General features: G+C 60.6%; 118 protein-coding genes (1 of these 118 running past the window's edge). 75 read left to right on the top strand and 43 right to left on the bottom strand.

All coding sequences use genetic code 11. The features are described from left to right. Positions 1 to 1,027, bottom strand: partial view of an ABC transporter ATP-binding protein gene (locus OKB87_RS18715; RefSeq protein WP_024944637.1) — the 5' portion only. The gene continues 554 nt to the left of window position 1, outside the view; only the first 1,027 of its 1,581 coding nucleotides appear in the window; the start codon lies at positions 1,025 to 1,027; its stop codon lies beyond the left edge, outside the window. Positions 1,028 to 1,110: 83 nt separating this feature from the next. Further along, positions 1,111 to 2,109 (bottom strand): BMP family lipoprotein, encoded by a 999-nt coding sequence (locus OKB87_RS18710; RefSeq protein ID WP_024944638.1) that lies wholly within the window; start codon positions 2,107 to 2,109, stop codon positions 1,111 to 1,113. Positions 2,110 to 2,601: 492 nt separating this feature from the next. Between OKB87_RS18710 and OKB87_RS18705 the strand changes: the two genes are divergently transcribed. From OKB87_RS18705 to uvrD, 3 genes are all read left to right on the top strand, one after another. Beyond that, complete coding sequence (locus OKB87_RS18705) at positions 2,602 to 4,521, top strand: hypothetical protein (protein ID WP_270828251.1); 1,920 nt, start codon at positions 2,602 to 2,604, stop codon at positions 4,519 to 4,521. A gap of 64 nt (positions 4,522 to 4,585) precedes the next feature. Continuing rightward, positions 4,586 to 4,987: a hypothetical protein gene (locus tag OKB87_RS18700; RefSeq protein ID WP_270828250.1), complete on the top strand. Its 402-nt coding sequence runs from the start codon at positions 4,586 to 4,588 to the stop codon at positions 4,985 to 4,987. Between the two features lie 68 nt (positions 4,988 to 5,055). Then, the gene (gene uvrD, locus OKB87_RS18695) at positions 5,056 to 7,227 is read left to right on the top strand and encodes a DNA helicase II (RefSeq protein WP_270828249.1); all 2,172 of its coding nucleotides are present in this window, start codon (positions 5,056 to 5,058) and stop codon (positions 7,225 to 7,227) included. A 486-nt stretch (positions 7,228 to 7,713) separates the two neighbouring features. Here uvrD and OKB87_RS18690 read toward each other — a convergent pair whose 3' ends face one another. From OKB87_RS18690 to OKB87_RS18675, 4 genes are all read right to left on the bottom strand, one after another. Next, complete coding sequence (locus OKB87_RS18690) at positions 7,714 to 9,513, bottom strand: AIPR family protein (RefSeq protein WP_270828248.1); 1,800 nt, start codon at positions 9,511 to 9,513, stop codon at positions 7,714 to 7,716. 95 nt (positions 9,514 to 9,608) lie between these two features. Next, positions 9,609 to 10,139, bottom strand: a complete 531-nt coding sequence (locus OKB87_RS18685) for an REP-associated tyrosine transposase (protein ID WP_270828247.1) — start codon at positions 10,137 to 10,139, stop codon at positions 9,609 to 9,611. Positions 10,140 to 10,337: 198 nt separating this feature from the next. Then, the gene (locus tag OKB87_RS18680) at positions 10,338 to 11,231 is read right to left on the bottom strand and encodes a LysR family transcriptional regulator (RefSeq protein ID WP_270828246.1); all 894 of its coding nucleotides are present in this window, start codon (positions 11,229 to 11,231) and stop codon (positions 10,338 to 10,340) included. A gap of 288 nt (positions 11,232 to 11,519) precedes the next feature. Further along, positions 11,520 to 12,305 (bottom strand): hypothetical protein, encoded by a 786-nt coding sequence (locus OKB87_RS18675; RefSeq protein WP_270828245.1) that lies wholly within the window; start codon positions 12,303 to 12,305, stop codon positions 11,520 to 11,522. Between the two features lie 237 nt (positions 12,306 to 12,542). On the opposite strand from OKB87_RS18675, the gene OKB87_RS18670 reads away from it, so the two are divergent. Then, positions 12,543 to 12,884 (top strand): SH3 domain-containing protein, encoded by a 342-nt coding sequence (locus tag OKB87_RS18670; RefSeq protein ID WP_270828244.1) that lies wholly within the window; start codon positions 12,543 to 12,545, stop codon positions 12,882 to 12,884. A 104-nt stretch (positions 12,885 to 12,988) separates the two neighbouring features. Here OKB87_RS18670 and ydfZ read toward each other — a convergent pair whose 3' ends face one another. Further along, the gene (ydfZ, locus tag OKB87_RS18665; protein WP_041217242.1) at positions 12,989 to 13,186 is read right to left on the bottom strand and encodes a putative selenium delivery protein YdfZ; all 198 of its coding nucleotides are present in this window, start codon (positions 13,184 to 13,186) and stop codon (positions 12,989 to 12,991) included. A 278-nt stretch (positions 13,187 to 13,464) separates the two neighbouring features. On the opposite strand from ydfZ, the gene OKB87_RS18660 reads away from it, so the two are divergent. Then, entirely contained in the window at positions 13,465 to 13,965 is a 501-nt protein-coding gene (locus OKB87_RS18660) for a DUF1993 domain-containing protein (RefSeq protein ID WP_024944643.1), read from the top strand. An 88-nt stretch (positions 13,966 to 14,053) separates the two neighbouring features. On the opposite strand, the gene OKB87_RS18655 is transcribed toward OKB87_RS18660, so the two are convergent. The 3 genes from OKB87_RS18655 to OKB87_RS18645 form a co-directional block, all read right to left on the bottom strand. Then, positions 14,054 to 14,503, bottom strand: coding sequence for an SRPBCC family protein (locus OKB87_RS18655; protein ID WP_270828243.1), 450 nt, complete (start codon positions 14,501 to 14,503; stop codon positions 14,054 to 14,056). Between the two features lie 79 nt (positions 14,504 to 14,582). Next, positions 14,583 to 15,095, bottom strand: coding sequence for a cupin domain-containing protein (locus OKB87_RS18650; RefSeq protein ID WP_017410560.1), 513 nt, complete (start codon positions 15,093 to 15,095; stop codon positions 14,583 to 14,585). Between the two features lie 97 nt (positions 15,096 to 15,192). Then, entirely contained in the window at positions 15,193 to 15,849 is a 657-nt protein-coding gene (locus tag OKB87_RS18645) for a DUF3313 domain-containing protein (protein ID WP_270828242.1), read from the bottom strand. Between the two features lie 271 nt (positions 15,850 to 16,120). On the opposite strand from OKB87_RS18645, the gene OKB87_RS18640 reads away from it, so the two are divergent. Then, positions 16,121 to 16,795 (top strand): chromophore lyase CpcT/CpeT, encoded by a 675-nt coding sequence (locus OKB87_RS18640; RefSeq protein ID WP_041213570.1) that lies wholly within the window; start codon positions 16,121 to 16,123, stop codon positions 16,793 to 16,795. 9 nt (positions 16,796 to 16,804) lie between these two features. Here the strand turns inward: OKB87_RS18640 and OKB87_RS18635 are convergent, their stop codons facing one another. Further along, on the bottom strand, positions 16,805 to 17,689 hold the full coding sequence (locus OKB87_RS18635; RefSeq protein ID WP_270828241.1) for a LysR family transcriptional regulator: 885 nt from the start codon (positions 17,687 to 17,689) through the stop codon (positions 16,805 to 16,807). Between the two features lie 101 nt (positions 17,690 to 17,790). Here OKB87_RS18635 and OKB87_RS18630 point away from each other — a divergent pair, with 101 nt between their 5' ends. Then, the gene (locus OKB87_RS18630; RefSeq protein WP_017410564.1) at positions 17,791 to 18,411 is read left to right on the top strand and encodes a LysE family translocator; all 621 of its coding nucleotides are present in this window, start codon (positions 17,791 to 17,793) and stop codon (positions 18,409 to 18,411) included. Between the two features lie 98 nt (positions 18,412 to 18,509). On the opposite strand, the gene OKB87_RS18625 is transcribed toward OKB87_RS18630, so the two are convergent. Beyond that, the gene (locus tag OKB87_RS18625) at positions 18,510 to 19,619 is read right to left on the bottom strand and encodes a YeeE/YedE thiosulfate transporter family protein (protein WP_270828240.1); all 1,110 of its coding nucleotides are present in this window, start codon (positions 19,617 to 19,619) and stop codon (positions 18,510 to 18,512) included. A 1,226-nt stretch (positions 19,620 to 20,845) separates the two neighbouring features. Between OKB87_RS18625 and mgtA the strand changes: the two genes are divergently transcribed. Further along, entirely contained in the window at positions 20,846 to 23,608 is a 2,763-nt protein-coding gene (gene mgtA, locus OKB87_RS18620; protein ID WP_270828239.1) for a magnesium-translocating P-type ATPase, read from the top strand. A gap of 104 nt (positions 23,609 to 23,712) precedes the next feature. On the opposite strand, the gene OKB87_RS18615 is transcribed toward mgtA, so the two are convergent. The 6 genes from OKB87_RS18615 to OKB87_RS18590 all read right to left on the bottom strand — a co-directional run bounded on the left by OKB87_RS18615 (position 23,713) and on the right by OKB87_RS18590 (position 28,941). Further along, the gene (locus OKB87_RS18615) at positions 23,713 to 24,360 is read right to left on the bottom strand and encodes a LysE family translocator (RefSeq protein WP_270828238.1); all 648 of its coding nucleotides are present in this window, start codon (positions 24,358 to 24,360) and stop codon (positions 23,713 to 23,715) included. Between the two features lie 79 nt (positions 24,361 to 24,439). Then, positions 24,440 to 25,258 carry an AraC family transcriptional regulator gene (locus OKB87_RS18610; RefSeq protein WP_270828237.1) on the bottom strand — a complete coding sequence of 273 codons (819 nt, stop codon included), beginning with the start codon at positions 25,256 to 25,258 and terminating at the stop codon, positions 24,440 to 24,442. A 67-nt stretch (positions 25,259 to 25,325) separates the two neighbouring features. After that, a complete protein-coding gene (gene rarD, locus OKB87_RS18605) occupies positions 25,326 to 26,216 on the bottom strand; it encodes an EamA family transporter RarD (protein WP_270828236.1) in 891 nt (296 codons plus the stop codon). A gap of 125 nt (positions 26,217 to 26,341) precedes the next feature. Continuing rightward, positions 26,342 to 26,515, bottom strand: coding sequence for a hypothetical protein (locus OKB87_RS18600; protein WP_016349064.1), 174 nt, complete (start codon positions 26,513 to 26,515; stop codon positions 26,342 to 26,344). A 125-nt stretch (positions 26,516 to 26,640) separates the two neighbouring features. Continuing rightward, positions 26,641 to 28,137 carry an aldehyde dehydrogenase gene (locus OKB87_RS18595; protein WP_270828235.1) on the bottom strand — a complete coding sequence of 499 codons (1,497 nt, stop codon included), beginning with the start codon at positions 28,135 to 28,137 and terminating at the stop codon, positions 26,641 to 26,643. Positions 28,138 to 28,398: 261 nt separating this feature from the next. Then, on the bottom strand, positions 28,399 to 28,941 hold the full coding sequence (locus OKB87_RS18590) for a cupin domain-containing protein (RefSeq protein ID WP_011704252.1): 543 nt from the start codon (positions 28,939 to 28,941) through the stop codon (positions 28,399 to 28,401). A 185-nt stretch (positions 28,942 to 29,126) separates the two neighbouring features. Between OKB87_RS18590 and OKB87_RS18585 the strand changes: the two genes are divergently transcribed. From OKB87_RS18585 to OKB87_RS18560, 6 genes are all read left to right on the top strand, one after another. Continuing rightward, entirely contained in the window at positions 29,127 to 30,458 is a 1,332-nt protein-coding gene (locus tag OKB87_RS18585; protein WP_011704253.1) for an aspartate aminotransferase family protein, read from the top strand. 98 nt (positions 30,459 to 30,556) lie between these two features. Then, positions 30,557 to 32,053 (top strand): CoA-acylating methylmalonate-semialdehyde dehydrogenase, encoded by a 1,497-nt coding sequence (locus OKB87_RS18580; RefSeq protein ID WP_270828234.1) that lies wholly within the window; start codon positions 30,557 to 30,559, stop codon positions 32,051 to 32,053. 84 nt (positions 32,054 to 32,137) lie between these two features. Then, positions 32,138 to 32,893, top strand: coding sequence for a glutamine amidotransferase-related protein (locus tag OKB87_RS18575; protein WP_011704255.1), 756 nt, complete (start codon positions 32,138 to 32,140; stop codon positions 32,891 to 32,893). Beyond that, complete coding sequence (ald, locus tag OKB87_RS18570) at positions 32,890 to 34,005, top strand: alanine dehydrogenase (protein ID WP_017410574.1); 1,116 nt, start codon at positions 32,890 to 32,892, stop codon at positions 34,003 to 34,005. The genes OKB87_RS18575 and ald overlap by 4 nt, the downstream gene beginning before the upstream one ends. Before the next feature lie 119 nt (positions 34,006 to 34,124). After that, positions 34,125 to 34,964 (top strand): PfkB family carbohydrate kinase, encoded by an 840-nt coding sequence (locus tag OKB87_RS18565; RefSeq protein ID WP_011704257.1) that lies wholly within the window; start codon positions 34,125 to 34,127, stop codon positions 34,962 to 34,964. 299 nt (positions 34,965 to 35,263) lie between these two features. Then, the gene (locus OKB87_RS18560) at positions 35,264 to 35,716 is read left to right on the top strand and encodes an Rrf2 family transcriptional regulator (protein ID WP_011704258.1); all 453 of its coding nucleotides are present in this window, start codon (positions 35,264 to 35,266) and stop codon (positions 35,714 to 35,716) included. Between the two features lie 58 nt (positions 35,717 to 35,774). Here the strand turns inward: OKB87_RS18560 and OKB87_RS18555 are convergent, their stop codons facing one another. Continuing rightward, positions 35,775 to 36,287, bottom strand: coding sequence for a ferredoxin-type protein NapF (locus tag OKB87_RS18555; protein WP_270828233.1), 513 nt, complete (start codon positions 36,285 to 36,287; stop codon positions 35,775 to 35,777). A gap of 138 nt (positions 36,288 to 36,425) precedes the next feature. Between OKB87_RS18555 and OKB87_RS18550 the strand changes: the two genes are divergently transcribed. Beyond that, positions 36,426 to 36,641: a hypothetical protein gene (locus OKB87_RS18550; protein ID WP_016349071.1), complete on the top strand. Its 216-nt coding sequence runs from the start codon at positions 36,426 to 36,428 to the stop codon at positions 36,639 to 36,641. Beyond that, positions 36,638 to 37,978, top strand: a complete 1,341-nt coding sequence (gene rmuC / locus OKB87_RS18545) for a DNA recombination protein RmuC (RefSeq protein WP_270828232.1) — start codon at positions 36,638 to 36,640, stop codon at positions 37,976 to 37,978. The genes OKB87_RS18550 and rmuC overlap by 4 nt, the downstream gene beginning before the upstream one ends. 221 nt (positions 37,979 to 38,199) lie before the next feature. Here the strand turns inward: rmuC and OKB87_RS18540 are convergent, their stop codons facing one another. The 5 genes from OKB87_RS18540 to def form a co-directional block, all read right to left on the bottom strand. Beyond that, a complete protein-coding gene (locus OKB87_RS18540; protein WP_011704262.1) occupies positions 38,200 to 39,642 on the bottom strand; it encodes a TrkH family potassium uptake protein in 1,443 nt (480 codons plus the stop codon). Between the two features lie 96 nt (positions 39,643 to 39,738). Then, on the bottom strand, positions 39,739 to 41,115 hold the full coding sequence (gene trkA / locus OKB87_RS18535) for a Trk system potassium transporter TrkA (protein ID WP_011704263.1): 1,377 nt from the start codon (positions 41,113 to 41,115) through the stop codon (positions 39,739 to 39,741). A 147-nt stretch (positions 41,116 to 41,262) separates the two neighbouring features. After that, positions 41,263 to 42,555, bottom strand: coding sequence for a 16S rRNA (cytosine(967)-C(5))-methyltransferase RsmB (rsmB, locus tag OKB87_RS18530; protein WP_270828231.1), 1,293 nt, complete (start codon positions 42,553 to 42,555; stop codon positions 41,263 to 41,265). 46 nt (positions 42,556 to 42,601) lie between these two features. Next, a complete protein-coding gene (gene fmt / locus OKB87_RS18525; RefSeq protein ID WP_270828230.1) occupies positions 42,602 to 43,546 on the bottom strand; it encodes a methionyl-tRNA formyltransferase in 945 nt (314 codons plus the stop codon). Between the two features lie 12 nt (positions 43,547 to 43,558). After that, positions 43,559 to 44,071 carry a peptide deformylase gene (gene def / locus OKB87_RS18520; RefSeq protein WP_011704266.1) on the bottom strand — a complete coding sequence of 171 codons (513 nt, stop codon included), beginning with the start codon at positions 44,069 to 44,071 and terminating at the stop codon, positions 43,559 to 43,561. Between the two features lie 108 nt (positions 44,072 to 44,179). On the opposite strand from def, the gene OKB87_RS18515 reads away from it, so the two are divergent. From OKB87_RS18515 to OKB87_RS18475, 9 genes are all read left to right on the top strand, one after another. After that, a complete protein-coding gene (locus OKB87_RS18515; protein WP_039214794.1) occupies positions 44,180 to 45,268 on the top strand; it encodes a LysM peptidoglycan-binding domain-containing protein in 1,089 nt (362 codons plus the stop codon). Between the two features lies 1 nt (position 45,269). After that, positions 45,270 to 46,385 (top strand): DNA-processing protein DprA, encoded by a 1,116-nt coding sequence (gene dprA, locus OKB87_RS18510; RefSeq protein ID WP_270828229.1) that lies wholly within the window; start codon positions 45,270 to 45,272, stop codon positions 46,383 to 46,385. After that, on the top strand, positions 46,378 to 46,851 hold the full coding sequence (locus tag OKB87_RS18505) for a DUF494 family protein (protein ID WP_124252684.1): 474 nt from the start codon (positions 46,378 to 46,380) through the stop codon (positions 46,849 to 46,851). The genes dprA and OKB87_RS18505 overlap by 8 nt, the downstream gene beginning before the upstream one ends. Positions 46,852 to 46,906: 55 nt before the next feature. Continuing rightward, positions 46,907 to 47,464, top strand: a complete 558-nt coding sequence (locus OKB87_RS18500) for a DNA topoisomerase family protein (protein WP_017410581.1) — start codon at positions 46,907 to 46,909, stop codon at positions 47,462 to 47,464. Between the two features lie 74 nt (positions 47,465 to 47,538). Next, positions 47,539 to 48,042, top strand: a complete 504-nt coding sequence (gene purE / locus OKB87_RS18495) for a 5-(carboxyamino)imidazole ribonucleotide mutase (protein ID WP_016349078.1) — start codon at positions 47,539 to 47,541, stop codon at positions 48,040 to 48,042. 134 nt (positions 48,043 to 48,176) lie between these two features. Then, positions 48,177 to 48,737: a Sua5/YciO/YrdC/YwlC family protein gene (locus OKB87_RS18490; RefSeq protein ID WP_060390895.1), complete on the top strand. Its 561-nt coding sequence runs from the start codon at positions 48,177 to 48,179 to the stop codon at positions 48,735 to 48,737. A 94-nt stretch (positions 48,738 to 48,831) separates the two neighbouring features. Further along, entirely contained in the window at positions 48,832 to 49,740 is a 909-nt protein-coding gene (hemF, locus tag OKB87_RS18485; RefSeq protein WP_270828228.1) for an oxygen-dependent coproporphyrinogen oxidase, read from the top strand. A gap of 108 nt (positions 49,741 to 49,848) precedes the next feature. Further along, positions 49,849 to 50,670, top strand: a complete 822-nt coding sequence (gene aroE, locus OKB87_RS18480) for a shikimate dehydrogenase (protein WP_270828227.1) — start codon at positions 49,849 to 49,851, stop codon at positions 50,668 to 50,670. Beyond that, positions 50,667 to 50,927 carry a DUF1488 domain-containing protein gene (locus OKB87_RS18475; protein ID WP_270828226.1) on the top strand — a complete coding sequence of 87 codons (261 nt, stop codon included), beginning with the start codon at positions 50,667 to 50,669 and terminating at the stop codon, positions 50,925 to 50,927. The genes aroE and OKB87_RS18475 overlap by 4 nt, the downstream gene beginning before the upstream one ends. Before the next feature lie 790 nt (positions 50,928 to 51,717). Here OKB87_RS18475 and yihA read toward each other — a convergent pair. Next, entirely contained in the window at positions 51,718 to 52,368 is a 651-nt protein-coding gene (gene yihA, locus OKB87_RS18470) for a ribosome biogenesis GTP-binding protein YihA/YsxC (RefSeq protein ID WP_011704276.1), read from the bottom strand. 142 nt (positions 52,369 to 52,510) lie between these two features. Here yihA and OKB87_RS18465 point away from each other — a divergent pair, with 142 nt between their 5' ends. From OKB87_RS18465 to hemN, 4 genes are all read left to right on the top strand, one after another. Further along, positions 52,511 to 53,128, top strand: a complete 618-nt coding sequence (locus OKB87_RS18465) for a c-type cytochrome (RefSeq protein ID WP_270828225.1) — start codon at positions 52,511 to 52,513, stop codon at positions 53,126 to 53,128. A gap of 827 nt (positions 53,129 to 53,955) precedes the next feature. Continuing rightward, positions 53,956 to 54,534, top strand: coding sequence for a Der GTPase-activating protein YihI (gene yihI, locus OKB87_RS18460; protein WP_270828224.1), 579 nt, complete (start codon positions 53,956 to 53,958; stop codon positions 54,532 to 54,534). Between the two features lie 11 nt (positions 54,535 to 54,545). After that, positions 54,546 to 54,986 (top strand): DUF2489 domain-containing protein, encoded by a 441-nt coding sequence (locus tag OKB87_RS18455; protein ID WP_124252710.1) that lies wholly within the window; start codon positions 54,546 to 54,548, stop codon positions 54,984 to 54,986. Positions 54,987 to 55,012: 26 nt separating this feature from the next. Then, positions 55,013 to 56,386 carry an oxygen-independent coproporphyrinogen III oxidase gene (gene hemN, locus OKB87_RS18450; RefSeq protein ID WP_270828223.1) on the top strand — a complete coding sequence of 458 codons (1,374 nt, stop codon included), beginning with the start codon at positions 55,013 to 55,015 and terminating at the stop codon, positions 56,384 to 56,386. Between the two features lie 68 nt (positions 56,387 to 56,454). Here hemN and add read toward each other — a convergent pair whose 3' ends face one another. The 5 genes from add to glnA form a co-directional block, all read right to left on the bottom strand. Next, a complete protein-coding gene (gene add / locus OKB87_RS18445; RefSeq protein WP_270828222.1) occupies positions 56,455 to 57,456 on the bottom strand; it encodes an adenosine deaminase in 1,002 nt (333 codons plus the stop codon). A 141-nt stretch (positions 57,457 to 57,597) separates the two neighbouring features. After that, positions 57,598 to 59,016 (bottom strand): nitrogen regulation protein NR(I), encoded by a 1,419-nt coding sequence (glnG, locus tag OKB87_RS18440; protein WP_010635441.1) that lies wholly within the window; start codon positions 59,014 to 59,016, stop codon positions 57,598 to 57,600. A gap of 9 nt (positions 59,017 to 59,025) precedes the next feature. Beyond that, positions 59,026 to 60,081, bottom strand: coding sequence for a nitrogen regulation protein NR(II) (glnL, locus tag OKB87_RS18435; RefSeq protein WP_011704282.1), 1,056 nt, complete (start codon positions 60,079 to 60,081; stop codon positions 59,026 to 59,028). An 80-nt stretch (positions 60,082 to 60,161) separates the two neighbouring features. Then, positions 60,162 to 60,743, bottom strand: coding sequence for a DUF4124 domain-containing protein (locus tag OKB87_RS18430; RefSeq protein ID WP_016349091.1), 582 nt, complete (start codon positions 60,741 to 60,743; stop codon positions 60,162 to 60,164). Between the two features lie 91 nt (positions 60,744 to 60,834). After that, positions 60,835 to 62,244: a glutamate--ammonia ligase gene (glnA, locus tag OKB87_RS18425; protein ID WP_011704284.1), complete on the bottom strand. Its 1,410-nt coding sequence runs from the start codon at positions 62,242 to 62,244 to the stop codon at positions 60,835 to 60,837. A gap of 351 nt (positions 62,245 to 62,595) precedes the next feature. Here glnA and typA point away from each other — a divergent pair, with 351 nt between their 5' ends. The 4 genes from typA to dtd all read left to right on the top strand — a co-directional run bounded on the left by typA (position 62,596) and on the right by dtd (position 66,106). Continuing rightward, positions 62,596 to 64,407, top strand: coding sequence for a translational GTPase TypA (gene typA, locus OKB87_RS18420; protein ID WP_011704285.1), 1,812 nt, complete (start codon positions 62,596 to 62,598; stop codon positions 64,405 to 64,407). Between the two features lie 173 nt (positions 64,408 to 64,580). Next, positions 64,581 to 65,453 carry a virulence factor BrkB family protein gene (locus OKB87_RS18415; protein WP_017410593.1) on the top strand — a complete coding sequence of 291 codons (873 nt, stop codon included), beginning with the start codon at positions 64,581 to 64,583 and terminating at the stop codon, positions 65,451 to 65,453. 3 nt (positions 65,454 to 65,456) lie between these two features. Next, positions 65,457 to 65,588: a ribonuclease BN gene (locus OKB87_RS18410; protein WP_406569279.1), complete on the top strand. Its 132-nt coding sequence runs from the start codon at positions 65,457 to 65,459 to the stop codon at positions 65,586 to 65,588. Between the two features lie 80 nt (positions 65,589 to 65,668). After that, complete coding sequence (gene dtd / locus OKB87_RS18405; protein WP_017788643.1) at positions 65,669 to 66,106, top strand: D-aminoacyl-tRNA deacylase; 438 nt, start codon at positions 65,669 to 65,671, stop codon at positions 66,104 to 66,106. On the opposite strand, the gene OKB87_RS18400 is transcribed toward dtd, so the two are convergent. After that, positions 66,095 to 66,772, bottom strand: a complete 678-nt coding sequence (locus OKB87_RS18400; RefSeq protein WP_270828221.1) for a spermidine synthase — start codon at positions 66,770 to 66,772, stop codon at positions 66,095 to 66,097. The genes dtd and OKB87_RS18400 overlap by 12 nt on opposite strands. Before the next feature lie 51 nt (positions 66,773 to 66,823). Here OKB87_RS18400 and OKB87_RS18395 point away from each other — a divergent pair, with 51 nt between their 5' ends. Then, positions 66,824 to 67,732: a bifunctional GNAT family N-acetyltransferase/hotdog fold thioesterase gene (locus tag OKB87_RS18395; protein WP_270828220.1), complete on the top strand. Its 909-nt coding sequence runs from the start codon at positions 66,824 to 66,826 to the stop codon at positions 67,730 to 67,732. 62 nt (positions 67,733 to 67,794) lie between these two features. Here the strand turns inward: OKB87_RS18395 and OKB87_RS18390 are convergent, their stop codons facing one another. From OKB87_RS18390 to gntU, 4 genes are all read right to left on the bottom strand, one after another. Next, the gene (locus OKB87_RS18390; RefSeq protein WP_270828219.1) at positions 67,795 to 69,861 is read right to left on the bottom strand and encodes an AsmA-like C-terminal region-containing protein; all 2,067 of its coding nucleotides are present in this window, start codon (positions 69,859 to 69,861) and stop codon (positions 67,795 to 67,797) included. Positions 69,862 to 70,031: 170 nt separating this feature from the next. Further along, a complete protein-coding gene (recG, locus tag OKB87_RS18385) occupies positions 70,032 to 72,101 on the bottom strand; it encodes an ATP-dependent DNA helicase RecG (RefSeq protein WP_180807678.1) in 2,070 nt (689 codons plus the stop codon). Between the two features lie 179 nt (positions 72,102 to 72,280). Continuing rightward, positions 72,281 to 73,630: a CDP-diacylglycerol--serine O-phosphatidyltransferase gene (gene pssA, locus OKB87_RS18380; RefSeq protein WP_016349097.1), complete on the bottom strand. Its 1,350-nt coding sequence runs from the start codon at positions 73,628 to 73,630 to the stop codon at positions 72,281 to 72,283. A gap of 146 nt (positions 73,631 to 73,776) precedes the next feature. Beyond that, positions 73,777 to 75,117 carry a gluconate transporter gene (gene gntU, locus OKB87_RS18375; RefSeq protein ID WP_270828218.1) on the bottom strand — a complete coding sequence of 447 codons (1,341 nt, stop codon included), beginning with the start codon at positions 75,115 to 75,117 and terminating at the stop codon, positions 73,777 to 73,779. A gap of 245 nt (positions 75,118 to 75,362) precedes the next feature. Here gntU and OKB87_RS18370 point away from each other — a divergent pair, with 245 nt between their 5' ends. From OKB87_RS18370 to OKB87_RS18360, 3 genes are read left to right on the top strand one after another with little or no spacing between them, the layout of a single operon-like run. After that, positions 75,363 to 75,872, top strand: coding sequence for a gluconokinase (locus tag OKB87_RS18370; protein WP_270828217.1), 510 nt, complete (start codon positions 75,363 to 75,365; stop codon positions 75,870 to 75,872). Further along, positions 75,869 to 77,665 (top strand): phosphogluconate dehydratase, encoded by a 1,797-nt coding sequence (gene edd, locus OKB87_RS18365; RefSeq protein WP_270828216.1) that lies wholly within the window; start codon positions 75,869 to 75,871, stop codon positions 77,663 to 77,665. Before OKB87_RS18370 ends, edd begins: the two co-directional genes overlap by 4 nt. Positions 77,666 to 77,685: 20 nt before the next feature. Then, complete coding sequence (locus OKB87_RS18360; RefSeq protein WP_099358883.1) at positions 77,686 to 78,327, top strand: bifunctional 4-hydroxy-2-oxoglutarate aldolase/2-dehydro-3-deoxy-phosphogluconate aldolase; 642 nt, start codon at positions 77,686 to 77,688, stop codon at positions 78,325 to 78,327. A 97-nt stretch (positions 78,328 to 78,424) separates the two neighbouring features. Here the strand turns inward: OKB87_RS18360 and OKB87_RS18355 are convergent, their stop codons facing one another. After that, positions 78,425 to 79,432 carry a substrate-binding domain-containing protein gene (locus OKB87_RS18355; RefSeq protein WP_103828659.1) on the bottom strand — a complete coding sequence of 336 codons (1,008 nt, stop codon included), beginning with the start codon at positions 79,430 to 79,432 and terminating at the stop codon, positions 78,425 to 78,427. Between the two features lie 90 nt (positions 79,433 to 79,522). On the opposite strand from OKB87_RS18355, the gene OKB87_RS18350 reads away from it, so the two are divergent. Beyond that, positions 79,523 to 80,173, top strand: coding sequence for a Qnr family pentapeptide repeat protein (locus tag OKB87_RS18350; protein WP_024944680.1), 651 nt, complete (start codon positions 79,523 to 79,525; stop codon positions 80,171 to 80,173). A gap of 121 nt (positions 80,174 to 80,294) precedes the next feature. On the opposite strand, the gene envC is transcribed toward OKB87_RS18350, so the two are convergent. Both envC and gpmM read right to left on the bottom strand, forming a co-directional pair. Then, complete coding sequence (gene envC / locus OKB87_RS18345; RefSeq protein ID WP_041217282.1) at positions 80,295 to 81,644, bottom strand: murein hydrolase activator EnvC; 1,350 nt, start codon at positions 81,642 to 81,644, stop codon at positions 80,295 to 80,297. A gap of 9 nt (positions 81,645 to 81,653) precedes the next feature. After that, positions 81,654 to 83,183 (bottom strand): 2,3-bisphosphoglycerate-independent phosphoglycerate mutase, encoded by a 1,530-nt coding sequence (gene gpmM / locus OKB87_RS18340; RefSeq protein ID WP_029305011.1) that lies wholly within the window; start codon positions 83,181 to 83,183, stop codon positions 81,654 to 81,656. Positions 83,184 to 83,508: 325 nt separating this feature from the next. Here gpmM and OKB87_RS18335 point away from each other — a divergent pair, with 325 nt between their 5' ends. From OKB87_RS18335 to gpsA, 3 genes are read left to right on the top strand one after another with little or no spacing between them, the layout of a single operon-like run. Further along, positions 83,509 to 83,940 carry a rhodanese-like domain-containing protein gene (locus tag OKB87_RS18335; protein ID WP_024944683.1) on the top strand — a complete coding sequence of 144 codons (432 nt, stop codon included), beginning with the start codon at positions 83,509 to 83,511 and terminating at the stop codon, positions 83,938 to 83,940. A 47-nt stretch (positions 83,941 to 83,987) separates the two neighbouring features. Next, positions 83,988 to 84,458, top strand: a complete 471-nt coding sequence (gene secB, locus OKB87_RS18330; RefSeq protein ID WP_011704300.1) for a protein-export chaperone SecB — start codon at positions 83,988 to 83,990, stop codon at positions 84,456 to 84,458. Between the two features lie 2 nt (positions 84,459 to 84,460). After that, on the top strand, positions 84,461 to 85,465 hold the full coding sequence (gene gpsA / locus OKB87_RS18325; RefSeq protein WP_011704301.1) for an NAD(P)H-dependent glycerol-3-phosphate dehydrogenase: 1,005 nt from the start codon (positions 84,461 to 84,463) through the stop codon (positions 85,463 to 85,465). Between the two features lie 83 nt (positions 85,466 to 85,548). On the opposite strand, the gene nfuA is transcribed toward gpsA, so the two are convergent. Both nfuA and OKB87_RS18315 read right to left on the bottom strand, forming a co-directional pair. Next, the gene (gene nfuA / locus OKB87_RS18320; protein ID WP_011704302.1) at positions 85,549 to 86,127 is read right to left on the bottom strand and encodes a Fe-S biogenesis protein NfuA; all 579 of its coding nucleotides are present in this window, start codon (positions 86,125 to 86,127) and stop codon (positions 85,549 to 85,551) included. Between the two features lie 80 nt (positions 86,128 to 86,207). Beyond that, on the bottom strand, positions 86,208 to 86,936 hold the full coding sequence (locus OKB87_RS18315) for a ComF family protein (protein WP_270828215.1): 729 nt from the start codon (positions 86,934 to 86,936) through the stop codon (positions 86,208 to 86,210). Between the two features lie 36 nt (positions 86,937 to 86,972). On the opposite strand from OKB87_RS18315, the gene bioH reads away from it, so the two are divergent. The 4 genes from bioH to OKB87_RS18295 all read left to right on the top strand — a co-directional run bounded on the left by bioH (position 86,973) and on the right by OKB87_RS18295 (position 89,214). Continuing rightward, positions 86,973 to 87,737, top strand: a complete 765-nt coding sequence (gene bioH, locus OKB87_RS18310) for a pimeloyl-ACP methyl ester esterase BioH (RefSeq protein WP_270828214.1) — start codon at positions 86,973 to 86,975, stop codon at positions 87,735 to 87,737. 71 nt (positions 87,738 to 87,808) lie between these two features. Continuing rightward, complete coding sequence (locus OKB87_RS18305; protein ID WP_042065963.1) at positions 87,809 to 88,042, top strand: flagellar hook protein FlgE; 234 nt, start codon at positions 87,809 to 87,811, stop codon at positions 88,040 to 88,042. A 1-nt stretch (position 88,043) separates the two neighbouring features. Further along, a complete protein-coding gene (locus OKB87_RS18300; protein WP_270828213.1) occupies positions 88,044 to 88,841 on the top strand; it encodes a putative metalloprotease CJM1_0395 family protein in 798 nt (265 codons plus the stop codon). 94 nt (positions 88,842 to 88,935) lie between these two features. Further along, positions 88,936 to 89,214, top strand: coding sequence for a hypothetical protein (locus tag OKB87_RS18295; RefSeq protein WP_011704307.1), 279 nt, complete (start codon positions 88,936 to 88,938; stop codon positions 89,212 to 89,214). A gap of 55 nt (positions 89,215 to 89,269) precedes the next feature. On the opposite strand, the gene OKB87_RS18290 is transcribed toward OKB87_RS18295, so the two are convergent. Both OKB87_RS18290 and greB read right to left on the bottom strand, forming a co-directional pair. Continuing rightward, positions 89,270 to 91,576 carry a Tex family protein gene (locus OKB87_RS18290; RefSeq protein WP_270828212.1) on the bottom strand — a complete coding sequence of 769 codons (2,307 nt, stop codon included), beginning with the start codon at positions 91,574 to 91,576 and terminating at the stop codon, positions 89,270 to 89,272. Between the two features lie 269 nt (positions 91,577 to 91,845). Continuing rightward, complete coding sequence (gene greB / locus OKB87_RS18285; protein ID WP_011704309.1) at positions 91,846 to 92,319, bottom strand: transcription elongation factor GreB; 474 nt, start codon at positions 92,317 to 92,319, stop codon at positions 91,846 to 91,848. Between the two features lie 236 nt (positions 92,320 to 92,555). Between greB and ompR the strand changes: the two genes are divergently transcribed. Then, a complete protein-coding gene (gene ompR / locus OKB87_RS18280) occupies positions 92,556 to 93,275 on the top strand; it encodes an osmolarity response regulator transcription factor OmpR (protein ID WP_005307934.1) in 720 nt (239 codons plus the stop codon). Further along, positions 93,272 to 94,582, top strand: a complete 1,311-nt coding sequence (gene envZ, locus OKB87_RS18275; protein ID WP_017410611.1) for a two-component system sensor histidine kinase EnvZ — start codon at positions 93,272 to 93,274, stop codon at positions 94,580 to 94,582. Before ompR ends, envZ begins: the two co-directional genes overlap by 4 nt. A 35-nt stretch (positions 94,583 to 94,617) precedes the next feature. On the opposite strand, the gene OKB87_RS18270 is transcribed toward envZ, so the two are convergent. Next, on the bottom strand, positions 94,618 to 95,532 hold the full coding sequence (locus OKB87_RS18270; protein WP_171281948.1) for a DMT family transporter: 915 nt from the start codon (positions 95,530 to 95,532) through the stop codon (positions 94,618 to 94,620). A gap of 356 nt (positions 95,533 to 95,888) precedes the next feature. Here OKB87_RS18270 and rpsJ point away from each other — a divergent pair, with 356 nt between their 5' ends. From rpsJ to rplQ, 28 genes are all read left to right on the top strand, one after another. Then, the gene (gene rpsJ / locus OKB87_RS18265) at positions 95,889 to 96,200 is read left to right on the top strand and encodes a 30S ribosomal protein S10 (protein ID WP_005307944.1); all 312 of its coding nucleotides are present in this window, start codon (positions 95,889 to 95,891) and stop codon (positions 96,198 to 96,200) included. A 22-nt stretch (positions 96,201 to 96,222) separates the two neighbouring features. Continuing rightward, the gene (gene rplC / locus OKB87_RS18260; protein ID WP_010672559.1) at positions 96,223 to 96,855 is read left to right on the top strand and encodes a 50S ribosomal protein L3; all 633 of its coding nucleotides are present in this window, start codon (positions 96,223 to 96,225) and stop codon (positions 96,853 to 96,855) included. A 17-nt stretch (positions 96,856 to 96,872) separates the two neighbouring features. Continuing rightward, positions 96,873 to 97,478 carry a 50S ribosomal protein L4 gene (gene rplD / locus OKB87_RS18255; RefSeq protein ID WP_005340616.1) on the top strand — a complete coding sequence of 202 codons (606 nt, stop codon included), beginning with the start codon at positions 96,873 to 96,875 and terminating at the stop codon, positions 97,476 to 97,478. Beyond that, positions 97,475 to 97,777, top strand: a complete 303-nt coding sequence (gene rplW, locus OKB87_RS18250) for a 50S ribosomal protein L23 (RefSeq protein WP_005307955.1) — start codon at positions 97,475 to 97,477, stop codon at positions 97,775 to 97,777. Before rplD ends, rplW begins: the two co-directional genes overlap by 4 nt. 15 nt (positions 97,778 to 97,792) lie before the next feature. After that, positions 97,793 to 98,614, top strand: a complete 822-nt coding sequence (rplB, locus tag OKB87_RS18245; protein ID WP_005307957.1) for a 50S ribosomal protein L2 — start codon at positions 97,793 to 97,795, stop codon at positions 98,612 to 98,614. Positions 98,615 to 98,636: 22 nt separating this feature from the next. Continuing rightward, entirely contained in the window at positions 98,637 to 98,915 is a 279-nt protein-coding gene (gene rpsS, locus OKB87_RS18240) for a 30S ribosomal protein S19 (RefSeq protein ID WP_005307960.1), read from the top strand. A 10-nt stretch (positions 98,916 to 98,925) separates the two neighbouring features. Then, positions 98,926 to 99,270 (top strand): 50S ribosomal protein L22, encoded by a 345-nt coding sequence (rplV, locus tag OKB87_RS18235; protein WP_011704314.1) that lies wholly within the window; start codon positions 98,926 to 98,928, stop codon positions 99,268 to 99,270. Between the two features lie 3 nt (positions 99,271 to 99,273). After that, a complete protein-coding gene (gene rpsC, locus OKB87_RS18230; RefSeq protein WP_005331168.1) occupies positions 99,274 to 99,987 on the top strand; it encodes a 30S ribosomal protein S3 in 714 nt (237 codons plus the stop codon). 13 nt (positions 99,988 to 100,000) lie between these two features. Continuing rightward, positions 100,001 to 100,414, top strand: coding sequence for a 50S ribosomal protein L16 (rplP, locus tag OKB87_RS18225; protein ID WP_005307963.1), 414 nt, complete (start codon positions 100,001 to 100,003; stop codon positions 100,412 to 100,414). Next, complete coding sequence (gene rpmC / locus OKB87_RS18220) at positions 100,414 to 100,605, top strand: 50S ribosomal protein L29 (protein WP_005307965.1); 192 nt, start codon at positions 100,414 to 100,416, stop codon at positions 100,603 to 100,605. The genes rplP and rpmC overlap by 1 nt, the downstream gene beginning before the upstream one ends. Further along, positions 100,605 to 100,853 carry a 30S ribosomal protein S17 gene (gene rpsQ / locus OKB87_RS18215; protein ID WP_005307966.1) on the top strand — a complete coding sequence of 83 codons (249 nt, stop codon included), beginning with the start codon at positions 100,605 to 100,607 and terminating at the stop codon, positions 100,851 to 100,853. The genes rpmC and rpsQ overlap by 1 nt, the downstream gene beginning before the upstream one ends. Positions 100,854 to 101,000: 147 nt before the next feature. Continuing rightward, positions 101,001 to 101,369: a 50S ribosomal protein L14 gene (rplN, locus tag OKB87_RS18210; protein ID WP_005307975.1), complete on the top strand. Its 369-nt coding sequence runs from the start codon at positions 101,001 to 101,003 to the stop codon at positions 101,367 to 101,369. An 11-nt stretch (positions 101,370 to 101,380) separates the two neighbouring features. Beyond that, a complete protein-coding gene (rplX, locus tag OKB87_RS18205; protein ID WP_005307977.1) occupies positions 101,381 to 101,698 on the top strand; it encodes a 50S ribosomal protein L24 in 318 nt (105 codons plus the stop codon). Positions 101,699 to 101,711: 13 nt separating this feature from the next. Further along, entirely contained in the window at positions 101,712 to 102,251 is a 540-nt protein-coding gene (rplE, locus tag OKB87_RS18200) for a 50S ribosomal protein L5 (protein ID WP_005331162.1), read from the top strand. A 10-nt stretch (positions 102,252 to 102,261) separates the two neighbouring features. After that, positions 102,262 to 102,567, top strand: coding sequence for a 30S ribosomal protein S14 (gene rpsN / locus OKB87_RS18195; RefSeq protein WP_011704315.1), 306 nt, complete (start codon positions 102,262 to 102,264; stop codon positions 102,565 to 102,567). Between the two features lie 21 nt (positions 102,568 to 102,588). Next, positions 102,589 to 102,981: a 30S ribosomal protein S8 gene (gene rpsH, locus OKB87_RS18190; protein WP_005307980.1), complete on the top strand. Its 393-nt coding sequence runs from the start codon at positions 102,589 to 102,591 to the stop codon at positions 102,979 to 102,981. Positions 102,982 to 102,994: 13 nt separating this feature from the next. Further along, on the top strand, positions 102,995 to 103,528 hold the full coding sequence (gene rplF / locus OKB87_RS18185; protein ID WP_005307981.1) for a 50S ribosomal protein L6: 534 nt from the start codon (positions 102,995 to 102,997) through the stop codon (positions 103,526 to 103,528). Between the two features lie 9 nt (positions 103,529 to 103,537). Further along, the gene (gene rplR / locus OKB87_RS18180) at positions 103,538 to 103,891 is read left to right on the top strand and encodes a 50S ribosomal protein L18 (protein ID WP_011704317.1); all 354 of its coding nucleotides are present in this window, start codon (positions 103,538 to 103,540) and stop codon (positions 103,889 to 103,891) included. Between the two features lie 14 nt (positions 103,892 to 103,905). Continuing rightward, the gene (rpsE, locus tag OKB87_RS18175) at positions 103,906 to 104,406 is read left to right on the top strand and encodes a 30S ribosomal protein S5 (RefSeq protein ID WP_011704318.1); all 501 of its coding nucleotides are present in this window, start codon (positions 103,906 to 103,908) and stop codon (positions 104,404 to 104,406) included. A 6-nt stretch (positions 104,407 to 104,412) separates the two neighbouring features. After that, complete coding sequence (gene rpmD, locus OKB87_RS18170; protein ID WP_005307985.1) at positions 104,413 to 104,592, top strand: 50S ribosomal protein L30; 180 nt, start codon at positions 104,413 to 104,415, stop codon at positions 104,590 to 104,592. Positions 104,593 to 104,594: 2 nt separating this feature from the next. After that, a complete protein-coding gene (rplO, locus tag OKB87_RS18165; protein WP_005307987.1) occupies positions 104,595 to 105,032 on the top strand; it encodes a 50S ribosomal protein L15 in 438 nt (145 codons plus the stop codon). 8 nt (positions 105,033 to 105,040) lie between these two features. After that, a complete protein-coding gene (secY, locus tag OKB87_RS18160; RefSeq protein WP_010672567.1) occupies positions 105,041 to 106,369 on the top strand; it encodes a preprotein translocase subunit SecY in 1,329 nt (442 codons plus the stop codon). 27 nt (positions 106,370 to 106,396) lie between these two features. Next, positions 106,397 to 106,510 (top strand): 50S ribosomal protein L36, encoded by a 114-nt coding sequence (gene rpmJ, locus OKB87_RS18155; protein WP_005319705.1) that lies wholly within the window; start codon positions 106,397 to 106,399, stop codon positions 106,508 to 106,510. Positions 106,511 to 106,649: 139 nt separating this feature from the next. Then, on the top strand, positions 106,650 to 107,006 hold the full coding sequence (gene rpsM / locus OKB87_RS18150) for a 30S ribosomal protein S13 (RefSeq protein WP_005307991.1): 357 nt from the start codon (positions 106,650 to 106,652) through the stop codon (positions 107,004 to 107,006). A 14-nt stretch (positions 107,007 to 107,020) separates the two neighbouring features. Then, a complete protein-coding gene (gene rpsK / locus OKB87_RS18145; RefSeq protein ID WP_005319702.1) occupies positions 107,021 to 107,410 on the top strand; it encodes a 30S ribosomal protein S11 in 390 nt (129 codons plus the stop codon). 39 nt (positions 107,411 to 107,449) lie between these two features. Then, positions 107,450 to 108,070 carry a 30S ribosomal protein S4 gene (rpsD, locus tag OKB87_RS18140; protein ID WP_011704319.1) on the top strand — a complete coding sequence of 207 codons (621 nt, stop codon included), beginning with the start codon at positions 107,450 to 107,452 and terminating at the stop codon, positions 108,068 to 108,070. 25 nt (positions 108,071 to 108,095) lie between these two features. Next, positions 108,096 to 109,085, top strand: a complete 990-nt coding sequence (locus OKB87_RS18135) for a DNA-directed RNA polymerase subunit alpha (protein ID WP_005307997.1) — start codon at positions 108,096 to 108,098, stop codon at positions 109,083 to 109,085. A 43-nt stretch (positions 109,086 to 109,128) separates the two neighbouring features. Next, entirely contained in the window at positions 109,129 to 109,512 is a 384-nt protein-coding gene (gene rplQ, locus OKB87_RS18130; RefSeq protein WP_005307999.1) for a 50S ribosomal protein L17, read from the top strand. Positions 109,513 to 109,647: the final 135 nt, after the last annotated feature.

The raw sequence follows: 109,647 nt of genomic DNA, 5'->3' as shown, positions 1-109,647 counted from the left end.
AGTTGCGCACCCGCTCCGGGTCGGCCGGGTGGCTCACGCTCACTTCGTGGGCCTGGCCGCCGCCGGTGATGGTGAAGCTGCCTTTGCTCGGTTTGAGGATGCCGCCGAGCAGGCTGAGCAGCTCGGACTGGCCGTTGCCGGAGACGCCGGCGATGCCGACCACTTCACCGGCCCGCACCTCGAAGCTGACGGATTTGACCCGCTCCACCTTGGCGTCGTCCACATAGCTGAGGCCATCGACCTTGAGCTTGGCGTCGCCAGGCTGGGTCGGCCCCTTGTCGACCTTGAGGCGCACCTTGCGGCCCACCATCAGTTCGGCCAGCTGCTCCTTGTCGGTATCCTTGGTGGCGACGTGGGCCACCATTTCACCCCGGCGCATGATGGAGACCTGATCCGTGATGGCCAGGATCTCGCGCAGCTTGTGGGTGATGAGGATGATGGTGGCGCCCTGATCGCGCAGTTTCTTGAGCACCTCGAACAGGTGATCCGCCTCTTGCGGGGTCAGTACCCCGGTCGGCTCGTCCAGGATCAGGATGCGGGCGCCGCGATAGAGCGCCTTGAGGATCTCGACCCGCTGTTGCAGGCCTACCGGCAGATCCTCGACCTTCTCGTGTAGCGGCACTTCGAGACCATAGTCCCGTGCCAGCTCGCCCAGCAGCTTTTCGGCCGCCGCCAGGCTCTTGCCCAGGTGCCAGCCGTTTTCCGCGCCGAGAATCACGTTTTCTAACACTGTAAAATTGTTAACCAGCATAAAGTGCTGGTGCACCATGCCCACGCCTGCGGCAATCGCATCTTGTGAGCCATGGGGTTTGAACGGGTTGCCGTCGATGAACATCTCGCCTTTGTCGGCGTGGTAGAAACCGTAGATGATGCTCATCAGGGTCGACTTGCCGGCGCCATTTTCGCCGACGATACCGTGAATGCTGCCTTTACGAACCTTAAGGTCGATCTGCTTGTTGGCGTACACTTCGCCAAACCGCTTATCGATACCCCTTAATTCGATGGCATAGCGATCTGTCTGGTCCATGATGCAGTCCTTGCGGGTCATGAAAAGAGACTAAAAACCGGCCCGTGCGGGCCGGTCGTTGGGTTGAGAGTAGTAGCGGTTACTCAGTATTTGCAGGTGCTGTCGCTCATGTAGTCGTGCACCTTGACCTTGCCGGAGATGATTTCGGCCTTGATGGCGTCCACCTTGGCTTTCATCTCGGGGGTGATCAGCTTCTCGTTGTCTTTGTCGAGAGCCCAATCCACACCACCCTCGGCCAGGCCCAGGTTCTTGATGCCCGGTTTCCAGGTGCCCTTGGCGGCGTCATCCCAGGTCTGGTAGGCGGCCAGGCCAACCGACTTGACCATGGAGGTCAGCATGGTGCCCGGTTGCAGGTGGTTCTGGTTGGAATCCACGCCGATGGCCAGCTTGCCTTCGTCCTTGGCGGCTTGGTAAACACCGATGCCGGTACCGCCGGCGGCGGCATAGACTACGTCGGCGCCCTTGGCGAACTGGGACTTGGCCAGTTCAGCACCCTTGGCCGGGTCAGCAAACGCCGCCGGGGTGGAGCCGGTCATGTTCTGGAACACTTCGATCTTCGGATTGACGTACTTGGCACCCTGCTCGTAGCCGCACTCGAACTTGCGGATCAGCGGGATGTCCATGCCGCCCACGAAGCCGACCTTGCCGGTCTTGGAGGCGATGGCAGCCAGGGCGCCCACCAGGAAGGAACCTTCATGCTCCTTGAAGATGACGGACTGGACGTTCGGCTTGTCGACCACCATGTCGATGATGGTGAACTGGGTTTTCGGGAACTCGGTCGCTACTTTCTCTACCGCGGAACCCATGTTGAAGCCGACGGCAACGATCGGACCGTTGCCACGGCTGGCCAGACGACGCAGACCCTGCTCACGCTGGGCTTCATTCTGGGGTTCGAACTCCTTGACCTTGACGCCTTTGTCTTTGTTGTAGACTTCGACGCCATTGCGGAACACGGCTTCGTTGAACGATTTGTCGAATTTGCCTGCGGTGTCGTAGATGACGGCGGGCTGGGAGGCTGCCTGGGCAGAAAGGGCAGCGAGAGTGAGGGCGGCAACGGTGGCCAGCTTGAGCACTTTAGTCACGATCGTATCCTTGATTGTTATGTGAGGGTCCACAACCTGCCGGGGCAGGCCATAAAGCACGCTGGCTAACTGTAAGTGAGCCACGGTGTGGGTCAAGGAGATCATAAAGGAAAAACGTTTGCGTTAACGGTTTGAAATATAAGCAAATCGCTTTATAAGTGGTTGTTTTGATGCCTGTTTTCAGATTTAAATTCTGTGAATAATTGGCTCCAAATGACATTTCTGTTTGTATTCATGAGGTTATAAGCAAGCGTTTTCACATGATGACCAATATTTAAGATTCTATTGGCACCATTTGATGGTTTGGTATCAGTATCTTTCGTTATTAGCACTAGTTGGAGAGTACCCCAGATAGTGGATTTGCCGGCGAGAGTGAACGAGCTCATATAGCTGCACATTGCCGCTTTTCATATGAGTACTCTTGTGTATTATGCGACTCGACTGCGCCTCCTGGATGGGGGCGTGTTTTTTCACTTATTCGAGCGATAAAAAATGAAAAAAAATGTGCTGAGTGCAGCAGTGGCTTGCGTATTGTCAGGTGTCATGTTGACCGCTTGTGGAGGTGGCGGCGACGAAGGTGGCAACGGTGGCAACAGCGGTGGTGGCACCGACACCGGCAGCAAGCCCCTGCACACAGCAATTTTCCTCGATGCCGCCGTTGCTGGCCTCAACTACCGGTGCGCCAATTACAGCAGCATCACCAACGCCAATGGTGAGTTTCTGTTCAATGATGGCGACAGCTGTTCCTTCACTCTGGGCAACCAACTGTTGGGTTCGGTGACGCTCAAGGCTGGTAGCTCTTTGGTCACTCCCTATACCTTGGCGGGTGATGACAAGAACAAGGCGATCCGCATCGCAGCCCTGTTGCAAACTCTCGACAGTGATAACAACCCGGAAAATGGCATTACCCTCGACAAGGCACAGGTCGCACAACTGGGGATCATCGAATTAGGTAGCGATGACGCCTTTAACACCTCACTGGTCGAGGCCCTGAAAACGGCAGGCCTGACCAAGGATGTCGTCTCCCTGGCCGCAGCGAAAGACCATCTCTCTGCCACTCTGGCGGGTGTCAATGGTCGCTCTGTCGCGGTCGACAAGGTGCTCTCGGATTTACAAGCGCTGACCGATATGAAAGCCCTTAACGTTGAAGAGAAACTCAAGGAGTACAAAGACACTCTGCTGGCTGAAACCACAGATAATGGCAAGATTGACCGCCAGATCGTGCTGGCCACGCTGGCCATGCTCGAAGTAACCAACGACCCCATTGTTGCAGAACGCCTGGGCTTTACCTCCTCTGAAATGGGCGTGAATTACAGCACCAACCTGGCCAAAGTGATCGATGTCATCATCCACACCCCCTATTCCGCCTCCGTTATCCTCAAGGGTGACAAGGGGTATACCCGCGACGTAGCCAAGCTAATGGGGACCTATGCCGATAGCATGGACAAGGTCGCCGCCACCCTGGCCGATATCCAGAACCCGGGTTACAGCGCTACCTATGGTGATGACGAGTCTGTCACTCTCAACTTCGACGGCGCCAAGGCACTGCGCGCCTCAGCCATGGCGATGGCATCGGCACTCAATATTGCCGCATCATACCAATATGGCCCGGACAAAGCCTATTCTGTCCAGGAAGAAGAGGTGACCTTGCCTCGCATGCTCATCACTTACTCTTGGGATGGGCAACAGCAAAACACCATCTATGGTGAGAATGCCAGCACCTTCAAGACCCAGTTCAGCCCGGTGGATATCGAGCCGGATAGCCTGATGAGTCACCCCGATTTCTTCCGCCTGACTGACGATGCCAAGATGCACTTGGGCAAGGCCAAAGCTCAGCTGAAGCAAGCGGTAGACATTGCGCTGACCATCGATCAGAGCAAGCTGGACGACTCTTTGACCGAAGAGGATATCGCCGCCAACACCAAATTCCTGACCCAGCTGGCGAACCATTTCTTGGGCAAGGAGCCCACTGTCGAGTGGACAAATCGCAAGATCAAGTACGTCAATACCGGCATGAATTGGGAGCCCAAAGAGGTGGGCGTCAAGTTCAACATCAACGTGATCCCGTTCTTTGACGAGATGCTGGATCGCAGCGATATGACCATCAAGGTATCTGGCAACTGTGCTGTGGGTATTCGGGATGCCGAACTCTCCAAGGCAATGGGAGAACCCATGTGCCTGATCTCGAGTGACGAGTTCAAGGCGCTTCTTGCCAAAAACGATTACGATGCACTCAAGTACATCGGCTGGATGCAGGAAGATCAATACAACCACACTAGCATCTATGCCAAGGGAGTGGGCTATGATTGGTCAACCCAAATGACACCGGTGGCCGGGTCGACCTTCGACAAGGTCTTCGTATCTTGTACCGATCTGGATGGAAACAAGGTCAGCTGTGCCAATCAGCTGTAAAAAATGCAGAGCGCTCCTGCTGGGGGTGCTCTTTTTGCTGATGCCGGCGGCACAAGCTGCCGGCATGTTGGCACGCTACAATGACTATCGGGAGCGTGTCTTCGATAGTCAGGGCCAGTTGCAATATCAATTGAACACCCGTGAATACTTGCAGAGGATGCCCAGCGGGCGTCCGTCATTGTCCAGTCTCTTTGCGTTGCGCGAAATGCAACGGGCGTCACTGGAGTTGAAACAAGGCACCTTGATGGTGGATGCCATCATAGTGCACTTCCAGCATGGGTATTATCAGGACGGCATGCTCATGATGGGTAGTACGGAAGTGACGCTGCCTGAAGGCCGTTTGCGAGCAGCCTCCCTTCGTTTTGACCCTGTTCATCAGGTGCTGGATGCCCCACGGGCTATGTTATTGAGCTTTTCTGGTGATGTGTTGGGACAATATCGGAACTATCACCGCCCTCTTCGTTGATCCCGCCGGTTGGTCTCTGGCCGCTCAGGCCGTATAATCCCCGCCTGTATAAATAAACAGGAGTGGTGATGGACGTTTCAACCCTGCTCGACGGGCTCAATGACAAGCAAAGAGACGCGGTGGCGGCCCCCCGTTGCAACCTGCTGGTACTGGCCGGTGCCGGTTCGGGCAAGACCCGGGTGCTGGTGCACCGTATCGCCTGGCTGATGCAGGTGGAACGCTGTTCACCCTTCTCCATCATCGCGGTCACTTTTACCAACAAGGCGGCGGCCGAGATGCGTGGCCGGGTCGAAAAAGTGATCGGTGACGGCGTGCGCGGCATGTGGATCGGCACCTTCCACGGCATCGCCCACCGCCTGCTACGGGCCCACCATCTGGATACCGGCTTGCCGCAGGATTTCCAGATCCTCGACTCCGACGACCAGTACCGCCTCATTCGCCGGGTGCTCAAGGCGCTCAATCTCGACGAGAAGCACTGGGCCCCGCGTGCCGTGATGGGCTACATCAACGGCAAGAAGGACGAGGGCCTGCGTCCCGGCGACATCGATCTCTACGGCGACCCCGTCACCCGCACCTATCAGCAGATCTACAAGACCTACCAGGAGACCTGCGATCGCTCCGGGCTGGTGGACTTCGCCGAGCTGCTGCTGCGCGCCCACGAGCTGTGGCTGAACAAGCCGCACATCCTCGAGCACTACCGCGACCGCTTTCAGAACATCCTGGTGGACGAGTTCCAGGACACCAACGGCATCCAGTACGCCTGGTTGCGGATGCTGGCAGGGGATTCCGGCAAGGTGATGATCGTCGGCGACGATGACCAGTCCATCTACGGCTGGCGCGGCGCCAAGATCGAGAACATCCAGCGCTTCCTGACCGACTATCAAGGGGCCGAGACCATTCGCCTCGAGCAGAACTACCGCTCCACCGCCAACATCCTCAAAGCGGCCAACTGCGTCATCGCCAACAACGCCGAGCGCCTTGGCAAGGAGCTGTGGACCGAGGGGGCCGAGGGCGAGCCGATTTCGCTGTACGCCGCCTTCAACGAGGTGGACGAAGCCCGCTTCGTGGTTGGCCGCCTCAAGGACTGGAAAGAGAAAGGTGGCCTGCTCGCCGACTGCGCCATCCTCTATCGCTCCAACGCCCAGTCGCGGGTGCTGGAAGAGGCGCTGATGCAGGACGCCATGCCCTACCGCATCTACGGCGGCCTGCGCTTCTTCGAGCGCCAGGAGATCAAGGACGCCATGGCCTACCTGCGCCTTATCAACAACCGTGGCGACGATGCCAGCTTCGAGCGGGTGGTCAACACCCCGACCCGCGGCATCGGCGATCGCACCCTGGAGATCCTGCGCAACAACGCCCGGGATCAGGGCCAGAACCTGTGGCAATCGGCCAAGGCGCTGCTCAATGACAAGGTGCTGACCGGCCGCGCCGGCAATGCGGTGCGTGGCTTTGTCGAGCTGATCGACGCGCTGGAGGAGCAGGTTTCTCTGCTGCCGCTGCACCAGCAGGCGGACATCGCCATCCAGCACTCCGGCCTCAAGGCCATGTATCTGGCGGAAAAAGGTGAGAAATCCCAGGCGCGGGTCGAGAACCTGGACGAATTGGTCACCGCCTGCCGTCAGTACCAGCGTCCGGACGAGCTGGAGGACATGAGCGATCTCTCCGCCTTCCTCGCCCACGCGGCGCTGGAATCCGGCGAGAATCAGGCGGACGAATATGCCGACGCGGTGCAATTGATGACGCTGCACAGCGCCAAGGGGCTGGAGTTCCCGCTGGTGCTGCTGGTCGGCGTCGAAGAGGGCATGTTCCCCAGCCAGCAATCGACCGAGGAGTCGGGCCGGCTGGAAGAGGAGCGCCGCCTCTGTTACGTCGGCATGACCCGCGCCATGGAGAAGCTCTACATCTGTTATGCCGAGAGCCGCCGCATCTACGGCCGCGAGATGTTCCACAAGCCGAGCCGCTTTATCCGCGAGATGCCCGCCGAGTGTCTGGAAGAGATCCGGCTGCGCACTCAGGTCAGCCGCCCCACCCAGTACGGCCGCTTTAGCCAGAACGAGGTGCAGCAGAGCTTCGACGCCAGCGGCATCAAGCTCGGCCAGCGGGTGCTCCATCCGAAATTCGGGGAAGGGGTGGTACTCAACTTCGAAGGGGTCGGCCAGCAGAGCCGGGTGCAGATCCAGTTCGACGACGTCGGCGCCAAGTGGCTGGTGACGGCGTATGCCAGATTGGAGACGCTGTAAGGCGCAGCGCACCCGCCATCAATACAAAAAGGAGCCGTTGGCTCCTTTTTTGCCAAGATTGTAGGTTCGATTAGCGAAGCGTAATCGGACGTTCGCGTCATGGATAAATTGTGTGCCTGGTTGCTGGCAGCACGGCCGGCGCCGTGCAGGACGCGAGGGCTGGGCCCTCGACAGGGTTTCGCCCGCCCTGCTCCGATTTGGCCCCTGCCATTGCCTCTGACCCTCGGCGGATCAATACCGTGCCTGGCTCTGGCTTGGGGACATCCCGTAAAGCCGCTTTAGTCAGAACAAAGCGCGGCAGAGCTGGGGGCAAACCTAGTTCGATGACATTTTCGCCAAGTGACTGGAGATGGTAAATAAGAGGTTGGAAGTGTTGTCATGCTATCGTCTTTGGTTTCACCAACCCGGCCTAGGCCGGGTTGGTTGTCATATAAATAGACGCGATAGGCATAAAATGCGTCGCTATTCTAAGCGATGACTTTTATTTTATGTAAGCTGATTCAAGTCATTAATAAGGTTTTGGCATTTAGTTCTGTTCTTGAACAATGAACCTGGATATGAATCTGCATATCCAACATTTGGATCTTGCATCACGCGAATTAATTTTTTGGAAATTGTCTTTGTGTGTTCCTCAACAGTTTCAGTAGAGAATGTCAATGTGTTTTTGAAAGATGCACCTTCTTCACGTCTTAATAATGAAAACACCAAGTGAGCAATAAGTCTATTTCCATGTATTAATATTAGTGATGGTCTCCCGCTTAGGGAGGCTTCCATGTCATATATCGTCTTGTCAATTACTCTTTGTATTTTAACTAATTTCCAAAGCTCTGGCCCCAATATACTATTGACCAATGTCAAATATGGCGGTTTAGTTATGTCATCCCATAACTTACTTACTTCTCTTTTTGCTGTTACAGCCATTCCTAAGTCTGGATGTGCGCATGCAAGAGCAACCATACCCTCATTGAAGTCGAAACCATTATGTAGATCTGTGATTGACTCCCCGGATTTAACAGCATAAGAGATATTGTCAATTCTCAGCACTCTTTGTAATTCTATCTGTCTTTTATCCAATGCTGCAAAGTCTTTTTTCCCAATGCCGTTTTGAGTGTTTGTGTACTTTGTGATTAGATCTCCTTCTCCTGGTGGACAGTTTTGGAGGGAGATCAACCTTATTGTTACCCTAGTTTTTTCTACGGCCTCGCTATTGGACTGAAAAGCTTGGAATAATGAGCCTACTGTTTGTGCGCCATTGACAATTGCAAGACCATTACATTTAAAGATACCAAATTCTCTTCCTTGGCCACCATATGGGAGCTTTTCTATGGACTCGCACAGGGCCGTTATACCATTATTGAAATACCAAAAGTTTGATGGTGAAGTAATTGCAGTATTAATAATATCTTCATTGACGGGAGTATTACCCATGAATACACGAAGGTTTGGTGAAAATAAATGAACCCCATACTCATTGAATAAACTAGCTATTTGGGAGCCAGATATTTGTCCAAAATATGAATCATAAGGCTCTTGTTTTCTGCCCCACTCAAATATTTCTACAGTTGGAGAAATGTCTTGAATAAGGTGTTGATCTAAAGCTTTATGTATTTTTGTTAGATCAAGATACTCGACTTTAATAACTTCAGATGCTTGATTCTGTTCATCTATGAATGCGTTTAGATCTCCCATCGCATGAGATTGAATAGGTTCAACACCAGTATACGCAAAAACAAGTCTGAACTTTGCTCTAGGGTCTTTTAATGCACTTTGTACTTCTTCTCTTTTTTTATAAACTTTTGTTTCGTAAGTTGTGTCATCAGCTTTTCTAACAAGAAATTTGTCGTAATCGGCGGCAATAAGTTTCCCGACGCCAGATAAGAACTTTAGCATAGCCTCTTGGTTAATTTGTGCTTTACCATCATTGCTCCATTTCGATTGAACAATGTTTAATATTTTTTCATCTTGGTCGAAAAATATTGCATCAATACCACCATCATTTGGCTCATCGGTCACAGATTTTGCAGCTGTATCATAGTCAGCTCTCGCAACTATAGATATTGCGTATGCAGATAGACTGCGAGTGCAGAGAATATTATCTTGATATTCCATGTCTCGATTAGATACGTCAGAAATATCTATGTTTTCAGAAAAGTACTCTTGAAACTTATTCTTTATTTGGGTTACGTGCAGATTCGCCATCTGAATAGCTATAAGTAGCTCCATGGAGGGCTGCAATTGTAGCCCTTTCAAAGTTACTTCTGGTATAGGTATCTGGAGTTCAGCCATAAAAATGAGAGCTGTAAGGCCGTAGGTTCGATTAGCGAAGCGTAATCGGACGATCGCGTAATAGGCGCTTGCGACGGACAAATCCTTTCAAGGGGTTACTCCAATCCCCCCAACATCCCATCCACCGATCCGCACCAATCCTGTGGATAGACACCGCTCGCCACATAACGATGGAAGGTGGAATACGGCCAATCCGCCACCCGGGTGACATGATCATGCTTGAGCGGGTTGATATGGACGTAATCCATATGGCGGCGGTAATCCTGCTCATCCCGGATCAGGTGTTCCCAATAATGGCGTTGCCAGATGCCCCGCTCCCCGTGGCGTAACCGGGTCTGGCTGCGCCGTTCGGTCACCGGCAAGGCGCGGGAGAAGTGGCTTTTGATCAGCCGCCAACGCAGGGGGAAATCGGTGTCTCCCTCCGGCAGAGAGAGGATGCAGTGGAGATGGTCGGGCAACACCACCCAGGCGTGAATGGCGAAGGGGTGAGCCTGTTGCACCTTGGCAACGCTGTGGCGCAGCAGGTCAATCTGCTCCACCAGCAACCGGTTGTTGCGCCGCTCCAGCAGGTTGACGGTAAAGAACCAGGTTCCTCCGGGCCACCATGCCCGCCGCCAGTTGGCCATACCTTCCCCTCGTATCCTTTGATAAAGCCAAGCATAGCCTTGCCGCTATATAGCCAATCACGCGAATGTCCTATGACGCGAACGTCCGATTCCGCGATCGTCCGATTACGCTTCGCTAATCGAACCTACACGCCGCATAAGATGGGTTATCGGTATCGTGGCCGAGAGGCACAAACCCCAGGCTCCCGCCTGTCTGACCTACCTCGGCTGAAACGCCTTGACGATAAATTCGATAAAGAGCCGCACGTTGCGGGACTGCTCCTTGTGGAAGGGGTAGACGGCGAACAGGGCGTGGGGGTCGGGTTGCCAGTGGGGGAGCAGTTTGACCAGGGTGCCGTCCGACAGGTCGTTTGACACGAATTCATCCGGTACCAGGATCACCCCGAGCCCCTGCACCGCCGCCTGTTTCAGGGCGATGCCGTTGTTGGCACAGAAGCTGGCGGGGGGCAGCTCCACCGCCACGCTCTCCGCGTCCCGGGTGAAGAACCACTTGTTGGGGGAGGAGGAGAGGCTGTAGCGCAGGCAGTTGTGGGCCTTGAGATCCGCCGGGTGGGCAGGCTGGCCCGCCTCCTTCAGGTAGTCGGGGGCGGCGCAGAACACCCGCTGCACCTCGCACAGGGGTTTGGCGCGCAGGGTGGAGTCCTCCAGGGTGCCTGCCCCCCGGATCACCACGTCCAGCCCCTGATCCACCAGATCCATATAGGCGTCGCTCAGGATCACCTCGATGCCGATTTCCGGGTAGCGGCGCTGGAATTCGCAGACAAGGGGGTTGAGGCGGATCAGCCCGAAGGACATGGGCATGCCGATCCTCAGCCTGCCCCTGGGGGTGAAGGAGGCGGCCATGATGGACTGGTCGGCGGCCTCCAGGCTGTCCAGCACGGCGCATATCTGGCCGTAATAGGCCATGCCGGCTTCGGTGACGCTCAGCCGCCTTGTGGTGCGGTTGATCAGCGCAATGCCGAGAAAGGCTTCCAGCTCGTTGATGTTCTTGCTGACCGCCGCCTGCGAGAGGCGCAGATCGTCCGCCGCCGCCCTGAAGGTGCCCATTTCCACCACCCGGCGAAAGACGTTCAGCGCCGTGATCTTGTTCATCCTGCCCCCGTTAATTCACTACTGGTAAATGATGGCGCCATCATTGCGCACTTTTATCACAATAGTGCGGTTCCCCGGGGTGTCCACCCCCCATCCCCCGCCAGACAGAGAGTTGCCGGTGGCAGACCGGCCCGGATCATGGCCCTCCGGGGCGTGGCGGGCCCGGCAGAGACGCAGACGAAAGAGAGGCGATGGGCCCCGGGCACCCCGGCCCCGAGGCGGCAGGCATAGCAGGCATAACAGCAGGCGGCAGGGCCCGGGCCCCGCCGCCAGATGGCACGCACCGGCTTACTGCACCTTGCCGGGGGCGGGGGGCAGGGTGATGCCGACATCGGCCCAGGGGTTGGTGCCAAGCAACTGGGCGTGGGGCACATCCGCCTGGTAGCGCATGGTGAACGCTCTGGGCCCGTGGGCGAAGGCCACCAGCAGCCCCTGTTTTGCGTCCATCAACCCGGCGTGCATGCCGAGCCCGTGATAGCTGACGCGCACGGCCTTGTCCTCCAGGCCCACCTTGTCTATCTGGAAGCGGGCGATGCTGCCATCTTGCAGAGTAAAGCCCCAGCGGAACGGCCCGCCGCTGACCACCGTCATCACCTCGTCGATGTCGGTGCCGTCCTCGGCGGAGTTGACGTGCATGCGGCCATATTTGCCGAGCACGGCGCTGCGGGTGCGCTCGTCCAGCGCCATCAGGTCATAGACCTTGGGGTAGGGGCCGACGTCGGTCTCCTCGGTGGCGACGCCGCCCCCTTGCACCGCGGGCTCGCGGCCTGCGAGCCTGGCCTGCTCCAGCAGCTCCCCCTGACTCAGATTGAAGGCCGCAATCAGGGCGCCGTGCTCCGCTTTGGTTAACGCGCGGCGGTGGGAGGCTTCAAGCAGGGGCCTGGCGGCGTCGGGAATGTCGACAGTGACCACGTTGACGCCGATGGGGTTGAGCGCTTTGTTGACCGCTTCGACCCCGCTGACGGCGGGGCGGCCATCGCTGAACTGCACCGAGACGATGTCACCGGCGAAGGTGTTGAAAGAGAGGGCCGAAGCGATGGTGCCGGCCAGCAACGGGATAGGGGTGAGTTTCATACAAGACTCCTCGTTAAGGTTCGAGAAGCAGTCTAGGGCGGCGATGTGTTCACTGAAATGACAGTTGGATGATATGAAAATTCACTGACAGTAATGAATCGTGGGGATCAGGGTCGTCGGCCCGCCCCGGGGGAGAACGCCCTCTGCCAGAGGGTGTGAGCCCGGTTGACGCAACGGGGCCCGGCTTGTGGTATGACTCGGGGCGTCATTAAACAGAACCTGTCGGAGGACGAGACAATGCTGGCGTTGATCACCATGGCGCACCACACCTGCTACCCCAATCCCATCGCCTTTCGGGCCGGAGAGCGGGTGCGCATCGGCCACGAGGACGACGAGTTTCCGGGCTGGGTGCGCACCTTTACCGCAGACGGCAACGAGGGGTGGGCGCCCCTGTACCTGCTGACCCCGATCGGCGCCGGGGAGGCGCAGGCGCGCCAGGACTATACCGCCCGGGAGCTGGATGTGGCGGCGGGGGAGCGGGTTCGAGTGGATCGGGAGCTGGCAGGCTGGCTCTGGGTTCACAACGAAGCGGGGCAATCCGGCTGGATATCGGCCAGCTGCATCGCCTCGCCCTCATAAGGTGGCAGCGGCTCGGAGAAGGAGTAGAGCGGAGAGATAAACCCGGCCAGCGACATGGCGTGCGGCCGGGTGAATTGTAAAGAGTAGGGTGACGGAAAACGGGATCAGCCTAGTCTAATCAACTCGATGGGGGCGTACTGTTCCCGGGAATTGGCCAGCAGCACGCACTTCTCATGCTCGGCCTGATAGGGGGTCAGGTTGTCGGTGTGGGCCTCTTTCAGAAAGTCGACGGCGCCGGTGGCGGCGATCATCACGCGCTGACCCGCTGTGAGCGCATTGCGGTTTCGGTCATAGATTTTCATGGCACTCTCCTTTTGTTGGGCCCGGCGGTATGCCCGGGCTGCGCGGATCAGCCTACGCCCCTGCCAAAGAGTGATGCATGTCACAGATCAAAAAAGAGCCAAAGAGGGACTCGGTGCGTCGGCAAGGGCGAGCGGACCTGCCGCGCGGGGTCGTCCAATCCTGTCGCTGGGAAGGCAGGTGGATTCTGCTTTTTGCGGGGGCGGGCTCGAACAAACGGGGGGATACGCTATAGTGGATGCCGCTCGTACAACTGCCTTCAACCAACCGAGAGCGCATTATGAATCGTGATATCGTCGCCCAGTTTATCAAGATGCTGACCAACCTCGACCAGTGCCTGGCCAAGGCCGAGGCCCACGCCGCCGCCAAGAAATTCAATGTGGAGAACTTCTTCGGCGATCGGCTGATCGTCGACATGCTGCCATTCAGCAAGCAGGTGCTGATCTGCTGCGACAGCGCTCGCGCCGTGGTGGCCACCGCCAGCCTGAGCGAGCCGCCGGTGCTGGGGGATGACCCCAAGACCATGGCGGATCTGCGCGCCCACCTGGCCAAGACCCTCACCTATCTGCAGAGCAAGCTGGATGCCGATTTCAGCCAGTATGCGAGCGGCCACTACTACCCCTACTGGGCTGGTGGCAAGGGGATGGACGGCTACACCTGCGTGCACGAGTACGGCATCCCCAACTTCTACTTCCACCTCACCATGACCTATGCCCTGCTGCGCAAGGCCGGGGTCGAGCTTGGCAAGGGGGATTACCTGGGCGCCATCAACCTGCAATAAGCTCATCCCGTCGTCCGGGTTTTGCCCAGCATAAAAAGAGCCTGCCACTGTGGCAGGCTCTGTCGTTTTCGGGGTCACCGTGGGTGGGTTACTGCGCCGGGATCTCCGGCTCCACCAGGGCGGCCAGCTGGGCCAGCGACTCCTGCCAGCCGAGGTAGCACATCTCCACCGGGATGACCTCGGGGATCCCCTCCTGCACGATGGCGAGCTCGGTGCCGCACACCACCCCGGTCAGGATCACGGTCACGTGCATCACTCCTAGCAGGTTGGGATCGTCGAACCGGTCGGTGTAGCGGATGCGCTTGCCCGGTTCGAGCTCCAGGTATTCGCCGCCAAAGGCGTGGCTGTTGCCGTTGCCAAAATGGGTAAACGCCATCCGGAAGTGGCCGCCGACCTGCGCCTCCAGCTGCTCCACCCGGCAGGTAAAGCCATAGGGTGGCAGCCACTTGGCCAGCGCATCGGCCTCGATAAAGGCCCGGTAGATCCGCATCGGCGGTGCCTTGAGCACCCGGTGCAGCCGCACTGTTCCTGTCCTCATCTCTCTGTTCCTCGTTGCCTTGGGTCCATCAAGGATAGTCGGTTGCGTCCGTTTGCCGACGACTGGCCGACTGCGGGCCCTAGAAGGGGCCGTTGCGCTCGCGCAGCTGGTCGGGCAGGCCGTCGTGATCCCCCAGCTCGCGCTCGGGCACCGCATCCCAGTGCCGCGCGCCGATGAAACGGTTGCGCTCGGGGTGCACGGCGTAGTGGATGTGGTTGTCCGCCCGATCGGTGTCGCCCACGCAGAGCAGTCGCACCGGCTGATCGGTATTGTTGATGAAGGTGTGGGCCAGCCCGTCGCCCGCCTTGAAGCCGACCGAGTCACCGGGCTGCAGCCGATGCAGTACGCCATCGAGCCAGACGTCCGGGGTGCCTTCCAGCACATGGACGAACTCGTCCTCGGTCTCCTCGGCGTGGGGCCAGCTGGTGCGCCGGCCCGGCGGCAGCAACTCGTGGTGAATGCCGAGGCGGGCAAAGCCGTAGTGCCTGCCGAGGGCGCTGCCCAGGGAGAGCGGCTCCTCGCTGCCGGAGTAGCGGCCGGGCTCGGGCTCCTGCAGCTCGCGCCAGTGCTTGATGCTGGGGTGACGGTTCATGACGGCTCCTTGTCGAATGAAAGGGGAAACAAGCGGCCCCGTGCGGGTGCGCGGGGCCGGGAATGGGTGTCTTGCGCCCGGGAGGCGGCGAGCCGGACTAGCGGCCCAGGTTGTCGGCCAGCTGCTTGGCGCGGCCGGCGGCCCACTGGTCGATCATCTTCTCCATCTCGCTGGCGGTGATGGGGCTGTCCTTGTGGGTGGTGTCCGGGCTCTCGCGCGCATCCATCACCCGCACCAGCAGCTTGCCGTTCTGGGAGTCGAGCAGCTGGGCCATGCTGCCCACCTTGAGCAGATAGGGCTCCTTGCCGATCACCTCGCGGGTGACGTTGATGGCGATCTTGGCGGGCAGCAGATCCCGCAGCTTGGGGTCGGGCCGGGTCAGGTCGAAGTTGGTGATGGCGGCCTGCACCCGCATCACGCCGGGGCCGGGGGCGGTGGCAATCTTGACGCCGTGGCTCATCAGCTCGCGCTGGAAGGTGGCGTGGTAGTAGCGGCCGATTTCGTTCTGTTCGTTGGTGGTCAGCAGGTACCACTGGCCGTTCTCCTGGCGGATGAACTGCAAGGGATCGAGCAGCACCTGATGGTACTGGCGCAGATCCACGCCGGGCTCCTTGTAGATGCGCTGGTTGGGGTTGCTTTCGCTCTGCTGGAAGGCGGTCAGCGGAATCGCCTGCAGGCTGTGGGAGACCTGGTTCTTCACCGCGCAGCCACCCAGCAGAATGGCCACCATACCCGCGATTACGGCTCTTTTCATCTTTTGCTCCTGATTGCGGCGCTTGCCCGACCCTGGCATCCGGTGCGCAGGGTATTGCAAGAGAAATAACCGATTCAAAGAGCGCCCACAAGCGAAGAGTGCAGCGGCGTTCAGGCGGGATCCAGCCCGCAGGCGGCGGCCACCCGATGGCCGGGACATGACGCTAATACGATGATTTTGCTTTGGATCGGCAATCATTTGATCAAGGTTGCGGATATTGGCGCCGTTCGCTCATATAATCGCCGCCATGAAACTGATTCGGAAGGATTCGATGACCAGCCTGATGGCGGCCCTGTGCGGGCTGCTGCTCTCCTGCCTGGCCTGGGCGGCACCCACCCCCTTCGTCACCACGCCCCCTGACAGCACCACCACGGCACCCTCCGCCAGCATGGAGCCGCTGCTTTCCTGGTTTACCGGCGAGTTCTCCAGCCGCGAGCAGGCCAGCTACGACAACCGTTTCACCAGCGCCGAGCTGCGGCTGGTGGAGATCTGGCCCGGCTACAAGGGGTTTCGCTGGGTCTATGCCGAGCAGTTCCTGACCGAGCGGGCGGTACGCCCGTTCCGCCAGCGCATCTACCGCTTCTCGCTGGTACCCGATGGCCGCATCCTGATGGCCGAGCTGACCATGCCGCGGGCCATCGACTTCGCCGGCGCCTGGCGCCAGCCCGAGCTGCTCGATTCCCTCACGCCGCAGCAGCTCTCTTTGCGTCAGGGCTGCGAGATCTGGCTGACCCGCCAGCCGTCGGGGGAGTACGCCGGCCACAGCAAGGTGGGCAGCTGCTCCACCAATTTCGGTGGCGCCAGCACCCTGGTGCAGTACCTCTGGATCGGCCCCCACAGCGTGAGATTGCTGGATCGGGCCTACGACACCGAGGCCCATCAGCGCTGGGGCAGCCCGGGGGAGGGCTATGTCTATCTGCGCCGGGTGAAACAGCGCGGCGAGTAGGGCTGCGCCCTACAGCTGGTGGCGCTGCTCGCTCAGGTAGTCGATGAGCAGCCGCAGGCGCAGTGGCAGCGGCTCCCTGGCCGGGTAGAGCAGGTTGACCGGGCGCGGGGCGGGCAGGGCATCCGCCAGGATCTCCTGCAGGGTGCCGCGTTCTAGCTCCTCGCTCAGCAGGGCGCGCGGCTGCAGCAGGATGCCGGCATGGTTGAGGGCGGCCACCTTGAGGGCGCTGCCGTGGTTGCTGATGAAGGGGCTGTCCCACAGGTGCAGCTGTTCGAGTGGAAAGGCCTCGGCCAGGCTCGACTGGCCGAGCCAGGGACTGAATCCCAGGCAGTGGTGGCGGGCCAGATCCGCCAGCGTGAGGGGAGTACCGTGGCGTTGCAGGTAGTGCGGGGATGCGCAGAACACCGAATCGGAGCTGGCCAGCGGCCGGGCGATGTAGCCAGCGTCCTTGGTCTGACCGACCCGGAAGATGAGATCGAAGCCATCGCCGATGACGTCCACCAGCCGATCCGACAGGTCCAGCTCGATGCGGATCTGCGGGTAGCGCTCCATGAAGCGGCACAGCAGCGGCGTCAGCCGGTAGCTGCCGAAGGTGACGGGGGCATTGATGCGGATCCTGCCTGCCGCCTGGCCGGTATTGGCCAGGGTGTTCTGCTCCAGCTCCCGGTAGTGTTGCAACAGGTTCTGGCAGCCGGCGAGGTACTCCTGGCCCGCCTCGGTCAGGCTCTGGCAACGGGTGTTGCGATTGAGCAGACGGGAGCCGACCCTGGCCTCCAGCCACTTGATGTACTTGCCGATCATGGCCGGCGTCATCGCGAAACGATCCGCCACGGCGGCGAAACTGCCCGCGCGGGCAACCTCGACGAAGATCTCGATGGCCGTCAAGCGATCCACTCTAAACTCCTGGTTTATAAAGCCGAGCGCCACTATGTCTGGCTGGCGTCGCGGCTGTCAATATACTGGGCGGCAGCCAATCCACGCTGGAATCTCTCCCGATGACACTCGACTATTACGCCCTCTATCTGCTGCTTGCCATCGGCACCGTGCTGAGCCCGGGGCCCGCCGTGATCTACACCATAGGCAATACCCTGACCCGCGGCACCCGCCACGCCATCGCCGGCTTTTGCGGGGTAGCGGTGGGCATCCTGCTGGTGGCGAGCCTGGCCTCGCTGGCGGTGCTCTGGTTCACCCGCTGGCTGGCCGCGGGCCAGCAGATCCTCACCCTGGGCGGCGCCCTCTATCTGCTCTATCTGGGGCTCAACTCCTGGCGCCAGCGGGCGGTGAGCCCGGTGCCGGGGGCCGGGCCGGATCGGGATTGCCGTCGGAGCTTCCTCAAGGGGGCGCTCATCAGCTTGCTCAACCCCAAGGCGATCATCTTCTTCACCAGCCTGTTTCCCCAGTTCATCGACTTTCGTCACGGGGCGCTGGGTCAGTGCATGCTGCTGGCGGTCACCTTCAGCGCCGTGGTGCTGGTGGTGCATGGCGGTTACTGTCTGGTGTTCCACTGGGTGGGGGCGCAAGGCTATGGCGAACGCTTCGCCAGGGGGATCAACCGGCTGTCGGCGGTGATGTTCACCGGCTTCGCCCTGTTGCTGCTGTTCAAGGGGTTGAGGTAGAGAAGAATGGGGGCTGGGGTGCTGCTTGGGATCTGCGCACCGGCTTGGAAGGGGAATCGTGACGGGATGGCGTTTAACCGCGCCATCCCGTTGTTTTATCAGAGCTTGAACAGCGGGCGCAGGCGGATGCCGATCAGGCTGCCGGCGAGGGCCATCAGCATCCAGACCCAGCCGTGCAGGCTGCCGGAGGCGGTGCCGTCGAAGAAGCCGCCGAGGTTGCAGGCGCTGTACATGGCGCCCATCCCCATCAGCAGGCCGCCGAGGATGGAGGCCAGGCTGTTGCCGAGCCGCATCGGGGCGAAGGTGCCGCCACCGCTGATGCAGCGCGCCAGCATGGCCCCCAGGATCCCCAGCCAGAACATGCCGACCATGGGGTTGATGAACAGCGGTTGGGCCAGCTTGGGGTTCCCCTCGAACAGGCCGAACAGGGAGGCACCGCGCAGCGCCATGTCATAGACGGCGCCGGTGATGGTCCAGGCCGAGCCGTGCAGAGCGACGACGCTGGAGTTGAGCAGAGCTATGATGATGCCGCCGGTCAGCACGGTGAAGCGGCCGTCGCGCCAGAACAGGTTGCCGCCGCTGAGGAGGGGCTTGAGCTCGCCGGTGCGCTTGAGCTCGCTCTTGCGAAACAGCAGGAACAGCGCGGCGACCAGCGCCAGGTTGAGCAGCATGCCGCTCCAGATATTGCCGGTCAGGTCTTTTGCCAGTACCACATGGCTGGAGAAGGTGGCCTCCAGTTCGGGGCGGAACTGGTTGCTGATGAGGGTGCCAATGCCGTAGCAGAGCAGCACCAGCCAGAAGCGGGGTTGCCCCTCGCCGCAGCAGTAGAGGGTGCCGGTGGCACAGACGCCCGCCAGCTGCATGCCGATGCCGAACAGGAAGGCGCCGACGATGAAGGGAATGCCGATGGCCATCACGTTGCCCACCATGGCATCGCCAAACAGGGCGTGGCTAAAGGAGAGGAAGCAGGTGAACAGCAGAATTTCGATGGCGATGGTGAGCAGGTGAACCCGCACGTAGTAGCTGTTGCGCTTGGTCAGCATCTCGCGCCAACCGAACACGATGCCGAAGCGGCTGAAGGAGAGGGTAAAGCCGAAGCCGAATCCGATCAGGGCCATCAGAGCCCATTTCATACCAAAGGTGTTGCCGAGCCAGAGTAACGCTCCCCCCGCGATTGCCACGATGGGGAGCGACCATTTTCGATTCATGCTGTTGTTTCCTGTGCGTCATGGATGGAAGCCGTGCATCCTATTCCCACATTGAGTCCGATTCCAGCCCGGATCGGGTGGATGGCCGGAAAATCCGGGCAAAACCCCATCCAGATCAATTCATGATGGCAGGGGAAGCGAAATGAGGATGAATCCGTTTTCGTGCGGGAAATAATGTAGCGGCAGCTCCTTGCTGGAATTAAATAGCAAAAGATGAATTTATATTTTGCGCCGCCAAATATTTCTGGGTAGAATCTTGGCGTGTTATCAACAGATGGAAGGATATTATGGAAAGCGACAGTTGTAGCCGATTGCACAGCGCGATGTGGGCTAATCAGAACTGAGGTTGATATCCCTTCTTCTCCCTCACTCTGATCGCTCAGAGTGTGGCATCTAGCGAGTCATCCCGACTCTTGCAACCCAGTCCCGCCGGGATCTGCGTTGCTCCCCGGATTGTTCCACTCCCTCTGCGAGCCATGCCGCCTCGCGCCCCAGCAATTGCACGCCTTGCCACGTACGCCCTTTGTCATGGGCCCGGGGCTGCCCGTTGCGCCCGTTCACCGGATCTTTGGCGAGCAGGGACAAACAGGCCGGCGTGAAATAACAGGATGGACAGCTTGTATTGAAAACAACGTGGTTTTCGATAGGCTGTGTTGCGAATTTAAATAATGAAGGTCTCTTCTTTATATATTTGGAAATATGCGCTGGCTATTTCTCAATATATTCATGGGGTGCGGTTGATTGCTCATGTGACCGGACCATGAACCCTCCTCATTATTATTCGGCCATCATGCCGTTATTGTTGCCTGTGGTTATCCTGATCTCCTTTATCGGTCCGGTCGCCCCGTTGCGGCCCTTGCCTCCTGCCGATAACGCCGCCGCGCGGATCTGCCCGCCGGCGATGACCTGCCGTGCCCTCGATATGCCGGGGCCGGCTTGCTGCCGCTCAACTCGGAGGAACCGTCATGACCGAAGAGCCCAAACCTAGACCCTCGGGGTCCACGCCTACCCACTCCTGATCCTCTGCGGGGAACGGGATGCGGTGTCCTGACCCCTGATCCGACCCGAGCATGCCGGTGTGGTCGCGCAGACTGCTGTCTGCGGGCCGCCCAGTGTGCGGCGGCTGCCTGTTCGCTGCCGGGTCCATTGCCTTTTCACATCAGTACTGACGCCAGGCCCGGCCCGCGACAGGGCCCGCTTGCGCGTAGAAATCAGGATAACGAGTCATGAAACAACAACACACCGCCAGTCGGCACAAACAGCAGGGGTTCGTTGCCCCGGCCAGTGCCAGGGAGAAGATCTCCTCCCGGGTGCTCGACGAGGCAGACAAGTCCCTCGAATACACCCTCACCGCCGTGCGCGGCAACATCGACGGCCTCACCGCGACCGAGGCCGCCAACCGCCTGATCCAGTTTGGTCCCAACGAGGTGACCCACGACAAGCCGCCCCATGCGCTGATCCAGCTGCTGCAGGCGTTCAAGAACCCCTTCGTGATGGTGCTGATCGTGCTCGGGCTGGTCAGCTACGTGATGGACGTGCTGATGGCCGAGCCGGGCGACGAGGACTGGGTCAAGGTGATCATCCTCGGCGTCATGGTGGGCCTGAGCGGTCTGCTGCGCTTCTGGCAGGAGTACCGCTCCGCCAAGGCGGCCGAAGCGCTCAAGTCGCTGGTGCGCAACACCGCCACCGTGCAGCGCCGCCCCTCGCCCGGGGTCGCCCCCCAGCGCAAGGAGGTGGCGATGACCGAGCTGGTGGCCGGTGACATAGTGCACCTGCAGGCGGGGGACATGATCCCGGCCGACATCAAGCTGATCGAGTCCCGCGATCTCTTCATCAGCCAGGCGGTGCTGACCGGCGAAGCGCTGCCGGTGGAGAAGTACGACACCCTGGGCGCCGTGGCCGGCAAGTCGGCGGACGGCACAGGTGCAGGGGAGGCGGGACTGCTCGATCTGCCCAACATCTGCTTTATGGGCACCAACGTGGTGAGCGGTACCGCCCGCGCCGTGGTGGTGGCTACCGGCAGCGATACCTATTTCGGTTCGCTGGCCCGCAATGTGGTGAGCCACAAGCGCATCGAGACCAGCTTCGATCGCGGTGTGAACAGCGTCACCAAGCTGCTTATCCGCTTCATGCTGGTGATGGTGCCCATCGTCTTCATGTTGAGCGGCGTCAGCAGCGGTGAATGGATGTCGGCGCTCACCTTCGCGCTGGCGGTGGCGGTGGGGCTCACCCCCGAGATGCTGCCGATGATCGTCTCCGCCAACCTGGCGCGTGGCGCGGTGGCGATGGCCAAACGCAAGGTGGTGGTGAAGCGGCTCAACTCGGTGCAGAACTTCGGCGCCATGGACGTGCTCTGCACCGACAAGACCGGCACCCTGACCCAGGACAAGATCATCCTCGAGCACCATTACGACGTGCGTGGCCAGCGGGACGACCGGATCCTGCAGCTGGCCTGGCTCAACAGCTTTCACCAGAGCGGCATGAAGAACCTGATGGACATCGCGGTGGTCGAGCACGCCGATGCGCTGGGGGAGAGCTGCAAGCCGGCCAACTACCGCAAGGTGGACGAGCTGCCGTTCGACTTTGTGCGCCGGCGCCTGTCGGTGATTGTGCAGGATGATCTGGGCCAGCAGCTGATGGTTTCCAAGGGGGCGGTGGAAGAGATGCTGGCCGTCTCCAGCCAGATCGCCGATGGCCAGGAGGTTAGGGAGCTGACCGACGCCGATCGCCGCGCCCTGCTGCGCCAGAGCGAGGAGTTCAACGCCGAGGGCTATCGGGTGCTGATCGTGGCGACCCGCGAGATCCCGGCGGGCGAGTGCAAGCAGAGCTATCGCACCAGCGACGAGGTCAAGCTGGTGGTGCGCGGCTTCCTCACCTTCTTCGATCCGCCCAAGGACTCGGCCGCACCGGCTATCCGCGCCCTCAACGACTACGGGGTGGCGGTCAAGGTGCTGACCGGTGACAACCCCATCATCACCAGCAAGGTGTGCCGCGATGTGGGGCTGGAGCCCGGCGTGCCGCTGCTCGGCAAGGATATCGAGGTGATGGACGACGTGGCGCTGTGCACAGTCGTCAAGCACACCACCATCTTCGCCAAGCTTACCCCGCTGCAGAAGTCGCGGGTGGTGAAGGCGCTGCAGGCCAACGGCAACACCGTCGGTTTCCTCGGCGACGGCATCAACGATGCGCCGGCGCTGCGGGATGCGGACGTGGGGATCTCGGTGGACAGCGGTGCCGATATCGCCAAGGAGACCGCCGACATCATCCTGCTGGAGAAGAGCCTGATGGTGCTGGAGGAGGGGGTGATCAAGGGGCGCGAGACCTTTGGCAATATCCTCAAGTACCTCAACATGACCGCCAGCTCCAACTTCGGCAACGTCTTCTCGGTGCTGGTGGCCTCCGCCTGGCTGCCCTGGGCACCCATGCTGGCGATGCAGATGCTGATCCAGAATCTGGTGTATGACGTCTCCCAGATGCTGCTGCCGTGGGACAAGATGGATCCCGAGTTCCTCAAGCGGCCGCGCAAGTGGGAGGCGAGCAACATCAAGCGCTTCATGCTGTGGCTCGGCCCGACCTCGTCGGTGTTCGACATCAGCACCTACTGCCTGATGTGGTTCGTGTTCGGTGCCGGTGCCCTCTATGCCACCGCCAACGGCAGCATGGACCCGCTGGTCAACGGTCAGGCCATCATGAACTCCGGCTGGTTTATCGAGGGGTTGGTGTCGCAGACGCTGGTGGTACATATGCTGCGTACCCGCAAGATCCCGTTCCTGCAGAGTACAGCTACCCTGCCGGTGCTGCTCTCCACCTCGATCGCCATCGCCATCGGCTGCTACCTGCCGTTCTCGCCTGTGGCTGAGCACTTCGGCTTCATCACTCTGGATGGGCCCAAGTACTTCATGTGGCTGGTGATCACCATGCTGGCCTACATGGGGCTGACCCAGACCGTCAAGAGCATCTACATCAAGCGCCACGGCCAGTGGTTCTGATGAAGGGCTAGTGAGAGGACCGGTTACCCGGCCAGGAATAGTAAACGCAAAGCAAAGAGGGATGGCCTGGGCCATCCCTCTTTTTCATAGGGGCAAGACAGGGATCAGTGCAGGACCAGGGCGTAGGCCTCGCCGGCCATGCCGGTGAGGATGGAGAGGCTGACCGCGCCAAACAGCAGGCCGGTGATCAGGTTGAGCGGACGCTGCACGCGGCCGAGCAGGCGCTGGGCTCGCACGGTGGAGAGGCTCCAGGCCAGCACCCCGAACCAGACCAGGGAGAGCAGGAACAGCTCCAGCACCAGCAGGCCGCGGGTCAGGCCGTCTACCTGGGGTGTCACCATGGCGGCCAGCAGCCCCATGAAGAACAGCAGTGCCTTGGGGTTGAGCAGGTTGGTGGCAATGCCGCGCTGCACCCCCTTGCGCCAACCCTGCGCCTCGCCGCCTGCGTGCAGGGCGAGCTCGGCCGAGCTGCGCCAGGCCGCCTTGAGAGCCCCCCAGCCGAGCCAGCCCAGATAGAGAGCGCCGACCACCTTCACCGTCATGAACAGCCAGGGGTGTTCGGCAATCAGCAGGCTGATGCCGGTGAGGCTGAGGGTGGCGTGCACCACAATCGCCAGGGCGATGCCCAGCGCTGCACCCAGTGCGGTGGGCCTGTGCAGGCTGGTGCGCAGGATCAGCGCGAAGTCCGGGCCCGGGCTCGCCAGGGCGATGAGATGGATGAGACCTATGGTCAGAAACAAGCTGGTGAACATGGAAACCTCTGGGACAGTATCGAGTTCACAGCATGGCGGATCGCAGGGGGGCGGGATTGTAAAAGATTGCAGTGCGGAGTTAGTCGGTGCGCCCAATGGCGGCCAGCATCTGCTGGCGAAAATCGGCGGGGGTGAGGCCGAACGCCTGGCGAAAACCGTGATGGAAGTGGCTCTGATCGAAGAAACCGACCGCCAGCGCCACCTCGCTCACCGGCAGGCCGCTGCCGAGCAGGCGCTTGCTCTGCTCGAGCCGCAACCGCTTGAGCCAGGCATAGGGGGTCATGCCGGTCTTCTTCTTGAACTGGCGCAGAAAGGCGAAGCGATCCAGCCCGAACAGGGCGGCCAGATCCTCCAGATTGTGGCGTTCATCCAGCCGGGCCATCAGGTAGTCGCGCAGGAACCTGAGCTGGGGGTCGGCCAGGGCGTGGCGCTCGGGTGCGATGTGCAGCAGCTCGCCGAGCAGGGCCAGCAGCTCGCTCTCCGCCAGCAGGCCGTCGGGGCTGGGGTTGTCCAGGTACATGTGCAGCCGGGCAAATCCCTGATAGAGGTCGGGGCGGCTCTGCAATCCCTTGTCGAAGAAGGGCTCCGGGCTGTCTGGCAGCCAGCGGGCCAGCTGTTCGGGGGCGATGGCGAACACCCGCACCTCGTACCCTTCCGGCCGCAGGCTGAGGCCGTCGTGCATCTCGTCCGGGTTGACGGTGGAGAGCTCGCCACGCACCAGGTGGTGGCTGTTGCCCTTGTGGATGAATTTCTGGCCGCCCTGCTGCACCAGACCTATGTGGTAGTCCAGGTGAACATGGCGGCCATAGCTGAACTCCCTGTGGTGGGAGTGGGAGAGTTCAACCCCCGGCAGCAGCCGGGATTGCCAGTAGTGGATGCGGGATTGGGGTGCGCTCATCGACTATTGATATCCTGAAACCCGAACGCGGGCTTGTAGATTATTGCAGCGTGGCGCCCCCTTGCCGTCAAGCCTGCCGGCGTTTGCCGCTGCGCAGCCCGTCCAGACTGAACAGCACCAGCGCGCTCCAGATAAAGGCGAAGGTGATCATCTTGTCCAGCGCCAGCGCCTCGCCATAAAGGGTGACCGCCAGGATGAACATCAGGCTCGGCCCTATGTACTGGAAGAAGCCCAGGGTGGAGAGCTTGAGCCGGGTGGCGGCGGCGGTGAAGCAGAGCAGGGGCGCCGTGGTGACCGCACCGGCGGCGATTAGCAGCAAGTTGAGGTGCCAGTCATTCTGGGTGAGATGGCTGGTGGGGCTGTCGGCAAAGCCCCACAGATAGATGGCGGCCGGTGGCAGCATGATCAGGGTCTCGATCAAGAGGCCGGTCAATGCATCGAGGGCCAGCTTCTTGCGGATGAGGCCATAGATGGCGAAGCTCGAGGCCAGCACCAGCGCGATCCAGGGCAGGGAGCCGAAGGCGATGATCTGGATGGCGACACCGATCGCCGCCAGCCCGACCGCCCACCACTGCAACCGGCGCAGCTTCTCGCTCAGGAACAGCATGCCGAGCAGCACGTTGAACAGCGGGTTGATGTAGTAGCCGAGGCTGGCATCCAGCATGTGGCCGTTGTTGATGGCCCAGATGAACAGCAGCCAGTTGCCGCCGACCGTGATGGAGGTAAAGGCCAGGGTGAGCAGCACTTTCGGCTGGCGCAGCACCGCCTGTACCTTGTGCCACTGGCGGCCGATCAGGGTCAGCACCATCAGCAGGGCGCACGACCAGATCATCCGGTGGGTCAGGATTTCGGCGGCCGGCACGGCGGCAATGGTCTTGAAGTAGATGGGGGCCAACCCCCAAAGGGTATAGGCGCACAAGGCGTAGATGACGCCCTGGCGCTGAACGTGTTGCTGCATGCGGATAACCTTCACTGGAGAGTTGGATGCGGGAAAACATCGCAAAAAATCAGTGTAGCGATCCTTTTGCGGGGAAAGAAGTTAATAAATGATGATCAGCGGATTTTAACGGCGTACTGTCCGGCTCAGCGGCCACCGCCCCGGCGGATCTTGTCCACATCCAGCAACAGCCACAGCATGAGAGCGATGGCGGAGATCCACGGACCCCAGGTCACGTAGGCCTCGCCGTGTCCCAGCATGTAGAACAGCAGCGGCAGTCCTATCACCAGAAACAGTACACTTCCCAGAAAAAATAACATTTTTATCTTTATATTTAAGGGCTTGTCTATTTGATGATTATATCGATTGAGGCCGGCGATGAAAGGGCAAAAATGAAAAAGGGGGATTTCTCCCCCCAATTCGCAGATAAGCGTCATTTCTGATGCTATTCGAGCTGGATCCAGGTGCTTTTCAGCTCGGTGTACTTTTCCAGTGCATGCAGTGACTTGTCGCGACCGTTGCCGGACTGCTTGAAGCCGCCGAACGGCATGGTCATGTCGCCGCCATCCCAGTTGTTGACGAACACGGTGCCGGCGCGCAGGGCGCGGGAGCCTTTCACCGCCTTGTTGAGATCCGCCGTCCAGATCGCGGCCGCCAGACCGTAGTCGGTGTCGTTGCCGAGCGTAATGGCCTCTTCCAGCGTGTCGAAGCCGGTTACCGCCAGCACCGGGCCGAAGATCTCCTCGCGGAAGATGCGCATCTCGGGGGTCACCTCGTCGAAGATGGTGGGCTCGATGTAGAAGCCGCCGCTCTCGGTATTGGTGCGCTTGCCCCCCAGCAGCAGCTTGGCGCCCTCCTGCTGGCCGATGGCGATGTAGTTGAGCACCTGCTCCATCTGGATGTGGTCCACCATGGCGCCGATGCGGGTGGCAGGGTCGAGCGGGTTGGCCGAGATCCATTCGCGGGCATGGGCCAGCAGCCGGTCCATGAACTGCGGCTTGATGCTGTTTTGCACCAGCAGCCGGGAGGCGGCGGTACACACCTCGCCCTGGTTGTAGAAGATTGCGCCGGCCGCGCTTTTGGCGGCAGCGTCCAGATCCGGCGCATCCGCCAGTATGATGTTGGGGCTCTTGCCGCCGCACTCCATAAAGGCGCGCTTGAGGTTGGACTTGCCGGAGCACTGCACCAGATGCTTGCCGATCTTGGTGGAGCCAGTGAAGGTGATGCAGTCGACGTCCATGTGCATGGCCAGCGCCTCGCCCACGGTATGGCCAAAGCCGGGCAGCACGTTGAACACGCCGTCGGGGATGCCTGCCTCCTTGGCCAGACCCGCGATGCGCAGGGCGGTGAGCGGGGATTTCTCGGAGGGTTTGAGGATCACCGAGTTGCCGGTGGCGAGCGCCGGCCCCAGCTTCCAGCAGGCCATCACCAGCGGGAAGTTCCACGGTACGATGGCGGCGACCACCCCGAGTGGCTCGCGGGTCACCAGCGCCAAGGCCGACTCCTCGACCGGCGCGACCTGATCGTAAATCTTGTCGATGGCTTCGGCGTTCCAGGCGATGCAGTTGGCGGCGGCGGGGGCGTCATAGCCCATGGCGTCGCCGATGGGTTTGCCCATGTCGAGCGACTCCAGCAGCGCCAGCTCCACCTTGTTGAGCCGCATCAGTTCGGCGAAGCGCTGCAGGATCTGCTTGCGCTGCTTGGGCGGCAGACCGCTCCAGCGTTTGTCGTCGAAGGCGGCGCGGGCAGCCTGCACCGCCAGTTCGGCATCAGCGGCGTCGCAGGCGGCGACCTTGGTCAGCAGCTTGCCGTTGGCCGGGTTGATGCAGTCGAAGGTGGCGCCGTTGATGGCGTCCCGGTAGCTGCCGTCAAGGAAGGCTTGCGAGGGCAGGGTCAGGTGGGAGGCCTTGTGTTGCCACTGGGCCAGGGTCAGGTCACTCATGTTCACTCCTTGAACCGGCAAAAAGTCAGTTTCCGCGTATCAATATGCTAAACATCCTGCCGCTTGTAAATCCATCTTGTAACAATTCGTTAAACACTTTGCCAATTTGGCCTCATCCGGAATCCGTCCCGGCGAGGGTTTTCGGCGGGGCAAACCGCACCGCAAGCGCGGGCCGTCGGCGCCTGCCGAAGCGGAGGCCAGCGCGAAGGGGCTGGTCGCTGTGCCGGGTCCGCCAAGGGGCGGGTTCTCCCCTCTCATGGCTTAGAAGCTGGCGGGGGTGTTGGCCGAGATCAGCACGCATTCGTGCTCATCCACATTGCGGAAACGGTGAGGGGTGCGGCTGTCGAAGTAGTAGCCGTCCCCCGGCGTCAGCAGGTAGACCTGCTCGCCGACGGTAACCTCCACCTGGCCCTGGATGACGATGCCGCACTCTTCGCCTTCGTGGCTCAGCATGTCGTCGCCGGTGTCGGCGCCCGGTGGCAGTATCTCCTGCATCATGCCGATGGCTCGGTTGGCGCGGCTGTGGCCCACCAGGCGGTAGCTGATGGGGTGGGTGCCGAGATCCGGCATGTCGGCGGCGCGGAAGATCACCTCGGAGTCCATCTCCGTCTCATCGGTGAAGAAGGTGGCCAGCGACATGGGAATGCCTTCCAGCACCTTGCGCAGAGAAGCGACCGAGGGGCTCACCTGATTTTTCTCGATCTGGGAGATAAAGCCGTTGGTCACACCGGAGCGTTTCGCCAGCTCGCGCTGGGAGAGGGCCGCCTTGGTGCGAACCGCCTTGAGGCGGTGACCGATATCCATCGATAGACACTCCTTGACTGTTTACTATTATTAAATTTGTGTTAAATATCTTATACCACCCCGCTCAGAGCAGCTAGCCGGGTGATACCATATGGGGCAAGTTTGAGCCCTTTTTTAAGATTTTAGGTGTTTAATTTAATAGGCATTGGCCGATAGTTACTAAACACCTTAAGGATGAGGTGACCATGAAACCGATCAGCGACATCAATACCCCCTCCGACATGTCCGCTTTCTGGATGCCGTTCACCGCCAACCAGCAGTTCAAGGCGGCGCCGCGCATCCTGAAGTCGGCAGAGGGGATGTATTATCACTCAGAGGATGGCCGCAAGATACTGGATGGCACTGCCGGGCTCTGGTGTTGCAACGCGGGTCATGGTCGGCGCGAGATTGCCGAGGCGGTTTCCCAGCAGATTTCTCACCTCGATTTTGCCCCCACATTCCAGATGGGGCACCCCCTGCCGTTCGAGCTGGCCAACCGGCTGGTGGAGATCGCCCCCAAGGGGCTCGGCCACGTCTTCTATACCAACTCTGGGTCTGAGTCGGTGGATACCGCGCTCAAGATCGCGCTGGCCTGGCAGCGGGCGCGCGGCCAGGGCACCCGTACCCGGCTGATCGGCCGTGAGCGTGGTTACCACGGGGTCGGCTTCGGCGGCATCTCGGTGGGGGGGATTCCCGGCAACCGCAAGTGGTTCGGTTCCCTGCTGGGCGGGGTGGATCACCTGCCCCACACCCTCAACATCGCCAAGAATGCCTTCACCAAGGGGCTGCCCGAGGAGGATGTGGCGCTGGCCGACGAGCTGGAGAAGATCGTCTTCCTGCACGATGCCAGCAACATAGCGGCGGTGATCGTCGAACCCATCGCCGGCAGTACCGGCGTGCTGATGCCCCCCAAAGGCTACCTCAAGCGGCTGCGGGAGATCTGCACCAAACACGGCATCCTGCTCATCTTCGACGAGGTGATCACCGGTTTCGGCCGCCTCGGTGCTCCCTTCGCTGCCCAGGAGTTCGACGTCATCCCTGACATGATCACCTGCGCCAAGGGGCTGACCAACGGCGCCATCCCCATGGGCGCCGTGCTGGTGAGCAACGCCATCTATGACGACATGATGGCGGCCGGCAAGGGGGCCATCGAGCTGTTCCACGGCTACACCTACTCCGGCCATCCGGTGGCCGCCGCCGCGGGCCTCGCGACCCTCGAGATCTATCGCAACGAGAACCTGCTGAGCCGCGCCGCCGATCTGGCGGGCTACTGGGAGGAGGCGGCCCATTCGCTCAAGGGCTGCAAGCACGTGAAGGATGTGCGCAACTACGGGCTGGTGGCGGGTATCGAACTCGAGTCCATGCCGGATGCGCCGGGCAAGCGCGCCTACGAGGTGTTCGTGCGCTGCTTCGAGAAGGGGGCGCTGATCCGCGTCACCGGCGACATCATCGCCCTGTCGCCGCCCCTCATCATCGAGCGCAGCCAGATCGACGATCTCTTCACCCTGCTGCAGGACGCCCTGCAGGCCCAGGACTGACTTTTAACCGGTTGACGGCGCCCGTCGCGGCGCCACTTGCCCGTGCCTGCTCCCCGGCGCGGCGCGGGCAGGCACGTATTACCCATCACGGAGGATTTATGACATACAGGGTCAGCAACTTCATCGACGGCGAGACGACCGAGAGCCGCAGCGAGCGCTTCGGGGCCATCTTCAACCCGGCCACCGGCCAGCAGCAGGGCCAGGTGGTGCTCAGCACCGCCGCCGAGTGCCAGGATGCCATCGCCAGTGCCGAGCGCGCCTTGGTCGACTGGGCGCAGACTCCGCCACTGGTGCGGGCCCGGGTGCTGTTTCGCTTCAAGGAGTTGATGGAGCAGCACAGGGACGATCTGGCGCGGCTGATCAGTCGTGAGCACGGCAAGGTGTTCTCCGACGCCCAGGGCGAGCTGACTCGCGGCCTCGAGGTGGTGGAGTTTGCCTGCGGCATTCCCCATCTGCTCAAGGGGGAGCACTCCCTCAACGTGGGGCGCGGGGTCGACAGCCACTCCATGATGCAGCCGGTGGGCGTCTGCGCCGGCATCACTCCGTTCAACTTCCCGGCCATGGTGCCGCTGTGGATGTTCCCGGTGGCCATCGCCTGCGGCAACACCTTCATCCTCAAGCCCTCCGAGAAGGATCCCTCCCTCTCCCTGCGCATGGCCGAGCTGCTCAAGCAGGCCGGCCTGCCGGACGGGGTGCTCAACGTGGTGAACGGTGACAAGGAGGTGGTGGACGTGTTGCTGACCGACCCGCGGGTCGGTGCCGTGTCGTTCGTCGGCTCCACTCCCATCGCCCAGTACATCTATGCCACCGCCTCGGCCCACGGCAAGCGGGTGCAGGCGCTGGGCGGCGCCAAGAACCACATGCTGGTGATGCCGGATGCGGATCTCGAGCTGGCGGTCTCCGCCCTGATGGGGGCGGCCTACGGCGCGGCCGGTGAGCGCTGCATGGCCATTTCGGTGGCCGTGGTGGTGGGGGATGAGACGGCCGATGCGCTGGTGGCCAGGCTGTCGCCGCTGGTGGCGGCGCTGCGGGTGGGCCCGGGTCTGGGCCAGAGCCCGGAGAACGAGATGGGGCCCCTCATCAGCCGCGAGCACCTGGCCAAGGTGCGCGGCTATGTGGATCAGGGGGTGGCCGAGGGTGCCGAGCTGGTGGTGGACGGCCGGGGCCTGAGCCACGGCGAGGGTTACTTCATCGGCGGCAGCCTGTTCGACCGGGTCGGCCCCGAGATGCGCATCTACCGGGAGGAGATCTTCGGCCCGGTGCTGGCCATCGTGCGGGCGCCAGACTACGAGACGGCGCTCAGGCTCATCAACGAACACGAGTACGGCAACGGTACTGCCATCTTCACCTGTGACGGCGACACCGCGCGGGACTTCACCGCCCGCGTACAGGTCGGTATGGTAGGGGTGAACGTTCCCATCCCGGTGCCCATGGCGTTTCACAGCTTTGGCGGCTGGAAGCGGTCCATCTTCGGGCCGCTCAACATGCACGGGCCGGATGGGGTGCGCTTCTATACCCGGATGAAGACGGTGACTGCCCGCTGGCCCCAGAGCCTGCGGGCGGGCGCGGAGTTCTCCATGCCGACCATGAAGTAATCAACCATGCAGCAGCTAGCCCGGACATGGCCCGGTGGCAGGAATCCACCTTCGTTCGCCGCTATCACTGTGAAGGAGTAACAGATGCGACTGGGAATTCTCGATTGTGACCGGCTGGACCCCGACTTGGTGGGGGATTTCGGCCCCGTTTACTCCGAGATGTTTATCAAGGGCTTCCGGGCGCTGGCCCCCGGGCTGGAGTTTCGGGTCTGGTCGGCGCTCGATGGCGAGCTGCCGGCCGATCTGCACGAGTGCGATGCCTGGCTCATCACCGGCTCGCGCCACGATGCCTACAGCGACATCCCCTGGATCCGGGCGCTGCGCGACTGGATCCGGCGCGCCCACGATGCTGACGTCAAGCTGGCCGGGGTCTGCTTCGGCCACCAGGTGATCGCCCAGGCGCTGGGGGGCGAGGTGATGAAGTCCACCAAGGGCTGGGGGCTGGGGGTGTCGGTCCATCCCATGCTGGCGCGGCAACCCTGGATGGAGCCGGGGCTCGAGACCATCCGGATCCTGGCCAGCCACCAGGATCAGGTGGAGCAGCTGCCACCGGGCGCCACCCGGCTGGCGGGCAATGATTTTTGTCCCAATTTCATGTTTTTGCAGGGTGACCACATAGTGGCCATCCAGGGACATCCGGAATTCTCGGTGGAATACAACCGGGCGCTGATCGAGCGGCGGCGGGATCTGCTGCCGGACGATCGTTACCAGCGCAGCCTCTCCTCGCTGGAGGGGGAGGTGGATTCGGCCACCATGATGCAGTGGTTGTTGCAATTTTTGGGCATCCTGCCCGGCGCCGACACGGCCGCCGGCGGGATCACAGCAGGAGAGCGAGCATGATTATTGGCGTACCCAAGGAAATCAAAAACCATGAATACCGGGTCGGCATGACTCCCGCCGGAGTGCAGGAGCTGACGGCCCGGGGACACAAGGTGCTGGTGCAGCAGCAGGGAGGCGAGGCGATCGGGCTGTCCGACGCCGAGTACCAGGCAGCCGGTGCCGAACTGGTGGCCAGCGCGGCGGAGATCTTCGCCCGGGCCGAGATGATAGTGAAGGTGAAGGAGCCCCAGCCGGAGGAGTGCGAACTGCTCAGGCCGGGTCAGCTGCTGTTCACCTACCTGCACCTGGCGCCGGATCCGGTGCAGACCCAGCTGCTGGTGCACTCGGGGGCGGTGGCCATCGCCTACGAGACGGTGACCGACGAGCGCGGCGGCCTGCCGCTGCTGGCGCCCATGTCCGAGGTGGCGGGGCGGATGGCGATCCAGGCCGGCGCCCACAGCCTGGAGAAGGCGCAGGGGGGCAACGGCACCCTGCTGGGCGGGGTGCCTGCGGTGGCGCCCGCCAAGGTGGTAGTGTTGGGCGGCGGGGTGGTCGGCGTCAACTCGGCGCGCATGGCGCTGGGGCTGGGGGCCGACGTCACCATCCTGGATCGCTCCCTGCCGCGACTGCGGGAGCTGGACAGCCTGTACGGCCCGGCCCTCAAGACCCTCTACTCCACCCGCACCAACATAGAGGCGTGCATCGCCCAGGCCGATCTGGTGATCGGTGCCGTACTGATCCCGGGGGCGGCGGCGCCCAAGCTGCTGACCCGCGACATGCTCAAGCTGATGCGCAAGGGCTCGGTGCTGGTGGACGTGGCCATCGATCAGGGCGGCTGTTTCGAGACCTCCCACCCGACCACCCACGAGGAGCCCACCTACGTGGTGGACGGCATCATCCACTACTGCGTGGCCAACATGCCGGGCGGGGTGGCGCGCACCTCCACCTTCGCGCTGACCAACGCTACCCTGCCGTTCGTGCTGGCGCTGGCGGACAAAGGCTATGCCCGGGCGCTGCAGGACGATCGTCACCTGCGAGCCGGTCTGAACGTGTTCAAGGGCAAGATCACCCAGGCGGCGGTGGCGCAGGCGCTCGGCTACGAGTACGTCAGCGCCGAGTCGGTACTGGGCTGACGCAGCCGGTGCGCGCCCGCTCGGCAAACGTCGAGCGGGCTCACAAACCCCGCGATTTCAGGGAGGGCCGTCACGGCCCTTTCTCATATACTGGGCTCCCCTGTCAGTGAGGTCTCTTCATGTCCCGCATTCTGCTGCTCGCCAATCTCAACTGTGATCACGTGCTCTCCCTCTCCGAACCCCTGGTGGCCGGTGCCCGCCTGCAATATCTGGATCAGGGCCGCCGGCTCGGCGGTGGCGCCGCCAACACCGGCATCGGGCTGGTGTGGGCCGGCCACGAGGTGACCATCGCCTCGCGCATTGGGCTGGATGAAACCGGTGACTGGCTGCTGGAGCAGGCAGCGGGCTACGGTTTGGATTGCAGCCATGTTGAGCGCTTCGGCGGTGAGACCGGCGAGCTGCTGATCCTGGTGGACTCCACCGGCGAGCGCACCATCCTCAGGCGGCCACGGCGCCCGGATCTGCCGGGGGATCTGCCGAGCGAGGGGGTGGACTGCCTCTACGTGAACTACCCCGGCACCGCCATCATCGGCTACATGCGCCAGATGCTCGGCAAGAGCTTCGTGGTGGCCCAGTATCCCAAGGGCGGCCAGGCGCGTCGCCCCTGCCACGTGCTGGTGGCCTCCCGCTCCGACCTCGGGGAGGTGGACGATCCCTGGCAGCATGCCCGCCAGATCGCCGGCGAGCAGCTGGCCTGGCTGGTGTTGACCGAAGGCAAGGCGGGGGCGGTGGCCATTCACGGCGAGGAGCAGATCCGGGTGGCGGCGCGGCCGGTGTCGGTGGTGGACACCACGGGGGCGGGGGATGCCTTCGCCGGCGGCCTGATCCACGGGCTGGCACGGGGCATGGCGATCCGGGATGCGCTGCAGTGCGCGGTGGACTGGGGCGCCTTCGCGGTCGCCTCCGAGAGTTCCATCCCCTCCAGCGCCCTGAAAAACTGGCTCAGGCAGCCGCACTGAGCCGCCATGAACTGTTGCCGTTGAGGTCGCCTTGCGCGGGCCTAGGTAGAGGGGAAAACCGGCGAATTTAACCGCCATAACCCCCCAAAACCTTGGACTAACCCTGCAAGTTTGCGATCAATCAAAGAAAGTGTCGATTTATGTGCATCTTCATCGACACCCGCCTGAGCTGCTCTTAACCTTGTCATTCCACGACTCAGATTAAGATGCGGACCTTGCGCGGGCGCAAGCGCTTCCCCGCCTCTTAGCTTTAGGTTGTCGTCCTGATTTCTGACTTGTAGTAAGAGGCAAGTGCGACCATGCAACTGACACGATTTACCGACTATGCCCTGCGTACCCTGACTTTTCTGGCGGTTCAGCCGGGAGATCGCCTGTCGACCATCACCGAGGTGGCCGATACCTTTGCCATCTCCCGCAACCACGTGGTCAAGATAGTGCATCAGCTCGGTATCAAGGGGTACATAGAGACGGTGCGTGGCAAGCATGGCGGCATCCGCCTCGGCCGCTCCGCCGTCTCCATCAACCTGCGTGACGTGGTGATGGACATGGAACACGTGCTCTGCCCGGTGGACTGCAAGCGCGAGAACTGCCGCCTCTCCGGTGGCTGCCGCATCCAGGGTATTCTGCGCCGCGCCATGAACGCCTTCCTCGAGGTGCTGGGGGAGTACACCCTGGCCGATGCGGTGCGCGATCCGACCCGGCTCTGCCACCTGCTCGGCATCGAACAGGATTCCATTCTGGCCATGGCATAAGCCAGGCGAGCATGACAAAGGGGCCCACGGGCCCCTTTGTCATGTCCGGGATTTGGGCTCAGAGCTGGGGGATCAGGGTGATGGAGCCGTGCAGGCAGGCGAGACCGCAGGCGCCGCAGCCGTCGCAGGCCGCCATGTTGATGCTGACGCCGTCGGCGGTGGCCTTGATCGCCTGCTGGGGGCAGGCATCTTCACACAGCAGGCAGTAGAAGCCCTGCCGGGCCTGGCAGCTGGCCTCGATCCGCACCCGGGTCTGTACCTGACGACCCAGTTGCAGGTCGAGGGCGCCAGTCGGACAGGCTCTGGCGCAGCTGCCGCAATAGCTGCACTGGCCGCAGGCGAGATCCAGCACAGGCGTGCCGGCGATGGGGGTGTCGTCATATTCGGGCTGGTTGGCCGGTTTGAGCAGGCCGTTGGGACAGGCCTTGAAGCATTCACCGCAGCGGGAGCAGAGGGAGAGGAACTGGGACTCTTCGATGGCCCAGGGGGGACGCGCTTCGTGACAAACCACCTCCGGTTTGCGAGAGCCCCCCAATGCTTGCGTCAGCCAGCGACAGAAAAAATGAGTCATGCTCACCCCTGATACCTATTAGGGGTTAATTTTATCCAAGTTTCCCTTCGCAAGCCAGAGAATAGCGCCGGCCAGGATCGCAAGCCGGGTTGCCCTTGTGTAAGCTAGGCGGGTCTTTTTGCAGGATTGAATGAACTCATGTGGTTATTTCTGTGGCGTGCTTCTCTGCTCTATGTCTTCCCCTTGCTGATGTGGGGCTACTGCCGCATCAAGGGGATCGAATTCGTCGAGCTCGACACCGGCGTTAACAGTCACAAGTGGGTGGTGCTGGCCGCCTATCTGCTCTACGTGCTGCTCTGGCTGCTGCTCAACCGCTATCTCGAACTCTTTCTGCGTCAGCGGAGCCGCAAATGATCGAGCCCGGGCTCTGGAGCCTGCTGCTGGCTGGCGCCGTGCTGGCGCTCGGCCTCGGTTGGCTGGCGGGCCGGCGTGGTGCAGCCCAGCTGGCCCAGCAGGTGCTGCTGAGCCAGGAGCGCCAGCAGGCGCTGCAGGATCGCTGTGACGAGCTGCAGGATGAAAAGTTGCAGGGCCAACAGAAGCTGGAGCAGCAGCAGACCCTGCTGATCAAGCTCACCGCCCGTCTCAAGGATGCCGAGGCCACCCTGCGCAGCGAGCGACTGGCCGCCGCCGAGAAGCTGCAACTGCAACAGGAGGCGGAACAGCGCCTCAGCCAGCAGTTCGAGAACCTCGCCAACCGGATCTTCGAGCAAAACTCGGGCAACTTCCGCGAACTGAACCAGAACAGCCTGGATCTGTTGCTGACTCCGCTGAAAGAGCAGCTTGAAGGCTTTCGCCGCCAGGTGGGGGAGACCCACGCCCAGGAGACGGCCCAGCGTCACAGCCTCAAGTTCGAGCTGGAGCGCCTGGCCGAGCTCAACGCCCGCATGACCGAGGAGGCGGCGGCGCTGACCCGCGCCCTCAAGGGCGACAGCAAGCAGCAGGGCAACTGGGGCGAGGTGGTGCTGGCGCGCATCCTCAGCGAATGCGGCCTGCGCGAAGGCCACGAGTACCATACCCAGGTCAATATCGAGGTGGACAAGGGCAAGCGCTACCAGCCCGACGTCATCGTCCACCTGCCGCAGGACAAGGACATCATCATCGACGCCAAGGTGTCGCTGACCGCCTACGAGCGCTGGTACAACAGCGATGACGAGCTGGAGAAGGCGGTGGCGCTGAAAGAGCACGTCGCCTCGGTGCGCAACCATATCCGCGAGCTGGGCCGCAAGGATTACCAGCAGCTGCCCGGGGTACGCACCCTCGATTACGTGCTGATGTTCGTGGCGGTGGAGCCCGCCTTCCTCACTGCGGTGGAGGCCGATCCCTCGCTGGTGCGATTCGGTCTCGACAACAACATTCTGCTGGTGAGCCCCACCAACCTGATGGTGGCGCTGCGCACCATAGAGAACCTGTGGCGTTACGAGCGGCAGAACCAGAATGCCCGCCAGATCGCCGAGCGGGCTGGCCGCCTCTACGAGAAGCTGCGGTTGTTCGTGGAGGAGATGCAGCAGCTGGGTGGCAGCCTGCACCGGGCACAGGAGAGCTACGACAAGGCGATGGGGCGGCTGGTCAACGGGCGCGGCAACCTGATCGCCCAGGTGGAGCGCTTTCGCGAGCTGGGGGTGGAGGTGACCAAGACCCTGCCCGAGCCGCTGGTCAATCGGGCGCTGGAGCGGGAAGACCCGGCCGAGTGAGGTGGGGCCTCATGCTTCATGCAACAAGAAGGGCAGCCAGTGGCTGCCCTTCTGCATTTGCGTGTCCGAATACACATCGTTACCAACCCCGTTGCCGCGTCCGAATACGCTTCGCTATTCGAACCTACGGATCCACAGGCTTGTCGATTGCAGCCAAGGCCGTAGGTTTGATTAGCCGCGCAGCGGCGTAATCAGACGTTCGCGGTCATGCCATCTTCCCGTCATTGCTTCCAGAAGGAGGGGAAGAAGAGCACCGCCACGGTCAGGATCTCGAGCCGTCCCAGCAGCATGCCGAACGACAGGATCCACTTGGCCGAGTCCGGCAGGGTGGCGAAGTTGGTGCTGGGGCCGATGATCGGCCCCATGCCCGGGCCCACGTTGGCCACGGCGGTGATGGAGCCCGAGATGGCGGTCAGGGGATCCAGGCCGATGGCGGCGAGCAGGGCGGCGATCAGCAGGATGACGGCGAAGTAGGCCAGTACGAACGAAATCATCGAGCGGATGATGGCGTCGTTGACCGGGCGGCCGTTGTACTTCTGCGGGAAGACGCCGGAGGGGTGCATCAGCTGGCGCATCTGCTTCTTGAACAGGGCGAACGCCACCTGTACCCGGAAGATCTTGAGACCGCCAGCGGTGGAGCCGGAGCAGGCGCCGAGGGCCAGCAAAATGATGAAGATGATGCTGGTGAGCGGGCCCCAGGTGCCGAAGTCACCAAGCCCGAAGCCGGTGGTGGTGAGCACGGAGACGATGTTGAAGCAGCTGATGCGCAGGGCATCCATGAAGCCGTAGATGTCCCTTAGCCACAGGTAGAAGGTGACCACCACGGTGACCCAGACCACCAGCCAGAAGAAACCCTGGACCTGGGCGTCCTTGAGCAGGCTGTTGTCGCGCCGGCTCAGGCTCTGCACGTAGAGCAGGAAGGGCAGGCCGCCGAGGAACATGAAGACGGTACCGATCCAGTGTGCCGAGTTGGAGAAGTGGGACATGGATTGATCTGAGGTGGAGTAGCCGCCGGTGCTGAGGGTGGTCATCGAGTGGTTGACCGCCTCGAACAGTGTCATACCGCTCACCCAGTAGGCCAGGAAGCAGAGCATGGAGAGCACCAGATAGACCAGCACTATGTTGTTGGCCACCGTCTTGGCGCGCGGCGCACTCTTGTCGGACCAATCCGAGCTCTCGGTCTGGAACAGCTTCATGCCGCCCACGTTGAGGTAGGGCAGCACCGCCACCGCCATCACGATGAAGCCCACCCCGCCCAGCCACTGCAGGATGGAGCGCCACAGCAATATGCTGTGGGCCATGCCGTCGAGCCCCGACAGCACGGTGGAGCCCGTGGTGGTGACCCCCGACATGGTCTCGAAGTAGGCGTCGGTGAAGTCGATGTGGTTGATGAAGAAGAAGGGCAGGGCGCCGAAGATGCAGGCCACCACCCAGACCGAGGTGGTGAGCAGGAACATCTCCCGCACGCCGAGGTGGAACACCGCCTTGCGGCCGTAATGCAGGCAAAGCAGGGCCGCGCCGTGAGTGATCAGCACCGACTTGAGAAACTCGACGAACCCCTCGGAGCCGGTCAGCAGGGCCAGCAGGGTGGGCAGCCACATGAACAGGGCCAGCTTGGAGAGCACCAGCCCGAGGGTGAAGATGATGGGACGCAGCTTGATCATGCAAGATAACCTGGTCGTTGATTGACAAAAGACCCGGACAATCCCTGGTAGAGGCTGTGCCGGGTCTGGGTTGTGCTGCCTGGGTGCATGGGCAGATTACAGGAAGAAGGGACTTGGCTGGAACAGACGTTCCACTTCCGGAATGTACTTCTTGTCCACCAGGAACATCACCACGTGGTCATCCTGCTGGATCTGGGTCCGGTCGTGGGCGATCAGCACCTCGTCACCGCGCACGATGGCGCCGATGGTGGTGCCGGGCGGCAGCTTGAGCTCACCCACCGTCTTGCCGACCACCTTGGAGGTGTTCTCGTCACCGTGAGCGATCGCCTCGATGGCCTCGGCTGCGCCGCGGCGCAGGCTGTAGACGTTGGCGATGTCGGCCCGGCGCACGTGGGTCAGCAGGGCCGAGATGGTGGCCTGCTGCGGCGAGATGGCGATGTCGATGGAACCGCCCTGCACCAGATCCACGTAGGCGCTGCGCTGGATCAGCACCATGGTCTTCTTGGCGCCCATCTTCTTGGCGAGCAGGGCCGACATGATGTTGGCCTCGTCCTCGTTGGTCACCGCGATGAAGACGTCGATCTGGTCGATGTGCTCTTCCGCCAGCAGCTCCTGATCCGCCGCGTCGCCGCAGAAGACGATGGTGTTTTCCAGCACCTCGGAGAGCTGCTCTGCCCGCTTCTGGTTGCGCTCGATCAGCTTCACGCTGTAGCGCTTCTCCAGCTGGCGGGCGAGGCCGGCGCCGATGTTGCCGCCGCCGACGATCATGATGCGCCGATAGGGGCTCTCGAGCCGCTGCAGCTCCGACATCACGGCGCGGATATGGCCCGCCGCCGCCACGAAGAACACCTCGTCATCGGCCTCGATGATGGTGGTGCCCTGCGGGCGGATGGAGCGGCCCTGACGGAAGATCGCCGCCACCCGAGTCTCGATGTTGGGCATGTGATCGCGCAGGGTGGAGAGGGCGTTGCCCACCAGCGGGCCGCCGTAGTAGGCCTTGACCGCCACCAGACCCACCTTGCCGCCGGCGAAGTCCACCACCTGCAGGGCGCCCGGGTACTCGATCAGCCGACGCACGTAGTCGGTCACCAGCTGCTCGGGGGCGATCAGGTGATCCACCGGCACGGATTCGGGCAGGAACAGTCGATCACGCTCCACCAGATAGGCCGGCGAGCGGATGCGCGCCACCTTGTTGGGGGTGTTGAACAGGGAGTAGGCCACCTGGCAGGCGACCATGTTGGTCTCGTCGCTGTTGGTGACCGCGACCAGCATGTCGGCATCTTGGGCGCCCGCTTCACGCAGCACCTTGGGATGGGCGCCGTGGCCGTTCACCACCCGCAGGTCGAACTTGTCCTGCAGCTCGCGCAGCCGGTCGCTGTCGGTGTCGACGATAGTGATGTCGTTGTTCTCGCCGGCCAGGTTCTCGGCCAGGGTGCCGCCGACCTGACCGGCGCCCAGAATGATGATCTTCATAGGACGGCCTCATGAGAGTCGCCGTTGCAACGGCGGCCAGGGTGCGTGGGGACGGTCATCAACAGGATGAATCTCATAGGGAAAGCGCGCTCGATGTTGGGCAGTAATGGGTGCCGCAAGCGGCACCCGTCGTGATGATGGCCCTGCTTACCGCTTGATCAGCTTGGCATAGTAGAAGCCGTCCATCTCGGCCTCGCCCGGCAGGAACTGGCGACCCGGACACTCCGGGGTGTCCTGCGCATGCAGCGGCACCAGAGTGGCATCCGGGGTGGCCGCGAGGAAGGCGCGGATCTGGTCGCGATTCTCTTCCGGCAGCACGGAGCAGGTGGCATACAGCAGAGTACCGCCGCTTTTCAGTTTCGACCAGAGGGCGCCGAGGATGCGGTGTTGCAGCTCGGCCAGCTCGCGGATGTCCTGATCCCGGCGCAGCCACTTGATGTCGGGATGACGGCGGATGACGCCGGTGGCGGAGCAGGGGGCATCCAGCAGGATGCGGTCGAACTGACCCTCCGGCCACCACAGATCCGGGGTGCTGGCATCACCGTGGATCACCTTGGCGGTGAGGCCGATGCGATCCAGGTTCTCCTGCACCCGCTTGAGGCGGTTGTCGTCGGCATCGACAGCCACCACGCCGGCCAGCGCGGGCTGGCGCTCCAGCAGATGAGCGGTCTTGCCACCGGGGGCGGCGCAGGCATCCAGCACCCACTCGCCCGGCTGCGGGTCGAGCAGTGCGGCGGCCTGTTGTGCTGCGCCATCCTGTACCGAACAGTCGCCGACCTCGAAGCCGGGCAGCTTGGTCACGTCGTAGGGACGTTCCAGCAGGATGCAATCCTCGCCCTCTTCACCGGCCATCGCATTGATGCCGGCCTCGGCCATGCGGGCCAGCATCTGCTCGCGGCTCTGGCGCTGGTTGTTGTTGCGGATCCACATGGGGGGGCGCTGGTTGTTGGCCTCCATGATGAATTCCCACTCATCCGGATAGGCCTGGCGCAGCCGCTTGGTGAGCCACTCCGGGTGGCCGAGACGAATGCTGGGGACACGGTCGATGCGCAGCAGAATGACTTCGGCGCTGCGCTGGAAGTTGCGCAGCACACCGTTGATGAGGCCGCGCAAGGAGGTGCCCTTGAGCAGCTTGACGGCGTTGACGGTCTCGGCCACCGCGGCGTGAGCCGGAATGCGGGTGTAGATGAGCTGATAGAGACCGACCAGGATCAGGTAGTGGAAGATGCGGCTCTTGTTCTTGAGCGGCTTGTCCATCATCTCGCCGACCGCCGCATCGAGGCGGGGCAGCCAGCGCAGGGTGCCGTAGCAGAGTTCTTGCAGGAGGGCGCGATCGCGGGGCGCAACCTTCTCCTGGGCAGCAGGCAGAACGGCGGAGAGGGACTGGCCCTGATCCAGCACCTGTTGAATGACGAGAGCAGCCTGTGCGCGTGTTTTCATAGTGTTACCTTAGATGCGCAAGTCGGGGTCTGGGCCCCGCCTTGTATCAATTCAATTGCGTGCCGGGTTCAAACCAGTCGCGGCGAGAGTTGAGCAGGTCCGTCACGGACATGGCCTTCTTGCCGGGCGGCTGCAGGGTCAGCAGGCGCAGCACACCCTTGCCGGTGGCGATGTCGATCCCCTGCTTGTCAGCCTTGAGCAGGGTACCGGCCGCCTGGCCGTGATCCTGTGCTACGACCTCGGCCTGCCATACCTTGACGGTCTGGCCGGCGACTTCAAACCAGCTGATGGGCCAGGGGTTGAAAGCGCGGATGCAGCGCTCGATGGCGACGGCCTCCATCGACCAGTCGATGCGGGCCTCTTCCTTGGAGAGCTTCTCGGCATAGTTGGCTTGTGCATCGTCCTGCGCTTCGGCGGCGGTGTTGCCGGCAGCCATGGCATTGACGGTGTCGACCAGCGCCTGCGGGCCCAGCCCGGCCAGCTTGTCGTATAGACTGGCGGAGGTTTCCTCGGCGGCGATGGGGCAGCTCACCTTGCGGATCATGGCGCCGGTATCCAGCCCCACATCCATCTGCATGATGGTGACGCCGGTTTCGGCATCGCCCGCCCAGATGGAGCGCTGGATCGGGGCGGCACCGCGCCAGCGCGGCAGCAGGGAGCCGTGCACGTTGATGCAACCCAGCCGTGGGGTATCGAGCACGGCCTTGGGCAGGATCAGGCCGTAGGCCACCACCACCATCAGGTCGGCGCCAAGGGCGGCCAGCTCGGCCTGGGCCTCTTCCTTGCGCAGGGAGGCGGGTTGATAGACCGGCAGATTGTGGGCTAGCGCCAGCTCCTTGACCGGGCTGGCGGTGAGCTTCTGGCCGCGGCCGGCAGGCTTGTCGGGCTGGGTATAAACGGCGACGACCTCGTGGTCGGAAGACAACAACGCCGCCAGGTGACGGGCGGCGAAGTCGGGAGTACCGGCAAAAATCAGTTTCAGCTTATTCAATGGGGCAGATCCTCAGAGGACTTTGCGATCTTCACGGGCCATCTTTTCCAGCTTCTGGCGAATGCGCTGGCGCTTGAGCGGGGACAGGTAATCCACAAACAGCTTGCCGACCAGATGGTCCATCTCATGCTGGATGCAGATGGCGAGCAGATCGTCTGCCTCCAGCTCGAATGCCTTGCCGTGGCGATCCAGGGCGCGCACCTTGACCCACTCTGCACGGGGCACCAGGGCTCGGCTGCCGGGCACGGAGAGGCACCCTTCCTCGATGCCGGTGCTGCCGGCCTGCTCGATGATCTCGGGGTTGATCAATACCAGAGGATCTTCACGGTTTTCAGAGACATCGATCACTATGATGCGCTGATGAATGTCGACCTGAGTGGCGGCGAGGCCGATGCCTTCCTCCGCGTACATGGTTTCGAACATATCATCTACAATGTGTTGTAACTCGGGTGTAAAGGTCTCGACAGGGGCTGCGACGGTACGCAGACGCTCATCGGGGAAACGCAATACATCTAGAATGGCCATAGTTTTTTCTTTAGTTTCGTATAAATGCAGTCAATATTGGCGTAATTCTAGTCATTTACGCCGACAAAAAACAGCAACACTTTGCGCGCAGAAGTAACAGGGAGTGTTATGTATCTGAAGCAAACCATCCTCGCCTGTCTGTTGGCCACCCTGAGCCAGGGCGTGCTGGCCGACCAGCTGAAACTGAAAGCGGGTTATCCCGAGACCTATGTGGTGCAAAAAGGCGATACCCTCTGGGATATTTCCGGCCAGTATCTGGCGGAGCCCTGGCTATGGCCAAGGCTCTGGAACATCAATCCGCAGATCGCCAATCCGCACTGGATCTACCCGGGCGACGTGCTGCACCTGAGCTGGGTCAACGGCGAACCGCGACTTGGCAAGGCGATGCAGGGCGGCAAGCAGGTTGTTCACCTCTCTCCCAAGAGTCGTTACGAGAACAAGGCCAACCCCATTCCGACCCTGCCGCTCAGCGAGATCGGCCCCTTCCTGCAAACAGACCATATTCTGGCTGACAGCCAGCAGGCAAAGCAGCTGCCTTATGTGCTGGGCAATGATGAGGCACACATCGGCATGCTGGAGGGGGATACCCTCTACGTACAGGGCTCGCTGATCCCGGGTCAGGACTATGGCATCTATCATCCGGGGACCATCTACAAAGACAAGAAGAGTGGCGAACAGCTGGGGCAAGAGGCGGTCTTCGTCGGCACGGCCAGGGCGGAGGCCCTGCTGCCAGACGGCCGCACCCGGGTTACCCTCAGCCACAACCAGCGCGAGGTGTATCAGGGGGACAAGCTGATGCCGTTCCCGCCGCAGGAGAGCCTCTCCGCCGTGTTCACTCCCAAGGCCGCCCCCGTCATCTCGCCCGGCTATATCGTCGACTTGCCGAGCAAGGCCCGCGGTGGTGGCAAGTTCGACGTCGTGCTCATCAACAAGGGCATACGTGATCAGGTTGCTCCCGGTGATGTGTTGGAGATATTGCGGCCCGGTGCCCGGCTGGTGAGCAAGAATGGCAAGGTCGCCTATCGGGAGTACTCCTCCGTCTATGACAAGGCGTTCTATTCGGCCGGCAAGCCACCCCTGCCGTCGGAGGCAGTGGCCCGGGTCATGTTGTTCAAGGTGTACGACAAGCTGAGTTATGGCCTGATCCTGCAGAGTCAGGACATGGTCAGCACCGGTTATCAGGTCAGCAACTTCTGACGTGCCTCTTCCATCCGGGCGACTCGCGCTGTGGTTGACGCTGGATGCCGTCACCGGCATAGGTCCGGTCACCGCGGCTCGCCTGCTGGCCCATTTTGGCGGTGACATTGTCACCCTGTTCGACGCCGATGACGGCCCCCTGCGAGCTCTTGGTCTGCAGAGCACTCAAATCCAGCAGATGAGGTGGCCCCAGCCGGTTGTCGAGCAGGCGCTGAGCTGGGCCGCCGAGCCCGGCAATCACCTCCTGTGTCCGGATGACCCCGTCTATCCCGCTTTGCTCAAAGAGATCCCCGCCGCCCCGCTGCTGCTCTACTGCCGTGGCGACCTTGCTGCCCTGTCTGTTCCTCAGCTGGCGATGGTCGGCACACGCCATCCGACCTATGCCGGCAAGGATAATGCTGCCCGCCTCTGCAGTGAGCTGGTCGCCTGTGGGCTGGCCATCACCTCCGGACTGGCGCTTGGCATCGATGGGGTGTGTCATCAGCAGGCGTTGGCGGCAGGGGGGACTACCCTGGCCGTGCTGGGCTCAGGGCTCGACAGCCTCTATCCGAAGCGTCATCAGGGGTTGGCTATGGCGATCCTGGCGCAAGGCGGCTTGCTTATCTCCGAGCTGGCACCCGACAAGGGACCGCTGGCCGAGCACTTTCCACGGCGTAATCGCATCATCTGTGGCTTGTCGCTGGGTACTCTGGTGGTAGAGGCGGCCGAGCAGAGTGGTTCGCTCATCACGGCCCGCTATGCATTGGAACAGGGGCGAGAGGTCTTTGCCGTACCTGGTGCCCCGCAAAATGTGCAGGCACTGGGTTGCAACAAATTAATCCAGCAGGGGGCCAAACTTGTATTGAGCGCGGCCGATATAGTGGAAGAGCTGCCCGGATTTGTCGGTCTGCTGCAGCAAGTGGCTGACTTGTCTGAGCATTCGAATAATAGCGAATTGCCTTATGCCGATTTGTTGGATAACGTAGATTATGAGACCACGAGCGTGGATACCGTTGCCGAACGGTCCCAGCTTCCTGTCGAAGTGGTATTGGGCAGGTTGGTAGAGCTGGAGCTGGCCGGTGCAGTGATGGCGGTAGCCGGTGGATACGTCAGAGCGAGGAGGGCGAATCATGTTTGATGTATTGATGTACCTTTTCGAGACCTACATCCACAGTGATGCAGATGTGATGGTCGAGCAGAATGAACTCACCGACGAACTGAGCCGGGCAGGTTTCGACAAAGACGAGATCGAGAAGGCGCTCAACTGGCTGGAGCGACTGGCCAACCTGCATGACAGCGAGCGAGAGGTCTACGTGGCCGCCAGCGCGCAAGGCTCCATTCGTATCTATGCTCCACAAGAACTGGCACGCCTCAGTACCGAGTGCCGCGGTTTCCTGCTGTTTCTGGAACAAGCCCAGGTACTCAATGCCGAAACCCGCGAAATCTGCATCGAGCGCCTGCTCGAGCTTGATAAACCGGATATCGAGCTGGACGATCTGAAGTGGGTCGTCATGATGGTGCTGTTCAACGTACCGGGCAGTGAAAATGCCTACCAGCAGATGGAAGAGCTGGTGTTTGACGAGTCAGACGGTGTCATCCACTGACAGCCCGGTGCCGCGCTGGTAGAATTCAGGTCATCTAGATTCCAAGGCGCGGCCCATGTCAAAAATCGATCATCACCTCTTTTCAGCCCACGAACATGCCTTCGAGCGCGAACCGTGCCCGCAGTGTGGTGCCGAGCTGGTGATCCGCCAGGGCAAGCATGGTCCCTTCCTCGGTTGTTCTGCCTATCCTGCCTGTGATTACATCCGCTCCCTGACCCCATCTGGTCGTGACATCGAGAAGGTGCTTGAGGGCTCGGCCTGCCCGGATTGCGGCCAACCGCTGGCGATCAAGAAGGGGCGTTATGGCCTGTTTGTCGGTTGTACTCAATATCCGGCCTGCCAGCACATCGAATCTCTGCAGGAGAGCGATGATACCCAGATCCTCTGCCCGGAGTGTGGCAAGGGGCACCTCATCAGCCGAACCTCCCGCTATGGCAAACAGTTCTACTCTTGCGACGGCTACCCCCATTGCAAGTATGTGGTGAATGACAAGCCGGTCCCCATGCCTTGCCCGCAGTGTGGCTGGGGTATCATGGTCGAGAAGAAGGTGAGGGGAGCACTGCGCTGGATCTGCCCGCAAAAGAAATGCGGCCACCAGAGCGAGCAGGTATAATCCGGCCGCCACAAGCGAATTGAAACGTTTTCGGCGAACTTCAACCCCCCACTTGGAGTAAGGAAATTCCCACCATGAATAAACCCTTTGTTGCCGTATTGATGGGCTCTGATTCTGATTTTCCGGTGATGCAGACCACCCTCGAGGTGCTCAAGTCATTCGATATCGCGGTAGAAGTGAAAGTGACCTCCGCACACCGTACACCGGCCGCGACTCATCAGTATGTGACCGACGCCGAAACCCGTGGCTGCAAGGTCTTTATCTGTGCCGCCGGTCTCGCCGCTCACCTGGCAGGCGCCGTGGCGGGTATCACGACTCGTCCCGTGATCGGTGTGCCCATCGATGGCGGCCCGCTCAAGGGGCTGGATGCGCTGCTTTCCACCGTGCAGATGCCGGGCGGGGTGCCGGTGGCGACCGTGGCGATCGGCAAGGCCGGCGCCAAGAATGCAGGCTATCTGGCAGCGCAGATGCTGGCAGTGGCAGATGATGAACTTGCGGCCAAGGTGCAGGCCGAACGCCAGAAGAATGCCGACGAGGTACTGGCCAAGGACGCCGCCTTGCAGGCTCTGCTCAAGTAAGATCCGAGACGGCAACCAGCACCCCGTTCGCCATCAGCCTCTCGCTGGTCGATGAGGGAGGGGCGCCAGGGTTGCCGTTCCGTAGGCTCAATGTTAATCAATGATGAGGCGACAGCCCGGCTGTCGCATTTTTTATGCCCAATGAATTTGAACTTGCAGTGGCCGCCCTCCAGCGTGATGGGGTGATTGCCTATGCGACCGAGGCGGTATTTGGCCTGGGTTGTGATCCTGACTCCGAGTCGGCGGTACACCGTCTGCTGGCGATCAAGCAACGCCCGGTGGAGAAGGGGTTGATCCTGATCGCCGCCGATCTGGCTCAGTTGCAGGATTACATCGATCTGGACCAGCTCACCAACGAGCAGCTGGCCCGGGTGGAAGCGAGCTGGCCTGGTCCCTTCACCTGGATCATGCCGGCGCGCAGCAATACCCCGGCCTGGCTGACCGGTCAGTTCACTACCCTGGCGGTGCGTGTGACGGCCCATCCGCAGGTACAAGGGCTGTGTCGTGCCTTTGGCAAGCCACTGGTCTCTACCAGCGCCAACCTGACTGGTGAAGAGCCTGCCCGCCGGGTGGCGGACATCGGCGAATTGCTGGCGAGTCAGCTGGCCTATATCCTGCCCGGTGAAGTGGGGGGGCAGGCCAATCCGTCCGAGATCAAGGATGCCAGAACCGGCGCCATCATCCGCCCCTCTTGAACCGTTCGGAGAGCGGCAATACGGATCGGCTTAGCCCATCCGGCGACATCACAATAATAGGGTCAGGCGACGATCCTGGCTGACTGGAGACAAGATGAGCAAACCGGATGTGGCCCAGGTCAAGGCCTTCCTGCTGCAGTTGCAGGACGAGATCTGCCGTGGTCTGGAACAGGCCGACGGCGCCGGACACTTTGTGGAAGATGCCTGGCGCCGTGAAGGGGGTGGTGGTGGCCGCACTCGTGTGCTGCGTCACTGCGCCGTGATCGAGCAGGGAGGGGTCAACTTCTCCCACGTTCATGGCGACGCCATGCCGGCCTCGGCGACGGCCCATCGACCGGAACTGGCGGGCCGCCGGTTTGAGGCCATGGGGGTGTCGCTGGTGATCCACCCACACAATCCGTATGTGCCGACCAGCCACGCCAATGTGCGCTTCTTCATCGCCGAGAAAGAGGGGGAGGAGCCGATCTGGTGGTTTGGTGGCGGCTTCGATCTCACCCCGTTTTATCCGTTCGAAGAGGACGTACGGCATTGGCATCAGGTCTCCTTCGATCTTTGTCAGCCGTTCGGCACCGATATTTATCCCGAGTTCAAATCCTGGTGTGATCGCTACTTCTTCCTCAAGCACCGGGACGAGACGCGCGGCGTCGGCGGCCTCTTCTTCGATGATCTGAATCGCTGGCCGTTTGCCGACTGTTTCGCCTTTATGCAGGCGGTTGGCAAGGGCTATCTCGATGCCTACCTGCCGATTGTCGAGCGTCGCAAGGCGCTGGCTTATGGCGAACGGGAGCGGGAATTCCAGCTCTATCGTCGTGGCCGCTATGTGGAGTTCAATCTGGTGTATGACCGTGGCACCCTGTTTGGCTTGCAGACTGGCGGGCGTACCGAGTCGATCCTGATGTCGATGCCGCCGCTGGCGCGCTGGGAATATGACTGGCAGCCGTCAGCGGGCAGCCCGGAGGCATTGCTCTACAGTGACTACCTAAAACCGCGCGAGTGGTTGTGACCAGAGGAGAGGGGCCATGATGGCCCCTTCTTATTGGCCGATATTCGGCTTGTTCCTGAGTGCGAAAACCCGTTAAATCGGGAGATTGCCCTCTGAAGGAACTTTTTGATGGATCGTTATCTGGTTTTTGGCCACCCGGTGCGCCACAGCAAATCCCCCTTTATTCATACCCTGTTTGCCAGGCAAACCCAGCAGGAGCTGGAATATGGTCTGGCCGAGCCGGCCGTCGAAGAGTTCGCCACCAGTCTGAGAGCCTTCTTTGCCCAAGGTGGCAAGGGATGCAATGTCACCGTCCCCTTCAAGGAGCAGGCATTTGCCCTGGTCGATCGACTGAGCCCTCGGGCCCGGCGGGCGGGGGCAGTCAACACCATCAAGCTGACCGATGATGGCGTACTGCTGGGTGACAACACCGATGGTGCCGGGTTGGTGGCCGATCTCAAGGCGCATGGTGTGGCACTTGCCGGCAGCAGGATCCTGCTGCTGGGGGCGGGTGGCGCGGCGCGCGGTGCGCTGGCTCCGCTTTTAGCCGAGCAACCCGAGGCATTGGTTATCGCCAACCGTACTCACGCCAGGGCGGAGCAGCTGGCTGCCGAGTTTCGTGATCTGGGGGCGGTCAGTGCCCAGACCTATGAACAGCTGAGCGGCCATTTCGATCTGATCATCAACTCCACCTCCGCCAGTTTGCAGGGAGAGTTGCCGCCGCTCCCTCCGGCGCTGATCCACGCCGATATCGCCATCTACGACATGATGTATGGCGCGACCGATACCCCCTTTATCGCCTGGGCCAAAGGGCAGGGAGCTCGCCAGACCGTAGATGGCCTCGGCATGCTGGTGGAACAGGCAGCAGAAGCCTTTACCGTGTGGCGCGGAATCCGGCCAGGGACTAAACAGGTATTGAGAGAACTGAAACGAAATCTGGGGACCCTATGAACCAAGGCATCTTGTTTCCCGAGCTGGCCGACTGGCAAGCGCACGAACAGCGGATCCACTTTCCTGCCCAGCAGATGGGGGCGCTGGTGGATTGCTACATCAGTCGCAGGCGTCTGGAGAAAATGACCGGGCTCTCCCTCGCCAGAGAGGAAGACATCCTGCGAGCCTTCGAAAGCGTGCGTTTTGACATCGAGGAAATTGCTGAAAAATTCATTGAGGAACAAGAGTTTGCAGAAGATGGAGCCGTCTATCTCTGACTTTTTCAAGTTTTTTCTCAAAGCAGCGGAACTTGTGCCAAGTTGTGCTGACTAACTAGATAGTTGAGGAAGTGCTAGCTAGTCACCTTTATAACTCCCCGGTATTCGTACTGGGGATTTTTTTATCTATATGAAAAATAACATGATTTATGTAATTCATTTTTCGTGAAACTTAATTACATAAATTACTTTCACTTTCTGCTGCTTTGCTATACAGTTAGCAACGTAGGGTACAGAGGTAAGATGTTCTATCTTTCAGACCTTTTATTTCACGTAATTGAATGTGGCTGAATAGCGACCCCGGTGAGTCATCATCGGGGTGTTTTTTTATGGGTTGCATTTAGAGTAAATGCTTTAATGTTGGCGAATGTTTGTTAGAATGAAGGGGCTTCTTGAGGAAAACCAGTCGTCTTTGTTCTCAAGATTTAGCTTCTTCCCAATTTTTGAACTGATTGTTTAAGGCCGGTACTGCGTTTGCAGAACCGGCCTCATTTTTATCCGTTCCATTGACTGTTTTGTAATAAAATTTCACTTTGGTACTTATTTGGTGAGGAAACGCCCCCGCCGGCATCTATTTTTGAAAACGTTGCCAATGGGATGAAAAGTTAATTGTTATATAGAATTAACTATTTATCCCATTGATAAAAATAGTGTTTCAAGAACTCATCGTAGGGAGTGGGCGATGTCACTGGCGAGAGGGGTTATGGCAAGCAGACTGAAAGCCTTTCAATCAGCGGAGGAGCTGCTCCGCCAATTGCAGGGGTTGGTTGTGGTGTATACAGGACGTAGCTTACTCCTCGAGCGGTGCTTGCTCACCGTCAGTCATGTCATCGGCGCCTGCGAGATACCAGCCAGTCAGCGTCTGTGCCAGTTTTTCGACCCCGATCTGGGTCAGGGAAGAGAAGGCTTCCACCTGGATCTGCGGACCCAGCTCGGCTACGGCCTGGCGTACCTTGATGACCTGATTGTTGCGCGGACCTGGGCTCAGCTTGTCGGCCTTGGTCAGCAGCAGCATGACCGGCAGTTTGCGGTGAGAGCTCCACTCCAGCATATTCATATCGGTATCTTTGAGCGGATGGCGGATGTCCATCAGGATCACCAGACCTTTCAATGACTCGCGACGCTGCAGATATTCCGCCAGCGACTTTTGCCACTTGAGCTTCATTTCCAGCGGAACCTGCGCATAACCGTAGCCCGGCAGGTCGACCAGACGCTTGCCCGGTTCCAGCTCAAACAGGTTGATCAGCTGGGTACGTCCCGGCGTCTTACTGGTGCGAGCCAGGTTCTTGTGCTTGGTCAAGGTATTCAATGCAGATGACTTACCGGCGTTGGAACGGCCGGCAAACGCAATCTCGACACCCCCATCATTTGGCAGGTGACGGATGTCGGGTGCGCTGGTCACAAAATGCACCTTATTGAAATTCAGAGTTTGTGTATCCAACGTAAATTCCCCATAGAGATAGAGGGTTATAGAGTTACTTTTTTGTGAAATCGTGTAAAATGGCGTCGCTTAAACGCGTTTATTTTAACATGCCTTCAGCGGCATGGGATCTGGAAGCCTAATAACGAGAAGTTGGAACGCCATGAAGAACCTAGTCATTACTCTTGCTCTGATGGTTGGCGTAACGGGGATGGCACAAGCCAAGGGCGATGCCGCTGCGGGACAAACCAAGGCTGCCGTTTGCGCGGCTTGTCATGGACCGGACGGCAACAGCCTAGTCGATATGTACCCCAAGATTGCTGGTCAGCACGCATCATATATCAAAAAGCAGTTAGTTGAACTGAAGGCTGCAGCTTCTGGTCAAACTGGCCGGGTTGCACCCATCATGGGGGCGATGGCGCTTCCTCTGTCTGAACAGGACATGGAAGACCTGGCAGCCTACTTCTCCAGTCAGAAGGTGACGCCGCTCGCGGTACCCGATGACGCCGTCGCTGCAGGCAAGGCGCTGTACATGGGAGGGGACATGAGCCGTGGTCTGGCTGCCTGTACTGCCTGCCATGGTCCGCGCGGTTCGGGTGTCGAGCAGGCCAAGTATCCGAGCCTGTCCGGCCAGCATCCTGCCTACATCAAGGCCCAGCTCACGGCTTTTAGGGCCGCTGCCCGTGACAACGACCCGAACAGCATGATGCGGGACGTTGCCAAGAAGCTGACCGATCAGGATATCGAAGTACTGTCTAAATATGTGGCAGGTCTGCACTGATCAAGCCGATGATATTATCTCATTGATATTGACGAGGAGCCGCCGGCTCCTCGTTTCTTTTTGGCCTTTAACACCATTTGGCCAATTTTTTCTCGCATTGTTGTAAGAGATCTCCCATTCATCAGCCTGGCCAGGGCTTAAACATTTTCAGAAAAATGCTTAGTAATTCATTAATTTCAATATGTTAAATGACAATAAGTCGTTTATCTCCGTTTGAAAACGTTCCCGATGGATTGAGTCACTTTATTAAATTGATACAGTGGATGCATGGAATGACCCACGCGGTGGTTCACGACCGGGATGTCGTGAAGACAGGATGTCGATGAGGCTGGATGCCAAGGGCCATGCGAGTGGCAGGCAATGGATTGAAAGACCAGGATGGTGACCGTTCAGGAAGAGCGGGGCTGCGGGAAGCAACCACCCCAGAAGATGACCGGACGTCGTCTGCATGGGTCAGGCAAGCACACGCACATTCAGGATCGACCAATTAAGGTCAGGATGACCATACACAAAGATATGATGCGCAGAGGTATCACCACGGACAGGGTGATTTGCAGCCAGGGATGGGACTCGCATAAACATATCAAGGCAGCTTCGGCTGCCTTTTTTCTTTTGGGTCATTAACCCGCTTGGTCATTCTGTGTCAAAATACCAGCAACATGCCCAGAGGATGCCGATCCTGCGGTATTCGAAGGCCATTTATGGCCGGATTGGTGCGGGATCCCGCTCTGTTTCTAATCCATCGTCCCCCGTGTCAGCATCCTCTTCCGGACCTTTTCGAACCGGAAACGGGTTTCAATCCAGTTATTTGTCGGAGTCATTCATTCATGTCGGCTAAACAACCCAATCGCAAACCTGCCGGTAAGCGCAAAGAATCAGATGCCAGTGCCCAGGAAGGCCGTGAGCGCAAACGCGCCGCCAAGCGCAAGGGCTTGAAGGCAGGATCCCGCCAGCAGGTCGAGCAGGCCGGCAAGAAGAGTGGCACCAAACAGGCCAAGGATCCGCGCATCGGTTCCCGCAAACCGGTTGCCCTGATCGTGGAAGAGAAGAGCAGCAAGCCGGTCGCACCCAAGCAGCTCAAAGAGAAGAAGCTGGTGATGACGCCGGAGCAGGAACTGGCCTCCATCGAGAATGATGATCGCCTGAATGACCTGCTGGATCGGCTCGATGCCGGTGAGACCCTGGAAGCTGCCGAGCAGGCCTGGGTTGATCAGCGTGTTGACCGCTATCAGGAGCTGATGGACGAGCTTGGCATCATCGACACCGATGATGACGAAGACGAGGCTGATTTTGATGAGGCCGACTTTGACGAGCCGGGCCAGCCAGCCTCCGAAGAGGAGCTGTGGGATCGTTTCACCCAGGTCGACTACCAGCCAGAGCCCAAGCCTGAGCCGAAGAAAAAGTGATGAGTGGATGGATGCTGGCCGCCTTGTTGGGCGGCCTGATTTTGTTGGGACTGGCGTGGTATGCCGGTACCCTGCTGGCACGTCTCAAGCGCCAGCACGACAGCCAGCAGCAGGCTATCGCGGCCCGCAATGAACGGATCCTCGAGAGTGTCCGGGTTATTGCCCATGCGGTACGGGATGGTCAGTGCGATTACTCCGAGGGTGCCATCCGGTTGACCAATCTGCTGGATGCGTTGCAGATCAAGGGCGGTCGCGCCTTTGCCGGCGAATTTCCGGGGTTGTACGGTCTCTACGAGAAGGTGAAGGAGATGCCGACTCATGAGGCGAGACGGGCCCTCAAACGCAATGAAGTCATGAAGATGGATCTCGAACGCAGTGGCTATGAGGCCGAGCTGGAGGTGCAGATCCTTGAGGATGTGGCCAGACTGAAGGATTTTCAGTTAAGCCGGTGAGCCGATAACAAAAAGAGGAAGCAAGCGTGCAAGCAGAACAGATTGTGTGGGATCAGGCCCTGATCGAGAAGTATAACTACAGCGGTCCGCGTTACACCTCCTATCCCACTGCGCTGGAGTTCAACGAGGGTTTCGGTTATCCGGACTTCGTCCAGGCCGCGAGCCAGTATCCGGCGCGCAACCTGTCGCTCTACGTGCATATCCCCTTCTGTCACAAGCTCTGCTACTACTGCGGCTGCAACAAGGTGATCACCCGTCACCGTCACAAGGCCGATCAGTACCTCGATTTCCTCGAGCAGGAGATCAAGGCGCAGGCCCCGCTGTTCAAGCAGCGGCTGGTGACCCAGCTGCACTGGGGCGGCGGCACGCCCACCTATCTGGATGAGCCCCAGACTCGCCGACTGATGGCCATGTTGCGGGAGCATTTTCACTTCGCCGAAGAGGGCGAAATCAGCATCGAGGTGGATCCGCGCGAGATCGAGCTCTCCATGCTGGACGTGCTGCGGGAAATCGGCTTCAACCGCATCAGCCTCGGCGTGCAGGATTTCAACAAGGAGGTTCAGGTCGCGGTCAACCGCGAGCAGGACAACGACTTCATCCGCGCCATGCTGGAGCGGGCCCGTGAACTCGGCTTTCGTTCCACCAACCTGGATCTCATCTACGGTCTGCCGCACCAGAACCGGGAGAGCTTCCATCACACCCTGGAAGAGGTACTCAAGACTGACCCGGCCCGCCTCTCCATCTTCAACTATGCCCATCTGCCCAGCCGTTTTGCCGCCCAGCACAAGCTGAAAGAGGCGGACATGCCGGCGCCGCAGGAAAAACTGGCCATGCTGCAGGACACCATCGCCTTCCTGACCGGCTGTGGTTATCAGTTCATCGGCATGGATCACTTCGCCAAGCCGGACGACGAGCTGGCAGTAGCCCAGCGTGAGGGCAAGCTGCACCGCAACTTCCAGGGTTATACCACCCAGGGGGATTGCGATCTGCTGGGGCTGGGGGTCTCCTCCATCAGCATGATCGGTGATGCCTATTCCCAGAACCAGAAAGAGCTCAAGGCCTACTATGGTCAGGTGGAAACGCTGGGGCATGCCCAGTGGAAGGGGTGCTCTCTCAATCAGGACGACCTGATCCGTCGTGAGGTGATCAAGCGCCTCATCTGCGATTTTCGCCTGAACTTTGCCGCCGTCGAGCAGGCTCATGGCCTGGTGTTCAGAGAGTACTTTGCGGAGGATCTCAAGCTGCTGCAGACCTTCATCGATGACGGCCTGGTGCGGATGACCGAAGAGGGGCTGGAGGTGGTCTCCACCGGTCAATTGCTGATCCGCAACATCTGCATGTGCTTCGATGTCTACCTGCGCAGCAAGGCGCGCCAGCAGCAGTTCTCCCGGGTGATCTAAGCCGGCCGATGTCGTTGGAAAATAAAAAAACCGCCGAGAGGCGGTTTTTTTATTGGGCTTGGCTGCACTCAGCGCCGGGCTGCGCGGGCACTCAGCTCGGCCTTTTCGGTCTCGCTCAGGAAAGCCAGAGTCAGGCCGTTCTGCTGGGCGGTGCGGATCTCGTTCACCGTCATGCCGGCAGCCGGGGCCGCCACCTCGTATTCGTGGGGCAGGTCGATGCCTTCTACCGCCGGGTCGTCAGTGTTGAGGCAAGCCAGCACGCCGGCGGCCAGGAACTGGCGGATCGGGTGCTCGGTCAGGCTCGCCACCGTGGTGGTCTGAACGTTGGAAGTGAGGCAGGACTCGATGCCGATGCGGTGCTCGGCCAGATAGGCCATCAGGGCCGGATCCTGAATGGCTTTGACGCCGTGACCGATACGTTCGGCACCCAGCTCGCGAATGGCCTGCCACATGCTTTCGGGACCGGCGGCTTCACCGGCGTGCACGGTGACGCGCATGCCAGCGTCACGCACCCGGCGGAAGTGGTCGGTGAACAGATCGCCCGGGAAGCCCAGCTCGTCGCCGGCCAGATCGATGGCAACCAGCCGATCGCGATGGGCCAGACAGGCATCCAGTTCTTGTTTGCACTGCTCGGTGCCGAAGGTGCGGCTCATGATGCCGATCAGGTTGGTCTTGATGCCGAAGTCGCGGCTGCCGGCTGCCACGCCGTCGATGATGGCCTCGACCACGCCCTGCGGGTGCAGCTTGTGGGCCATCGCCATGTAGGCCGGGCTGAAACGCAGTTCGGCATAGTCGATGCCGGCGCGCAGCAAGTCTTCCACGTTCTCGTAGGCGACCCGGCGGCAGGCGTCATAGTCGGCCAGCACGGCCACGCCCCAGTCCAGCTTCTTGAGGAAGGCGACCAGGCTCGGCTCGTTCTCGACGATCTGCACATGGGGGCGCAGCGCCTCCAGCTCGAAGGCGGGCAGTTGAATGTTGTGCTGACGACCCAGCTCGAGGATGGTCTGCGGGCGGATGTTGCCGTCCAGATGGCGGTGCAGGTCGGTCAGGGGAAGAGATCTGTCAATCATGATGGCGCCTTCTTCGAGTCGGGTGTGAAAGCCTGCCATTCTAGGCAGGGATCTCAAAAAAGATACCCCGTTTGAAATCAAACGGGGTCTTATTGGTCGGTGATTTGCCAAGGCGTGATGGGAATCGTTTTTCCCAAGGACTCAGGAGAGGTCGAGCTCCTTCAGCTTGCGGGTGAGGGTGTTGCGCCCCCAACCGAGCAGCCGTGCCGCCTCCTGTTTGTGACCATGGGTATGGTCCAGCGCGGTTTCCAGCATGATCCGCTCGAACTGGGGCAGGGCATCGGCCAAGATGTCGGTCTCCCCCAGCGCCAGTTTGGCGGCGACCCAATCCTGCAGCTGCTGCTGCCAGCCGCCAGACAGGGCCGGCTGACCCGGTTCGGCGGTGCTGGTGATGGGGGTCAGCAGCTCGGTGGGAAGATCGCTCACCAGCACCTCCTGGCCCGAGGCCATCACGGTGAGCCAGCGGCAGACATTTTCCAGCTGGCGCACGTTGCCCGGCCAGGGCAGGCGGCTGATGTAGGCCTGGGTATCCGGATGCAGGCTCTTGGCTTCCACGTTCAGCTCCTTGGCCGCCCGCAGCAGGAAGTGCTGGGCCAGCTGGGGAATGTCCTCACGGCGCTCCTTGAGGGCGGGAATGTGGATCCGGATGACATTGAGGCGGTGGAACAGGTCTTCCCGAAACTCACCGTCGGCCACCCGCTTCTCCAGATTTTGGTGGGTGGCGGCGATGATCCGCACATCCACCTGCACCGGCTGATGGCCACCGACCCGGTAGAACTGGCCGTCGGCCAGTACCCGCAGCAGCCGGGTCTGCACATCCAGCGGCATGTCGCCGATCTCGTCGAGAAACAGGGTGCCGCCGTCGGCCTGTTCGAAGCGGCCGTGGCGAATGTTGTTGGCGCCGGTGAAGGCCCCTTTCTCATGGCCGAACAGTTCCGATTCGATGAGATCTTTCGGGATGGCGGCCATGTTGAGGGCGATGAAGTTCTTGTGGGCGCGCGGGCTGTGCTTGTGTAGGGCGTGGGCGACCAGCTCCTTGCCGGTGCCGCTCTGGCCGTTGATCAGCACCGAGATGCTGGAGCGTGACAGCCGGCCGATGGCGCGGAACACCTCCTGCATGGCCGGTGCCTCGCCGATGATCTCCGGGCTGCTGGCCGGATCCTGCTGGCGAGCCTTGCGTTTGGTGCGCTGCTCCTTGAGGTGATTCTCGGCGCGGCGCACCAGGGTGACCGCCTCGTCGATGTCGAACGGCTTGGGCAGGTATTCGAAGGCACCGCGCTGGTAGGCATTGACCGCGCTGTCGAGATCCGAGTGGGCGGTCATGATGATGATGGGCAGGTCGGCCTGGCGGCGATGGATCTGCTCAAGCAGGCTGAGGCCGTCGATACCGGGCATGCGGATATCGGAGAGGATCACGTCCGGCGAGCGCATTTCCAGCGAGCTCAGCAGCGCCTCGCCATCGGCGAAGCTCTCGCACTCGAAACCTTCACTGCCGAGGGTGCGCTCCAGCACCCAGCGGATAGAACTGTCGTCATCGACGATCCACACTTTTGCTGTCATGACGTTCCCTTATTTGCGAAGCGGTAGAAAGATGGTGAATTCGGTGTGGCCGGGCCAGCTGATGCAGTCGATCCGCCCCTTGTGCTGGTCGATCAGGTTCTGGGCGATGGAGAGGCCGAGTCCGGTGCCCCCCTCCTTGCCGGTGATCATCGGATAGAAGAGGGTGTCGCGGATGGCATCCGGGATGCCGGGGCCGTTGTCGATGATCTTGATCTCGGCCGCCAGCCGGTAGCGCTGGCCGTGGATGGTGATCTGGAACGCGGTGCGGGTCTTGATGCGGATGAGGCCGGTCTGCTCGCCGATGGCCTCGGCGGCGTTGCGTACCATGTTGAGGAAGGCCTGCTGCAGCTGGTCCGGTTCCATTTCGAACTCAGGGATGCTGGGATCGTAATCCCGCTCGATGCGCACCGTCGGCGGCAGCTCCAGCTCTACCAGTCGGCGCACCTGCTCCAGCACGGAGTGCACGTTGTGCATCTGGTGACGACCCGGGCGCTGGGGGCCGAGCAGCCGGTCGACCAGCACCCGCAGCCGGTCGGCCTGTTCGATGATGATGCCGGTGTATTCGCGCAGGGCGGGATCGGGCAGCTCCTTTTGCAGCAACTGGGCCGCGCCGCGCAGACCGCCGAGGGGATTCTTGATCTCGTGGGCCAGGCCGCGCACCAGCTCCTTGGCCGCCTGCTGCTGGGCATGCTGTTGCAGTTCCTGGCTGATCTTCTTCTGCTGGTCGATCTTGCGCAGCTCCACCACCATCAGCCGCTGCTCATGATCGGCCAGCGGGCTGACGCTCATCTCCACCAGTCTGGGCTCCCCTTCTACCACCAGGGTGACTTCGCTGTCGGTGAAGCCTTGTCCCGAGCTGAGGCACTGCTTTAGCCGCTGCAGATCGAGGGAGATATGCTCCAGCAGGTGGGGCAGTTCGATCCCGATTAGCCGGCGCTGACTGAGGGAGAGCAGCTGCTCGGCGGCCGGGTTGACGAATTGTATGCAGAGCCGCTCATCCATCAGGATGACGGCGGTCAGCAAGTTATCGAGCAGTATCTTGGCTTGATCCGGGCGGGTTGGCACAGGTTTCTCCCTAAAACGGTGCTATACACCAGCAATGCACCAATGTGGTGCATTTAGTCTACCCGTATCGAAGCACAGGATCACCCCTTGTTGTTGAGGGGGGTCACTTTGGGTGCAGGATTGATGCTGGCCCGGTGCAGGTAGAAGGTGACTGGCTTGGATTTAGCAAGGATCGTACCGTCTTTGGCGAGCAGCTCGAGCTGGGCCTCATGGGCACCGCGATCGAGGTTTTCGACCCGGATGGCGAGCGAATTTTTAACGATGGGGGCCGCCTTGCCGTCCAGGGTCAGGCGCACATCATACTGGGTCGGTGGTTGCGGGCTGATCTGACCCTGAAACACCACGTTGCCGGTGTTGTCGCGCAGGGTGCTGCCCTGTTCCGGGGAGAGCAGTTCGATCACCAGCTTGGCCGCCTCCTTCTCTTTCTTGGCATCGACGCCGGTCAGGCTGTTGAAGTTGTCAACTTGCACCGAGCGAGGTGAACTGCCGATGAAGGGGGCGACGCGCAGATCGACCTCCTTGGCTTTCTGGCCGGGGGGAGGGGCATCCGTGTAGTGAACGACCCCCTGGCTGTCGGTCCAGGAGTATACCTTGGCAGCCTGGGCGCCGGTGGCGGCCAGCAGCAACAGGCTCAGCATCCATACTGGGTTGGCGTTTTTCATCCATCTCTCCTTGACGGGATTTTGCTTAATCCTATCAGAGAAAAAACCCGCCTGTCGGCGGGTTTGGTCAAGTTCTGAACTGGCTTCCGGATTAAACGGAGTAGTACAGTTCAAACTCCAGCGGGTGCGGGGTCATGCGCACGCGGTCAACGTCCTGCTGCTTCAGCTCCAGGTAGGAGTTGATGAAGTCGTCGCTGAATACGCCGCCGCGGGTCAGGAACTCGCGATCCGCATCCAGTGCAGCCAGGGCTTCGTCCAGAGAGCCGGCCACGGTCGGCACTTCGGCAGCTTCTTCCGGCGGCAGGTCATATAGGTTCTTGTCCATGGCATCGCCCGGATGGATCTTGTTGATGATGCCGTCCAGACCGGCCATCAGCTGAGCTGCGAAGGCCAGGTACGGGTTGGCCGCCGGATCCGGGAAGCGTACTTCGATGCGGCGAGCTTTCGGGCTCGGCACCACCGGGATGCGGATGGAGGCAGAGCGGTTGCGGGCAGAGTAGGCCAGCATGACCGGTGCTTCATAACCCGGTACCAGACGCTTGTAGGAGTTGGTGGTCGGGTTGGCGAAGGCGTTGATGGCCTTGGCGTGCTTGATGATGCCGCCGATGTAGTGCAGCGCCATCTCGGACAGACCGCCGTACAGGTCACCGGCGAACAGGTTGACGCCGTTCTTGGCCAGGGACTGGTGGCAGTGCATGCCGGAGCCGTTGTCACCGAACATGGGTTTGGGCATGAAGGTGACGGTCTTGTTGTAGGCGTGGGCCACGTTGTGGATCACGTACTTCAGCACCTGCACTTCATCCGCTTTCAGGGTGAGGGTGTTGAAACGGGTCGCGATCTCGTTCTGACCGGCAGTCGCCACTTCGTGGTGGTGAGCTTCAACGACCTGGCCCATCTCTTCCAGCACCAGACACATGGCGGCACGGATGTCCTGAGAGGAGTCAACCGGTGCAACCGGGAAGTAGCCACCCTTGACGAAAGGACGGTGACCCTTGTTGCCGTGCTCGTAATCGGTACCGGAGTTCCAGGCGGCTTCTTCGGATTCGATCTTCACGAAGCTGTGGCCCATGGTGTTCGAGAAGGTGATGTTGTCGAACATGAAGAATTCCGGCTCCGGCCCGAACAGCACTGTGTCGGCGATGCCGCTGGACTTCAGGAAGTCTTCGGCACGCTTGGCGATGGAGCGCGGATCGCGGTCGTAGCCCTGCATGGTGGCCGGTTCCAGCACGTCACAGACGATGTTCAGGGTGGTCTCTTCGGTGAACGGATCCAGTTTGGCGGAGGCCGCATCCGGCATCAGCACCATGTCTGATTCGTTGATGCCCTTCCAGCCGCCGATGGAAGAGCCATCGAACATCTTGCCGTCTTCGAAGAAATCTTCGTCAACCTGATGGGAAGGGATGGATACGTGCTGCTCTTTACCCTTGGTGTCGGTAAAGCGCAGGTCGACAAACTTGACTTCGTGTTCCTGGATCAGGGCCAAAACGTTCTGGGCTGACATGCTAAGTAACCTCCGGTGTTAAAACTCTTAGGGTGAATGCGTCATCACATTCACATAAGCCAGTATCGTGCCAAGTTTGTGACAGCTTGATTTCAGGGCATTTGGGGCTATCAGCCAGCCCTGAGACCCGCTATCTCAGCGCGTTACGCCTCAAAGTAGTGCATCCATGGATCGTTTTGGTGCACTAAAATGGTGCGCGTTATACGGTCAGCCCCCATCTAAGCAGGCTTTGATCGGAAGGTCTATGATCCTGATCCCCTGTTGTGCGCGAATGTACTGCAATTCTGCTAGGCAGATCACAAAGGCGAGAGTACAATTAGCGCCCAATTTTACCCGGTGATTGAGGCGAGAATGTTAGAGAATTTACGCAATATTGCGATTATTGCGCACGTTGACCACGGCAAAACGACTCTGGTTGATAAGCTGCTGCAGCAGTCCGGCACCCTGGACCGCTCCACGGAAGGCCAGGAACGGATCATGGACTCCAATGATCTGGAACGGGAACGTGGCATCACCATTCTCGCCAAGAACACTGCGATCCGCTGGAACGACTACCGCATCAACATCGTTGATACCCCGGGTCACGCCGACTTCGGTGGTGAGGTAGAGCGCGTACTGTCCATGGTTGACTCCGTGCTGCTGCTGGTTGACGCCGTTGACGGCCCGATGCCGCAAACCCGTTTCGTGACCCAGAAGGCATTCGCCCAGGGTCTGAAGCCGATCGTGGTCATCAACAAGATCGACCGTCCGGGTGCTCGTCCTGACTGGGTAATGGATCAGGTATTCGATCTGTTTGACAACCTGGGTGCCACCGACGAACAGCTGGACTTCAAAGTTGTTTACGCCTCTGCACTGAACGGTTGGGCCACCATGGATCAGGACGTTGAGTCCGATAACATGGAACCCCTGTTCCAGGCCATCGTCGACAACGTGGAAGCGCCCAAGGCTGATGCCGACGGTGGTTTCCAGATGCAGATCTCCCAGCTGGACTACAACTCCTATGTTGGCGTCATCGGTATCGGCCGCATCACCCGTGGTCGCGTCAAGACCAACCAGCAGGTCACCATCGTCGGTGCCGACGGCAAGTCCCGTACCGGCAAGGTCGGTCAGGTGCTGGGTTATCTGGGTCTGTCCCGTACCGAAGTGGCCGATGCGCAAGCTGGCGACATCATCGCCATCACCGGTCTGGGCGAGCTGAAGATCTCCGACACCATCTGTGACAACGGCGCCGTTGAAGCGCTGCCGCCGCTCTCCGTTGACGAGCCGACCGTGAACATGACCTTCCAGGTCAACACCTCACCGTTCGCCGGCAAAGAGGGCAAGTTCGTGACCTCCCGCAACATCCTGGAGCGTCTGAACCAGGAGCTGGTCCACAACGTGGCCCTGCGCGTGGAAGAGACCGATGATCCGGACAAGTTCCGTGTCTCCGGCCGTGGTGAACTGCACCTGTCCATCCTGATCGAAAACATGCGTCGCGAAGGTTACGAGCTGGCGGTATCCCGTCCGGAAGTTATCCTGCGCACCGTAGACGGCGTTCTGCAAGAACCGTTCGAAACCGTAACCGTGGACGTGGAAGAAGCGCACCAGGGTTCCGTGATGGAGCAACTCGGCCTGCGCAAGGGCGAGATGACCAACATGACTCCGGATGGCAAAGGCCGTGTTCGCCTTGACTTCATGATCCCGAGCCGTGGCCTGATCGGCTTCCAGACCGAGTTCATGACCCTGACTTCCGGTACCGGTCTGCTGTACCACACCTTCGACCACTACGGTCCGCACAAGGGTGGCAGCATCGGCGAGCGTCAGAACGGCGTGCTGATCTCCAACGCTACCGGCAAGGCGCTGACCTATGCCCTGTTCGGTCTGCAAGACCGCGGTCGTCTGTTCATCGGTCACGCGACCGAAGTGTACGAAGGCCAGGTGATCGGTATTCACTCCCGTTCCAACGACCTGACCGTGAACTGCCTGAAGGGCAAGCAGCTGACCAACATGCGTGCCTCCGGTACCGACGAAGCCCAGGTGCTGACTCCGCCGATCCGCATGTCGCTGGAACAGGCTCTGGAGTTCATCGACAACGACGAACTGGTTGAAGTCACTCCGAAGAGCATCCGTATCCGCAAGAAACTGCTGACCGAGATGGATCGCAAGCGCGCCGGTCGTGCTTGATATCTGTTCATCGACAGACAGAGAGAGGCCTTCGGGCCTCTTTTTTTATGCCTGCTCGTCGCGGGCAGGCGGTTGCAGGTGCCGGTGCGAGTCGCATCCGGCCGCCCCATGGGTGGTCAAATGACCATGCTATCTGACACAATGTCTGCACTATGAAGACGTTGGGAGCGACAATGCAGCAGAAATTCGGCGGCCGTCTTGGCCATGCCCTCTCTTTTTTACGCCACGATGGCGGCCACTTCGCCCAGTTCGTCTGGGGCCGTTTCCAGCAGGACAGGCTGACGGTCACCGCCGGCTATCTGGCCTATGTGACCCTGCTCTCCCTGGTGCCTATGATCGCCGTGGTATTCGGCATGATGTCGGCCTTTCCGGTGTTTCAGAGCCTGAAGCAGGCGATGGAGCAGTTCGTCTATCACAACTTCGTGCCCACCGCCGGCGAGATGCTCAAGGAGTACATCGACGGCTTCGTGGCGAACGCCACCAACACCACGGCAGTCGGCATCGGCGCCCTGATCGTGGTGGCGCTGATGCTGATATCGGCCATCGACAAGAACCTCAACTACATCTGGCGTTCCACCCAGAGCCGGCCGCTGGCCCAGGCATTCGCCATGTACTGGATGATCCTGACGCTGGGGCCCGTGCTTATCGGGGCCAGCATCGCCATCTCCTCCTACATTTTTTCGCTGCGGCTGTTCGGGGCCGAGAGCCTGTTCGGCATCGGCTATCTGTTGCTGCGCGGCCTGCCGTTCCTGTTCTCGGTACTGACTTTCCTGCTGGTCTATACCGTGGTGCCCAACTGCAAGGTGCGGCTGATGCACGCCTTCATCGGGGCCCTGGTGGCGGCCACCCTGTTCGAGCTGGCCAAGCGCGGCTTTGCCATCTACATCACCAACTTTCCCTCCTATCAGGCCATCTATGGCGCCCTGGCGACCATCCCCATCCTGTTTGTCTGGGTCTACCTGAGCTGGCTGGTGGTCTTGCTTGGCGCGGAAACCACTGCCTGCCTCGGCGAATATGAGCGACCTGCCTCAGAAGAGCTGGCTTGAACCTTGTTGTTGGCATTGGCGACCATGCTGTTTGTCTGGGCCTATGTGCTGAGCTGGCTGGTGGTCTTGCTTGGCGCGGAAACCACCGCCTGCCTCGGCGAATATGAACGACCGGGCGCCGATGAGTTGGCCTGATCCGGTCCCTTGCTGTTAGCATCGACGACCGCCCCCGTCAGCAGATGGGGGCGGTCGTTCCGTTTTGAGAGGAGAGGGATGTGATTGCACTGATTCAGCGGGTCAGCGAGGCCAGCGTAACGGTAGAGGGCGAGGTGACCGGGGCTATCGGCCAGGGGCTGCTGGTGCTGCTCGGGGTGGAGCAGGGGGATGACGAGGCCAAGGCCGACAAGCTGCTGCACAAGGTGAGCGGTTACCGCATCTTCTCCGATGAGAATGGCAAGATGAACCTCAACGTGAGTCAGGCGGGTGGCAGCCTGCTGGTGGTCTCCCAGTTCACCCTGGCGGCGGATACCAACAAGGGGATGAGGCCCAGCTTCTCCGGCGGCGCCCATCCGGTCGAGGCCGAGCGGCTGTATGACTACTTCGTGGCGCAGGCAACCGCCAGCGGCATACCGACCGCCACCGGCCGCTTCGCCGCCGACATGAAGGTGGCGCTGGTCAATGACGGCCCGGTCACCTTCTGGCTACAGGTCTGACGCCAGCTCGTAGCGGGGGGCCGTGTGCAGCAGGACGTTGCGCAGCCCCGGCACCGGGTAGGGGGTGGTGGGGCCGACCCACTGCTCCAGCAGCATGAGCACCCGGGTCAGCTCGAGGCGGGTGCGCGGCAGCAGGTTGATGATGAGCTCGCCGTTCAGGCGGGGGGCCAGCGCCTGATAGATCCGCTCCTGGAACAGCAGCGGCGGATTGCCGTCCTGGCTGAACAGGTCGAGCAGAATGAGGTCGTACTGCGCCTCGCTCTGCTCCAGAAAGGCGAGGGCATCGGCCTGATGCAGGGTTGGCGGTCGCTGCGGGTGGTGGTCGGGCTGAAAGAACAGCTGATAGAGGGTGATCACCTCTTCATCGAGGTCGACGCACTCGTGACGGGCATCGGGCCAGCGCTGGTGCAGATGGCGGGTGAGATCGCCGCCCCCCAGCCCCAGTTCGAGAATGCTGCCGGCCTGTTCGGGCAGCAGACAGGCGATCACCTGCTGGTGCGGCAGGCAGAGGGTGGCGGGCTCGTCCAGGGACATGGCCGACTGCACCACGCCGTCGATCTCCAGCCAGCGATGATGGGCATTTTCCTGTACGGTGAGCCGGCGCTGGGGCTTGGCGCTGAGGTGCAATAAGTGGTCGGCTTGGTACGCTTGCAGATTGAAGTCCATGAATTTGCACGGCAAGATGGTTTTCGACCAGTGTAACTCAAGGATGGAACTATGTACCGGGTGGTCACCCCCCAGACGGCAGCCGAGCTGGACTCTTACTACCAGTTACGCTGGGAACTGCTGCGTAAACCCTTCAATCTGCCTGTCGGTTCCGAGCGGGATGAATACGATACCGTCGCCATTCACCGGCTGATGCTGGCCCCCGACGGCACGCCCATCGCGGTGGGGCGGCTGTTTGTCGGCGGTGACGAGGCCCAGATCCGCTTCATGGCGCTGCGCCCCGAATTTCGCGGTCAGGGGCTGGGTGCCCGCATGGTGGAAGATCTCGAACAGCTGGCCCGCAGCGAGAAGGTGAAGCGGCTGGTGATGAATGCTCGCCAGGAGGCGGTGGAGTTCTATCGCAAGTGCGGCTTCCTGGAGGTGGGGGAAGGCCCTGTCTCCTTCGGCCGCATTCCGCACCGCCAGATGATCAAGTCCCTGAGTCCGCTGCAGACCATCCAGTACCGGTCGGAGTGGTGCCAGGATCTCACTACCCGCTGGTCGCGCGGCATTCCCATCAGCGAGAAGATGGGGGTGCACATCACCCACTACGACGGCCAGACTTTCCACCTCAAGGCCAATCTGGCGGCCAATCTCAACGTGCACGACACCATGTTCGCCGGCAGCATCTACAGCCAATGCGTGCTGGCGGGCTGGGGCCTGATCTGGCTGCAACTCAAGGAGGCGGGGCTGGTAGGGGATACGGTGCTGGCGGAGGGCAACATCAAGTACTACCGGCCGGTCAAGGAGGAGCCGGAGGCGCGGGTGGCGCGCGAAGGCATGCCCGCCGTGCTCGAGCCGCTCAAGGCCGGAGACTCCGCCAAGTTCAGCCTCAAGATCAAGCTGTTCAGCGGCGACAAGCTGGCGGCCGAGTTCCTCGGTCACTACGTGGTGCAGCCGGTGAAGCGGCCGGGCCAGTAGCTGCGCGCTGGTTCCCATCAAGCAACAAGGCCTCATCGCGAGGCCTTGTTGTTTTCTGTCGGCTAGCCGTTGGCCGCCTGTGCGGCCGGGGCCTTCGGCGCCGGTCGCCAGAGCGGGCTGCTGTTGCCCTGGGGCGGGTAGCGCACGCCGGTCTCCCAGCTGCAGCCGTCCGGTTTTTGCTGGAAGCCCCAGCTGAGGGTCGGCTCGGCGAGCGGCCCGCGCCACTGGCCGAGCAGCTCGGCGCAGTGCTGGCCGTTGAGGACGCCCAGATCCAGCTGCCACTGTTCATTGATCAGATCGACGCTGCCCTGCACCCCCAGCAGGTGGGTGATGGTGGAGGCGCCGGCCTGCTCGATCTTCAGCTGGCCCTGCGCCACCTTGCCCTGCAGTTTGATGCGATAGAAGGGAGTGTCACCCTCCTGCATCGCCTGCCAGAGCTCGGCCGGGCTGAGGGTCGGTGCCGCCGCCTGCTTGAACCACTGATCCAGCAGCGGGTCTATCTTCACCTTGTCCCAGAACGGCTCGGTGGCATCGAGCGCAATGTTTCCCTGCAGGGAGCTGCGCCAGGCGCCCGGAGTGCCGCCGTGCAGCGCCTGCAGATCGGCGCTCAGATCCATCTTGCCGGCGAAGGAGACGGGGGAGTGGAGGATCTTGCCCCACTGCACCAGATCCAGTTTCTCGCCCTTGAACTGCAACCGGCTGGTCTGGCCCGGCTCGCGTCCCCACTGGCCGCTCAGGCTGAGGCTGCCCTCATCCGGCAGTGAGCTGGTGAGCTTGTTGAGCTGCCAGGAGCCGGCCGTCAGTTCGCCATCCAGCTCGCCGTTGCGGGCGCTGAGGCCGTCCCACACCAGTTCGAACCAGGCGCTCTCGAGCCGGGCCCGGCCCAGCAGCGGCCCCGGCTGATTGCCGCGCAGGCTGAGATCGGTGAGATAGAACTGCCAGCCGGTCAGCGACAGGGGCAGGGTATCGTCGAAGGAGAGCACCTTGAGCTTGTCGAAGGCCAGCTTGCGGATGTCGATCTGTTGCGGTCGCCAGCTCTGCCAATCCTGCCACCACCCTTCCGGCAGGCTGATGTCCATGCCGCTCAGCGCCATGTCCTTGAGGGTCAGCTTCTGCTGCAGGGGGTCGAGGGAGAGCTCCAGGTTGAACTCCCCTTCATAGGCCTTGCCCTGCAACTCGGCATCCAGCTGCTGGGGCGAGAAGGCGACCTTGCCCTGGATGGATTCCAGCTGGAACAGGCCACGGCCGAGATCGCCGAGGGTCCCCGAGAAGTAGCCGCTGGGCGTGCTGCCGGCTTGCCAGTTGAAGGCGGTCAGCTGGCCGTTGAGGTTGTTGAGGGCCAGCTCCTGCTCGATGTCGTTGAAGCTGAGATCCCGGATCTGGCCGAGATCCAGGCTGACCTGGCGCAGGGGGGATTCGGCTTTGGCAAGGGTGCCCCACTCGATGCGCATGCCCTGAGTCTTGAGGTTGTTCAGCCGCAGGCTGCGGGCGGGCCAGTCCAGCACCATGCCGGTTTCGAGCAGACCGTCGAACAGGTTGGCGGTCAGCTTGTCGGTACTCAGCACCTGACCTTCCAGCCGGCCGGCCAGATTGAGGCGGGAGAGGGCCCAGGCCGGGGTCGCCAGCTCATTGATGTTGAGGGTCAGGTTGGCCTGGGGCGGGCGCACCGGATTGAGCAGCTGCCAGTCGCTCAGGGTGGCGTTGAGGCCGCGCAGGGTCAGCCCGTCGCTCTCCAGGCTGAGCCGGTCTATGGTGCTGTCGGCGATGGTGAGGGAGTGCACCGGCAGGCTCGGCAGCTGGTTGGGCAGCGGCAGCTTGATGGCCGGGCGGATGAGATCGAGATGGGCGATGCGCACATCGCGGCTCAGCCAGTCGATGCTCTCTATCTCGAGATAAATCTTGTCGAGGGTCACTGCGTTGCCGTAACTCACCTGCTCTGCCAGCAGGGTGTAGGGGTGAAGCGGGTTGAACACCAGCCGGCCTATGGTGACAGGCACGCCGGTCTGCTGGCTGAGCCAGCTGGCGATGGGTCCCTTGGCACGCTCGGCGTCGAACAGGCCGAGCCCGACCCAGACAAAGAGCAACAGGAAGGCAAGGGTGTAGAGCAGGCCGCGCAGCCAAGAATTCATAAGCGCTTTCCTCCTGTATTGGTTGAGTGATCAGGCGTTGGCAGCGTGATCCCGCAGGTCAGGCATTGGAGTAGTGATCCCGCAGGCCGAGCCAGCGCCGTATCAAGGGCTCGACATGGCTCGGGTGGCGGTCCATCAGGCAATGTGACCCTCTTCTGCATCTGCCTTGGTCAAGCATTGGAATAGTGATCCCGCAGGCCGAGCCAGCGCCGTATCAAGGGTTCGACATGGCTCGGGTGGCGGTCCATCAGGAAGCGCGCCATCTTCTGCACCTGCGGGATGAGCGATTGGTCGCGTACCAGATCGGCGATCTTGAGGTCAGCCAGGCCGGTCTGGCGGGTGCCGAGCAGCTCGCCCGGGCCGCGCAGCTCCAGATCCCGCTGGGCGATGAGGAAGCCGTCGTTGGTCTCCCGCAGCACCCCGAGCCGGCTCTGGGCCGTCTTGGACAAGGGGGCATGATAGAGCAGCACGCAGTGGGAGGCCACCGAGCCACGCCCGACCCGGCCGCGCAGCTGGTGCAGCTGCGCCAGCCCCAGTCGCTCCGGGTTTTCGATGATCATCAGGCTGGCGTTGGGCACGTCCACCCCCACCTCGATGACGGTGGTGGCGACCAGCAGTTGCAGTATGCCCGCCTTGAACTCCTCCATCACCCGCTGTTTCTCGACCGGCCGCATCCGGCCGTGCACCAGCCCGATGTGCAGGCCGGGCAGCAGGTTCTGCAGCTCGGTGGCGGTGTCCTCGGCGGCCTGGCACTCCAGCACCTCCGACTCCTCGATCAGGGTGCAGACCCAGTAGGCCTGCTTGCCCTCCTCACAGGCCAGTCTGACCCGTTCGATCACGTCCTGGCGGCGGCTGTCCGGCAGCGCCACCGTGGTGATAGGGGTGCGGCCCGGTGGCAGCTCGTCGATGATGGAAGTATCGAGGTCGGCATAGGCGGTCATCGCCAGAGTACGGGGGATGGGAGTGGCGGTCATGATCAGCTGATGGGGATGCACCCCTTCCCGCTCCCCTTTTTCCCGCAGGGCGAGCCGCTGATGCACGCCGAATCTGTGCTGTTCATCGATGATGACCAGGGCGAGGCGCTGGAACACCACCTGCTCCTGGAAGATGGCGTGGGTACCCACCACCATCTTGACGCTGCCATCGGCGATGGCGGCCAGCGCTTCTTCTCGTGCCTTGCCCTTCTGCTTGCCCGCCAGCCAGCCGACCCCGATGCCGAGCGGTTCCAGCCACTTGGCGAAGTTGATGGCGTGCTGTTCGGCCAGCAGCTCGGTCGGCGCCATCAGCCCCACCTGGCAGCCGTTGCCGATGGCCTGCAGGGCGGCCAGCGCCGCGACCAGCGTCTTGCCTGAGCCCACGTCCCCCTGCACCAGCCGCATCATGGGGTGGCTCTGCTGCAGATCCCGGCCGATCTCCGCCACCACCCGGTTCTGGGCGCCGGTGGGGGTGAACGGCAGGGCGCCGAGCAGCTGTTCGACCAGCGCCGGGGCCGGCTTGAGGGCGCGGGCCAGTTGGGTTTGTGCCTGGGCCCGTACCTTCAAGACAGAGAGGTTGTGGGCCAGCAGCTCCTCCAGCACCAGCCGCTGCTGGGCCGGGTGCTGGCCGCTCTCGAGCAGGGCCAGCGCCACCGAGGGGGGCGGACGGTGCAGCAGCTTCAGGGCCGCGGCCAGATCGATCTGCTGGGGATAGAGGCCGGCGGGCAGCAGCTCCTCTACCCCGTAGAGGTCGAGCTGGGCCAGCGCCTGATCGGTGAGGCTGCGCAGGGTGAGCTGGCGCAGCCCTTCGGTGGTCGGGTAGACGGGGGTGAGCGCCTCTTCGGTCTGGCCGGCCTGCTCCTCGCCGAGCAGCTTGTACTCGGGGTGGGCCATCTCCAGCCCGTACTTGCCGGGGCGCACCTCGCCGAAGCAGCGCATCAGCCGGCCCGGGCTCAGGCTGTTCTTCTGGGCGGCGGTGAAGTTGAAGAAGCGCAGGGTGAGGGTGCCGGTGCCGTCGCTGATGCGGCAGACCAGCATGCGGCGGCGCCCCATCACCAGCTGAGTGTCCTGGATCTCCCCTTCGACGGCGCCGTGCAGGCCGGGCGGCAGATCGCCGATGGGCCACACCTGGGTGCGGTCCTCGTAGCGCAGGGGGAGGTGGAACAGCAGATCCTGCACCGTGGCCAGCCCCAGCCGCTCGAGCTTTTCCTGCATCTTGCTGCCGACGCCCTTGAGGCTGTCGAGGGAGATTTTATCCAATTTCATCAATTAGATGCCCGAAAACACTGTAAATATGTCCAGATGATAGGGTTTATTGCTGTCTCGACGCAAGCCGCGTCGTACGGTTGGGGCTCGGCTGGTGGGGAGCGGAGCCCCCAATGACAAGGGCCTGCCGATGTGCGGCAGGCCCTTGTGAGGATCCCTGAGGGTGCGATGCGTCCCGGTCAGATGATGCGCTTGAGCAGGATGTGGGCTTTGACCCTGTGGATCCGGGCCAGCAGCTTGCGTACCTGATCCGGGTAGTCCTGGATCTGCTCGATCTGATCGAAGTGGCTGATGCGCTTGGTGTTGGCCAGGATGTTCTCGCGCTCGGCGTTGAACTGGGGCCGCAGCAGGTGACGGCGATCGTAGACCAGCAGACCGTTCTCCAGATCCAGCGCCCAGGCGCGGGGATTGAGGTTGTTGCCGGTGAGCAGGGCCCACTCGTCATCCACGAAGATCCCCTTGAGGTGGTAGGAGTTGCGCTCGCAGCACCAGAGCATCAGGTTGAGACGGCCGGCATCGATGTGATGCTGGTTGCGCTCGGCGAACTTGCGCAGGTTGGTCTCGTACAGATAGGGCAGACCGCCGATGGTGGAGAATTTCTCCTCCGGCGGAATGAAGAAGTCGTTGGCGGTCTTGTCGCCCACCACGATCGTCACCTTGCAGCCGCGCTTGAGCAGGGCCTCGATATCCTTGTTCAACTCCTTGGGCGGGTTGAAGTAGGGGGTGCAGATGAAGATCTCCCGCTCGGTGGCCCGCACCAGGGTACGGATCATCTTGTTGAGCTGGTTGCCACGCTTGCCCAGGCCGCTCATCGGGGTGATGGCCACCTCCTGGCTGTTGACCGGCATGGTGTCGAAGCGGTACTGACCGAGGCGCAGGTTGTGCTTGAAGCGGCGGATCGGCCCCTTCAGCTGCTTGGCGCTGGGGATGTCGGTGCGATCCAGCCGCTGCACCGCCTCGCTGCGCAGGAACAGGTCATCCACGTAGTTGACCATGCTGCGGGTCAGCTCCGGGCTGGTGATCTGGTGATAGCGGTCGAAACGGTAGCGATCCTGCTGGTGCAGGTAGATGTCGTTGAGACTGGCACCGGAGTAGAGCAGGGTGTCATCGAAGATGAAGCCCTTGAGGTGCAGCACCCCGAGCAGTTCACGCCCCTTCACCGGCACGCCGTAGATGGCGATCTGGTGCTCGTGGCGAGCGGCCATCTCCTGATACATCAGGTGGTTGCCGCCTTGCTTGCCCTTGCCGATCAGGCCGCGCTGGGCACGGTGGAAGTCGACGAACACCTTGACGTCGAGGGCCGGGTTGCGCTGCTTGGCGGCGTAGAGGGCGGAGAGGATCTCCCGTCCCGCCTCGTCATCCTGCAGATAGAGAGCCACCAGATAGATACGCTGACGCGCGCTGGCGATGAGCGAGAGGATCCGGCTCTTGAAGTCCTTGGCGCTGTTGAGCACTTCAAACTGGTCTGCGGCGACGGCGATCTGGGGCAGGCGCGCCAGCAGCTGTCGATAATGTGCCGATGAATGCATAGAGAAACCTGAAATCACTGCGTTAAGCGTTCCACTCGGAGCGATGGATAGGCGATTCTAGCAATCTCGCCCTGTTAGCCAAAGAAAGAATCGTCATAAAGATGAAAAAGGCCTCACATTGGAGGCCTTTTTCCGCACGGTTGCGATCAGAGGAAGCTGTAGATGATCATCGCCATCACGCCGCCGGTGGTGCCGATGATGGTCTCCATCACGGTCCAGGTCTGCAGGGTCTGCTTCTCGGTGAGGCCGAGGTAGCGGTTGGCCAGCCAGAAACCGGAGTCATTGACGTGGGAGAGCACGATGGCCCCGCCGCCGATGGCGATGGTGACCGCCGCCAGCTGGGCGCCGTTCAGGCCGAGCGGTTCCAGCATCGGCAGCACCAGACCGCAGGCGGTCAGCATGGCGACGGTGGCGGAACCCTGAATGACCCGCACCGCGGCCGCCAGAATGAAGGCCAGCGCGACGATGGGCAGGCCGGAGTCCGCCAGCATGTTGCCAAGGGCGGCACCCACGCCGGAATCCACCAGGATCTGCTTGAACACGCCACCGGCACCGGTCACCAGGATGATGACGCCGGCCGGCTGGATGGCGCTGTTGCAGACGTTCATCACTTCGTCACGGGACATGCCGCGACGGATCCCCAGCAGGTAGAAGGCGGCCAGACAGGCGACCATGATGGCGGTGAAGGGGTGGCCGATGAACTCCAGCCCGCCGTGCAGGGGCGTGCCGGCCTCGACGAAGCGGCCAACGATGGTCTTGAGACCGATCAGCAGCAGCGGCAGACCTATCAGGCCCATGGCCAGCCCGAAGGAGGGCAGGTTCTGGCCGTCGTCGTGGGCGCTGCTCTGGGCGTCGGCCGGCAGCGGCACGTCCACCACCTTGCTGATCAGCTCGCCAAACAGCGGGCCGGCCAGGATCAGGGCCGGAACGGCGGCGATCAGGCCGAACAGGATCATGTAGCCGAAGTCGGCACCCAGCTGGGACGCCACCAGGATCGGGCCCGGCGCCGGGATCAGGAAGGCCTGGCAGGTGGCGATGCCCGCCAGCAGGGCGATGCCGATCTTCACCACGCTGCCGCCGCCACGGCGGACGATGGCGAAGGCGACGCCGATCAGCAGTACCACGGCCACGTCGAAGAACAGTGGCAGTGCGCAGACGAAGCCGGTCAGCGCCATGGCCCAGTTGGCGCGCTTGACGCCGAACTTGCCGAGCAGGGTGTGGGCCACCCGGTCGAGGGCGCCGGTGACTTCCATCACCTTGCCGAACATGGCGCCCAGTGCCACCACCACGGCGACGAAACCGAGGGTGCCGCCCATCCCCTTCTGGATGGTGGCGGCGATGTCGGCCGGGTTCATGCCGGCGGCGAGCCCCGCCACCATGGAGACCAGGATGAGGGAGACGACCGCGTGCAGGCGGGCCTTCATCACCAGAAAGAGCAGCAGCACGATGGAGCCGGCGGCCGTCATGATCAGGGAGAGGTCAGACATTGTTGTGCATTCCTTGTTCCAAGTTCAGTGTCGACACCCTGCCGATCCGTCGGCAGACCATATCTTTATGATTTATTTAGATTTATGGCCAGGGCTCAAACTCGATTGCCCAGGTGACTATGAGTGCGCTCAGTCTGTGGCAGACTTCACAATTCTTGTTGTTACCGGTAACATGTTACCGGTAACGTGCTAAGTTAGAACCCATCGGCAGCACGTTTTTTGAAAAATGAGATAGAGGTCAAACAATGGCGGGTAAGAGCATTATCGTGATGGGTGTATGTGGTAGCGGCAAGTCCTGCGTGGGCCTCAAGGTGGCTAGCGTGCTGGGCGCCAAGTTCATCGACGGTGATGATCTGCACCCCAGGGCCAATATCCAGAAGATGGCCGGTGGCAACCCGCTCAACGACGAGGATCGCGCCCCCTGGCTGGAGCGGATCCGCGACGCGGCCTACAGCCTGGAGCAGAAGAACGAGGTGGGCGTCATCGTCTGCTCGGCCCTCAAGAAGCAGTACCGCGACCAGATCCGTGAAGGCAACGAGTCGGTCAGCTTCCTCTTCCTCGACGGCAGCCAGCCGCTGATCCTCGAGCGGATGCGGGCCCGCAAGGGCCACTTCATGCGCGAAAGCATGGTACAAAGTCAGTTCGATACCCTGGAGCGCCCGGACGGCGAAGCCGGTGTATTCCACATCGATATCGACGGCACCTTCGAACAGGTGGTTGATCGCGCCGTCACAGCATTGGAGCAAGCCCAATGATCCATAAGGTCATTTCCAGCGTCACCGCCCGCATTCGCGAGCGCAGTGCCGTCCGTCGCCAGGCCTTCCTGGCCCGCATCCAGCGTCAGGCCGATCAGGGCAAGACCCGCGCCGCGCTGGCCTGCGGCAACCTGGCCCATGCCGTGGCCGCTTCCAGCTGTGACGAGAAGGGGCGCATCCTTGACATGACCCGTGCCAACGTCGGCATCGTCACCGCCTACAACGACATGCTGAGCGCCCATCAGCCCTATCAGGGCTATCCGGACATCATCAAGGCCGCGCTGGCCGAGCTGGGCCACAGCGCCCAGGTGGCTGGCGGTGTGCCCGCCATGTGCGACGGCGTGACCCAGGGGCAGCCGGGGATGGACATGTCCCTGTTCTCCCGCGATCTGATCGCCCAGGCGACCGCGCTGTCGCTCTCCCACAACACCTTCGATGCCACCCTGCTGCTCGGCATCTGCGACAAGATAGCGCCGGGCCAGATCATGGGGGCGCTCTCCCACGCCCACCTGCCCACCGCCTTCGTGCCGGCCGGCCCGATGGCGAGCGGCATCAGCAACGACGAGAAGGTGAAGGTGCGCCAGCAGTACGCCGCCGGCGAAGTGGGCCGTGACGCCCTGCTGCAGATGGAGTGCGGCGCCTACCACGCGGCGGGCACCTGCACCTTCTACGGCACCGCCAACACCAACCAGCTGGTGTTCGAGGCCATGGGTCTGATGCTGCCCGGCTCCGCCTTCGTCCACCCGCACAGCGAGCTGCGCCGCGCCCTCACCGAGGAGGCGGCCCGCCGCATCAGCGCAATGATCCCGGGTTCCCCGGCCTATCGCCCCCTGAGTGCGGTGATCGACGAGCGCTCGCTGGTCAACGGACTGGTGGCCCTGCTCGCCTCCGGCGGCAGCACCAACCACAGCATCCACATGGTGGCGCTGGCCCGCGCCGCCGGCCTGCACCTGACCTGGGATGACATCAGCGATCTCTCCGACGTGGTGCCGCTGTTGGTGCGCATGTACCCGAACGGCCCGGCCGACGTCAACGCCTTCGAACAGGCGGGCGGTGTGCCCGGCCTGATGCGCCGGCTGGCGCAAGAAGGGCTGATCCACATGGATGCCACTCCGGTGTTTGGCGAGATGCAGGATTACCTCAGCCGTCCGGCACTGGTGGATGGCCAGCTGGTATGGCAGCCGGTGGGCGAGAGCGGTGATGCGAGCGTGTTGTCGCCTTCCGGTAGCTGGTTCCAGGCCACCGGCGGCACCAAGCTGCTGGCGGGCAATCTGGGCCGCGCCGTGGTCAAGGTTTCCGCCGTGGCCCTCGAGTATCGCGTCATCGAGGCGCCGGCGCGGGTCTTCTCCTCCCAGCATGCGGTGGAGGCGGCCTACAAGGCGGGCGATCTCAATCAGGATGCCGTCATCGTGGTGCGCCACAATGGCCCGGCCGCCAACGGCATGCCGGAGCTGCACAAGCTGATGCCGGTGCTCGGCAACCTGCAAAAGGCGGGTTACAAGGTGGCGCTGGTCACCGATGGCCGTCTCTCCGGCGCCTCCGGCAAGATCCCGGCCGCCATCCACGTCACCCCGGAAGCGCTGCACGGCGGGGCCATCGGCCTGCTTGCCGATGGCGACCTGCTGCGGGTGGACGCAGTAAACGGCAGTCTCGACTGCCTGACCGATTTGAGTGGCCGTACCCAGGCCGAGATCGACCTCACTCTGGAACAAGAGGGGTGGGGTCGTGAACTGTTCAGCGTGATGCGTCGCGCGGTATCGAGCGCCGAGTGCGGCGCCACCATCTTTGATTAAGAGCTGACTAAGGAAGAGCTATGCAGAACTGGAAAGTGACCCCGGCCGAGGTGTTTGCCGCCTCCCCGCTGGTACCCGTGATGGTCATCAATGAGCTGGATCAGGCCCTGCCGATGGCCAAGGCGCTGCTGGACGGCGGCATCTCGGTGTTCGAGATCACCCTGCGCACCCCGGTGGCGCTGGAGGCCATCGCCCTCATCGCCAAGGCGATGCCGGACGCCATGGTCGGTGCCGGTACCGTGCTCAACTGCGCGCAGTTTGACGCTGCCGTGGCCGCCGGTGCCCGCTTCGTCATCTCCCCGGGGATGACCCCGGCCCTGCTGGCCCACGCGGCCAACAGCACGGCGCCGCTGATCCCGGGCGTGGCCACCCCGTCCGAGGTGATGCAGGCGCTGGAAGCGGGCTATGACCATCTGAAGTTCTTCCCGGCCGAAGCGAACGGCGGCACCAAGGCGCTCTCCGCCATTGCCGCGCCACTGCCCCAGGTGAAGTTCTGCCCCACCGGCGGCATCGGCCCGAAAAACGTGGCCGACTACCTGGCGCTGAAATGTGTGGCCACCGTCGGCGGCTCCTGGATGCTGCCGGCCGAGGCCGTCAAGAACGGTAACTGGGAAGAGGTAACCCGACTCTCCCGCGAAGCCGTCGCCCTGGTCGCATCCTGATTTGACGCCGGCGTGAGCCGGACCTTCCGTTTGCCAAGCAAGCAGGCCACCCTAGAGTGGCCTGCTCTGTTTTAGCTGCATGGTGGGGATCTGGGCCTCAGCCCAGGCTGTCTCCTTCGTACAGGGAGAAGCCCATGTCGAGCCGGGTGTCGGCCAGCGGCTGGCCGTTGAGGCGGGCCAGCAGCATGGTGGCGGCCGCACGGCCGATCTCCTTGCGCGGCGTGACGATACTGGCCAGCTTGGGGGTCATGGCGTGGCCGATGTCGAGGGCGTTGCTGCCGGCGATGGCGATCTGCTGGGGCACGGGTATCCACTTGGCCTGACACTGCAGCAGGGCGCCCACCGCCAGGTCATCGTTGGTGCAGAACAGGCCGTCCAGATCGGGATAACGCACCAGCGCCTGCTCCAGCAGCTGGCCGCCGAGGGTGAAGCTGGAGGATTGCTCGGTCAGCAGGTGCTGGCCGTTCAGGCCGAAATCCTGCATCGCCTGGTAGTAGCCTTCCATCCGCAGCTGGGTGCGCACGTCGAGCCGCGCGCCGAGATAGACCAGCTTGCGTCGGCCCCGGCGCAGCATCTCTGTTACCATGGCCCGGGCGGCTGCCCGGTGATCCATGCCGACCACCATGTCGATGGGGCTCTGCGGCAGATCCATGGTCTCCACCACCGGGATGCCGGCGGTGGCAATCATCTTGCGGGTGCGCTCGGTGTGCTGGCTGTCGGAGAGGATCAGCCCATCCACGTGATAGGAGAGCAGGGAGGCGACCTGCTCCTCTTCCCGCTCCGGGCTGTAGCCGTAGTGGGCCAGCAGGGTCTGGTAGCCGGCGGGCCGGGTCACCGATTCGATGCCGTGCACCACGGCGGAGAAGACCTGGTTGGAGAGGGAGGGGATCAGGATGCCGATCGCCTTGCTGGTGGCGTTGGAGAGAATGTCCGGCGCCCGGTTGGGGATGTAGCCGAGCTCCTCCACCGCGGCGGCGATCCGCTCGCGGGTGCCCTCGGCCACGGCCTGTGGGTCGCGCAGGTAGCGGCTGACGGTCATCTTGGTGACCCCGGTCAGGTCGGCTATGTCCTGCAGGGTGGGGCGGCGCTTGCGGGTGTCGTTCATCTCGGGATCCGGCAGAAATGTTACAGGTAACATTACCGTTTTTGTTTAACAAAGTCAGCATATGACGCCATCAACAGGGGGAGTCGCGGGATGATCAAGGACAAGTGCTTCGAGGGCGTGCGCTTCGAGCAGCAAGACCTGGAGGGGGAGCAGTTCCAGGGTTGCCGTTTCATCGGCTGCAACTTCTCCTGGCTCGATCTGGCCGAATGCCGCTTCGTCGACTGCAGCTTCTATGACCGGGAGCGCGAGCTGAGCTGTTTGCTGCAGGGCTGCGACCTGCGCGAGGCGAGTTTTCTGCGTTGCGATCTCACCATGGCCGACTGCAGCCAAAGCCAATGTCTGGGGCTGGAGCTGCGCGACTGTCAGGCGCTGGGGATCAACTTTTCCCGCGCCAGCTTTGCCAACCAGATCACCGTCAAGAGCTACTTCTGCGAGGCGCATCTGACCGGCAACAACTTCAGTTACGCCAATTTCGAAGGGTGCCTGCTGGAGCAATGTGAATTGAGCGGCAATCGCTGGCAGGGGGCCAACCTGTTCGGTGCCTCGCTGGCAGGCTCCGATCTCAGCGGATCCGAGTTTGGCCAAATAGACTGGGCCAGCGTCAACCTGCAGGGTTGTGACCTGCGCCAGTGCGATCTGCCGGGGCTGGATCTGCGGCGGGTCAATCTGGACGGGGTGCAGATCAACGAAGATCAGCAGCAGGCCTTGCTGGAGCAGATCGGGCTGATCGTCTTCCCCTGAGCCGGCAGGAAAAGAGGTAAGTTTTCGTCATCTGCCGTCTTGCCCGCTGCCGGCGGCGCTCAAAAAAGCCTGCATGATGCAGGCTTTTCTGGATGGCAGGTTGGCGGTCGGGTGGCGGTGATCAGCGCTTGGCCAGCCACTTGGTGGGGTTGATCGCCTCGCCCTGATAGCGGATCTCGAAGTAGAGGCCGGGTCTGTCCTGGCCACCGCTGTCGCCGACCAGCGCCACCGGTTCACCCTGTTCCACGTTCTGGCCCACCTGGCGCAGCAGCGACTGGTTGTGACCGTAGAGGCTCATGTAGCCGCGGCCGTGATCGATCACCAGCAGCATGCCGAAGCCGTCGAGCCAGTCGGCGTAGACCACCTGGCCCGGTGCCACCGCCTTGACCTGGGTACCTTCACTGGCGCCGATCAGGGTGCCTTTCCACTTCAATTCGGCGGTGCGTGGCGAGCCGTAGGCGATGAGGATAGGGCCCTGCACCGGCCAGCGCAGGCTGCCGTTGGTCTTGAGCCCGCTGTAATAGCCGGCGCTGCTGATCCCCGAACCCCGCTCGGGTTTGCTGCTGGCCACTTCCTCGGTCGGCTGCTGTTGCTGGGCTGCCTTGTTCTGTTGGGCAGCGAGCCGCTGTTGCTCGGCACGGCGCTGCTCTGCCAGCTTGCGCTGCCGCTCCTGCTCTGCCTTCAGCTTGGCGAGGCGTTCCCGCTCGGCCCGTTCGCGCCGTTCCTGTTCTTCCCGCTGGCGGCGCAGCTCTTCCAGCCGGGCCTTCAAGGTTTTTTCCGCCTTGACCAGCTTGCTCAGCTTCTGTTCGTCATCCTGAACCGATTGCTGCAGCTGGTTGCGCACCTTGGCGCGGCTCTGCTGGCTGGCCAGCAGGCTCTGGTGATGTTGCTGCTGTTCGCTCAGCAGGCTTTGCAGCCGGCTTTCGGTCTCTTTGGTAGCCTGCTGGTTTTTGGCCAGTTTGGTGCGGGTGGCCCGCAGCGCCTCGATGGCTTCGATGCGAGCCTTGTTGAGGTAGTCGTAGTAGTCGAGGGAGCGGCTCAGTTTGGCCGGATCCTGCTGATTGAGCAGCAGTTTGAGGTAATCGTGGTTGCCGGCGGTGAAGGCGCTCTCGGCCTGCTTGGCCAGCAACTGCTTCTGATGGCTGGCTTGCTGTTCCAGATCCAGCTTGTCCTGTTGCAGCCCTACCAGTTTCTGCTGGTTCTCTCTGAGCTGCTGCTTGGTCTGCTCGAGCTTGGCGGCGGCGGCCGAGATGGCCTGCTCATCAGCCTTGAGCTGGGTGTTGAGCTTGGCAAGCTCCTGCTTGCTGAGCTTGATGGTCTGCTGCTGTTCCTTGATCTGGGACTGCATGGCACCGAGCTGCTGGTTGGCAGCCCAGGCCGTAGCCGGCCCGAACGACAGACAAAAAAACAGCGCGCCGGCCAACAGGCCGACGCGACTGGTTTTGGTTGAAATAACTTCGCATCCCCGCATGGGGAAGGATTATTTCAGAATCATCAGGGGCTTGCCAGTCATTTCCGGCGGTACCGGCAGACCCATCAGGGTCAGCATGGTGGGGGCCAGATCGGACAATTTGCCGCCTTCAGCCACCTCGGCCTTGCGACCGAAATAGATGAGCGGAACCGGCAGGTTGGTGTGGGCGGTGTGCGCCTGACCGGTCTCTTCGTCCAGCATCTTCTCGGCGTTGCCGTGGTCGGCAGTGATCAGGCACTCGCCACCCACTTCGGCCAGTGCATCGGTGACGCGACCGATGCAGTGGTCAACGGCTTCACACGCTTTGACGGCGGCGTCGAACACGCCGGTGTGGCCGACCATGTCACCGTTCGGGTAGTTGCAGATGATGACGTCGTACTTGCCGCTCTTGATGGCGCCGACCAGCTTGTCGGTCAGCTCTTCGGAGCTCATCTCCGGCTGCAGGTCGTAGGTGGCCACTTTCGGGCTGGCGACGATTTCACGATCTTCGCCAGTGAAGCAGGCCTCTTCGCCGCCGTTGAAGAAGAAGGTGACGTGGGCGTACTTCTCGGTTTCGGAGATGCGCAGCTGGGTCTTGCCCTGCTTGGCCAGCCATTCACCCAGGGTGTTGACCAGCGCGGTCGGCGGGTAGGCACAGGCGGTTTTGATGTCGGCCGCGTACTCGGTCAGCATCACGAAGTTCAGCGCCGGGGTGGCGGTGCGGGCGAAGCCGGTGAAGTCGCTGTCGACGAAGGCGCGGGTGATCTCGCGGGCACGGTCGGCACGGAAGTTCATGAAGATCAGCGCATCGCCATCCTGCATGGGGGCAGCGGCACCGATGCGGGTGGCTTTGACGAATTCGTCGTTCTCGTCGCGAGCATAGGCGGCGGCCAGGGCTTCGCTGGCGCTGTCGGCGGTGAACTCGCCCTTGCCCTGGGTCATCAGGTCATAGGCTTGCTGTACGCGATCCCAGCGGTTGTCGCGGTCCATCGCGTAGTAACGGCCGATCATAGAGGCGAAGCGACCCTTGCCCAGGCGGGCGAACAGGGCATCGAACTGCTCGATGGAGGACTGGGCGGAGCGCGGCGGCACGTCACGACCATCCAGGAAGGCGTGGAAGTAGATCTGCTCGGCGCCACGCTTGGCGGCCATTTCGATCATGCCCATGATGTGCTCTTCGTGGCTGTGCACGCCACCCGGGGACATCAGGCCCATGATGTGCACGGCCTTGCCCTTGGTCACGGCAGCATCGACCGCCTTGGCCAGCTCGACGTTCTGGAAGAAGTCGCCGTCCTGGATGTCTTTGGAGATGCGGGTCAGTTCCTGATAGACGATGCGACCGGCGCCGATGTTGACGTGGCCCACTTCAGAGTTCCCCATCTGACCATCAGGCAGACCCACGTCCAGGCCGGAGCCGGAGATCAGGGTGCTGGTGTAGTCACGGGCGAGACGGTCGAGGTTGGGAGTCTTGGCGGCAGCGACGGCGTTGTGCTCTTGCTTGGTGCTGTAGCCCCAACCGTCCATGATGACCAGAACCAAAGGTTTCTTAGCTGTTGACATAAGGCTATGTCCTCTCGGATAGGAATGAATTGCGGGAAGTGAAACTAGCGTAATATTACTACATCTGCCGAAATAGTCACCTGATAGCCAAGCCCCGTCCGGCGGGGGCCGCACGCTGTTGCCGAGCTGTTTCTTCTTTGTCGCCGGCTTGTCGCACCACTCGACGAATCCTCCCCCTAGCGGGCCGAATGCCACTTTTTATGCCGCCGCTTTCCACCGTCCCCGTCTGGTGGGAGCCCGCTCCCGCTTTGCCGCCAAGATGGCTGATCTTGGCTGGGTCCCCATGTATACTCGGGCACTTGTCTTGGTCCCTGGATAGTAGAAGATGCAAGAGTATTTGGATTTTGCGGCCCGCAACCCGCTGCTGACCGCAGCCTGGTTCGGCCTGGCAGGCACCCTGGTTTACACCACGGTGCGTGCTCGTTTTTCTCCGGTGAAGTCGGTGAACAACCACACCGCAACCCTGCTGATCAACCGTGAAAACGCCACCGTGGTGGACATTCGCAGTCAGGAAGAGTTTGCCAAGGGCCATCTGGCCGGTGCCCAGCACCTGCCGCTCAGCCAGATCCAGAGCAATAATCTGGGCCCGGTTGAAAAGCATAAAGATGCCCCCATCATAGTGGTGTGCGAGTCGGGGATGACCGCTGGTGGCGCGGGTCGCCAATTGAGCAAAGCCGGCTTCAAGCAGGTGTATGTGCTCAACGGTGGCATGGCCCAGTGGCGTGCAGAGAATCTGCCGGTGACCAAAAAACGCTGATTTAAGGGCCTGCGCCCACCTATTTTCATAAAAAGGAATCAAACAAAATGGCTGAAGAGATCAACAACCAGGAAGTACAACCGGAATTCCACATCCAGCGCGTCTACACCAAGGACGTCTCCTTCGAAGCGCCGAATACCCCGCACATCTTCCAGAAAGAGTGGCAGCCGGACGTCAAGCTGGACATGGACACCAAGACCAACATCCTGGCCGACAGCGTCTATGAAGTGGTGCTGACCCTGACCGTGACCTGCAAGCTGGAAACCGAAACTGCCTTCCTGTGTGAAGTTCAGCAAGCCGGTATCTTCACCATCGGCAACCTGCCGGAGCCGCAACTGGCTCACTGCCTGGCTGCCTTCTGCCCGAACATCCTGTTCCCGTATGCCCGCGAAGCGGTGTCCAACCTGGTGAGCAAGGGTTCCTTCCCGCAGCTGAACCTGGCACCGGTGAACTTCGATGCCCTGTTTGCCCAGCACATGGCGCAGGCACAGGCCCAGCAGGCGACTGCGGAAGCCTGATAATGGCCGACCAGATCGCTATCTCGGTCTTGGGGGCGGGGTCTTATGGCTCCGCCCTTGCCATTTCTCTGGCGCGCAACGGTCATCCGACCCTGCTGTGGGGTCACGACCCTGCTCATGTCGCCGAGCTGGAACAAGACCGCTGCAACAAGGCTTTTCTGCCGGATGTCCCTTTTCCTGCCGATCTGCAGCTGACCGCCGATCTGCAACAGGCGGTACAAGCTGCCCCCGTGCTGCTGCTGGTGGTGCCGAGCCATGTGTTCGGCCAGGTACTGGCCCAGGTCAAACCCTTCCTGCGCCCGGATACCCGTATCGCCTGGGCCACCAAGGGGCTGGAGCCGGACAGCGGCCGCCTGCTGCAAGACGTGGCGCGCGAGGTGCTGGGTGACGAGATGCCGCTGGCGGTCATCTCCGGCCCCACCTTCGCCAAGGAGCTGGCCGCCGGTCTGCCTACCGCCATCTCGGTGGCGTCGACCCACGACGACTTCGCCGACGATCTCTCCCTGCTGCTGCACTGCGGCCGTTCGTTCCGGGTCTATACCAATCCGGACTTCATCGGTCTGCAACTGGGCGGGGCGGTCAAGAACGTCATCGCCATCGGTGCCGGTCTTTCCGACGGGCTGGGTTTTGGCGCCAACGCCAGGACCGCGCTCATCACCCGGGGCTTGGTAGAGATGCAGCGCCTGGGCGCCGCGCTCGGGGCCGACGCCAAGACCTTCATGGGGATGGCGGGGCTCGGGGATCTGGTGCTGACCTGCACCGACAACCAGTCGCGCAACCGTCGCTTCGGGCTGGCCCTCGGGGCCGGCAAGGATGTGAACACTGCCATGGCCGAGATCGGTCAGGTGGTGGAAGGCTATCGCAACACCAAGGAAGTGCATCTGCTGGCGGCCCGCTGTGGCGTCGAGATGCCCATCTGCGAGCAGATCTTCAAGGTGTTGTACGAAGGCAAGAATCCGAAAGAGGCGGCCATCGCCCTGCTGTCGCGAGACAAGAAGGACGAGTGATCCGCCCGCTGCAGAATGCAAAAGGCCCCGCCAGCTGGTGGGGCCTTTTCTTTGCCGCATGTCTTTGCGACAAGGGCAGCAAATCAGTAGTAGGAGTGATCGCCGCGCTGGTGCTCGGTGGCATCCTTGACGCCGTTGAGCTCGCCCGGGAATTTCTCCAGCAGCTGCTTCTCGATCCCCTCTTTCAGGGTGTAGTCGACCATGGAGCAACCGTTGCAACCACCGCCAAATTGCAGGATGGCCAGCTTGTCCTCGGTCAGCTCGACCAGGGTGACCTTGCCGCCGTGACCGGCCAGCATGGGGTTCACCTCGGACATCAACACGTACTCGATACGGTCGATCAGCGGAGCATCGTCGGCCACTTTGCGCATCTTGGCGTTCGGGGCTTTCAGGGTGAGCTGGGAGCCCATCTGATCGGTGACGAAATCGATGGTGGCATCCACCAGGAAGGGGGCGCTCAGGGGATCGACCAGGCAGTCGAAGCCGCTGAAGGGCAGGTGTTGATCTTCCGGATCGACCGCGTCGGGTGGGCAATATGATACGCCGCACTCGGCATTCTGGGTTCCCGGATTGACCACAAACACCCGGATATTGGTGCCATCAGGCTGTTTTTCCAGCAGTTTACGGAAATGGGCCTGGGCGGTGTCGGAAATGCTGATCATCACTATCCTCATAAACCTGAGTGTACGACTAGGGTATTCATGATAACTCTCTTGGCAAGGCTTGGGTAGCATGCCGATGGTTACTTGAGATGCTTGAGGGTGCGACAGACGGCCCACACTTCCACCTTTGTGACTCCGCTCTCATGGAGCAAACGGGTGAGATGGCCGGCGGTCGCGCCCGTGGTGACCACATCATCGAGCAGCGCCACGTGCTGGTAGGCGTGGGGCCTGATCTGGAAGGCGCCGCGCAGATTGCGCCGCCGCTGGCCGGCACTGAGCTTGGTCTGCTGCGAGGTTGCCCTGACCCGGCGCAGCAGGCTGTTGTTGCAAGGAATGCCGGTCAGCTCGCTGAGAGCGAGGGCTATCTCTTCCGCCTGATTGAAGCCGCGCCACCACCGGCGCCACCAGTGCAGCGGCACTGGAATGATGGCCTCTGGCGGATCGCTGAGATCCAGATGGTCTGCCAGCAGTCGGGCTAGCAGCGGGGCCAGCAGGATCTGGCCGGAATACTTCAGCCGGGGGATCAGCATGGGGTAGGGTGGCCGGTAGTCACCGATGACCTGCAGCCGCTCCCATAGCGGCGGCCTGCGCTGGCAACGACCGCAGATCGGCAGGCGCTCTTCATGCAATGCCGGCAAGGGAGCGGCACACAAGCGGCAGGTATGCTCAGCCTGCTGCAGGGCCTGTCGGCACCAGCTGCACAGCAAGGGGTCAACATCGCAAGGCTGCTGACAGAGCAGGCAGTTGCCCTGCCAGTCGGCGTGGCGGCCGAGGATCGGGCTTGCTTTGGCGAGCAACCGCTTTAACATGCTGACCCCAACAGAGTGAACAGGATCTGAGTCTAGATGAGCGTGTCGGTTGAGCGGTTTGGTCAGGGGCCCGATCTGGTGCTGTTGCACGGATGGGGAATGAATGGCGCGGTCTGGCATGGCATTGTGCCGGCCCTGGCGTCTCGCTATCGCGTCCATCTGGTGGATCTGCCCGGCTTTGGCAACAGTCCGCTGGCAGGCGAGGTGAAGTACAGTCTGCCCTGGCTGGCCGAAGAGGTGGCAGCCATCCTGCCGGAGCAGTGCCATTTGCTGGGGTGGTCCCTCGGTGGTCTGGTGGCAAGCCAGTTGGCCTTGAGCCATCCCGAGCGACTGCACTCTCTCATCACGGTGGCCAGCTCCCCCTGTTTCATGGCCCGTGACGAATGGCCGGGGATCGCCTCCAAGGTGCTGGCCGGTTTCAACCAGATGCTGGCGGGGGACTTCAAGCAGACCATAGAGCGCTTCCTGGCGATCCAGGCGATGGGTAGCGAACATGCCAGGGATGACATCCGCCAGTTGCGCCACTGGCTGGCGGAGCGGCCCGCTCCTCAGCTGGCCGCGCTGGAGGCCGGACTCGGTTTGCTGGCTGAGGTCGATCTGCGCGATGAGTTGACACCATTGAGCCTGCCTTGGCTGCGAGTCTACGGTCGGCTGGATTCGCTGGTGCCCAAGGCGTCCATCCCTCTGCTGGACGAGCGTTACCCAAGCAGCCGCAGTGTGGTGCTGGAAAAGGCCTCACATGCACCCTTTATTTCCCATCCACAACAGTTCATTGAAATCATTGAACATTTTGTAGGTTGAAAAATAGCCAATTTGCTTCATTAATCCTCTGGCGTGACGGATAATTAATCCAGTGTCAGAGGAGAGTTGTCATGCGTATAGATTCAGCATTGAACAGCGGTGTGCAAGGCTTTCAGCGTGCGGAGCAGATCGCCGACAAGGCGTCCAGCCAGATCGCCCGGCTCAACACCCCGAGCGGTGACAAGGTTCAGCTGCCCGACGAGCTGGTCAATCTCAAGAGTGCCGAGGTACAGGCCGGCGCCTCTGCCAAAGTGATCCAGACCGCCAGCGACATGATGGGAACCCTGATCGACATCCGGGTGTGACATGAACATCAATGTCAGCCTGCCGACCATCATTCCCAACCAGCTGCAACCGCAGACGGAATCGGCACGCACTGACAATCGTCGCGCGGCACTCATCCCCCAGAGCCGTCAGAGCGAGGCTTTCAACGCCGAGTCCGAAGTCGGCTCCCAGAAAGAGAAGTCCAGAGCCAGCCAGGCCAATCCCAATCAGACTTCCCAGCAGGCGCGAGACGGTGCCCAGACCGGCAACCCGCAGGCGGCGGTCGACAATCGCTTCGTCGAGGCCGCCGGTGAGGACGGTCAGCGCAACAAGCAGCAGGATCCCAAGCAGCAGGAGCAACAGCAGAAGCAGGAGTTGCAGGTCAAGGAGCTGGCCGACAGGGATCAGGAGGTGCGCACTCACGAGCAGGCACACCAGAGCACCGGTGGTCAGTATGCGGGGAGCCCTACCTATGAGTTTGCCATGGGGCCGGATGGCAAGCGTTACGCGACCGGCGGTGGCGTCTCCATCGACATCGGGACTATCCCCGGCGATCCCAGAGCCACCATCGCCAAGATGCAACAGGTGCGGGCCGCCGCACTGGCGCCTGCCGAGCCCTCTGCTCAGGATCTGAGCGTAGCCAGAAGTGCTGCGGCCAAGGAGGCACAGGCCCGCAAGGCACTGCTCTCATCCAACCCTGATACCGCTCTGGCTGCCGACGGCAGCGCCAAGACGGGCGTACTGAATGGCTACATGGAGCAGCGCAACCAGGTCATCGCCCAGCGCTATCAGCAGGCAGTCAAGCCTGCTGCCCAGCAGAACCTGAGCCTGAGTGTCTGAGGTTCCCAGCGTATTTCCGCCCGGTTTTTTCCTCGCGAGTAGGCATTTGCAACTAATCTGAGGGGTAATCCCATCCACGCTCACAGGAGTCGTCATGCACTTTGATGAAGTCAAACCGGAAGATTTTGCCACCTTCTCCCGTGTACCACCGCCGCACCTCCAGATGGAGCAGTTCTTGATGCAGCTCGGCGGGGGCGGTACCGAAGGCACCCATTTCAAGAAGAAGGTGATGCTGGCAGCAGGCTGGAGCCATACCGGCGTGGTTTCCTATGGCAAGTATCCACAAGAGGCCTGCAAGGCATTCAACCGGCTGCGGGAAGTGCTGGCAGCCCATCGGGAGGCTGACGCCATTCTGGCTGCGCTGGCCCAATGAGGCCGAGCAACAGCGACAAAAAAGCCCCTCGCGGGGCTTTTTGCATTCTGGGGACTTATTTCTTCAGCTTCGACAGGGCGGCCGCGAAGGCGTTGCCCATGGCGCCATCGGCCGGGGGACTCTGACGCGGTGCCTGCCTCGGTTTGGCATTGCCGGTGTGGCGCGGCTCGGCCGGTTTGCGGGCTGGCTGGCCGGCTTTTTCATCCAGACGCATGGTCAGACTGATGCGTTTGCGCGGTACGTCGACTTCCAGCACCTTGACCCGGACGATGTCGCCGGCCTTGACTACCTCGCGGGGATCCTTGACGAAGCGATCGGTGAGGGAGCTGATGTGCACCAGGCCGTCCTGATGGACGCCGATGTCGACGAAGGCGCCGAAGTTGGTGACGTTGGTGACCACCCCCTCCAGCACCATCTCGGGTACCAGATCGCTGATTTTCTCCACCCCTTCCTTGAAGGTGGCGGTCTTGAACTCGGGGCGCGGGTCGCGGCCGGGCTTGTCCAGCTCGCCAATGATGTCGGTGACGGTAGGCACCCCGAACTGCTCATCGGTGTAGTCGGTGGGCTTGAGGGTGCGCAGCAGGCTGCTGTTGCCGAGCAGGCTGTCCACGGTCTGCTCCAGCTTGGCGAGGATCCGCTCCACCACAGGGTAGGATTCCGGGTGCACCGCCGAGCCGTCCAGCGGGTTGCTGCCGCCGCGAATGCGCAGGAAGCCGGCGCACTGCTCGAATGCCTTGGGCCCGAGCCGACTCACTTTCAGCAACTGCTGGCGGTGCAGGAAGGCGCCGTTCTCGTCGCGGTAGGCGACGATGTTCTGGGCTAGGGTCTGGGAGAGGCCGGAAACCCGGTTGAGCAGGGCGACCGAGGCGGTATTCACATCCACCCCGACCGCGTTCACGCAATCCTCGACCACCGCGTCGAGGCGGCGGGCCAGCTGGCTCTGGCCGACGTCGTGCTGGTACTGGCCCACACCTATGCTCTTGGGATCGATCTTGACCAGCTCTGCCAGCGGATCCTGCAGCCGGCGAGCGATGGAGACGGCGCCGCGAATGGAGACGTCGAGATCCGGGAATTCCTGGGAGGCGAGCTCGGAGGCGGAGTAGACCGATGCCCCCGCTTCACTGACCACGATTTTCTGCGCCTTGGCGGCCGGGTAGCGCTCGAACAGATCGTTCACCAGGCGGTCGGTTTCCCGGGATGCGGTGCCGTTGCCGATGCTGATGAGCTCGACCTTGTGCTTCTGGCACAGCTCGTTCAGGGTCTTGAGGCTCTGATCCACCTGACGCTTGGGTTCGAACGGATAGATGGTCGCGTGATCGACCAGCTTGCCGGTGGCATCCACCACCGCCACCTTGACCCCGGTGCGGATACCGGGATCCAGCCCCATGGTGCAGCGCATGCCGGCCGGTGCCGCCATCAGCAGATCCTTGAGGTTCATGGCGAACACCTTGATCGCCTCCTCCTCCGCTGACTCGCGGATATGGCCGATCAGCTCGGTCTCCATCTGCAGGGAGAGCTTGATCTTCCAGGTCCAGCTCACCACCCCCTGCAGCCACTTGTCGGCCGGGCGGTGTTGCAGGTTGAGTCTGAGGTGATGGGCAATGATCCCTTCGCAGGGGCTGGTACCCTCATCCTCGCCGGTGACCAGCGCCAGGTTGAGGATCCCCTCGTTGCGGCCGCGCAACATGGCCAGCACCCGGTGGGAGGGGGCCTTGTGCAGGGGTTCGTCGTGTTCGAAGTAGTCCTTGAATTTGGCCCCTTCCTGCTCCTTGCCGGCCACCACGCGGGCACGCAGGGTGGCGTTGTGCCACAGGTAGTCCCGCAACTTCTCAAGGAGATCGGCCTGCTCGGCGAAGCGCTCCATCAGGATGTAACGGGCACCGTCGAGGGCGGCCTTGCCGTCGGTGATCCCCTGCTCGACATTGAGGAAGCGAACCGCCTCCTGCTCGGGATCTTTCAGCGGGTCGCTCAGCAGCAGGTCGGCCAGTGGCTCCAATCCCGCCTCGATGGCAATCTGCCCCTTGGTGCGGCGCTTGGGCTTGTAGGGGAGGTAGAGGTCTTCCAGCCGGGTCTTGCTGTCGGCATCGTTCAGCTCGCGGGCCAGCTCGGGGGTCAGTTTGCCCTGCTCTTCAATGGAGCGCAGGATCACCTGGCGGCGATCCGCCAGTTCGCGCAGGTAGCCGAGGCGGCTCTCCAGGGTACGCAACTGGCTGTCGTCCAGACCGCCGGTCACCTCTTTGCGGTAACGGGCGATGAAGGGAACGGTCGCGCCTTCGTCCAGCAGGCGAACGGCTGCCTGCACCTGTTCCGGGCGGGCATTCAGCTCACCGGCGATCTGATGTTCTATTACGTGGCTTTGCATCGAGGGTCTCTTGGTCGGGTCCTGTCTAACTGGCCAACGTGGGGCTATGTCGCCGAACAGGGGGTCTGTCCTGGCGATACTTTAGATACCTGCCAGGCCACTGCCGCGCGGGCCGGTTGGCGCCGCAAGGCGCCGGGTGTGAGCACTATATGGGGTCGGGCAGCGGGATGCCACCCCGGCAAAAACGATGCTTGTCATACCCGGTGGGTGGGCATGCTCCGTCTCTCCTGGCCTCGTCAGCCGATTTGGCAGCCTGAGCCGGCGCTGGCTTATTTGGGATAACTGATCTCATTGATGTACCAGCAGGCGTCACCGACTGGCGTACGCACTATGGCCTCGTCGCCCACCTCTTTCTTGAGCAGGGCGCGGGCCATGGGGGAGTCGATGGAGATGTAATCCTTGCGCTCGAAGATCTCGTCATAGCCGACGATGCGAAAGCGCTTGGTCTCTCCCTCTTCGTTTTCCACCTCGACCCAGGCACCGAAAAAGACCTTGCCCTCCTGGGCGGGGGAGTAGTCGACGATCCCCAGCTCCTCGAGGCACTTGCGCAGGTAACGGACCCGCCGGTCGATCTCCCGCAGCCGTTTCTTGTTGTATTGGTAGTCGGCATTCTCGCTGCGATCACCGAGGCTGGCCGCCCAGGCCACTTTGCGGGTGGTCTCGGGGCGCTCCTCGCGCCAGAGGAAATCGAGCTCCTGTTTGAGCTTGTTGTAGCCTTCACGGGTGATCAGCTTGGTCTTCATCGGTCGTTACCTGTGTCAGTGGGGCTGATGAGCCTCTTATGGCACGGCAGATCTTATCCGTTGTCGCCTTGCTGTCGAGCAAAAACTGGGGCGTCTGAGGGGATGCCTGAGTGGTAAGACGCGGGGTGAAGGGGCGCAAAATCGGCTGAATGGGCAATAACCGGTAACATATTTAGGCTTGGCCGTTACGAGCCCGAGCTCTAGTATTGGCAGCATATATAGAGGAGAGGCAAGCAATGAGTCAGCAATACAAGGTTCTGGTCGTCGACGATGATTTGAAATTACGTTCCCTGCTGGAGCGCTACCTGACCGAACAGGGGTTCGTGGTTCGGGGCGTCGCCAATGGTGAACAGGCCGACCGCCTGCTGACCCGTGAGAACTTCAGCCTGATGGTGCTTGATCTGATGCTGCCGGGGGAAGACGGCCTCTCCATCTGCCGCCGCCTGCGCGAGGCTGGCAACCAGATCCCGGTGCTGATGCTGACCGCCAAGGGGGATGAGGTAGATCGCATCGTCGGGCTCGAGATGGGTGCCGATGATTACCTGCCCAAACCGTTCAATCCCCGTGAGCTGCTGGCCCGGATCCGCGCCGTGCTGCGCCGGCACACCGTCGAGTTGCCGGGTGCCCCCTCTACCGCCGAGAAGGTGGTGAGCTTTGGCAGCTATCAGCTCAACCTGGCGACCCGCGAGCTGAGCCGCGATGGTGATCCGGTTGCGCTGACCAGCGGTGAATTCGCCGTGCTCAAGGTGCTGGTGAGTCATCCGCGCGAGCCTCTCTCCCGTGACAAGCTGATGAACCTGGCCCGCGGTCGTGAATACACCGCCACCGAGCGCAGCATCGACGTGCAGGTCTCCCGTCTGCGTCGCCTGCTGGAGCAGGATCCGGCGCAGCCCCGCTATCTGCAGACCGTCTGGGGTCTGGGCTATGTGTTCGTGCCGGACGGTGACGGCGAATGAAGAAAGTGAGCAGCATGTTCTCCCGTATGCTCTGGTTTTTGGCCGCCGTGCTGGTGGTCTATCAGTTTGTCTCTTATGCCACCTTCTACAACTATCTGCTGGCGCCGACCGTCAAGCAGATCAGTCACCTGCTGGCCAACCAGGTCAAGCTCATCTTCCCGGTCGAGAGCAACCAGCTGGCGTTGAGTGAAGACGCCGAGGCGCTGGTCTATGTGGCGACCGGCAGCGACATCTATACCCAGACCGAGGCGGAGCAGCACGGGCTCAACGAGTCCAAGCCCTACACCTATCTGGAAGAGAGCATCAGCCGCGAGCTGGGGGGCAAGACCAAGGTCAGGGTCGAGATCCAGGATCACTATATCATCTGGATCCAGCCGCCCCAGGCCAACAAGGTGTGGGTGCGCATCCCGCTGACCGAGATCGAGGACGACGACATCGAGCCGCTGATCCTCTACATGAGCGTGCTGCTGGTGGTGACCCTGTTCGCGGCCTGGCGCTTTGCCCGCCAGTTGGTGCGGCCGCTGGAGGATCTGGAGGCGGGGGCCGTGGCGGTGGCGCGCGGCAATTTCCCCGATGCGTTGGGGGAGCAGGGCTCGCGGGAGGTGCGTCGACTGACTCGCACCTTCAATCACATGTCGAGCTCCATCAAGGGCCTGATCGAGGAGCGCAACCTGATGATGGCGGGCGTCTCCCACGATCTGCGTACCCCGCTGACCCGTATCCGGCTGGCGACCGAGATGATGTCCTCCGGCGATGAGTACCTCAAGGAGAGCATCAACGCGGACATTGACGAGTCCAATGGCATCATCGATCAGTTCATTGACTACATTCGGCCGGACGAGGGGCTGGATACCCAGCAGATCGACCTGACCCAGCTGATCCACGACAGCTTGCTGGTGCAAACCGATCAGGGTCTGGAGGTGGAGCTCGAGTTGCCGGCCGAGGCAGTACGGGTGGCCTGCAACCCCATCAGCATCCGCCGTATCCTCAACAACCTGTCGGGCAATTCGCTGCGCTACGGTGCGAGCCGGCTGCAGGCCGAGCTCAAGGATGATGGTCACTGGGTGCGGCTGCGGCTGTCGGATGACGGCCCCGGCATTCCGGAGCAGGATTACTACCGGGTGCTCAAGCCCTTCACCCAGGGCAACGAGGCCCGCACCGGCAGCGGCAGTGGCCTGGGGTTGGCCATCGTCGCCAAGATCGTGTCCCAGCATCACGGCACCATCAGGCTGGGGCGCTCCGAGCTGGGGGGCTTGCTGGTGGAGATCCGGCTGCCCAAGAACCAGCCGCTGGAGTGGATTGATTGAACGAAGGGCGTATCCGTGGATACGCCCTTTGCATGTCAGGCTTGCGGCTCGCTGGTTTTGCGGTAGCGCCTGCCGTATTTCAGCTGCTGGATCAGCAGGGCGGCGACGATGAGCGCCAACCCGATCGGGGTGGCCGGGTGGATGGTCTCGCCGATCAGCAGGTTGAGCAGCACCAGCGAAGCAAACGGCGAGATGAAGATGAGGTTGCTGATGGGGGCCGTGTTGGTGGCGTGGCGCAGGGCCATCAGCCAGAGCACGAAGCCGAAGCCCATCTCGAACAACCCCACGTAGATGGCGCCGGCCCACCCCTGCCAGGCGGTCATGGCAAAGTCCGAGAGCAGCCAGGTCGCCGCGACGATAAAGGGCAGGCTGATGATGAAGCCGAGCAGCAGACTGACGATGGGATCGCCCTGGTTGCGGGTGTTGAGGATCCAGTAGCCGGCCCAGATCAGGGTCGACACCAGCGCCAGCGTGACGCCGAGAGGGCTGTCGAACTGCAGACCGAATACATCCCCCTTGGTGGCGATCACCAGCGCACCGAAGTAGCCGAGCACGATGGCCACCCCGTCGCGGCGGCGCAGCTTCTGACCGAGGAAGGGCACCGCCAGCAGACTGAGGGTGATGGCCCAGGTGTAGTTGAGGGTCTGTGCCTGCTGGGCGGGCAGCAGGTCATACGCCTTGAACAGCAGCAGGTAATAGAGGAAGGGGTTGAGTACTCCCAGTGCCAGATAGTAGAGGGGACGACTCTTGATGTAGCCGAGCAGCAGCGGCAGTTTGCCCTGACAGGCCACGATCACCCCCAGCGTCAGGGTCGAGGTGCAGGCCGCGACCAGCAGCAGCTGTACCGGTTCAAAGTAGGTGAGGGAGATCTTGAAGGCGCTGGCGACCGTCGACCAGAGGGCGACGGCGCAGAGTCCATATTGATAGGCTTTTTTCTGATCTTTGAGCATGGGGTGTCGTTCCGATGACGAAGGCCGGCGCACAGTCTACCAGCCTGTTTGCAACATTGTCGTTACCCCTGCCAGGCAAGGGCTTGCCCAGCCGTTGACGAGATCCATCTGTCACATAAAATTGCGCACAATCTGTTCGCCTTCTCTTGCGCAAATTGAAAAAATCCGTATAATCCCCTCCGCTTACCCCTGAAGTAAGCCAGACGATATGTCTGTTTGCTGAGTTTCCCGCTTGCGGGGGCCAGCCATACAGTCCTCCCGATATGGGAGGAAACGTGAAAAATCACACCTCTGGCGGGAGTAATCTCGGTCTGGCGGTGTTGATTTATGTTCTTTTATCTATTGGAGCTCTGTCAATGCAGAACCAAAGAATCCGTATCCGCCTGAAGGCTTTTGATCATCGCCTGATCGATCAATCCACTGCGGAAATCGTTGAAACTGCAAAGCGCACCGGCGCGCAGGTTCGCGGTCCTATTCCGCTGCCGACTCGCAAAGAGCGCTTCACCGTCCTGATCTCCCCGCACGTCAACAAAGATGCGCGTGATCAGTACGAGATCCGCACTCACAAGCGTCTGGTAGACATCGTTGAGCCGACTGACAAGACCGTTGACGCCCTGATGCGTCTGGATCTGGCAGCTGGTGTAGACGTCCAGATCAGCCTGGGTTAATTACGGAAAGAGGTTGATAACAATGACAATCGGTCTTGTAGGTCGCAAAGTGGGTATGACTCGCATCTTCACTGAAGATGGCGTTTCTATCCCGGTGACTGTTATCGAAGTTGAAGCTAACCGTGTAACTCAGGTCAAATCTGTAGAAACCGACGGCTACAACGCTATTCAGGTTACCACTGGCGCCAAGAAAGCCAGCCGTGTAACCAAGCCGGAAGCTGGCCACTTCGCCAAAGCTGGTGTAGAAGCCGGTCGCGGTCTGTGGGAATTCCGCCTGAACAACGGTGAAACTTTCACTGTTGGTAGCGAGCTGAAAGTAGATCTTCTCGCTGACGTTAAGCTGGTAGACGTTACCGGCACATCCAAGGGTAAAGGTTTTGCCGGTACTGTTAAGCGCTGGAACTTCCGCACCCAGGATATGACCCACGGTAACTCTCTGTCCCACCGTGTACCTGGCTCCATCGGTCAAAACCAGACCCCGGGCCGTGTATTCAAGGGCAAAAAGATGGCTGGTCACATGGGTGCTGAGCGTGTAACGACTCAGAACCTGGAACTGGTTCGTGTTGACGCTGAACGCAACCTGCTGCTCATCAAAGGCGCAGTACCGGGTGCAACCAACGGCAACGTGATCGTTAAACCTGCCGTCAAAGCGTAACGTCTGAGGAGATAGTAATGGAATTGGTAATGAAAGACGCCAAGAGCGCTCTTGAAGTTTCCGAGACTACCTTCGGGCGCGAATTCAACGAAGCTCTGGTTCACCAGGTTGTCGTTGCTTATGCCGCTGGTGCCCGTCAGGGTACTCGTGCGCAGCTGACTCGCTCTGAAGTGTCTGGTGGCGGCAAAAAGCCGTGGCGTCAGAAGGGTACTGGTCGTGCCCGTGCTGGCTCCATCCGTTCGCCCATTTGGCGTTCCGGTGGTGTGACTTTTGCAGCTAAGCCGCAAGATCACAGCCAGAAAGTAAACAAGAAGATGTACCGCGGCGCTATCCGTAGCATCCTGTCCGAGCTGGTACGTCAAGAGCGCCTGATCGTTGTTGAGAAGTTCGGCATCGAAGCTCCGAAGACCAAAGAACTGATCGCCAAGCTGAAAGAAATGGAACTGACTGACGTTCTGATCGTGACTGCTGAAGTCGATGAGAACCTGTTCCTGGCTGCTCGTAACCTGTACAAAGTTGACGTGCGTGACGTTGCCGGTATCGACCCGGTCAGCCTGATCGCTTTCGACAAGGTTCTGATGACTGCTGACGCAGTTAAGCAAATCGAGGAGATGCTGGCATGATCCGTGAAGAGCGTCTGCTGAAAGTTCTGAAGGCTCCGCACATCTCTGAAAAGAGCACCATGGTCGCAGAAAAGCAGAACACTATCGTGTTCAAAGTTGCTGTTGATGCCACCAAGGCGGAAGTCAAAGCTGCAGTTGCGAAACTGTTCGAGGTCGAAGTTGAGACCGTCCGTACCCTGAACATGAAGGGTAAGACCAAGCGCGCAGGTGCACGCGTAGGCCGTCGTTCCGATTGGAAAAAGGCTTATGTGACCCTGAAAGCTGGTCAGGACATCGACTTCATGGGCGCAGCCGAGTAAGAGGAGTTCTGAAAAATGGCAATCGTTAAGTGCAAGCCTACTTCTCCGGGCCGCCGCCACGTCGTCAAGATCGTCAACCAAGACCTGTACAAGGGCAAGCCCTTTGCAGCTCTGCTGGACAAGAAAGACAAGTCCGGTGGTCGTAACAACAACGGCCGCATCACCACCCGTCACATCGGCGGTGGTCACAAGCAACACTACCGTATCGTCGACTTCAAGCGCGACAAAGACGGTATCCCGGCCAAAGTAGAGCGCCTGGAATACGATCCTAACCGTACCGCAAACATCGCCCTGGTGCTGTATGCAGACGGTGAGCGTCGTTACATCCTGGCTCCGAAAGGCCTGAAAGCTGGTGATGCAATCGCTTCTGGTGCTGATGCCGCAATCAAGGTAGGTAACACCCTGCCGATGCGCAACATCCCGGTCGGTTCTACCGTTCACGCTGTTGAGATGAAGCCTGGTAAAGGTGCCCAGCTGGCTCGTTCCGCTGGTACTTTCATCCAGATCCTGGCTCGTGAAGGTAACTATGTAACTCTGCGTCTGCGTTCCGGCGAAGTACGTAAAGTTCTGGCCGAGTGCCGCGCCACCATCGGTGAAGTTGGTAACTCCGAGCACATGCTGCGTCAACTGGGTAAAGCCGGTGCAAACCGCTGGCGTGGTATTCGTCCGACCGTTCGCGGTATGGCGATGAACCCGGTCGACCACCCGCACGGTGGTGGTGAGGGTCGCAACAAGGGCATGCAGCCTGTGTCCCCATGGGGCCAGAAGGCTAAAGGCTTCAAGACCCGTAAGAACAAGCGTACCGACAAGTACATCGTACGTCGTCGTAACAAGTAATTGTTAACATAGAGGAATCACCATGCCACGTTCTCTCAAGAAGGGTCCATTTATTGACCTGCACTTGCTGAAGAAGGTAGAGAAAGCGGTGGAAAGCGGGGATAAAAAGCCGGTTAAGACCTGGTCCCGTCGTTCAATGATCATCCCGAACATGATCGGTTTGACCATCGCTGTCCATAATGGTCGTCAGCACGTTCCGGTTTTCGTTACCGAAGAAATGATCGGTCACAAACTGGGTGAATTCGCACCGACTCGTACTTATCGCGGCCATGCTGCTGATAAGAAGGCTAAGAAGCGCTAAGGGATAAATGATGGAAGCTATCGCTAAACACCGTTATGCCCGTACTTCTGCCCAGAAAGCTCGTCTGGTAGCCGATCAAGTACGTGGTCTGTCCGTAGACAAGGCTCTGAACATCCTGACCTTCAGCCCGAAAAAGGCTGCAGCTCTGGTGAAGAAAGTGCTGGAATCTGCCATTGCAAACGCTGAGCACAACGAAGGCGCCGATATCGACGCGCTGCGTGTTGCTACTATCATGGTCGACGAAGGTCCCTCCATGAAGCGCATCCGTCCGCGTGCCAAAGGTCGTGCGGATCGTATCCTCAAGCGTACCGCTCACATCACCGTAGTGGTATCCGACGCTAAGGCTGGGAGATAAGCAATGGGTCAGAAAGTACATCCTAATGGCATTCGCCTGGGTATTACCAAGCCTTGGAATTCTACCTGGTTCGCGAACACCAAAGACTTCGCTGACAACCTGTACAGCGATTTTCAAGTACGCCAGTTCCTGACCAAGGAACTGAAAAACGCGTCCTTGTCCAAGATCACCATCGAGCGTCCGGCCAAGAGCATCCGTGTGACCATTCACACCGCTCGTCCGGGTGTTGTGATCGGTAAGAAAGGCGAAGACGTTGAGAAACTGCGCAAAGCTGTAGCCGCAATTGCTGGCGTGCCTGCTCAGATCAACATTTCCGAAGTCCGCAAGCCGGAGCTGGATGGCAAACTGGTTGCCGACAGCATCACTTCCCAGCTGGAGCGTCGTGTAATGTTCCGTCGTGCTATGAAGCGCGCCGTACAGAACGCAATGCGCCTGGGTGCCAAGGGCATCAAAGTGGAAGTTTCCGGTCGTCTGGGCGGCGCTGAAATCGCGCGTACCGAATGGTACCGTGAAGGTCGTGTGCCGTTGCACACCCTGCGTGCCGACATCGACTACGCAACTTCTGAAGCCCACACCACTTACGGTGTGATCGGCGTTAAAGTTTGGATCTTCAAGGGCGAAGTTCTGGGCGGTCTGGCTGCTGTTAATGCCGCTGCTGCTCAAGAGCAAGCTCCTGCAAAGCCCAAGCGTGACAACAAGCGCCGCGCTGCTAAGTAAGGAGATTCGGTAAATGTTGCAACCAAAGCGTACTAAATTCCGCAAGACCCACAAGGGTCGTAACCGCGGTCTGGCCAACTCTGGTAACGAAGTATCCTTCGGTACCTTTGGCCTGAAGGCGACATCCCGTGGTCAACTGACTGCTCGTCAAATCGAAGCAGCCCGTCGTGCCATGACCCGTCACGTTAAGCGTCAAGGCAAGATCTGGATCCGTGTGTTCCCGGACAAGCCCATCACCGAAAAGCCCCTCGAAGTTCGTATGGGTAAAGGTAAGGGTAACGTGGAATACTGGGTTTGCCCGATCCAGCCTGGCAAGGTTCTGTACGAGATGGATGGTGTACCTGAGGCTCTGGCGCGTGAAGCGTTTGCCCTGGCCGCAGCTAAGCTGTCCGTTCAGACCACTTTCGTAATTAAGACGGTGATGTGATGAAAGCCCAAGATCTGCGTCAAAAGAGCGTCGAAGAACTGAACCAGGAGCTGCTGGGTCTGCTGCGTGAGCAATTCAACATGCGCATGCAAGCTTCCACCGGCCAGCTGGCTCAGACTCACACTCTGAAACAAGTGCGTCGTGACGTCGCACGTATCAAGACTGTACTGACTGAGAAGGCAGGTGCGTAATGACTGACAAGATCCGTACTCTGCAAGGTCGTGTAATCAGCGACAAGATGGATAAATCCATCACTGTTGCTATCGAGCGCAAGGTAAAGCACCCGATCTACGGTAAGATCATCAAGCGCACTACCAAGCTGCACGTACATGATGAAAACAACGAATGCAAAGCTGGCGACCTCGTGGAAATCCGCGAATGCCGCCCGCTGTCCAAGACCAAGTCCTGGACCCTGGTTGCCGTTGTAGAAAAGGCCTAATCGGTACTTTGTAGTCCAAACGGCCCCTTAGCGGGGCCGTTTGTTTTTTAGGCTACCTTTTCTAAAAATCCTGTGTTATAGTTTCGCGCCTTTTGAAGGCAGCCAGATCCCGAGAGGGATAAGAAGTAAACAAAGCGGAGCACTAAGATGATCCAGATGCAAAGTATGCTGGGTGTTGCCGACAACTCCGGCGCTCGCAGTGTAATGTGTATTAAGGTTCTGGGTGGTTCGCACCGCCGTTACGCCGGCATCGGCGACATCATCAAGGTTTCCATCAAGGAAGCCATTCCTCGCGGTAAAGTGAAGAAAGGTGATGTGTATAACGCGGTGGTCGTACGCACCCGTAAAGGCGTTCGTCGTCCGGACGGCTCTGTCATCCGTTTCGACAACAATGCGGCTGTGTTGCTTAACAACAACCAACAGCCAATCGGTACTCGTATTTTTGGCCCGGTGACTCGTGAACTGCGTAATGAGAAGTTCATGAAGATTGTGTCCCTGGCACCCGAAGTACTGTAAGGAGTCGAACGATGGCAGCTAAAATCCGTCGCGAAGACGAAGTGATTGTTCTTACCGGCAAAGACAAGGGCAAGCGTGGCAAAGTCACTCAAGTCCTGATTGCAAAAGGTAAGGTAATCGTGGAAGGCATCAACCAGGTGAAGAAACACCAGAAGCCGGTACCCGCACTGGGTCAGGCTGGCGGTATCGTCACCAAAGAAGCCCCCATCGATGTATCTAACGTAGCGCTGTTCAACTCTGCCACTGGCAAGGCTGACCGCGTTGGTTTCCGGATTGAAGACGGCAAAAAAGTTCGTTTCTTCAAATCCACCGGCGAACTTGTGAAGTAATTGGAGTTTAACGATGGCGAAACTGCATGATTACTACAAATCCGATGTAGTAAATGAACTGTCCAAACAGTTCGGTTACAAGACTATCATGCAAGTCCCTCGGATCGAGAAAATCACCCTGAACATGGGTGTTGGTGAAGCGATCTCTGACAAGAAATTGCTGGAAAATGCTGCTGCCGATATGGCTGCCATTTCCGGTCAGAAGCCGCTGATCACCAAAGCTCGCAAATCTGTTGCGGGCTTCAAGATTCGTGAAGGCTACCCGATAGGTTGTAAAGTAACCCTGCGTGGCGAGCGTATGTGGGAGTTCCTGGAACGGCTGATTTGCATCTCCGTACCGCGTATCCGTGACTTCCGTGGCCTGAACGCTAAAGCGTTCGACGGTCGTGGTAACTACTCCATGGGCGTGCGTGAGCAAATCATCTTCCCGGAAATCGACTATGACAAGGTCGATCGCGTCCGTGGTCTGGATATCACCATCACCACTTCCGCGAATACCGATGAAGAAGGCCGTGCTCTGCTGGCTGCCTTTAACTTCCCATTCCGCAAGTAAGGTTAGGGTTATGGCTAAAACTTCCATGAAAGCACGTGAAGCAAAGCGTGCGAAGCTGGTAGCCAAGTTCGCCTCCAAGCGAACCGAGCTGAAAGCTATCATTGTTGATATGAACGCTTCTGAAGAAGCGCGTTGGGATGCTGTCCTGCAACTGCAACAGCTGCCCCGTGATTCCAGTCCGTCCCGCCAGCGTAACCGTTGCAATATTACTGGTCGTCCGCACGGTTTCCTGCGCAAGTTTGGCCTGTCTCGCATCAAGGTGCGTGAGCATGCCATGAAGGGCGAAATTCCGGGCCTGAAGAAGGCTTCTTGGTAACGAATCTCGGGAGTTAGACTTATGAGCATGCAAGATCCGATCGCGGATATGCTGACCCGCATCCGTAACGGTCAGGCGGCGAGCAAAGTTGCGGTTTCCATGCCTTCTTCCAAGCTGAAAGTGGCTATCGCCAAAGTGCTGAAAGAAGAAGGTTACATCGCTGGCTACTCCGTAGCTGGTGATGTGAAGCCGGAACTGGAAATTGAACTGAAATATTTCCAGGGCAAGCCAGTTGTAGAACTGATCCAACGCGTGAGCCGTCCCGGCCTGCGTATTTACAAGCGCACTACTGATCTGCCGAAAGTTATGGGCGGTCTCGGTGTTGCTATCGTGTCCACGTCTAAAGGTGTGATGACTGACCGTGCTGCCCGCAAAGCAAGCATGGGCGGTGAGATCATCTGCTACGTCGCTTAATAGGAGGTAGGAAATGTCTCGTGTTGCTAAGGCACCCGTCACTATTCCTGCTGGCGTAGAGGTGACTCTGAACGGCCAGGAACTGTCCATCAAAGGTGGTAAAGGTTCCCTGGTTCGCTCTATTCACGCCGGTGTAGAAGTGACCAAAGAAGACAATGTACTGAAGTTCGCCCCGCGCGACGGCATCGCTGGTGCTGACGCTCAGGCCGGTACTGCCCGTGCATTGGTCAACAACATGGTAATCGGTGTTACCCAAGGCTTCGAGCGCAAGCTGCAGCTGGTTGGTGTAGGTTATAAAGCCTCCATCAAGGGCAATGCTGTTGCGCTGGCTCTGGGCTTCTCTCACCCGGTAGAGCATGCGCTGCCGGCTGGTGTGACCGCTGAGTGCCCGACTGCCACAGAAATCGTTCTGCGTGGTGTCGACAAGCAGCTGGTTGGCCAAGTCGCCGCCGATATCCGTGCTTACCGCGCTCCGGAGCCCTACAAGGGCAAGGGTGTACGCTATGCCAACGAGCAAGTGCGTACTAAAGAAGCTAAGAAGAAGTAAGGTAACACTATGGACAAGAAAGCAGCTCGTCTCCGTCGTGCTACTCGTGCTCGGAAAAAGATGCAGGAACTGGGAGCTACCCGTCTGGTTGTTCACCGTACCCCGCGTCATATCTATGCGCAGGTTATTGCAGCCAACGGTTCCGAAGTTCTGGCCTCTGCTTCCACAGTAGAGAAAGCCATCAGTGAAGCTATTAAATACACCGGTAACGCTGATGCAGCGACCGCGGTAGGTAAAGCAATCGCTGAGCGTGCTATTGCCAAAGGCGTTCAGAACGTATCTTTCGATCGTTCCGGTTTCAAGTATCACGGTCGCATCGCTGCTCTGGCAGCTGCTGCACGTGACGCTGGTCTTCAGTTCTAAGCTAGGAGTCGAAGATGGCTAAAGTCGAATCTCAAGCCGGCGAACTGCAAGAAAAGCTGATTGCAGTAAACCGTGTTTCGAAAACTGTTAAAGGTGGTCGTATCATGTCCTTCACCGCGTTGACCGTGGTGGGTGATGGTAACGGCCGTGTAGGTTACGGTTACGGTAAAGCCCGTGAAGTTCCGGCCGCTATTCAAAAAGCGATGGAACAGGCTAAGCGTAACCTGAACAAGGTTGAGCTGAACAATGGCACTCTGCACCACCCGGTGCGCGGTGTTCACTCCGGTTCCACCGTGTTCATGAAGCCGGCCTCTCAAGGTACTGGTATTATTGCAGGCGGCGCCATGCGTGCTGTTCTGGAAGTTGCTGGTATCCACAACGTGCTGGCCAAGACCTACGGTTCCACCAACCCAATCAACGTTGTTCGCGCAACTGTCGACGCTCTGGTACAGGGTCAATCCCCGGCCCAGATCGCTGCCAAGCGTGGTCTGCGCGTTGAAGAAATTCTGGGGTAATGCGACATGGCTAACACTGTAAAAGTAACTCAAACTCGCAGCTCTATCGGCCGTCTGCCAAAGCATAAGGCGACTCTGCGTGGTCTGGGTCTGCGTCGCATTGGTCACACCGTTGAGCTGGAAGATACTCCCTGCGTACGCGGCATGATCAACCAGGTTTATTACATGGTTAAGGTGGAGGGCTAAGCATGCGTCTGAATACTCTGTCTCCGGCCGCTGGCTCCAAGCGCGTTAAGCACCGTCCGGGCCGTGGTATCGGTTCTGGTCTGGGCAAGACCGGTGGTCGTGGTGTTAAAGGTCAAACCTCTCGTTCCGGTGGCGGCAAAGTCCGCAACGGTTTCGAGGGTGGCCAGATGCCTTTGAAAATCCGTCTGCCGAAGTTCGGTTTCTTCTCCCGCAAATCTTTGGTTTCTGCTGAAGTGCGCCTGAACGAAATCGCCCTGGTAGAAGGTGATGTGGTCGACGTGAGCACTCTGAAGCAAGCCGGTGTTATTACTAAAAACATCGTGTTCGCTAAAGTTGTTCTGTCTGGCAACATTGACCGTGCTGTGACCGTTCGTGGTCTGTCCGTCACCAAAGGTGCACGTGCAGCCATCGAGGCCGCTGGCGGTAAAATCGAGGAATAATCAGTACAATGGCTAAGAAACCAGGATTGGATGTTAAAGCACAGGGTGGTCTGAGTGAACTGAAGAGCCGTCTGCTCTTCGTTCTCGGGGCGATTATCGTTTTCCGTGCAGGCTCTTATGTGCCGATTCCTGGTATTGACGCCGCCGTACTGGCCGAGTTGTTCCAACAACAGAAGGGCACCATCATTGAGATGTTCAACATGTTCAGTGGTGGTGCACTCTCGCGTGCTTCTATTCTTGCGCTGGGGATCATGCCGTACATTTCGGCGTCGATCATTATCCAGCTGCTGACTGTGGTTCACCCCGCTCTTGCTGAACTCAAGAAGGAAGGTGAATCCGGCCGTCGCAAGATTAGCCAATATACCCGTTGGGGCACGCTGGTTTTGGGAACGTTCCAGGCCATTGGTATTGCAACAGGTCTGCCGAATATGATGCAAGGACTCGTGACTCATCCGGGTTTGGGCTTCTATTTCACGGCCGTTGTGAGTCTGGTCACCGGTACCATGTTCTTGATGTGGTTGGGTGAGCAGATTACCGAGCGTGGGATTGGTAATGGTATCTCGTTGATTATCTTCACAGGTATCGTTGCTGGTCTGCCTCATGCCATTGGCGCTACGGCCGAACAGGCACGTCAAGGGGAATTGCACATCCTGCTGTTGTTGTTGCTGGGCTTGATTGTTTTCGCAGTGACTTACTTTGTGGTGTTCGTGGAGCGTGGTCAGCGTCGTATCGTCGTTAACTATGCCAAGCGTCAACAAGGCCGCCAGGTATTTGCCGCGCAAAGCACACACCTGCCGTTGAAAGTGAATATGGCCGGTGTGATTCCTGCGATTTTCGCATCCAGCATCATCCTCTTCCCAGGGACCATTACCTCTTGGTTTGGTCAGGGCGAGGGCAAGATCGCTGACATCCTGCAACAGGTCTCTATGGTCCTGCAGCCGGGTCAGCCCTTGTATGAGATGCTCTATGCAGCAGCCATTATCTTCTTCTGCTTCTTCTATACCGCGCTGGTGTTCAACCCCCGCGAGACAGCAGACAACCTGAAGAAGAGTGGAGCCTTTATCCCGGGGATCCGCCCGGGCGAGCAGACAGCACGTTATATCGATAAGGTTATGACTCGCCTGACATTGGCAGGTGCGCTCTATATAACCTTTATCTGTCTGGTACCCCAGTTCTTGATGACTGCCTGGAACGTACAGTTCTACTTCGGTGGCACCTCGCTGCTGATTATCGTGGTAGTTATCATGGACTTCATGGCTCAGGTTCAGACCCATATGATGTCTCATCAATATGGTGATGTCCTGAGGAAGGCCAACCTGAAGGGCTACGGCCGCTAAAGGTCGGCGTAGTTACGGAGTTAAGCAATGAAAGTTCGTGCTTCCGTTAAGGCAATCTGCCGTAACTGCAAAATCATCAAGCGTCACGGTGTGGTGCGTGTGATTTGCAGCGAGCCAAAGCATAAACAGCGCCAAGGCTAATTTTTTACGGTTAGTACTTGCAACAAATAGTTGTGCTGGCTAATATAGCCAGCCAACTTTTGTTGTGTATTGGTTGACCGCCACGTATCCGCTCACGGGCTTTGTGGTGGTCGTAATCTACTATATGTAGGAGTGAATAGTGGCCCGTATCGCTGGCATTAACATTCCTGACCATAAGCATGCAGTCATTGCTTTGACTGCTATTTATGGCGTCGGTCGTACCCGCTCCAAGGCCATCTGTGCCGCAGCCGGTATCGCTGAGAATGTGAAAATTAAAGACCTGGACGAAGCTCAGATCGAGAGTCTGCGTGAACAAGTAGGTAAATTCACCGTTGAAGGTGACCTGCGTCGTCAGATTTCCATGAACATCAAGCGATTGATGGATCTGGGTTGCTACCGTGGTTTGCGTCACCGTCGTAGCCTGCCTGTTCGTGGTCAACGTACCAAGACCAACGCTCGTACCCGTAAGGGTCCGCGCAAGGCTATCAAGAAGTAACGGGAAGGTAGAAAATGGCTAAAACTCCGACTCGTGCTCGCAAGCGCGTTAAAAAGCAAGTGAGCGACGGTATTGCGCACGTTCATGCATCTTTCAACAACACAATCGTGACCATTACTGACCGTCAGGGCAATGCTCTGTCATGGGCTACCTCTGGTGGTTCAGGTTTCCGTGGTTCCCGTAAGTCCACTCCGTTTGCTGCCCAAGTAGCTGCTGAGCGTGCTGGTGAGATCGCCAAAGAATACGGCGTGAAGAACCTGGAAGTCATGGTCAAAGGTCCGGGTCCCGGTCGTGAGTCTTCCATCCGCGCTCTGAACGCGGCTGGTTTCCGCATCACTAACATTACTGATGTGACTCCGATCCCGCACAACGGTTGTCGTCCTCCCAAGAAGCGCCGCGTGTAACGCTGTAGCTACTTGGTCTAGGATTGTTGGAGAAAGAAGATGGCAAGATATATCGGTCCTAAGCTTAAGCTTAGCCGTCGTGAGGGCACCGACCTCTTCCTGAAGTCTGGTGTTCGTGCGATTGATTCTAAGTGCAAGATTGACACCGTTCCTGGTCAACACGGTGCGCGTAAAGCGCGTCTGTCTGACTACGGTGTTCAGCTGCGCGAGAAACAAAAAGTTCGTCGTATCTACGGCGTATTGGAAAAACAGTTCCGCAACTACTACCGCGACGCTGCCCGTCAAAAGGGTAACACCGGTGAAAACCTGTTGCAGCTGCTGGAAGGTCGTTTGGACAACGTTGTTTACCGTATGGGCTTCGGTGCTACCCGTGCTGAATCTCGTCAGCTGGTGAGCCACAAGGCCATCATGGTCAACGGTCGCGTTGTGAACATTCCTTCTTTCCAGGTTTCCCCTGAGGACGTGATCTGCGTTCGTGAGAAGGCTAAGAAGCAAGCGCGTATCAAAGCATCCCTCGAGGTTGCTGGTCAGCGTGAGAAGCCGACTTGGGTAGAGGTTGATGCCGCTAAAATGGAAGGTGCTTTCAAGCGTCTGCCAGAGCGTTCCGACCTGTCTGCCGACATTAACGAACAGCTGATCGTCGAGCTTTACTCCAAGTAAAGCTAGCTTCTAAAGAGAGGACACAATGCTGGGTTCTGTAACAGATTTTCTTAAACCGCGGCTAGTTGACATCGAGCAAGTTAGCCCGACTCATGCGAAAGTGACTCTCGAGCCACTTGAGCGTGGCTTTGGTCACACGCTGGGTAATGCCCTGCGTCGTATTTTGCTGTCTTCTATGCCCGGTTGTGCAGTTACTGAAGTCGAAATTGACGGGGTACTGCATGAGTACAGCAGCAAAGAAGGTGTACAGGAAGACATTCTTGAAATCCTGCTCAACCTGAAAGGTATCGCTGTGAAGCTGGAAGGCAAGGACGAGGTAACTCTGTCCCTGACCAAGTCTGGAACAGGCCCCGTTACCGCTGGTGATATCACTCACGGTGATGAAGTCGAGATCGTAAACCCGGAGCACGTAATCTGCCACCTGACTGGCGCCAATGCTGAAATCAGCATGCGCCTGAAAGTTCAGCGCGGTCGTGGTTATGTGCCTGCTTCTGCTCGTGTTCACAACGATGATGAAGAGCGTCCTATTGGTCGCCTGCTGCTGGACTCCGCGTTCAGCCCCATCGTTCGTATTGCCTACAACGTTGAGGCAGCACGTGTGGAGCAGCGTACCGACTTGGACAAGCTGGTCATCGACATGGAGACCAATGGTACTCTGGATCCTGAAGAAGCCATCCGTCGTTCTGCCACTATTCTGGCCGAGCAACTGGAAGCCTTCGTGGATCTGCGCGATGTCAGCGTGCCCGAGAAGAAAGAAGAGAAACCCGAGTTTGATCCGATTCTGCTGCGTCCTGTCGATGATTTGGAGCTGACAGTTCGTTCTGCGAACTGTCTGAAGGCAGAAGCTATCCACTATATTGGTGATCTGGTACAGCGTACTGAAGTTGAGTTGCTTAAGACTCCTAACCTCGGTAAGAAGTCCCTGACTGAGATCAAGGACGTGTTGGCCTCCCGTGGTCTGTCTCTTGGCATGCGCCTCGAGAATTGGCCGCCCGCCAGCATCGCTGACGAGTAATCCAGATTACGGGTTTCACAGATTTAGTTAGAAGGATAAGGTCATGCGCCATCGTTTGAGTGGTCGTCAACTGAACCGGAACAGCAGCCATCGTCAGGCTATGTTCCGCAACATGGCCAGCTCCCTGGTTCGTCATGAGATCATCAAGACGACTCTGCCTAAGGCAAAAGAGCTGCGTCGTGTAGTTGAACCGCTGATCACCCTTGCCAAGACTGATAGCGTTGCTAATCGTCGCCTGGCATTTGCCCGTACTCGCGATAACGCGATCGTGGCTAAGCTGTTCAATGAACTGGGCCCGCGCTACCTGGAGCGCGCCGGCGGTTATACTCGCATTCTGAAATGCGGTTTCCGTGCAGGCGACAACGCCCCTATGGCTTACATCGAGCTGGTAGACCGCCCGGCCGCTGCTGAAGCAGCTGCTGAGTGATAAAGAAAAAGCCGGGCTTGTCCCGGCTTTTCTTTTAATGGATTCTGATACTGCCTCAACTGCCTCAACTGCCTCAACTGCCTCAACTGCCTCAACTGCCTCAACTGCCTCAACTGCCTCAACTGCCTCAACTGC

The sequence above is a fragment of the Aeromonas sp. Y318-1 genome (genome assembly GCF_027706125.1).
GTDB classification, from domain to species: domain Bacteria; phylum Pseudomonadota; class Gammaproteobacteria; order Enterobacterales; family Aeromonadaceae; genus Aeromonas; species Aeromonas hydrophila.
Note: the sequence above shows the minus strand (reverse complement) of the source record. Positions and strands in the feature narration are given on the sequence as shown.

What these genes read in the sequence shown, in the direction of transcription:
- rmuC (WP_270828232.1), top strand. Translation starts at nt 36,638, where the DNA reads ATGATCGAGCCCGGGCTCTGGAGCCTGCTGCTGGCTGGCGCCGTGCTG.
- trkA (WP_011704263.1), bottom strand. Translation starts at nt 41,115, where the DNA reads ATGAAGATCATCATTCTGGGCGCCGGTCAGGTCGGCGGCACCCTGGCC.
- ydfZ (WP_041217242.1), bottom strand. Translation starts at nt 13,186, where the DNA reads ATGAAAATCTATGACCGAAACCGCAATGCGCTCACAGCGGGTCAGCGC.
- OKB87_RS18660 (WP_024944643.1), top strand. Translation starts at nt 13,465, where the DNA reads ATGAATCGTGATATCGTCGCCCAGTTTATCAAGATGCTGACCAACCTC.
- OKB87_RS18465 (WP_270828225.1), top strand. Translation starts at nt 52,511, where the DNA reads ATGAAGAACCTAGTCATTACTCTTGCTCTGATGGTTGGCGTAACGGGG.
- OKB87_RS18690 (WP_270828248.1), bottom strand. Translation starts at nt 9,513, where the DNA reads ATGGCTGAACTCCAGATACCTATACCAGAAGTAACTTTGAAAGGGCTA.
- OKB87_RS18390 (WP_270828219.1), bottom strand. Translation starts at nt 69,861, where the DNA reads ATGAATTCTTGGCTGCGCGGCCTGCTCTACACCCTTGCCTTCCTGTTG.
- nfuA (WP_011704302.1), bottom strand. Translation starts at nt 86,127, where the DNA reads ATGATCAGCATTTCCGACACCGCCCAGGCCCATTTCCGTAAACTGCTG.
- OKB87_RS18515 (WP_039214794.1), top strand. Translation starts at nt 44,180, where the DNA reads ATGTATCTGAAGCAAACCATCCTCGCCTGTCTGTTGGCCACCCTGAGC.
- OKB87_RS18335 (WP_024944683.1), top strand. Translation starts at nt 83,509, where the DNA reads ATGCAAGAGTATTTGGATTTTGCGGCCCGCAACCCGCTGCTGACCGCA.
- add (WP_270828222.1), bottom strand. Translation starts at nt 57,456, where the DNA reads ATGATTGACAGATCTCTTCCCCTGACCGACCTGCACCGCCATCTGGAC.
- glnG (WP_010635441.1), bottom strand. Translation starts at nt 59,016, where the DNA reads ATGACAGCAAAAGTGTGGATCGTCGATGACGACAGTTCTATCCGCTGG.
- ompR (WP_005307934.1), top strand. Translation starts at nt 92,556, where the DNA reads ATGAGTCAGCAATACAAGGTTCTGGTCGTCGACGATGATTTGAAATTA.
- OKB87_RS18630 (WP_017410564.1), top strand. Translation starts at nt 17,791, where the DNA reads ATGACACTCGACTATTACGCCCTCTATCTGCTGCTTGCCATCGGCACC.
- rarD (WP_270828236.1), bottom strand. Translation starts at nt 26,216, where the DNA reads ATGCAGCAACACGTTCAGCGCCAGGGCGTCATCTACGCCTTGTGCGCC.
- rpsH (WP_005307980.1), top strand. Translation starts at nt 102,589, where the DNA reads ATGAGCATGCAAGATCCGATCGCGGATATGCTGACCCGCATCCGTAAC.
- OKB87_RS18350 (WP_024944680.1), top strand. Translation starts at nt 79,523, where the DNA reads ATGATCAAGGACAAGTGCTTCGAGGGCGTGCGCTTCGAGCAGCAAGAC.
- OKB87_RS18455 (WP_124252710.1), top strand. Translation starts at nt 54,546, where the DNA reads ATGCTGGCCGCCTTGTTGGGCGGCCTGATTTTGTTGGGACTGGCGTGG.
- OKB87_RS18500 (WP_017410581.1), top strand. Translation starts at nt 46,907, where the DNA reads ATGTCAAAAATCGATCATCACCTCTTTTCAGCCCACGAACATGCCTTC.
- rpsQ (WP_005307966.1), top strand. Translation starts at nt 100,605, where the DNA reads ATGACTGACAAGATCCGTACTCTGCAAGGTCGTGTAATCAGCGACAAG.
- OKB87_RS18580 (WP_270828234.1), top strand. Translation starts at nt 30,557, where the DNA reads ATGACATACAGGGTCAGCAACTTCATCGACGGCGAGACGACCGAGAGC.
- recG (WP_180807678.1), bottom strand. Translation starts at nt 72,101, where the DNA reads ATGAAATTGGATAAAATCTCCCTCGACAGCCTCAAGGGCGTCGGCAGC.
- OKB87_RS18645 (WP_270828242.1), bottom strand. Translation starts at nt 15,849, where the DNA reads ATGAAAAGAGCCGTAATCGCGGGTATGGTGGCCATTCTGCTGGGTGGC.
- OKB87_RS18360 (WP_099358883.1), top strand. Translation starts at nt 77,686, where the DNA reads ATGCAGAACTGGAAAGTGACCCCGGCCGAGGTGTTTGCCGCCTCCCCG.
- OKB87_RS18370 (WP_270828217.1), top strand. Translation starts at nt 75,363, where the DNA reads ATGGCGGGTAAGAGCATTATCGTGATGGGTGTATGTGGTAGCGGCAAG.
- OKB87_RS18555 (WP_270828233.1), bottom strand. Translation starts at nt 36,287, where the DNA reads ATGACTCATTTTTTCTGTCGCTGGCTGACGCAAGCATTGGGGGGCTCT.
- OKB87_RS18595 (WP_270828235.1), bottom strand. Translation starts at nt 28,137, where the DNA reads ATGAGTGACCTGACCCTGGCCCAGTGGCAACACAAGGCCTCCCACCTG.
- def (WP_011704266.1), bottom strand. Translation starts at nt 44,071, where the DNA reads ATGGCCATTCTAGATGTATTGCGTTTCCCCGATGAGCGTCTGCGTACC.
- OKB87_RS18610 (WP_270828237.1), bottom strand. Translation starts at nt 25,258, where the DNA reads ATGAGCGCACCCCAATCCCGCATCCACTACTGGCAATCCCGGCTGCTG.
- gpsA (WP_011704301.1), top strand. Translation starts at nt 84,461, where the DNA reads ATGGCCGACCAGATCGCTATCTCGGTCTTGGGGGCGGGGTCTTATGGC.
- rpmC (WP_005307965.1), top strand. Translation starts at nt 100,414, where the DNA reads ATGAAAGCCCAAGATCTGCGTCAAAAGAGCGTCGAAGAACTGAACCAG.
- purE (WP_016349078.1), top strand. Translation starts at nt 47,539, where the DNA reads ATGAATAAACCCTTTGTTGCCGTATTGATGGGCTCTGATTCTGATTTT.
- bioH (WP_270828214.1), top strand. Translation starts at nt 86,973, where the DNA reads ATGAGCGTGTCGGTTGAGCGGTTTGGTCAGGGGCCCGATCTGGTGCTG.
- yihI (WP_270828224.1), top strand. Translation starts at nt 53,956, where the DNA reads ATGTCGGCTAAACAACCCAATCGCAAACCTGCCGGTAAGCGCAAAGAA.
- rplW (WP_005307955.1), top strand. Translation starts at nt 97,475, where the DNA reads ATGATCCGTGAAGAGCGTCTGCTGAAAGTTCTGAAGGCTCCGCACATC.
- rpsS (WP_005307960.1), top strand. Translation starts at nt 98,637, where the DNA reads ATGCCACGTTCTCTCAAGAAGGGTCCATTTATTGACCTGCACTTGCTG.
- OKB87_RS18475 (WP_270828226.1), top strand. Translation starts at nt 50,667, where the DNA reads ATGAACCAAGGCATCTTGTTTCCCGAGCTGGCCGACTGGCAAGCGCAC.
- rpmD (WP_005307985.1), top strand. Translation starts at nt 104,413, where the DNA reads ATGGCTAACACTGTAAAAGTAACTCAAACTCGCAGCTCTATCGGCCGT.
- OKB87_RS18505 (WP_124252684.1), top strand. Translation starts at nt 46,378, where the DNA reads ATGTTTGATGTATTGATGTACCTTTTCGAGACCTACATCCACAGTGAT.
- mgtA (WP_270828239.1), top strand. Translation starts at nt 20,846, where the DNA reads ATGAAACAACAACACACCGCCAGTCGGCACAAACAGCAGGGGTTCGTT.
- envZ (WP_017410611.1), top strand. Translation starts at nt 93,272, where the DNA reads ATGAAGAAAGTGAGCAGCATGTTCTCCCGTATGCTCTGGTTTTTGGCC.
- OKB87_RS18640 (WP_041213570.1), top strand. Translation starts at nt 16,121, where the DNA reads ATGACCAGCCTGATGGCGGCCCTGTGCGGGCTGCTGCTCTCCTGCCTG.
- OKB87_RS18680 (WP_270828246.1), bottom strand. Translation starts at nt 11,231, where the DNA reads ATGAACAAGATCACGGCGCTGAACGTCTTTCGCCGGGTGGTGGAAATG.
- OKB87_RS18395 (WP_270828220.1), top strand. Translation starts at nt 66,824, where the DNA reads ATGTACCGGGTGGTCACCCCCCAGACGGCAGCCGAGCTGGACTCTTAC.
- rplQ (WP_005307999.1), top strand. Translation starts at nt 109,129, where the DNA reads ATGCGCCATCGTTTGAGTGGTCGTCAACTGAACCGGAACAGCAGCCAT.
- OKB87_RS18415 (WP_017410593.1), top strand. Translation starts at nt 64,581, where the DNA reads ATGCAGCAGAAATTCGGCGGCCGTCTTGGCCATGCCCTCTCTTTTTTA.
- greB (WP_011704309.1), bottom strand. Translation starts at nt 92,319, where the DNA reads ATGAAGACCAAGCTGATCACCCGTGAAGGCTACAACAAGCTCAAACAG.
- rpmJ (WP_005319705.1), top strand. Translation starts at nt 106,397, where the DNA reads ATGAAAGTTCGTGCTTCCGTTAAGGCAATCTGCCGTAACTGCAAAATC.
- gntU (WP_270828218.1), bottom strand. Translation starts at nt 75,117, where the DNA reads ATGTCTGACCTCTCCCTGATCATGACGGCCGCCGGCTCCATCGTGCTG.
- OKB87_RS18270 (WP_171281948.1), bottom strand. Translation starts at nt 95,532, where the DNA reads ATGCTCAAAGATCAGAAAAAAGCCTATCAATATGGACTCTGCGCCGTC.
- rpsN (WP_011704315.1), top strand. Translation starts at nt 102,262, where the DNA reads ATGGCTAAAACTTCCATGAAAGCACGTGAAGCAAAGCGTGCGAAGCTG.
- rplD (WP_005340616.1), top strand. Translation starts at nt 96,873, where the DNA reads ATGGAATTGGTAATGAAAGACGCCAAGAGCGCTCTTGAAGTTTCCGAG.
- OKB87_RS18490 (WP_060390895.1), top strand. Translation starts at nt 48,177, where the DNA reads ATGCCCAATGAATTTGAACTTGCAGTGGCCGCCCTCCAGCGTGATGGG.
- OKB87_RS18290 (WP_270828212.1), bottom strand. Translation starts at nt 91,576, where the DNA reads ATGCAAAGCCACGTAATAGAACATCAGATCGCCGGTGAGCTGAATGCC.
- secY (WP_010672567.1), top strand. Translation starts at nt 105,041, where the DNA reads ATGGCTAAGAAACCAGGATTGGATGTTAAAGCACAGGGTGGTCTGAGT.
- rplF (WP_005307981.1), top strand. Translation starts at nt 102,995, where the DNA reads ATGTCTCGTGTTGCTAAGGCACCCGTCACTATTCCTGCTGGCGTAGAG.
- OKB87_RS18355 (WP_103828659.1), bottom strand. Translation starts at nt 79,432, where the DNA reads ATGAACGACACCCGCAAGCGCCGCCCCACCCTGCAGGACATAGCCGAC.
- hemF (WP_270828228.1), top strand. Translation starts at nt 48,832, where the DNA reads ATGAGCAAACCGGATGTGGCCCAGGTCAAGGCCTTCCTGCTGCAGTTG.
- OKB87_RS18585 (WP_011704253.1), top strand. Translation starts at nt 29,127, where the DNA reads ATGAAACCGATCAGCGACATCAATACCCCCTCCGACATGTCCGCTTTC.
- rplC (WP_010672559.1), top strand. Translation starts at nt 96,223, where the DNA reads ATGACAATCGGTCTTGTAGGTCGCAAAGTGGGTATGACTCGCATCTTC.
- OKB87_RS18565 (WP_011704257.1), top strand. Translation starts at nt 34,125, where the DNA reads ATGTCCCGCATTCTGCTGCTCGCCAATCTCAACTGTGATCACGTGCTC.
- rplE (WP_005331162.1), top strand. Translation starts at nt 101,712, where the DNA reads ATGGCGAAACTGCATGATTACTACAAATCCGATGTAGTAAATGAACTG.
- rplO (WP_005307987.1), top strand. Translation starts at nt 104,595, where the DNA reads ATGCGTCTGAATACTCTGTCTCCGGCCGCTGGCTCCAAGCGCGTTAAG.
- OKB87_RS18700 (WP_270828250.1), top strand. Translation starts at nt 4,586, where the DNA reads ATGTTGGCACGCTACAATGACTATCGGGAGCGTGTCTTCGATAGTCAG.
- typA (WP_011704285.1), top strand. Translation starts at nt 62,596, where the DNA reads ATGTTAGAGAATTTACGCAATATTGCGATTATTGCGCACGTTGACCAC.
- envC (WP_041217282.1), bottom strand. Translation starts at nt 81,644, where the DNA reads ATGCGGGGATGCGAAGTTATTTCAACCAAAACCAGTCGCGTCGGCCTG.
- rplN (WP_005307975.1), top strand. Translation starts at nt 101,001, where the DNA reads ATGATCCAGATGCAAAGTATGCTGGGTGTTGCCGACAACTCCGGCGCT.
- uvrD (WP_270828249.1), top strand. Translation starts at nt 5,056, where the DNA reads ATGGACGTTTCAACCCTGCTCGACGGGCTCAATGACAAGCAAAGAGAC.
- gpmM (WP_029305011.1), bottom strand. Translation starts at nt 83,183, where the DNA reads ATGTCAACAGCTAAGAAACCTTTGGTTCTGGTCATCATGGACGGTTGG.
- rplP (WP_005307963.1), top strand. Translation starts at nt 100,001, where the DNA reads ATGTTGCAACCAAAGCGTACTAAATTCCGCAAGACCCACAAGGGTCGT.
- rplB (WP_005307957.1), top strand. Translation starts at nt 97,793, where the DNA reads ATGGCAATCGTTAAGTGCAAGCCTACTTCTCCGGGCCGCCGCCACGTC.
- rplV (WP_011704314.1), top strand. Translation starts at nt 98,926, where the DNA reads ATGGAAGCTATCGCTAAACACCGTTATGCCCGTACTTCTGCCCAGAAA.
- secB (WP_011704300.1), top strand. Translation starts at nt 83,988, where the DNA reads ATGGCTGAAGAGATCAACAACCAGGAAGTACAACCGGAATTCCACATC.
- rpsD (WP_011704319.1), top strand. Translation starts at nt 107,450, where the DNA reads ATGGCAAGATATATCGGTCCTAAGCTTAAGCTTAGCCGTCGTGAGGGC.
- OKB87_RS18315 (WP_270828215.1), bottom strand. Translation starts at nt 86,936, where the DNA reads ATGTTAAAGCGGTTGCTCGCCAAAGCAAGCCCGATCCTCGGCCGCCAC.
- rpsJ (WP_005307944.1), top strand. Translation starts at nt 95,889, where the DNA reads ATGCAGAACCAAAGAATCCGTATCCGCCTGAAGGCTTTTGATCATCGC.
- OKB87_RS18600 (WP_016349064.1), bottom strand. Translation starts at nt 26,515, where the DNA reads ATGTTATTTTTTCTGGGAAGTGTACTGTTTCTGGTGATAGGACTGCCG.
- OKB87_RS18575 (WP_011704255.1), top strand. Translation starts at nt 32,138, where the DNA reads ATGCGACTGGGAATTCTCGATTGTGACCGGCTGGACCCCGACTTGGTG.
- OKB87_RS18705 (WP_270828251.1), top strand. Translation starts at nt 2,602, where the DNA reads ATGAAAAAAAATGTGCTGAGTGCAGCAGTGGCTTGCGTATTGTCAGGT.
- ald (WP_017410574.1), top strand. Translation starts at nt 32,890, where the DNA reads ATGATTATTGGCGTACCCAAGGAAATCAAAAACCATGAATACCGGGTC.
- rsmB (WP_270828231.1), bottom strand. Translation starts at nt 42,555, where the DNA reads ATGAAAACACGCGCACAGGCTGCTCTCGTCATTCAACAGGTGCTGGAT.
- OKB87_RS18550 (WP_016349071.1), top strand. Translation starts at nt 36,426, where the DNA reads ATGTGGTTATTTCTGTGGCGTGCTTCTCTGCTCTATGTCTTCCCCTTG.
- OKB87_RS18540 (WP_011704262.1), bottom strand. Translation starts at nt 39,642, where the DNA reads ATGATCAAGCTGCGTCCCATCATCTTCACCCTCGGGCTGGTGCTCTCC.
- OKB87_RS18670 (WP_270828244.1), top strand. Translation starts at nt 12,543, where the DNA reads ATGCTGGCGTTGATCACCATGGCGCACCACACCTGCTACCCCAATCCC.
- OKB87_RS18685 (WP_270828247.1), bottom strand. Translation starts at nt 10,139, where the DNA reads ATGGCCAACTGGCGGCGGGCATGGTGGCCCGGAGGAACCTGGTTCTTT.
- OKB87_RS18625 (WP_270828240.1), bottom strand. Translation starts at nt 19,619, where the DNA reads ATGAATCGAAAATGGTCGCTCCCCATCGTGGCAATCGCGGGGGGAGCG.
- rplX (WP_005307977.1), top strand. Translation starts at nt 101,381, where the DNA reads ATGGCAGCTAAAATCCGTCGCGAAGACGAAGTGATTGTTCTTACCGGC.
- rpsC (WP_005331168.1), top strand. Translation starts at nt 99,274, where the DNA reads ATGGGTCAGAAAGTACATCCTAATGGCATTCGCCTGGGTATTACCAAG.
- OKB87_RS18615 (WP_270828238.1), bottom strand. Translation starts at nt 24,360, where the DNA reads ATGTTCACCAGCTTGTTTCTGACCATAGGTCTCATCCATCTCATCGCC.
- OKB87_RS18655 (WP_270828243.1), bottom strand. Translation starts at nt 14,503, where the DNA reads ATGAGGACAGGAACAGTGCGGCTGCACCGGGTGCTCAAGGCACCGCCG.
- rpsK (WP_005319702.1), top strand. Translation starts at nt 107,021, where the DNA reads ATGGCTAAAACTCCGACTCGTGCTCGCAAGCGCGTTAAAAAGCAAGTG.
- OKB87_RS18650 (WP_017410560.1), bottom strand. Translation starts at nt 15,095, where the DNA reads ATGAACCGTCACCCCAGCATCAAGCACTGGCGCGAGCTGCAGGAGCCC.
- OKB87_RS18305 (WP_042065963.1), top strand. Translation starts at nt 87,809, where the DNA reads ATGCGTATAGATTCAGCATTGAACAGCGGTGTGCAAGGCTTTCAGCGT.
- OKB87_RS18430 (WP_016349091.1), bottom strand. Translation starts at nt 60,743, where the DNA reads ATGAAAAACGCCAACCCAGTATGGATGCTGAGCCTGTTGCTGCTGGCC.
- edd (WP_270828216.1), top strand. Translation starts at nt 75,869, where the DNA reads ATGATCCATAAGGTCATTTCCAGCGTCACCGCCCGCATTCGCGAGCGC.
- OKB87_RS18590 (WP_011704252.1), bottom strand. Translation starts at nt 28,941, where the DNA reads ATGGATATCGGTCACCGCCTCAAGGCGGTTCGCACCAAGGCGGCCCTC.
- rpsE (WP_011704318.1), top strand. Translation starts at nt 103,906, where the DNA reads ATGGCTAAAGTCGAATCTCAAGCCGGCGAACTGCAAGAAAAGCTGATT.
- OKB87_RS18295 (WP_011704307.1), top strand. Translation starts at nt 88,936, where the DNA reads ATGCACTTTGATGAAGTCAAACCGGAAGATTTTGCCACCTTCTCCCGT.
- OKB87_RS18560 (WP_011704258.1), top strand. Translation starts at nt 35,264, where the DNA reads ATGCAACTGACACGATTTACCGACTATGCCCTGCGTACCCTGACTTTT.
- pssA (WP_016349097.1), bottom strand. Translation starts at nt 73,630, where the DNA reads ATGCATTCATCGGCACATTATCGACAGCTGCTGGCGCGCCTGCCCCAG.
- OKB87_RS18400 (WP_270828221.1), bottom strand. Translation starts at nt 66,772, where the DNA reads ATGGACTTCAATCTGCAAGCGTACCAAGCCGACCACTTATTGCACCTC.
- rplR (WP_011704317.1), top strand. Translation starts at nt 103,538, where the DNA reads ATGGACAAGAAAGCAGCTCGTCTCCGTCGTGCTACTCGTGCTCGGAAA.
- glnA (WP_011704284.1), bottom strand. Translation starts at nt 62,244, where the DNA reads ATGTCAGCCCAGAACGTTTTGGCCCTGATCCAGGAACACGAAGTCAAG.
- OKB87_RS18675 (WP_270828245.1), bottom strand. Translation starts at nt 12,305, where the DNA reads ATGAAACTCACCCCTATCCCGTTGCTGGCCGGCACCATCGCTTCGGCC.
- OKB87_RS18135 (WP_005307997.1), top strand. Translation starts at nt 108,096, where the DNA reads ATGCTGGGTTCTGTAACAGATTTTCTTAAACCGCGGCTAGTTGACATC.
- aroE (WP_270828227.1), top strand. Translation starts at nt 49,849, where the DNA reads ATGGATCGTTATCTGGTTTTTGGCCACCCGGTGCGCCACAGCAAATCC.
- OKB87_RS18300 (WP_270828213.1), top strand. Translation starts at nt 88,044, where the DNA reads ATGAACATCAATGTCAGCCTGCCGACCATCATTCCCAACCAGCTGCAA.